The organism is Schwartzia succinivorans DSM 10502 (genome assembly GCF_900129225.1).
Taxonomy (GTDB): domain Bacteria; phylum Bacillota; class Negativicutes; order Selenomonadales; family Selenomonadaceae; genus Schwartzia; species Schwartzia succinivorans.
Genome location: NZ_FQUG01000008.1, coordinates 1 through 102524, shown reverse-complemented (window position 1 = coordinate 102524; position 102524 = coordinate 1). Strand labels below are relative to the sequence as shown.

The 102524-nt window shown below is 48.5% G+C and carries 80 protein-coding genes; 60 read left to right on the top strand and 20 right to left on the bottom strand.

The window, feature by feature from the left end; all coding sequences use genetic code 11:
• On the top strand, positions 1–183 hold a 183-nt coding region (locus BUA83_RS10190; protein WP_200796051.1), incomplete at its 5' end, for a transposase.
• Between the two features lie 141 nt (positions 184–324).
• On the opposite strand, the gene BUA83_RS10185 is transcribed toward BUA83_RS10190, so the two are convergent.
• Entirely contained in the window at positions 325–1383 is a 1059-nt protein-coding gene (locus BUA83_RS10185; protein ID WP_072936188.1) for an FAD:protein FMN transferase, read from the bottom strand.
• 271 nt (positions 1384–1654) lie between these two features.
• Here BUA83_RS10185 and BUA83_RS10180 point away from each other — a divergent pair, with 271 nt between their 5' ends.
• The 13 genes from BUA83_RS10180 to BUA83_RS10115 all read left to right on the top strand — a co-directional run bounded on the left by BUA83_RS10180 (position 1655) and on the right by BUA83_RS10115 (position 14981).
• Entirely contained in the window at positions 1655–2218 is a 564-nt protein-coding gene (locus BUA83_RS10180; RefSeq protein WP_072936193.1) for a MotA/TolQ/ExbB proton channel family protein, read from the top strand.
• The gene (locus tag BUA83_RS10175; RefSeq protein ID WP_072936187.1) at positions 2208–2618 is read left to right on the top strand and encodes an ExbD/TolR family protein; all 411 of its coding nucleotides are present in this window, start codon (positions 2208–2210) and stop codon (positions 2616–2618) included. Before BUA83_RS10180 ends, BUA83_RS10175 begins: the two co-directional genes overlap by 11 nt.
• Positions 2619–2620: 2 nt before the next feature.
• Positions 2621–3319: a TonB family protein gene (locus BUA83_RS10170; protein WP_072936186.1), complete on the top strand. Its 699-nt coding sequence runs from the start codon at positions 2621–2623 to the stop codon at positions 3317–3319.
• 85 nt (positions 3320–3404) lie between these two features.
• Complete coding sequence (locus BUA83_RS10165; protein WP_072936185.1) at positions 3405–4616, top strand: FTR1 family iron permease; 1212 nt, start codon at positions 3405–3407, stop codon at positions 4614–4616.
• A 244-nt stretch (positions 4617–4860) separates the two neighbouring features.
• A complete protein-coding gene (locus tag BUA83_RS10155; protein ID WP_072936183.1) occupies positions 4861–5424 on the top strand; it encodes an iron transporter in 564 nt (187 codons plus the stop codon).
• Between the two features lie 154 nt (positions 5425–5578).
• The gene (locus tag BUA83_RS10150) at positions 5579–6784 is read left to right on the top strand and encodes a DUF2318 domain-containing protein (protein WP_234988319.1); all 1206 of its coding nucleotides are present in this window, start codon (positions 5579–5581) and stop codon (positions 6782–6784) included.
• 15 nt (positions 6785–6799) lie between these two features.
• Entirely contained in the window at positions 6800–8080 is a 1281-nt protein-coding gene (locus BUA83_RS10145) for an ABC transporter permease (protein WP_072936181.1), read from the top strand.
• Positions 8081–8086: 6 nt separating this feature from the next.
• Positions 8087–9220 (top strand): ABC transporter permease, encoded by a 1134-nt coding sequence (locus BUA83_RS10140; protein WP_072936180.1) that lies wholly within the window; start codon positions 8087–8089, stop codon positions 9218–9220.
• Positions 9221–9236: 16 nt separating this feature from the next.
• A complete protein-coding gene (locus BUA83_RS10135) occupies positions 9237–9890 on the top strand; it encodes an ABC transporter ATP-binding protein (RefSeq protein WP_072936179.1) in 654 nt (217 codons plus the stop codon).
• Positions 9891–9907: 17 nt separating this feature from the next.
• Positions 9908–10378 (top strand): FMN-binding protein, encoded by a 471-nt coding sequence (locus BUA83_RS10130; protein ID WP_072936178.1) that lies wholly within the window; start codon positions 9908–9910, stop codon positions 10376–10378.
• 146 nt (positions 10379–10524) lie between these two features.
• The gene (locus BUA83_RS10125; protein ID WP_072936177.1) at positions 10525–12534 is read left to right on the top strand and encodes a hybrid sensor histidine kinase/response regulator; all 2010 of its coding nucleotides are present in this window, start codon (positions 10525–10527) and stop codon (positions 12532–12534) included.
• A gap of 285 nt (positions 12535–12819) precedes the next feature.
• A complete protein-coding gene (locus BUA83_RS10120) occupies positions 12820–13908 on the top strand; it encodes a GTPase (RefSeq protein ID WP_072936176.1) in 1089 nt (362 codons plus the stop codon).
• A 2-nt stretch (positions 13909–13910) separates the two neighbouring features.
• Complete coding sequence (locus BUA83_RS10115; RefSeq protein WP_072936175.1) at positions 13911–14981, top strand: GTPase domain-containing protein; 1071 nt, start codon at positions 13911–13913, stop codon at positions 14979–14981.
• Positions 14982–15023: 42 nt separating this feature from the next.
• Here BUA83_RS10115 and BUA83_RS10110 read toward each other — a convergent pair whose 3' ends face one another.
• Genes BUA83_RS10110 through BUA83_RS10100 form a run of 3 tightly spaced genes read right to left on the bottom strand, consistent with a single transcriptional unit; the run spans position 15024 to position 17283 of the window.
• Positions 15024–15671 (bottom strand): cytochrome b/b6 domain-containing protein, encoded by a 648-nt coding sequence (locus tag BUA83_RS10110; RefSeq protein WP_072936174.1) that lies wholly within the window; start codon positions 15669–15671, stop codon positions 15024–15026.
• A 15-nt stretch (positions 15672–15686) separates the two neighbouring features.
• Entirely contained in the window at positions 15687–15992 is a 306-nt protein-coding gene (locus BUA83_RS10105; RefSeq protein WP_072936173.1) for an iron hydrogenase small subunit, read from the bottom strand.
• Between the two features lie 34 nt (positions 15993–16026).
• Positions 16027–17283 (bottom strand): [FeFe] hydrogenase, group A, encoded by a 1257-nt coding sequence (locus tag BUA83_RS10100; RefSeq protein WP_072936172.1) that lies wholly within the window; start codon positions 17281–17283, stop codon positions 16027–16029.
• A gap of 325 nt (positions 17284–17608) precedes the next feature.
• Between BUA83_RS10100 and BUA83_RS10095 the strand changes: the two genes are divergently transcribed.
• The 6 genes from BUA83_RS10095 to BUA83_RS10070 all read left to right on the top strand — a co-directional run bounded on the left by BUA83_RS10095 (position 17609) and on the right by BUA83_RS10070 (position 21814).
• The gene (locus BUA83_RS10095; protein ID WP_072936171.1) at positions 17609–17824 is read left to right on the top strand and encodes a DUF2905 domain-containing protein; all 216 of its coding nucleotides are present in this window, start codon (positions 17609–17611) and stop codon (positions 17822–17824) included.
• Positions 17825–17846: 22 nt separating this feature from the next.
• Positions 17847–19295 (top strand): AsmA family protein, encoded by a 1449-nt coding sequence (locus tag BUA83_RS10090; RefSeq protein WP_072936170.1) that lies wholly within the window; start codon positions 17847–17849, stop codon positions 19293–19295.
• 300 nt (positions 19296–19595) lie between these two features.
• Positions 19596–19889 carry a type II toxin-antitoxin system RelB/DinJ family antitoxin gene (locus BUA83_RS10085; protein WP_072936169.1) on the top strand — a complete coding sequence of 98 codons (294 nt, stop codon included), beginning with the start codon at positions 19596–19598 and terminating at the stop codon, positions 19887–19889.
• On the top strand, positions 19882–20154 hold the full coding sequence (locus BUA83_RS10080; protein ID WP_072936168.1) for a type II toxin-antitoxin system YafQ family toxin: 273 nt from the start codon (positions 19882–19884) through the stop codon (positions 20152–20154). Before BUA83_RS10085 ends, BUA83_RS10080 begins: the two co-directional genes overlap by 8 nt.
• 71 nt (positions 20155–20225) lie before the next feature.
• Positions 20226–21230, top strand: coding sequence for an HNH endonuclease (locus BUA83_RS10075; protein ID WP_072936167.1), 1005 nt, complete (start codon positions 20226–20228; stop codon positions 21228–21230).
• Positions 21227–21814, top strand: coding sequence for a class I SAM-dependent methyltransferase (locus BUA83_RS10070; RefSeq protein ID WP_072936166.1), 588 nt, complete (start codon positions 21227–21229; stop codon positions 21812–21814). The genes BUA83_RS10075 and BUA83_RS10070 overlap by 4 nt, the downstream gene beginning before the upstream one ends.
• A gap of 1419 nt (positions 21815–23233) precedes the next feature.
• Here the strand turns inward: BUA83_RS10070 and BUA83_RS10065 are convergent.
• Positions 23234–24052, bottom strand: a complete 819-nt coding sequence (locus tag BUA83_RS10065; protein ID WP_072936165.1) for a hypothetical protein — start codon at positions 24050–24052, stop codon at positions 23234–23236.
• Between the two features lie 209 nt (positions 24053–24261).
• Here BUA83_RS10065 and BUA83_RS10060 point away from each other — a divergent pair, with 209 nt between their 5' ends.
• Entirely contained in the window at positions 24262–25170 is a 909-nt protein-coding gene (locus BUA83_RS10060; protein ID WP_072936164.1) for a radical SAM protein, read from the top strand.
• Positions 25171–25343: 173 nt separating this feature from the next.
• On the opposite strand, the gene BUA83_RS10055 is transcribed toward BUA83_RS10060, so the two are convergent.
• Positions 25344–26084 carry a hypothetical protein gene (locus BUA83_RS10055; protein ID WP_072936163.1) on the bottom strand — a complete coding sequence of 247 codons (741 nt, stop codon included), beginning with the start codon at positions 26082–26084 and terminating at the stop codon, positions 25344–25346.
• 500 nt (positions 26085–26584) lie between these two features.
• Between BUA83_RS10055 and BUA83_RS12855 the strand changes: the two genes are divergently transcribed.
• Entirely contained in the window at positions 26585–28336 is a 1752-nt protein-coding gene (locus tag BUA83_RS12855; RefSeq protein ID WP_327288618.1) for an ammonium transporter, read from the top strand.
• Between the two features lie 338 nt (positions 28337–28674).
• Positions 28675–29682 carry a hypothetical protein gene (locus BUA83_RS10045; protein WP_072936162.1) on the top strand — a complete coding sequence of 336 codons (1008 nt, stop codon included), beginning with the start codon at positions 28675–28677 and terminating at the stop codon, positions 29680–29682.
• Positions 29683–29738: 56 nt separating this feature from the next.
• Here the strand turns inward: BUA83_RS10045 and BUA83_RS10040 are convergent, their stop codons facing one another.
• The gene (locus tag BUA83_RS10040) at positions 29739–30305 is read right to left on the bottom strand and encodes a hypothetical protein (protein WP_072936161.1); all 567 of its coding nucleotides are present in this window, start codon (positions 30303–30305) and stop codon (positions 29739–29741) included.
• A gap of 284 nt (positions 30306–30589) precedes the next feature.
• On the opposite strand from BUA83_RS10040, the gene BUA83_RS10035 reads away from it, so the two are divergent.
• The 4 genes from BUA83_RS10035 (at position 30590) to BUA83_RS10020 (ending at position 36979) form a co-directional block, all read left to right on the top strand.
• Positions 30590–32293, top strand: coding sequence for a methyl-accepting chemotaxis protein (locus tag BUA83_RS10035; protein ID WP_072936160.1), 1704 nt, complete (start codon positions 30590–30592; stop codon positions 32291–32293).
• Positions 32294–32402: 109 nt separating this feature from the next.
• Positions 32403–34427 carry an LTA synthase family protein gene (locus BUA83_RS10030; protein ID WP_234988318.1) on the top strand — a complete coding sequence of 675 codons (2025 nt, stop codon included), beginning with the start codon at positions 32403–32405 and terminating at the stop codon, positions 34425–34427.
• 19 nt (positions 34428–34446) lie between these two features.
• The gene (locus tag BUA83_RS10025; protein ID WP_072936159.1) at positions 34447–35361 is read left to right on the top strand and encodes a radical SAM protein; all 915 of its coding nucleotides are present in this window, start codon (positions 34447–34449) and stop codon (positions 35359–35361) included.
• A 151-nt stretch (positions 35362–35512) separates the two neighbouring features.
• Positions 35513–36979: a nicotinate phosphoribosyltransferase gene (locus BUA83_RS10020; RefSeq protein WP_072936158.1), complete on the top strand. Its 1467-nt coding sequence runs from the start codon at positions 35513–35515 to the stop codon at positions 36977–36979.
• A gap of 57 nt (positions 36980–37036) precedes the next feature.
• Here the strand turns inward: BUA83_RS10020 and sstT are convergent, their stop codons facing one another.
• Positions 37037–38287, bottom strand: a complete 1251-nt coding sequence (gene sstT, locus BUA83_RS10015; protein ID WP_072936157.1) for a serine/threonine transporter SstT — start codon at positions 38285–38287, stop codon at positions 37037–37039.
• 221 nt (positions 38288–38508) lie between these two features.
• Between sstT and BUA83_RS10010 the strand changes: the two genes are divergently transcribed.
• The 13 genes from BUA83_RS10010 (at position 38509) to BUA83_RS09940 (ending at position 54081) form a co-directional block, all read left to right on the top strand.
• A complete protein-coding gene (locus BUA83_RS10010; RefSeq protein ID WP_072936155.1) occupies positions 38509–39387 on the top strand; it encodes an NAD(P)/FAD-dependent oxidoreductase in 879 nt (292 codons plus the stop codon).
• A 226-nt stretch (positions 39388–39613) separates the two neighbouring features.
• Positions 39614–39979, top strand: a complete 366-nt coding sequence (locus BUA83_RS10005) for a hypothetical protein (RefSeq protein ID WP_072936153.1) — start codon at positions 39614–39616, stop codon at positions 39977–39979.
• Positions 39980–40162: 183 nt separating this feature from the next.
• Positions 40163–42319, top strand: coding sequence for an HD domain-containing phosphohydrolase (locus tag BUA83_RS12510; RefSeq protein WP_094756590.1), 2157 nt, complete (start codon positions 40163–40165; stop codon positions 42317–42319).
• Between the two features lie 261 nt (positions 42320–42580).
• Entirely contained in the window at positions 42581–44596 is a 2016-nt protein-coding gene (locus BUA83_RS09985; protein WP_072936151.1) for a TonB-dependent receptor plug domain-containing protein, read from the top strand.
• Positions 44597–44816: 220 nt separating this feature from the next.
• Positions 44817–45440 carry a flavin reductase gene (locus tag BUA83_RS09980; protein ID WP_072936148.1) on the top strand — a complete coding sequence of 208 codons (624 nt, stop codon included), beginning with the start codon at positions 44817–44819 and terminating at the stop codon, positions 45438–45440.
• A 44-nt stretch (positions 45441–45484) separates the two neighbouring features.
• The gene (locus BUA83_RS09975) at positions 45485–45949 is read left to right on the top strand and encodes a CBS domain-containing protein (RefSeq protein ID WP_072936146.1); all 465 of its coding nucleotides are present in this window, start codon (positions 45485–45487) and stop codon (positions 45947–45949) included.
• 193 nt (positions 45950–46142) lie between these two features.
• Entirely contained in the window at positions 46143–47792 is a 1650-nt protein-coding gene (locus BUA83_RS09970; RefSeq protein ID WP_072936143.1) for a class I SAM-dependent methyltransferase, read from the top strand.
• 198 nt (positions 47793–47990) lie between these two features.
• Positions 47991–48740, top strand: coding sequence for a Fe-S cluster assembly ATPase SufC (gene sufC / locus BUA83_RS09965; RefSeq protein ID WP_072936141.1), 750 nt, complete (start codon positions 47991–47993; stop codon positions 48738–48740).
• Positions 48741–48749: 9 nt separating this feature from the next.
• Positions 48750–50156: a Fe-S cluster assembly protein SufB gene (sufB, locus tag BUA83_RS09960; RefSeq protein WP_072936139.1), complete on the top strand. Its 1407-nt coding sequence runs from the start codon at positions 48750–48752 to the stop codon at positions 50154–50156.
• On the top strand, positions 50156–51004 hold the full coding sequence (locus tag BUA83_RS09955; protein WP_072936137.1) for a SufB/SufD family protein: 849 nt from the start codon (positions 50156–50158) through the stop codon (positions 51002–51004). The genes sufB and BUA83_RS09955 overlap by 1 nt, the downstream gene beginning before the upstream one ends.
• Complete coding sequence (locus BUA83_RS09950; protein ID WP_072936135.1) at positions 50994–52232, top strand: cysteine desulfurase; 1239 nt, start codon at positions 50994–50996, stop codon at positions 52230–52232. Before BUA83_RS09955 ends, BUA83_RS09950 begins: the two co-directional genes overlap by 11 nt.
• Positions 52222–52656, top strand: a complete 435-nt coding sequence (sufU, locus tag BUA83_RS09945; protein WP_072936132.1) for a Fe-S cluster assembly sulfur transfer protein SufU — start codon at positions 52222–52224, stop codon at positions 52654–52656. Before BUA83_RS09950 ends, sufU begins: the two co-directional genes overlap by 11 nt.
• 207 nt (positions 52657–52863) lie before the next feature.
• The gene (locus BUA83_RS09940) at positions 52864–54081 is read left to right on the top strand and encodes an ATP-binding protein (protein WP_072936130.1); all 1218 of its coding nucleotides are present in this window, start codon (positions 52864–52866) and stop codon (positions 54079–54081) included.
• A 139-nt stretch (positions 54082–54220) separates the two neighbouring features.
• Here the strand turns inward: BUA83_RS09940 and BUA83_RS09935 are convergent, their stop codons facing one another.
• From BUA83_RS09935 to BUA83_RS09910, 6 genes are all read right to left on the bottom strand, one after another.
• The gene (locus BUA83_RS09935; protein WP_072936128.1) at positions 54221–54844 is read right to left on the bottom strand and encodes a YigZ family protein; all 624 of its coding nucleotides are present in this window, start codon (positions 54842–54844) and stop codon (positions 54221–54223) included.
• Positions 54845–54853: 9 nt separating this feature from the next.
• A complete protein-coding gene (locus tag BUA83_RS09930) occupies positions 54854–55501 on the bottom strand; it encodes a hypothetical protein (protein WP_072936126.1) in 648 nt (215 codons plus the stop codon).
• Between the two features lie 56 nt (positions 55502–55557).
• A complete protein-coding gene (gene nrdG / locus BUA83_RS09925; RefSeq protein WP_072936124.1) occupies positions 55558–56058 on the bottom strand; it encodes an anaerobic ribonucleoside-triphosphate reductase activating protein in 501 nt (166 codons plus the stop codon).
• A gap of 148 nt (positions 56059–56206) precedes the next feature.
• Positions 56207–56497 carry an anaerobic ribonucleoside-triphosphate reductase gene (gene nrdD, locus BUA83_RS09920; protein ID WP_072936122.1) on the bottom strand — a complete coding sequence of 97 codons (291 nt, stop codon included), beginning with the start codon at positions 56495–56497 and terminating at the stop codon, positions 56207–56209.
• 26 nt (positions 56498–56523) lie between these two features.
• Positions 56524–58791, bottom strand: a complete 2268-nt coding sequence (locus BUA83_RS09915) for an anaerobic ribonucleoside triphosphate reductase (RefSeq protein ID WP_234988317.1) — start codon at positions 58789–58791, stop codon at positions 56524–56526.
• A gap of 401 nt (positions 58792–59192) precedes the next feature.
• Positions 59193–60542, bottom strand: coding sequence for an ATP-binding protein (locus BUA83_RS09910; RefSeq protein WP_072936120.1), 1350 nt, complete (start codon positions 60540–60542; stop codon positions 59193–59195).
• Between the two features lie 2459 nt (positions 60543–63001).
• Between BUA83_RS09910 and BUA83_RS09900 the strand changes: the two genes are divergently transcribed.
• Complete coding sequence (locus BUA83_RS09900; protein ID WP_159430513.1) at positions 63002–69841, top strand: hypothetical protein; 6840 nt, start codon at positions 63002–63004, stop codon at positions 69839–69841.
• Between the two features lie 168 nt (positions 69842–70009).
• Here BUA83_RS09900 and BUA83_RS09895 read toward each other — a convergent pair whose 3' ends face one another.
• Positions 70010–71071, bottom strand: a complete 1062-nt coding sequence (locus BUA83_RS09895; protein ID WP_072936114.1) for a mechanosensitive ion channel family protein — start codon at positions 71069–71071, stop codon at positions 70010–70012.
• A 164-nt stretch (positions 71072–71235) separates the two neighbouring features.
• Here BUA83_RS09895 and BUA83_RS09890 point away from each other — a divergent pair, with 164 nt between their 5' ends.
• The 6 genes from BUA83_RS09890 (at position 71236) to BUA83_RS09865 (ending at position 77075) form a co-directional block, all read left to right on the top strand.
• Complete coding sequence (locus BUA83_RS09890; protein ID WP_072936111.1) at positions 71236–71766, top strand: GNAT family N-acetyltransferase; 531 nt, start codon at positions 71236–71238, stop codon at positions 71764–71766.
• Positions 71767–71769: 3 nt separating this feature from the next.
• On the top strand, positions 71770–72948 hold the full coding sequence (locus BUA83_RS09885; RefSeq protein WP_072936110.1) for a phosphopentomutase: 1179 nt from the start codon (positions 71770–71772) through the stop codon (positions 72946–72948).
• A gap of 17 nt (positions 72949–72965) precedes the next feature.
• Entirely contained in the window at positions 72966–74291 is a 1326-nt protein-coding gene (locus tag BUA83_RS09880; protein ID WP_072936108.1) for a thymidine phosphorylase, read from the top strand.
• A gap of 14 nt (positions 74292–74305) precedes the next feature.
• Complete coding sequence (locus tag BUA83_RS09875) at positions 74306–74701, top strand: cytidine deaminase (protein WP_072936106.1); 396 nt, start codon at positions 74306–74308, stop codon at positions 74699–74701.
• 83 nt (positions 74702–74784) lie between these two features.
• Entirely contained in the window at positions 74785–75342 is a 558-nt protein-coding gene (locus BUA83_RS09870) for a gamma carbonic anhydrase family protein (RefSeq protein WP_072936105.1), read from the top strand.
• Positions 75343–75662: 320 nt separating this feature from the next.
• Positions 75663–77075, top strand: a complete 1413-nt coding sequence (locus BUA83_RS09865) for a protein O-GlcNAcase (protein WP_072936102.1) — start codon at positions 75663–75665, stop codon at positions 77073–77075.
• A 50-nt stretch (positions 77076–77125) separates the two neighbouring features.
• On the opposite strand, the gene BUA83_RS09860 is transcribed toward BUA83_RS09865, so the two are convergent.
• Positions 77126–77317: a TOBE domain-containing protein gene (locus BUA83_RS09860; RefSeq protein WP_072936100.1), complete on the bottom strand. Its 192-nt coding sequence runs from the start codon at positions 77315–77317 to the stop codon at positions 77126–77128.
• Between the two features lie 122 nt (positions 77318–77439).
• On the opposite strand from BUA83_RS09860, the gene BUA83_RS09855 reads away from it, so the two are divergent.
• On the top strand, positions 77440–78693 hold the full coding sequence (locus tag BUA83_RS09855) for an ATP-binding protein (RefSeq protein WP_072936099.1): 1254 nt from the start codon (positions 77440–77442) through the stop codon (positions 78691–78693).
• Positions 78694–78765: 72 nt separating this feature from the next.
• Here the strand turns inward: BUA83_RS09855 and BUA83_RS09850 are convergent, their stop codons facing one another.
• The 4 genes from BUA83_RS09850 to BUA83_RS09835 form a co-directional block, all read right to left on the bottom strand.
• Positions 78766–79833, bottom strand: a complete 1068-nt coding sequence (locus tag BUA83_RS09850) for an ABC transporter ATP-binding protein (RefSeq protein ID WP_072936097.1) — start codon at positions 79831–79833, stop codon at positions 78766–78768.
• Between the two features lie 3 nt (positions 79834–79836).
• The gene (locus tag BUA83_RS09845) at positions 79837–81528 is read right to left on the bottom strand and encodes an ABC transporter permease (RefSeq protein ID WP_072936096.1); all 1692 of its coding nucleotides are present in this window, start codon (positions 81526–81528) and stop codon (positions 79837–79839) included.
• On the bottom strand, positions 81525–82619 hold the full coding sequence (locus BUA83_RS09840) for an ABC transporter ATP-binding protein (RefSeq protein WP_072936095.1): 1095 nt from the start codon (positions 82617–82619) through the stop codon (positions 81525–81527). Before BUA83_RS09840 ends, BUA83_RS09845 begins: the two co-directional genes overlap by 4 nt.
• 74 nt (positions 82620–82693) lie before the next feature.
• Positions 82694–83728 (bottom strand): ABC transporter substrate-binding protein, encoded by a 1035-nt coding sequence (locus BUA83_RS09835; RefSeq protein ID WP_072936093.1) that lies wholly within the window; start codon positions 83726–83728, stop codon positions 82694–82696.
• Positions 83729–83988: 260 nt separating this feature from the next.
• Between BUA83_RS09835 and BUA83_RS09830 the strand changes: the two genes are divergently transcribed.
• The 12 genes from BUA83_RS09830 to tnpA all read left to right on the top strand — a co-directional run.
• Positions 83989–86883 carry an EAL domain-containing protein gene (locus BUA83_RS09830; RefSeq protein WP_072936092.1) on the top strand — a complete coding sequence of 965 codons (2895 nt, stop codon included), beginning with the start codon at positions 83989–83991 and terminating at the stop codon, positions 86881–86883.
• A 217-nt stretch (positions 86884–87100) separates the two neighbouring features.
• Positions 87101–88816 carry a methyl-accepting chemotaxis protein gene (locus BUA83_RS09825; protein WP_072936091.1) on the top strand — a complete coding sequence of 572 codons (1716 nt, stop codon included), beginning with the start codon at positions 87101–87103 and terminating at the stop codon, positions 88814–88816.
• Between the two features lie 142 nt (positions 88817–88958).
• Complete coding sequence (locus BUA83_RS09820) at positions 88959–90668, top strand: O-linked N-acetylglucosamine transferase, SPINDLY family protein (protein ID WP_094756587.1); 1710 nt, start codon at positions 88959–88961, stop codon at positions 90666–90668.
• A 53-nt stretch (positions 90669–90721) separates the two neighbouring features.
• On the top strand, positions 90722–90910 hold the full coding sequence (locus BUA83_RS09815; RefSeq protein ID WP_072936088.1) for a YjfB family protein: 189 nt from the start codon (positions 90722–90724) through the stop codon (positions 90908–90910).
• Positions 90911–90952: 42 nt separating this feature from the next.
• Entirely contained in the window at positions 90953–91243 is a 291-nt protein-coding gene (locus tag BUA83_RS09810) for a zinc-ribbon domain containing protein (RefSeq protein ID WP_072936086.1), read from the top strand.
• Positions 91244–91340: 97 nt separating this feature from the next.
• A complete protein-coding gene (locus tag BUA83_RS09805) occupies positions 91341–92129 on the top strand; it encodes a basic amino acid ABC transporter substrate-binding protein (RefSeq protein WP_072936085.1) in 789 nt (262 codons plus the stop codon).
• A gap of 119 nt (positions 92130–92248) precedes the next feature.
• The gene (locus tag BUA83_RS09800; protein WP_072936189.1) at positions 92249–93688 is read left to right on the top strand and encodes an aspartate ammonia-lyase; all 1440 of its coding nucleotides are present in this window, start codon (positions 92249–92251) and stop codon (positions 93686–93688) included.
• A gap of 183 nt (positions 93689–93871) precedes the next feature.
• Positions 93872–94066, top strand: a complete 195-nt coding sequence (locus BUA83_RS09795; protein ID WP_072936084.1) for a helix-turn-helix domain-containing protein — start codon at positions 93872–93874, stop codon at positions 94064–94066.
• Positions 94067–94142: 76 nt separating this feature from the next.
• Positions 94143–96911, top strand: coding sequence for a type I restriction-modification system subunit M (locus tag BUA83_RS09790; RefSeq protein ID WP_072936083.1), 2769 nt, complete (start codon positions 94143–94145; stop codon positions 96909–96911).
• Positions 96912–96913: 2 nt separating this feature from the next.
• Complete coding sequence (locus tag BUA83_RS09785; RefSeq protein ID WP_072936081.1) at positions 96914–98134, top strand: restriction endonuclease subunit S; 1221 nt, start codon at positions 96914–96916, stop codon at positions 98132–98134.
• A gap of 12 nt (positions 98135–98146) precedes the next feature.
• Positions 98147–102124 carry a type I restriction endonuclease subunit R gene (locus tag BUA83_RS09780; protein WP_072936080.1) on the top strand — a complete coding sequence of 1326 codons (3978 nt, stop codon included), beginning with the start codon at positions 98147–98149 and terminating at the stop codon, positions 102122–102124.
• A 209-nt stretch (positions 102125–102333) separates the two neighbouring features.
• Positions 102334–102524: IS200/IS605 family transposase (gene tnpA / locus BUA83_RS09775; RefSeq protein WP_144340532.1), on the top strand; the 191-nt coding region annotated here is incomplete at its 3' end.

The following is a 102524-nucleotide window of genomic DNA, read 5'->3' as shown; positions in this document are numbered from 1 at the left end:
AAATACAAGTATGGAAATCGGCATTTTTGGTGTCGTGGGTATTATGTTGACACAGTTGGTAAATACGAAAACGCGATTAAAGAATATATACAGAACCAATTGCAGGATGATATTGCAAATGATCAATTAAGTTTATTTGAATCAGTGGACCCGTTTACGGGGAAGCGAGAGAAAAAAGGCTAAGAAAAAAGCCCCCGAGTAGGGGGCTGCCAGTGATAATAGTGTGATTGCCAGATTGTTTCGATGCGCCCTTTAGGGTGCTACCACAGGTAATTGGCCCTTATAGGGCCTGAGCAAACCACCCGTTTCACGGGTGGTTTTGATTTAATGTCTATTTTTTAGGTATTTTCCAAGCTCACCAGAAATATTTCCTTTATCATCTGCGAAGGCCGCCTCTGTCTTTACAGGGAGCGATGGAAGAAGCTGCAGCGTTTTTTCCTTTCCCATGACGAAAACAGCGGTGGAGAGGATGTCTGAAAGAAGTCCTGCGTCCTTTTCATCTGCGGATATTCGTATGGAAACGGAGGAAAGGCCGTTTTGTACAGGCGCGCCTGTGCGTGTATCAAGAATATGATGATAGCGTATGCCGTCCTTTATAATAAAGTGTTCGTAGTCTCCCGAGGTGGAGAGAACAGCATTTTTCAGCGGCAGGACGCCGAGGAATTCCGGCGGTTCCTTTCTCGGATGGCGGAGCGCTATGCGGAAGGGTTCGCCGTCCTTTTTTTCACCGACGGCGGCTATGGAACTGGTGCCAAGGTCTATGAGTCCTGTTACTTTATGCTTCTCGTAGATACGGCGGCACTCGTCAAGGGCATAGCCCTTTATAACTCCCCCCAGGTCTAGCCCCATTCCCTGAACGGTGAGCCGTGCGCTTTTGTCATCTTCGCGGAGCTCCAGCTTCTCACTGCCCACTTTTTCCTGTGCCGCTTTTATGTCATCCTCTGACGGAAGCGTATCCTTCTTAAAAGATCTGCGCCATAAGGAGGACAGAGGGCGTATAGTGATGTCCCACGCGCCATCCGTAAGCTCCGAATATTTTTGTGAAACGGATAAAATGTGCCATGCCTCGGGAGAAAGCTTTGTCCATTCGCCGCTTCCCGCTGCGGCATTCAGCCTTGCGATGCAGCCTTCATTGTTTTTGACATTAAGCTCGTTTGATATGAGCTTCAGCCGTTCCTCACATTCCGCGACAGCTTTTTCGGCTTCTTTTCCTTCCACGGAAAATCTTGCTGTTGTACCGAACACAGAGACAGTGCGGTCGACGTGCACCGGTTCTTTTTTTGTTTCTGCGCCGCAGGCCGAAAGAAGGAGCAGAAGCACTGCGATAAGCGGGAAAAGTAATTTTCCTCTGATGGCGGTCTTTAGTTTTTCTTTATCTGACACGGCGGTTAGCCTCCTTTTCAAAATATTTTTCAGGTATTCGGCTGCTTTTCAGTCAGTATATCACAAATGAGAATTATTTTCATATTTTTGTGTTTACACATTGACATTCAAAAATTACGGTGATATATTTTAAGTGTTTTCTTGAAAATGATTTTCACTTGTATATGATAATCATTTTTAAAATTTAAGCAATGGTTATTTTTCATAGATTGACCGGAAAGGGGATTTTCTTTTGAACAGCATGGAGCTTTTTCAGAAGGGAGGCCCGGTGATGTACCTCCTTCTTCTTTGCTCGCTGTCGGTGCTGGCGATTGCAATTGACCGATGGCTTTTTTACAGGCGCGCGTCCAACGGCGCGGAGACACTGCTGCAGAGCATTACAGAGGCCGCGGGAAAAGGTCTTTCTTCTGTACTTATTGAGGGAGACAGCGTGACAGCTTTTCTCCTTGATGCAGGAAAAAGGGCAGATTCCTCGGGAAGTGATGTTAGACTCGCTGTGGAGTCTGCATACGGCGAGGCGGCCATGAAGCTTCGCGCGCGGCTCAACTATCTTTCAATGATTGTTACGCTTGCTCCGCTTTTGGGGCTTCTCGGTACGATTTCCGGCATGATTGATTCCTTCAACATTTTCAGTGTTGCTGCCGACCAGCCGCTGGCGATAACGGCAGGAATTGGCGAGGCGCTTATCGCGACAGCGACGGGGCTTTGCGTTGCGATTTTCGCTCTGGTTGTGCATACGGTGCTGGCGTCCCGCATGGACTCGGTGCTGACGATTGCGGACCGTGCGGAGGCGGCGGTGATTTCGGCAGCGGGAGGCGTGTCTCATGCGGCGTAATTTCCACGAGACAAAGGAACCTGCGGTAATGATTATACCTATGATTGACATCATGCTGTTCCTGCTGGTCTTTTTCATGGTCAGCTCGATATTCATGGTGCAGTCGAATACGATACAGGTCAATCTGCCTGCGGCATCTGCCGCAAAGCGTGATACAAGGCCGAACATAGTGCCTGTGGCAGTTGCTGAGGACGGCACAATCCAGTACAGGCAGGAAACAGTGAGCCTGCAGGAGCTTCCTGAGAAGGTCAGGGTGTCGCTTCTTGATGATGCCGAGACGGTTTTTGTTCTCCGCGGCGACAGAAAGACGTCCTACGAAAACATGGTGTCGGTGCTTGATGTCCTGAAGCGCAGCGGCACAAGGCATGTTTCCATTGCCACTGAGCAGAGGAAGGAATAGCTATGGATTATCCGAGCCATTGGCGTATGGCATATCTTGCAGCATTTTTTGCCCATCTTGCGGTATGGCTTTTCATGAGCCTCGCTATGCCCCATCTTTTACGCTCGATTCCCGAGCCTCCTTTAGAGCAGGAAATCGAATGGACGGATATGGCGGCGTTTCCGGGAGAGCTGCCCGCAGGCGGACAGGATAAGGGCGAAGTCTTTGACATACCGGCACAGGAGACGGCAGAGCTTCCTGAGGCCAAGCCTGCTGTTGAGGAGGTCATTACTCCAGAAGATTCTCCGGAGCTTGTGACTGACGAGGAGCCTGTGGTTGCAGCAACCGAGAAGGAAGCGATGGAAAAGCTCCGCAAGGCGGAAAAGGAAGGCAGGGACACCAAGACCATCATTCTGAGCGGTGGTGGAGGCGGCAGCGGAAGCGGCGCTATAATGGCGGAAAACGCCCGCCTGCTGAAATCCTTTTATCCTGCTCCGGGGACAGTTTCCTTTGGCGGGCGCGTAAGTGTTTCTGCGCGCATAGGTGTGGACGGAAGAGTTAAGTCCACAAAAATAAAAATCACCTCGGGCAGGCCTCTTGTGGACGCAGTTGCAATGAGCGCGGCAAGGCACTGGGTGTATAAGCCGGCCACGGACCGCCACGGCAAACCTATGGAGTGCGATGCCATAATTATTATTCCCTTTGAACGATTGAAAGAGTAACTCCTGACACTTTGTCAGGATAGTATTTTTCAATAAATATATTGAGAATGAATATCTTTTGTAATTGGAGAGGCGTTCAGTCATTATGAAATCTGTCAAAAATTTTTTGTTAGCAGTCTTTGCATGTGTGCTGATGCTGGCACCGTCCTGTGCCGACGCGGCACAGACCTGGGAGCAGATCGGAGAGCATATCCGCGTGACGCTGAATGAGGCGGTGGAAATATACCGCGCTGGCGATGTCGACCTGGCGAAGAAAACAGTCAATGATGCTTATTATGCCATTTACGAAAAGGACGGTCTGGAAATGACAATCCGCCGCACCATATCAGCGAAGGATGTCGGCATGACCGAGTATTATTTCAACTGCATGAAGCGTGTCATGATTGACGGAGGTACTCCGGAGGCGGCGAAAGCCGAGGCAGACAAGGTCATGGAGATGATAGACAAGGACGTTGCGCTCCTTATGAACAAGGGTACTGAGCAGGGCGGATGGGCGTCCTTCTGGGCTGCGTTTCTTATTCTTATCCGCGAGGGTATGGAGGCAATACTCGTTCTTGTGGCGATAATAGCTTATCTTTCCCGCGCGGGACGTCCTGAATATCTGAATACCGTTTACAACTGGGCCATTGCGGCGATAGCGGCGAGCTTTCTTTCCGCGTATATATTCAGTACCGTACTGGACAGTGCTTCATCAGGCGCGGGCCGTGAGATTATCGAGGGTGCTACGGCGCTTTTCGCGGTGGTTGTGCTTTTGGCAACAAGTGCATGGATGGGAAGCAAGGCTGATGCAGCGAAATGGAAAAGTTATATCGACGGTCTTGTGAGCAAGACAATTTCCACCGGCAAGATGAGGGCTCTCGGGCTGGCTGCCTTTTTGGCTGTCTATCGTGAGGGCGCAGAGGTAATCCTTTTTTATCAGGCGCTTTTCAACAATGCCTTCGGCGACGTCGATATGATCTGGTTCGGGTTTGCTGCGGGCTGTGCTGTGCTGGCTGTATTGTTCTTCCTAATTCAGCACGGCGCGCTTCGGATTCCGCTTCGTCCGTTCTTCATAATCACCGGAACGCTGATGTTCCTTCTGGCGGTTTCCTTCACGGGAAGCGGCATTGAGGAGCTTCAGGAGGGCGGAGTTGTTTCCATGACACGCATTGAGGGTTTCCCGACCATAGATATTCTTGGCATATATCCAACCTATGAGACTCTGATTCCTCAGGTGCTTTTGATTGCAGGCGCGGTCCTCTGGGTTTTGTACAACTCAAGGAAGACTGGTGCCACGGCAGAAGGTCAGAATTGTTAACAACGGGAGGAGAGTCCGCTTTCCATCCGTTAAATGCCGGAAGGCAAATATATCGGGCAGTCCGTTATAACTCGGCAAAAGATGTCCCCCACTTCTGTAAGTGGGGGCTGGGACAAATAACAGGCGGTGAGCATATCTCCCGCCTCGTTGAAATGCCGCAGAGGAAAGTTTGCCTGTGGCAAACTTTGATTGAAGGCATTATAAAGACGGCGGCCTAAAAAATTTTTTATTGGAGGTTTTATTTATGGTGTTTGGTATGAAGCAGTTGAAGAAGGCGCTGGCAGTCGGAGTCTGCGCTGTTTCGCTTATGGGCTTTTCGGGCACGGCATCGGCCGAGTTCCAGGAGTTTCCTATCGGCGACACGATTCTCGACAAGCAGAATCATTTCGAGTGTGCGCTGGTTTATTTCCAGCCGATTGAAATGCTGCCTGCAGGCATGACTCTTTCGCCGGATAAGGCTGATATCCACATTGAGACGGATATTCACGCTACTGAGGGCAATGATACAGGCTTTGGTGTCGGCGAGTGGATTCCATACCTGACTGTACATTATACCTTCACGAAGCGTGAAAGTGGTGAGAAAATCGAAGGCGTATTCATGCCGATGAATGCCGACGACGGCCCGCACTACGGCGCGAACGTAAAGATGCTGGGTGCAGGAACATACGACTGCGATTTCTATATCGACAGCCCGATACGTCAGAACTACGGCGTACACGTTGATAAAGAGACAGGTGTCAAAGGCCGTTTCTGGGAAGAGCCGGTTCATATGCACTGGGTATTTGATTACGTTCCGCGCAAATGGTAATCCTTCGGTGAGCTTTAAAGTAGATTGAATGTGTTTTTGAAGATGGTGGGGTGTTAACGCACTCCACTATTTTTCAATGAGGATGAAAGGAAGGGAGCAAAAGATGCTCCAGCTATTTTTACAGTCCTTCATTCCCGCGATGGAGGAAGGAGTCATGCTGACGGTTCCGTTGGGAATACTGCTTGCGATTCTCGACTGCTTTCCGGAGCGTAATTTTCGCGGGACATTTTGGCGTTCAATTAAATGGGGATTTTTCGTATCGCTGTTCTTTACCGCGGTCAAGATGGGTACCCGGCAGGCGGTGAGCCGCGAGGGCTTCGAGGCGTTTGCCATATTCGTTTCCATTTTGAGCGCGCTTATGCTTTTGGCAATTCTGCCGTCCTACACGGGAGATGAGAAACGTGCGAAGGCTGTCCGCTTTGCGGCTGTTGTTCTGGTTGTCGGCTTTTTCTGCTATCACGGCATGGAAATCTGGCTGATGCCTGTAAGCATAGTCGTTGCCGCGACGGGAGAGCTTTTCACTCCTGAGGTTCTCGTGAAGTCGCTGGGCTTCGGCGGCGGTGTCTTCGTCGGGATGCTTTCGGGCTATCTCGTCTACAAGGCGTCGGCGGCTTTGAGCTATAAAAGGAAAATGTTTGTCTATGCGGTGCAGGCGGTGGCCTGTATCATACAGCAGGGAATTTATCTGATTCAGGTTTTGATGATACGGAGGATTATCGGCGGCGCGGCACTGATGAAAACAATGGGGCCTCTTATAGACAATCAGCGGCTTCTGATTTTCGCTGTGTTCTTCGTGACATTTCTGGTTCCTGTTACCCTTTATCTCCAGCCAAGGCCCGAAAAGCCCGACGGAGCAAATCCCGCCGAGTACAGGAAAATCCTGACTGCCGCAAAGCATAAGCTCCGCTGGGGCACAGGGGTTATAGCGGCGCTTGTTGTTATGGTGTTTATGTCAAGCGTGGGCTACAGCTATGCGACCAAGGTGGCGGAGCTGGTACCTGCAATACCTGTGGCGGCGGAAAACGGCTTCGTTTCCGTGCCTATTGCGGATGTTCAGGACGGTCATCTGCACCGTTATTCCTATCGCACGCAAAATTCGACCACTGTTCGTTTTATCATAATCCGCAAGGGCGGCAACGCATACGGTGTCGGTCTGGATGCCTGTGAGATATGCGGTCCTACGGGGTATATTGAGCGCGAGGACCAGGTGGTCTGCAAGCTCTGTGACGTGGTCATGAATAAAGCTACCATAGGACTGCCGGGAGGCTGCAATCCCATTCCGCTGGAGTACAAGGTTGAGAACGGAGGAGTCCGTATTTCCGAGGAAAATCTCGAAAAGGCAAAAAAGCATTTCAGATAAATAAGGAGGCGTGAAATGTTCTGGCAAATGGTAAAGGGAGCGCTGCTCCGTCAGAAGGGGCGGTTTGTTTTGATAGCGCTGACCGTCGCTCTGGGAGTTTCGCTGGCTACAGCAATGCTGGATGTCGCCTTCGATGTCGGCTCCAAGGTAAATAAGGAGCTGAAAGCATACGGCGCAAACATCACAGTTACGCCGCGGGGGCAGAAGGTACTGAAGGACGTATACGGCGTGGACAACGCGGTAGGGCACAAGGAATATTTGCGTGAGGACGAGCTGGGAAATATCAAAACGATTTTCTGGACCAATAATATAGTTTCCTTTGCGCCCTTTCTGGACAGTGAGTGGAAGGGGCAGAACGGTGAAAAAATCCCCGTGACGGGAACATGGTTCAACAAAAATCTGAAGCTCCCTACAGATGAGGTAGTTACAACGGGTGTGGGCTCCATGCGCTCCTGGTGGCATGTAGAGGGCGCGTGGCCCGATGATGAGCAGGAGAAAAATGTTCTTGTTGGCACGAAGCTGGCCGCGTCAATGGGGATTTCAGCCGGAGATACTGTTACAGTACACACAGCAGGCGGAACATCAGAAACCCTCTCCGTGACAGGTATTGTTTCAGGCGGCGGAGCAGAGGAGGACCGCATCATCGCTCCCCTTGCTCTGGTGCAGAGGCTTGAGGGACTTTCGGGAAAGGTTGAATCCGTCGAGGTAAGTGCCATAACCACGCCCGAAAACGAGTTGGCAAGAAAGGCCGCCGCGAATCCAAAGGCACTTTCACAGCATGAATATGATATATGGTACTGCACAGCCTATGTAGGTTCTATCGCTTATCAGATAGAGGAGGTTATCCATGACTCAGCGGCGCACCCCGTGCGGCAGATTGCGGAATCCGAAGGAAAGATTCTCGACAAGACAGAGCATCTGATGCTCCTTATCACCGTTTTGAGCCTCCTTTCCTCGGCGCTGGGTGTTTCGAATCTTGTCAGCGCGAACGTCATGGAGCGGAGCCGTGAGCTTGGACTTTTGAAGGCTCTCGGCGCATCAAATCTTACCGTCGTTCTGTCGGTGCTGGCAGAAATTTTCGCGGCAGGTATTCTGGGCGGAATTTTCGGGTATTTCGTGGGTATCGGCTTTGCACAGATTATCGGTGAAACGGTATTCGGCTCGGGTATCGCTGTGAATGTATACGTTATTCCTATCGTAGCGGTGCTGATGACGGCGGTACTGCTTGTGGGCAGTGTTCCCGCGGTGCGGTTCCTGCTGTCGCTGCAGCCGGCGGAAGTTCTTCATGGCAGGTGATTGACGATGTGGAAAAAATACAAAATGTTTCTGACGATGGTGTTTTATTCAATGCTCCGCAGAAAGACCAGGCTTTTCATCACACTTTTGGCAGTGGCTGTAGGCGCTACGATAATCTCCGGAATGGTGACCGTATACAGGGAGGTGCCTGCGCAGATGAGCCGTGCTTTCCGCGCCTACGGAGCGAATCTTCTTGTACTTCCCTCCGGGGAAAGAACAGAGGTATCGGAGGAAAGGCTGAAGGAAATACGTGCATCGCTCGCTGACTATGAAATCGTGGGTATTGCCCCGTTTCTATACGACACATTGGCGGTGAACAAGCAGCCTGTTATCGTGGGCGGAACGGATTTTGCCGAGCTTTCAAGGGTAAGTCCGTATTGGCAGATAGACGGCGCTTATCCCCGTGAAGGAGAAAAGGAAGTGCTTCTCGGCTCGGAATTTGCTCAGCGCCTCGGCGCAAAAAAGGGTTCAAGTGTATCCATAAGCGCCGGGGAGGGAAAGGCCGTTCAGAATTACACGGTGTCCGGCATTGTGCGGACAGGCGGTAAGGAAGAGCAGCTTGCTTATGTGGCGCTGCCTCAGCTTCAGCGCATGACAGGACGGAAGGGAGCAGTATCCCTCGCCCAGGTCAGCGTTGTGGCTGACGGTGAGCAGCTTGAGGAGGTCGTTTCAAAGGTGGCCGCGGGAACCCGAGATGTCACGCCGCAGCTTGTAAAGCAGATTGCGCATTCCGAAGGGACTGTTCTAGGAAAGCTGCAGGCGCTTGTGCTGCTTGTTACGCTTGTGGTACTTGTTCTGACACTTATTTGTGTTACGACGACCATGATGGCGGTAGTAACGGAGCGCCGAAAGGAAATCGGACTCAAAAAGGCTCTCGGTGCCGGAAACCGTGACATTGTACTGGAATTTCTGGGCAACGGCTGTCTTTTGGGAGCATTTGGCGGTATTGTCGGTACGGGACTGGGATATATTTTCGCTCAGAGCGTCAGCCTTAATGTCTTCGGCAGGGGCATAGAGTTTTCTCCGCTGATTGCGGTGTTTTCTCTTGTGCTGTCCATCATTATCACGGGGCTGGCAAGTCTTATTCCCGTCAGAATCGCTACAGGCGTAGACCCGGCGATAGTGCTTCGCGGCGAATGAATTTGGAGGATTTTTTATGAGTTTGCTTGAATTAAAAGACGTTTCCATGGAATATAACGGCAAGGTGAAGGCTCTGGAGCATATCAATCTTTCGGTTGAGCGTGGTGACTGGGTTGCCATTATGGGGCCGTCAGGCTCAGGAAAGACAACACTTATGAATATTATCGGCTGCATGGACACGGCGACCGGCGGCAGCGTGGTTCTTGACGGTGTGGACATTACCAACGCCGGCCGTCCCGAGCTCATGCGTATACGCCGCGACAAAATAGGCATGGTGTTTCAGCAGTTTCACCTGATTCCCTATCTTACGGCGGTAGAAAATGTCATGGTTGCCCAATATTATCACAGCATGCCGGACAGGGAGGAAGCCATAGCGGCTCTCGCGCGTGTCGGCGTTGCAGAGCGTGCGGACCATCTGCCGAGCCAGCTTTCAGGCGGTGAGCAGCAGCGCGTCTGCATAGCACGTGCTCTTATCAATTATCCTGTGCTCATACTGGCTGACGAACCCACGGGAAATCTTGACGAGGCCAACCAGAATCTTGTCATGCAGATTTTCCGTGAGCTGCACGAGGAAGGACACACTATTCTTACTGTCACTCATTCCCCGGAGGTTGGCGCGGCGGCAGAACGCTGCGTTGTCATTGAGCATGGGCACATGAAGGCGCAGTGAGAGGAAGGGGCGGTAATATGAAGAAAATGCTGACGGCTGCAGCTGCCCTGGCAGTGGCTGTAGCTGTTTCAGGCTGCGGCGGAGATACGGCGTCACCAAAGCAGGAGCAGAAGCAGGCGGCGAACGCGGCAGATGACCTCTCAGCTGCGAAGGACGGCACCTACTCGGCGGTGAGCCGAAAGGATGAAATGGGAAGCGGACGTATCACTATAGTAATCAAAGATCACAAAATCAAAGCGGCTCAATTTGACGGGCTGAATCCCGACGGCGTTGTGAAGGACGAGACCTACGGAATGAGCGACGGAGAAATAAAAAATGAGGGCAAATATAAAAAAGCGCAGCTTGCAGTGAAGGCACACAAGGACTTCGCGGATCAGCTTGTGGAGCGGCAGAAGCTTTCCGAGGTGGATGCCATAGCAGGAGCAACCGTATCCTACAACCAGTTTGTCGAGGCAGCACAGGATGCCATTGAACAATCGAAAAAATAAAATATCTCCCCCTGCAAAAGACTTTCATGAAAATACTTATGGAAGTCTTTTTGTTTTTGCGCAGATGATATGGTAAATGTGGTAAAATATAAATAAATATACGTAATGCTAATCTACCAAATGCGGATTTGAAAGGATTCAGCGCTATGATTCACATTGATTCTGCGGATGAGAGGAAAATTGTAAGCTCCGGTACATGGTACGCCTGGCTGAATAAAGACGGGGTTACCCTGTCTATTCATTTTTCCGATGCAATCCGTCATATGCTTGGCTATGAGTCAAAGGAAGAATTTCCCGATACGGCTGAGTGCTGGCTGGAGCACGTGCATCCGGACGAACGTAAAATGGTTGAGTACGGGGCGATGGCGGTATGCAGCGGAAAGACGGATGCCTTTGACCTGGAATACAGAGTGCGGAGAAAAACGGGAGAATATCTTCCGATAAATGCAACGGGTGATATTCTTGATACCTCCGACGGGAAGCTTCTCCACGGCTCTATCATCGACCTGTCGGATAAATTTGAAAACCGCAAGGGACACCGTTTTGAAGAGGTGCTGCCGCTGAAGCAGCGCCTTATCAATGCGCTTTTTACCCAGTATGACGTGCTTCTTTACATCAATCCCGTGGAGCACCGCATATCCATGATTGAAAACAACGTCATGACAGAGGGGCATGACCACCTGACCAGAATTTTTGACGGGCGCGTATATGAGGAAAGCGTAAAGGACTATATTGATTTCTTTGTCGCTCCTGAGGAGCAGGAACAGATACGCAAGGAAACCTCCCTTGACTATCTTTTGGCGCATATTGAGGAGGGTAAAACCTTCCAACTCAAATTTACACTGGTTAAGACTGCAGGGACAAGACATCATGTAATGCTGAACTACGCCCACCTGAAGGATGCCGAGGGCAACGTACATTTTGCCTGCGGTTTTCTGACCATCGACGCTGTAATGCGGGAGGAGCAGAGAAAACAGGCGGAGCTCAAGGCTGCACGGGAGGCTGCCGATGCGGCAAACAAGGCGAAGTCCAAGTTCCTTTTCAACATGTCCCATGACATACGCACTCCGATGAACGCCATCATCGGTTTTACGAATCTTCTGGAGGAACATATCGACGACCGAGAAAAGGCGCTGGACTACATCAAAAAAATTCAGGCCTCCAATGATTTCCTGCTGTCGCTCATAAACAACGTGCTGGAGATGGCGCGGATTGAGAGCGGCGAGGCGGTGCTGGACGAGACTCCCGTAAGGGCCCGGGATTTTATCCGTGAAATCTGCGCTGTCTTTGAGGGGCAGATGGCGGAAAAGAAGCTTACCTTCAAATATTCCGCAGACATAAAGCATGATGTGGTGCTGATGGATGTAACAAAAATGCGCGAGATTGTCCTCAACCTCATCAGCAACGCGTATAAATACACCCTGAAGGGCGGTACGGTCTCCCTTGAGCTTTCGGAGCTTTCGCAGGACGAGAGCGGCAGATATGTGTATGAGATGAAGATTTCCGATACGGGAATCGGCATACCTAAGAACTATCTTCCGCAGATTTTTGATGCCTTTTCAAGAGCCGCGACTACGACACAGAGCGGTATTCTGGGAACGGGCCTCGGAATGCACATCGTCAAGGAGCTTGTTGAGCTGATGGATGGAACCATCGAGGTTTTCAGCGAGCTTGGGAAGGGAACGACCTTTGTGGTACGTATTCCGCACCGTGTGACGGAGGAAACCGTGAAGCTAAGGAAGGACAGCACGAAAAAAGAAGATACAGGAATTGTCAGGGGCAAGCGGGTGCTCCTTGCGGAGGACAACGAAATCAACGCCGAAATAACAATGACTGTTCTGAAGGATAAAGGCCTTGAGGTGGAGCATGCCGAGGACGGCGTTGTCTGCATAAACATGCTGGATAAAGCCGCGCCGGACTATTATGACATCATCCTGATGGACATTCAGATGCCGAACATGGACGGCTATCAGGCAACACGGGAGATACGCGTCATGGCAGACCCTGTGAAGTCGAAAATCCCCATTGTGGCAATGACAGCAAACGCCTTCAAGGAGGACGTTGAAAAAGCTTTGTCCGTGGGAATGAACGCCCACATAGCAAAGCCTGTGGACGTCAGGAAAATGATGGAGACGCTGACGGAGCTTTTGAAATAAGAATGCGGGGCTGTGAAAAAAGCAACAATAATGCCTTCTCCTTTAGGGGTGTCGATATGCCTGTGGCATATCGGCTTGGGCCCGAAGGGCTCGGATGAGGTGCTCCCCAAAGTGCCTGCTATGTACATAAATAGCGGCTTTCCTTGGTGTACCTCATCCACCACTACGTGGTCCCCCTTCCCCAATGGGGAAGGCAAGAAATGCTTTTTTTACAGCCCCTTTTTGATATGAGCATTTTTATGATTATGATAAAATACAGATAGGGACAGAAGGGAGGCGGTGTCAGTGGGACTGGAAAAAGAATTCAAGGAAATACTTGAGGAGCTTTCAGCGACGGAGGATGCTTACGCGAAAATCGCATTTGTGGGACAGCCGGGCGCAGGAAAGTCCAGCATTATAAACGGTCTCCTTTGTGAAAAAGCCGCAGAGGTGGGACAGGGTACGGATATTACCAGAGAAGCGGCGGAATACACATATTCCTTTAACCGCCTCGTTGACCTGCCGGGCTACGGCACGGATATGTTCAGGTTTGAGGACTGGAAGGAAAAATTTTCCCCTGAGCAGTACGACGTATTTGTATTCGTTTTCAGCGGAAAGCTCACTGAGGACGATTCCCGTATGCTTGCCGACCTCAGGGAATACGCCTCCTGCCTCGGGCGTCCACGTCCGGTATTCCTCGTCAGGAATCACGGCGAGGAGCTGGAAAAAGAGGATTTGGAGCATGTACGGGCCGATATATACAGCCACCTCGGACTCACGGAGGAGGATGTGCCGCTGTACTTTGTGGACTGCCGATACAAAAAAGGCTTTCTTGAGCTGGAGAGAGCTTTTTTCGACATGGACTACAGGCAGATATGGCAGAGCCGGATAGAAGGAGTTTTCTACGGAAAATGTATGCAGCGGCTGGAAAAATGCAAAAAGAAGGCGGAGGAAGCCGTGGACGGTCATAAGGTCGCGGCAGGACTCAACGGCGCGAACCCTATACCGGGGCTCGACATAGGCGTGGATATGGCGCTTTACATGGATATGTTCAGCGATATAAGAAAGGCGTACCATATAGATGACAAAGACCTGTCCAGGTACTCCCTGATGCCGATTGTGAGGCAGGTTTTGGAGCTTGCCACGAAAAACGGCATCACGCTGCTTTTGAAAAACAGCGCTGGAAAGGTGTTCGTTCAGAAGATTACAAAATACATCCCCCTTATCGGTACGGCGTTCGCGGCAGGGCTCGGATATAAGCTTTGCGAATATGCAGGTGAGGAATACATAAAGGACTGTGAGCAGGCGGCAGAAAAAATCATGGACGCCCTCATGGAGGAACAGATAAAGAAGTGGGAAGATGACTCGCAGCTTCTGCTGCTGAAGGAGGCATAAATATGGCACTGACGGAAGAAATTTTGAACAATCTCAATCAGGCAAAAAAAGATATTGACGAGGAAATGCGAATCGCCCTGATAGGGCAGCCCGGCGCGGGTAAATCCAGTCTAATAAACCGAATCATGGGGAAGAAAATATTTGAGACAGGCGTGCATACTGATACCACTGTGGAGGCTGACGAGGCAAAGCTGGACAAGCTCTACATAGTTGACCTGCCGGGCTACGGCACGGCACGTTTTCCATTTGACGACTGGGTAGAGCAGTTCCAGCCGCAGAACTACGACCTCTATATCTTTGTATTCGCAGGGAAGCTCCATGACTCGGATACAAGGATGTTCCAAAGCCTTAAAATATGGGCAGACAAACACGGCGGACACCGCCAGCCTCTTTTCATCGTGCGGAACTTCGTTGACTCCCTCTGGGACGACGAAAAGAGCCTTGACGAGCTGAAGGCAGAGGTGGTTGCGGACGTGAGGGCGAAGATGGAGGAGGATGTGCCTGTTTACTTCACCTCCTGCGGACGTCATCCCGAGGGCATTGAGGAACTGAAGGAAGCAATAAAGCACGCGGACATACCGGGGGCGAAGAAATCGAAATTCCTGCGTAATTTCCGCGCCACGACACTCAAGGATTTGGCGGACAAGCGCGAAGATGCTCTTGCCAATGTCAAAAACTATGCTCTGGCAGGAGCAGTGAACGGACTGAATCCTGTCCCGGGACTTGATGTCAGCGTTGATATTGGCGTGATGTGGAAGATGCTTTCAGACATCAGAAGCTCCTTCGGAATAGACGGTGAAACAGAAGCAGCTCTTCGGAAATACAAGGTCATCGTGCCCGCAGCAAAGAACGTGTTCGCGCTGATGGCAAAAGAGAGCATCAAGAGCTTCCTGCAGAAGGAAGCCACAGGCTTTATCGGGAAAAATTTATCAAAATACGTTCCCTTTGTGGGACAGGCGGCTGCTGCCTGCGTGGGCTACGCCATGACAATAGAGCTTGGAAAGCGCTACGTTGAGGACTGCTACGAGCTTGCGGTGGATATCATGGAGAATGTAATAGCGAACGAAAAATAAAAAATACCGCTGCAGTGTAAAATACGCTGCAGCAGTATTTTTTTATTTTACTTTTTCGATTTCGTCCATCCAGAGAGGATGATGTTTTTCGGCGTGTTTTTTGCTGAGAAGACCGCTCCCGAACATGCTGACGAATTCGGGCCAGTTGTAAATTCCGAGAGGTATATGTCCTCCGACAACACAAAGAAAGAGCGCAATGCCGACAATCAGATGTATTTTATCCGCATACCACGCAATTTCCTTCGGGACAAGCGGAAGTGCCACATAAAGCACCAGTCCCGTTATGATGATAATGAAGCCGCCGAAAAAGACCATGATGCCCATGAGCTTTTGTCCGGAATTTATTTTCCCCATCGGCGGAACCTCTATTTCCCTGCCCAGCAGTATTTTATGCGGATAACCGCCGGACACCTTCATCCAGTCAATGTCATCCTTTGTCCAGTGAAAAATTTCCTGCCAGAATCTGGCAACCCTTCCGGGGCAGAGTACGAAGAACAATACACATCCGATTGTCATAATCCATGCGCCAGCGATGTGAATCTGCATTGCAAGATGCATCATGTCATCGCCGAAGGGGCGCAGAAAAAGCAGCACTCCGGTGAATCCTGCAGGCAGAAAGCCGAGAACCAGGCTCCAGTGGAACAGTCTTACAGACAGACTGTGATGCAGAATCTTTTCATCTTTTTCCATAACAGCAGGCCTCCTTTACAACACGCTGCGGTCTATGTAATGAGTGTGAAACAGCTCCTCGGCCAAAGGACTGGTGGGTGAAAAATTCAGTGACTTGTACATGTTCATAAGGCTTTTGTTCTTGTGGCTTTGCCGAGCTGCCTGTTTTTCATCATCCTGATAGAGACCTGCCGTGCGCATTTTGATGTATTTTGTGCGGTCAACAAAAACGTCTGTAACGGCATAGAGGCCCGACCAGATGGCGGCGGTAAGAACGCCGATAAAGCCCAAAAATTCCCTTCGGTTTATCTTTACTTCCTTTTCCTTATAGTCATACTGCATGGTATTTCCTCCTGTTCATTCACATTCCCGATAATTACCACGGCAGGAAGGCCTTGAATTTACCGGTCCATGACGTGCCCATCGGGTTAATGGGCTGCCCGCCGCCGTTGACGCAGCCGCCGGGACAGTTCATGACCTCTATGAAATGATAGGGACTCTTTCCATCTTTAACTTCCTCCAGCAGCGGTTCCACATTTTTTGTACCGTGTACCACCGCGACCTTGAGAGTGATTTCCTTGCCTGAGTTCTTGAGCTTGATTGGCACGTCAGCCTTTTTTACTTCTTTTAGTCCGCGGACAGGCTCGTATTTTAGCTGGGAAAGCTCCTCGCCTGTCAGCACAAAGTATGCCGTGCGGAGCGCCGCTTCCATGACACCGCCGGTAGCGCCGAATATTGTCCCGGCACCCGTGTATTCCGCAAGAGGATTGTCCTTTTCCTCCGCGGGTTTAACGTTTGTTATGTCTATGTTAAGCTTCTTCAAAAGGCGTGCCAGGTCTCTTGTGGTCAGGACAACATCTGTGTCCTGATATGTGGCGGTGTGTCCGCGTTTTTTCCAGTAATCAGCTGCCGCTGTAAACTCAGGCCGTGAGGCTTCCATTTTCTTGGCGGTGCAGGGATAGATGCCGACACAGAAAATGCTTTCGGGGGCAACCTTCCATATCTCTGAGGCTCCGTATATTTTAGCAACAGGTCCTGCCATTCCCTGCGGAGATTTCGCAGATGAAAGATGCTTTCTCAGCGTGGGAGAGTAAAGCTCCATATAGCGAACCCACGCAGGGCAGCAGGAAGTAAATTGAGGTAAGGGACCAAGTTCTTCATGGGAATCCATCCCCAAAACGTATTTTTGGATTTTGTGCACCAGCTCTGTGCCTTCCTCCATGATGGTATTGTCTGCGGCAAAATTGACGTCCATGATTTTGAAGCCTGCTTCCTTCAGTGCGCCGTACATCTGCTCGGTGACAAGCTTCCCCGGCTCCATACCGAACTCCTCTCCGAGAGCAACGCGCACAGCAGGCGCTATGGTGGCAACGACAGTGGTTTTGCCGTCCTTGAGTTTCGACATTACTAAATCTACCGCATCCACGGTATCATCAATAGCTCCAAAGGGGCAGTTTATTAGGCACTGACCGCACTGCAGGCAGCGGCTGCTGTCGATTTTGTGAACAGCACCGTAAGCCCCGTCAATAGCATCTGCAGGGCAGAATGCGGTGCATGTGTCACAGCCCTTGCATTTTTGTTCGTCAATTTTGATGATACTGTCCAGCTCATTCTTCTGATAGGATTTGGACATGGGAATCACTCCTTAAGCAAAAATCGGATGACGAAGAATAATTTTAGCATGGTATAGGGGAAACAATTTACTCGGAAAAGATTAGGGATAATCAATTAAAACAGACCGTACGATAAATTTTTTATATTATATATCAGCAAAAAAGTGTTGTCATCCCACTTGCGGGGATAGTGTGCGCTATCGTACTGTGCCTGTATTGTCGGGGAAACCGGTGTCCCCCCATAGGGGTGACGTGACTATGGTAAGTTTATGGAATATGCTATTGTTTTGCCTTTGGCAAAACTGGAACAAAGGCGTTATAATTAAATAAATGGTGGTGAAAAACATGTTTCATGATTTTGGACGCACGATGATGCTTTTGGGAGGCACGCTTTTTGTCGTTGGCGCGCTTGTACATTTTGGCGGCAAATTTCTGCCCCTTGGCGGTCTGCCGGGAGATTTTCACTGGCAGAGCGGAAATACGTCCTTTTCATTTCCACTGGCATCCAGCGTCATATTGAGCATTGTGCTGACAATACTTGCTAATTTGCTGTTCCGCTGAAGCATTACAGGGGGAGAATGTTATGCGGATATGGGAGAAGATAAAAAAGCATAAAAGATTTTGGGAATATTCGCTGGCATTCGTGTTTTTGGCAGTTGTCTTAATCGTGTCATTTTTGAGGATGCTCAGCCACGGAGCTGCGTATATTTTCAACAAGGAAATGGAGAAGCAGACGCTTCTTCGGGGAACAATAACGGTTGAGACGATTACAGCTCACATAAATGGCTCGGTTTATTTCGAAAATCTTGAGTGGCGCGATCCCACAGGAGAGCCTATCATGATTGTCCCCAGCGGAAGCTTCAAGGTTCGCGTATGGGATGTGGCGATGAAAAATATCAAGTCTACGACGCTGCAGGAGCTTGTTCTTAACAATGCGACATTTGCTGTCCGCCTGAACGAAAAAATGCAGGTCGACTTCTTGCGCCAGTCGGAAGCATTGAAGGAGCAGAAAAAGCTGGAGGAGGGCTGGGAAAACAAGGTCAATCTGCGGGATAAAAGCCATGAGGAACGCAGAAGAATAGGAAAGGAAAAGCGTGACAATCAGAGAGCAAAAATCGAAAGAGAATGGCACAATATATCCGCAAAGGGAAAGCATCTTAAGCTAGCAATCGATTTCAATGACTGCAGAATGGAGCTTTTCGCAAAGGGGCAGCATTATGTCCTCAGCCGCGTATATATTGATATGGATCTGGACACGGAAAAGAGCGTCTACATAGACCTGAAAACAGGAACCTTTGGCGGAACAATGGTCGGCTCGGGGATGGATATTGAAGGTGGTATTGATTTCAGAGAAAAACCTGTTCCTATATGTGATATCAATGTGCGGTTCAACGAAGTAAAGCCGTCGTCTCTTGGCTTTGGCATGAATGTCAACGACCGCATGTCGCTGAACACATATTTTGAAGGCCCTGTAAGTGCCCCCGAAAGCTACGGAAGTGTTTACATGAAAGAGCTTCACATACCGGGCTTTGATTTCTACGATGTTGACGGCCTGATTCATCTCGAGGAAGGCAAGCTGATATTTGACAACGTGGATGCTGACGTATTTGGCGGAAAAATTATCGCTGACGGAGAATATGACTTTGATACAAGAGGATATATAATCCGCGGAAAGGGCACAGGACTGCAGGCATCGCAGGGACTGAAAAAAAGCGGACTTTCCTGCCTTGTTGACCTGGATATACTCGTAGAGGGTGATGAAAATCCGCGAAAGACTGTCATAAGCGGAGAATTTACCTCAGGGAAAGGAACGTACCGTATTATTCCGTTCAAACGGCTGAGCGGAAGATTCAAGAGTGAGTACAAGGACCTGAAATTCTGGAATGCGCGGATAGAGTTTTACGGACTTACCGTTACGACACCTTCCATTCGTATACTGAACGGAAAGCTTACAATGGACCCGATTGATATTTTTGACGAAAATGGGGTACACAAAAATACCTATGATCCGAAAAAAGGAGAGTACTCCTGAATATGATGTTTTGAGGAAGGCTTGTCTATGATAAGCCTTCCTTTTTAACGCTTCGCTTTCTTCTTTTCCCGCGGCCAGCTGTACACACTCCCTCCGTCACGCCTGCGGCGTGCCACCTCCCTCCCCGAGGGAGGCTTTTATGCACGTCGCCCGCGAATCCACTGTCGTGCCCGAGCCGATTAGCAGCAAACTCTAAATGGAAGTAAATTCGGAAAATCGGATAAAGTATTTAGGAGCGGATTTGATTGTATTGCAAATGCCTGACTTTCGCATTACAATAATTACAAAGGAGGGATTTGTATGGCTAAGACGGCAAATATCAGTCTTCGAATTGAGCCGGAGATAAAGAAACAGTCCGAACAGGTTTTTTCACGGCTGGGGATTTCGGTTACAGATGCCATCAACGTTTTTCTTCACGCATCTATCATGGAGGGTGGGTTTCCGTTCCAACCGAGGCAGCCGAGATATAATCATGAAACGCTGCAGGCTATGCAGGAAGCCAAGGATATTATGAACGGAAAAGTTAACGCGAAACGATATAAGTCATTGAATGCACTGATAGAGGATATTGATGCGGAGGAATCAGATGCTTGATTTAGTGACTACCACTCAATTTCGCAAAGACTTAAAGCGTATTCGCAAGCGTGGATATGATTTATCGAAGCTTGATGAGGTTCTTCAAGTAATCATGAAGGAAGAAGCCTTGGATGAAAAATACCGTGACCATGCTCTGACAGGAAATTACTCTGGATTCAGGGAATGTCACATTGAGCCTGACTGGCTGCTGATTTACGCTATTGACAATGGACAGTTAATTCTTACGGCATCAAGAACAGGAACACATTCAGATTTATTCTGATGACAGTATGTGAAGGTGCTTGCTCCTTCACACATCTGTGTTATAATACACCAAGGTGAAGGGAGAGAACCATGGAAGAAAGACAAATCTTTACGGACAAAGACATATGGCGTGTAATAACCCTCTATGGGTTAAACACCTCTACCTATAAAATCGCCTTGGCAGAGACCCTAAACAGCCTCGTACGGCAAGGCATCACCAATGCCAGCTACGAGATTTTGGCACAGGAATTTTTCAAACTCTACAATAAGCGGTTGGATAATGGTATGCCTCAGTTAAACCATGATACACGCTACACTAAGATGGAGCAAATTGTGACCCGTTTCAAAGGTGGTGCCGTGGATTATGATGAAGCCATTGCCTATGTCAAAAACAATGCCTTCGACAATGTAATTCCCAGGTTTCATAATCTCAATCAATTTGACCTGCCCCAAAAATTCTATGAGATTACAAAGGGGGGAATTGTTCTAACGGATTCCGTTTTCAATGTATTCAATGATAACGAATCCGAAGCATTACATAATGAACTTGAAGCCCGCTGGAGCCTTCTCGAATCAGCGTTTGCAATGAAACGAGAAAACGCCAAGCTAATAAACGATATAAAGCGGTTCTATCTCGTCCGGGGCTATGAACGCACAGACATTACCTATATGCGCGATATGCTAAACGGTTATCAGGAAGGCCGCTGCTTCTATTGCGGAGAAATGCTTGACCAGAATCATATTCATGTAGACCACGTAATTCCCCGCACGGTTCTCAATCATGATGAACCATGGAACCTAGCCCTGGCTCATGAATACTGCAATGAACACAAAAATGATGCTCTACCCAGCCGTTACTATGTCCAAAAGCTCGTAGATCGTAATGAGCGGCTAATAAGCAGCAATCACCCGTTATCCAAGAAAATCATTGAGGCATTAGGGATAACACCGTTAAAACGCAAGACAGAGACCTTTAGAATCTACGATGAAATCCTTGCTGCCTTCGGTGCAAAGAATATCTGGGGCGGTGAAAACTTCAAGCCCGAAAATGACCCATTTTATAGAAGCATGATAAGGTATATAGTGAAACGATGAACATTACAATAGACTATTACAGCAAACATGCGGCGGACTTCGTTGCCAGCACTCAAGATGCAGACATGACATCTTTGTACCAAAAATTCCTTTCGTATCTTCCGACTGCTGGACAACTGCTAGACTGTGGCTGTGGCAGTGGGCGCGACACAAAGTATTTCGCCCAGCAAGGCTATAAGGTAACAGCAATTGATGCTACGCCCGAACTTTGCCGGAAAGCTAAAGAACTTACAGGCCAAGATATAATATGTATGACATTCGATAAAATTAACTGGGATAGAAGATTTGATGGCATTTGGGCTTGCGCCTCCCTGTTGCATCTTCCCAAGCAGGAACTTCCTTCTATTTTCAATAAGTTGACAGCTGCATTAAAGCCAGGTGGGCATCTTTACTGCTCTTTCAAATACGGTGACTTTGAGGGTGAACGCAATGGTCGATATTTTTCTGACCTAACGGAGAAAACTTTGGATATTGCAATATGTGCCAGCAGATTGATAATCATTGAACAATGGAAAACGGAAGATGTACGCCCAAACCGCAATGAAATCTGGCTTAACACAATATTGGCTGAGGTTGAACGATAGTTAAAAGTGGGTGCTGTAGTTGTCATATTAAGGAACTGCCATATTAACACTGCCGGGAGGCAAGGAAATTTCTTGTCGAAGCACATTATAAAAGCGCTTCGCGCTCTTGCTTTTCCCGCGGCCAGTTGTACTCTCTCCCTCCGTCACGCCTGCGGCGTGCCAAGCCAACATGCCACCGGCATGTTGACACCTCATGGAGGATACTCCCTCCGTCACGCTTTCAGCGTGCCACCTCCCTCATGGAGGGAGGCAGTTATGCACGTCGCCCGCGAATCCACTGTCGTGCCCAAGCCGATTAGCCGCAAGCTCTAAATGGAAGTAAATGCGTCAGCTATATCATAGGCTTACCACTAATAGGCTTTAGTAATACAGTTACGACGCGGGAGACGGAGTGTGCAGCTTACCACGAGAGTATCGCCGCGGGTTCCCCGAGCGACGTTAGGAGCGGTTAAATAAAGGGGACATGGGGGAATTTGTCCCCTGTGTGGGGAAGTCAGAAGGGGCAAAGCCCCGTCTGAAAGAAATTCATGGCTGAAACGTGCATAGAATATATGGCAGTTATTTTGGGAAGTCGAATAGATTTTTTAAATCTCGCTACATCTAAACACAGTATGCGAAGGGGTTTTGCCCCTTCGCACATCCCCACCGCAGGAACTACGTTCCCGCTAAGTTGACATGCCCCCGGCATGTCAACACCTACCTTTTTAACGCTTCGCTTTTTTCCTTTTCACGCGGCCAACTGTACACTCTCCCTCCGTCACGCCTGCGGCGTGCCACCTCCCTCCCCGAGGGAGGCTTTTATGTACGTCGCCCGCGAATCCACTGTCGTGCCCGAGCCTGTTTGTGGCTGGCATTACATAGAAATAAATGCGTACGCTGAATCTAAATGCGTACTACAGAATGAATACAGCTTCACGCATAAGTAACTGCGTCAGCTATATCATAGGCTTATCACCAATAGGCTTTAGTAATACAGTTACGACGCGGGAGACGGAGTGTGCAGCTTACCACGAGAGTATCGCCGCGGGTTCCCCGAGCGACGAAGGAGCGGTTAGAGGGGGCCACGGGGGTCTCCCACCGTGTGGGGAAGTCAGAAGGGGCAAAGCCCCGTCTGAAACAAGCATAAAGCTGAAACAAGTTGAAAACTGAAACGAATATGAAGTATATGGAATCAAATATGAAAACAAATGCCCTAAGAAGGCCTTCTTTATAACTCGGCAAAAGATATCCCCCACTTCTGTAAGTGGGGGTTGTGACTAATAACAGGCGGTGAGCATATCTCCCGCCTCGCGCGACGCGAAGCTAGTGCCATTGGCAAAACGCTGATAGAGGAAGTTTTGCCTACGGCAAAACTTGAACGAAGGCGTTATAAAAGATGACCGTCTTAGGGCATTTTACATGTTTCCGTAAATCCTGCGCTTACGCCGGGCACGTGATACTCATTGCTCCCTGCGGTACGCGTACAAGACTATTGATAGCAATACTGTCGGCAATAGCCTTCTTTATCTCCTCAGCAGTCGACGCGGCACTGCGGCGAATCTCATAAAATACATGTGAGCGCTCCTTTATATCGAAGGACTGCGGTGTATGCAGCTGAAGTTCTGCCTTCATGCCGTCCGGAGTCAGAAGCTTTACGTTTATCCCCTGATAAAACTTGCCTCCCCAGGCGTTGCGGAATTTAAGTATGCGAATACCCTGTCTGCGAAGGGCTGTAATCACATCGCGCACCATTTGTCCGTAATTCTTTTCATCGGCGACCATTGTGTAGCGGAGTACGTCAGAGACATCAGCAGCGGCATCTGTCAACGGGATGTTGTCTGAAGCCGCGTCATCACGTATTTTTCTGGCAAGACTTTTCCGCGATTTTAAGCGATTTTCAAGGCCGCAGAGCCTGTAAAGAGATCCCGAGGCGGTTTTGAGTGCCTCTGTAAGGAATGGCTCTGCCTTTGCCGCACGAATGAGAAGCAGCACCGCGAGAAATGCTGCCGCGCTTTCGCGGAGGAAAATCGGCTGCATTGAGCGTTTGTCAGTTTCGACGGAGGCTGCCGATGCCATAAGCAGACTTTCTTCTGCGTCGGAGTATATACGCGGCGGCTGTATCGGCAGGAAGACAGCTGCCGAGAAAAGCATTGTCGCAGTCATGAGCCGGAGGCCCAGCATAAGGTCGTGTATCGGGTGTCCGTCGTTTATATGATGGAACACATTCTGCATCTGATGGATTTTTTCGGAAATATTCATTTATAACTGCCTCCTTTTGAAAGAAAGTTGCATTTATCAACTATCTGTATTTTATAACTCGATTCTCGTTTTTCTCTGAAAAGAAAACTAATTTAAATCTAATATATGTGGATAAATAAAAGTTTGGATAATGCTTATAATCATTATTGCTTTTTATTGATATGGTGTGCTATAATAAATACAAATAATAAAAGAGAGGATGAAGCCCCATGTTTTTTGACAGTTACGATACACCCGTTTTCCGTCCACCAAGTGAGGCACGCAGTTTCATCCTGCGTGTGACACGAGGCTGTGCACACAATAAATGCAAATACTGCAACATGTACGAGGGCGTACAGTTTCAGGTTCTTACAGAAGAAGAGGTCGACCGTCAGATTATGATGGCGGCAAACTTCAATAAGCGCGGCGTCCGCCGGGTATTCCTTGCGGACGGTGACGCGCTGGTGCTTTCGACGGAGCGTCTGCTTGCGATTTTGAAAAAGCTTCGGGAAACATTTCCGAATTTTGAGCGCTGCGCATCCTATGCTGCGCCGAAGGATGTTTTGAGAAAATCAGTTGAGGAGCTCCGCATGCTTCGCGAAGCAGGTCTTGAGCTTCTGTATTATGGGATGGAGAGCGGTGATTCCGAGACGCTGGCAGCTGTAAATAAAGGCGTTGACGGAGAAGAGTCCATCGAGGTAGGAAAACGCGTCAAGGCAGCAGGAATGAAGCTGTCCATGATGATTATCCTTGGACTTGCAGGCCGTGAGGGTTCAAAGCGTCATGCGCTTGCAACGGCTCACGCGATTTCTGAGATTCGTCCGACTATGCTGGGCGCTATCTGCCTTATGCTTTACCGCGGAAGCGAGCTTAAGGAGCAGTTTGAGCGCGGCGAGTTTGATCCGCTGCCGCCGGCAGGTCTTATGGAAGAGCTTCGCATGATTATCGAGAATGTAAATCTTCCCGAGGATGAGGAATGTATCTTCCGCAGCAATCACATTTCAAACTATGTTCCTCTTGCAGCTACACTGCCGCAGGATAAGGAGCAGCTTCTTGATGATATAGACTACAGCATCACCGAGCTCAAAAAGCTCAAGGACTGGGATGTCTATAATCACGATAAATACGGAACCTACTGATGTATGCGGCCGTATGAAATATGAAACCTGATAATTACTTAAAACCTATACCGACCTAAAGCCATACACTGACCGGAAGGGCGTCCATACCGCCTCTCCGGTCTTTTATTTTGCCTGTTTGCAAAATAAAAATCCCCGTCGGCTGTGTACCGACGGGGATTTTGGATTGCGTCTTATGCACCTATATCAAGTGTTGCGGCTTTCGGAGCACTCTTGGATGCCTGATAAGCCTGCTTTGCGTGGTTCATAATTGTTGCGTTTACCTTCTGGAATCCGCTTGAACCCAGCTTCGTTTCAGTGCCGAAGTTGGATACCTTGGTGTAGGAACGTGCCTTGGACATTGCGGAGCTGACATTCTGCATGCCCATGGAATCCAGCTTTTTAAGGTTCTGCTGGAATTTGCTGGAGCCGAGCTTCGTTTCGTTGCCGAAGTTGGATACCTCGGTATAGGAACGGGCGCGGTCCATATACATGGATGTCTTCTGCGAGCCGAGAGAGTTCGTTGTTTCGAGTCCGCGCTGGAAGCGGCTCGTACCCAGGCGGCTTACGTCTGCGAAGTCCTTCGCACGCTCCATTGCCATGGACGTTTTCTGCTCGCCGAGGGAGTTCGTAGTATCAAGTCCGCGCTGGAATTTGCTGGTTCCGATGCGGCTGACGTCCCTGATGTCCTTTGCGTTTTTCATCGCCTGGGATGTTTTCTGTTCTCCGAGGCTGTTGGTCAGTTCAAGACCTTTGCTGAATTTGCTTGTGCCCAGCTTTGTTTCCGTGCCGAAATTGGATACACGCGAATAAGAAGCTGCGCGGTCAGAATACATTGCAGTCTTTTCCTGTCCGAGTTTATCAATTTGACGATTAATTTGCTGGAACCGGCTCATGCCGTAATTGGCTCCGCCGGAAATTCCCGAGATAGCCATGATGAAAACCTCCTTATCTTCCGTGCTGCGCAATCCTTTGCGGGTCGTGCGGTTATTTTTATGGTCTTTATTTCAATATAAAGCCTTTAATCTACAATAAGTATATACCATTATTACTTGTTTTTCAATGAGATTTTTCAAAAAATGTAAGACTATCGGCTGATTTGTCTTAGACAGGGTAAATTGTATGGAATTGCCGAATTTTTAACAATATATAGTGGTTACGATGTTCAAATGCCACGTGACTGAATGGGAAATACCGCCTATATGTAGATAAGATTTCCCTTAGAAGAAATTTTAAGGAAATTTTCATCCTATAACGGATTGACATAGGACGGGAGAAAGTTTATCATAATCGCATAGATTTGAAATGGACTGCAGACAATTCAAATCGTATACATATTGATTTTGTACAGGCAAAGACAACGACGTCGGCCGCGGAGCATATCCGCGCGCCGGCGTTTTCTGTTTTTGGGGCGCTGCAAGGGGGCAGCGTGTACATGAAGGAGTTGGTATTTATGAATGGCGTATATAATTCAGTGGATACGATATGGGTGCTTTTGGGTGCTGCTTTGGTTTTCTTCATGCAGCCGGGCTTTGCGATGGTGGAGACCGGACTCACCCGCGCAAAAAATGCAGGCAATATCGTAATGAAAAATTTTCTGGACTTTTCTCTTGGTACGATTGTGTTTTGGATTTTTGGTTTCGGACTCATGTTTGGTGCGGATATAGGCGGTATAATCGGTACACCGGATCTTTTTATATCGGGCTGGGATGTTGAGAAGGGCACGGGATATCCTTCCATGGCGTATGTGATTTTCCAGACGGTGTTCTGTGCTACGGCAGCAACGATTGTGTCGGGTGCTATGGCTGAGCGCACGAAATTTTCTACCTACTGTATCTACAGTGTTATCATCAGTCTTTTTATTTATCCTGTTTCAGGTCACTGGATTTGGGGCGGCGGCTGGCTTGCGGAGATGGGCTTCCATGATTTCGCGGGCTCCACGGCGGTTCACATGGTAGGCGGCATCTGTGCTCTTGTTGGGGCAAAAATGATTGGCGCGCGTATCGGAAAATACAATGAGGACGGTACTGTAAATGCTATTCCCGGTCACAGCCTGACACTTGCGGCTCTCGGCGTGTTTATCCTCTGGTTCGCATGGTTCGGCTTTAACGGCTGCTCTACTGTTTCAATGACTGGTGATGATACTCTTGTTTCTGCCGCAACAATTTTTGTTACGACTAACATGGCTGCGGCCTCTGCTACAGCTGCTGTCATGGTTGTTACGTGGATTCGTTACGGCAAGCCTGATGTCTCGATGACGCTTAACGGTGCCCTCGCAGGTCTCGTTGCAATAACGGCCGGCTGTGACCTGGTCAGTGTGTCGGGTGCTTTTGTTATCGGTATCATTGCAGGTGTTGTGGTTATTTTCTCTGTTGAGATTATCGACCAGAGGTTCAGGATTGATGATCCGGTCGGCGCCGTTTCCGTTCATGGTGTGTGCGGTGCGCTGGGTACGATTCTTACAGGTCTTTTCGGTGTTAAGGATGGTCTTCTTTATACTGGAAATGCACATTTCTTTCTCGTTCAGGTGCTTGGTGTTGTGAGTGTTATTGCGTATGTGGGTATAGCCATCACTATTGTTTTTGCGGTACTTAAGGCGACAATGGGACTGCGTGTTACGCCGAAGGAGGAGATTGCTGGCCTTGATTTTGAGGAGCACGGTCTTGCGTCTGCCTATGCGGATTTCATGCCTGTTCCTGAGCTGCCGGGTTCTACTTCGGCTCCTGCTCCTGTCGGCGCTCCTGTTGCTCCGGCTGCGGAGTCTGCTGTGGCTGCCCCGGCTGCGGGAATTGTGAAGGCTGCACTGCCTGAAGGTGCTCACCCGATATCCTGCGTTTCGATAGTAACCTCCCGTGAGCGTTTTGAAAATCTTAAAACAGCGCTTGAGGCTATAGGCATTACGGGCATGACCGTTACACAGGTTCTGGGCTACGGTATACAGAAGGGGCATACGGAGCTCTACCGCGGCGCCGAGGTGGCATCCAGACTTCTGCCGAAGCTGCAGATAGATATTGTTGTATCGGCAATTCCCCCTGAAAAGATTATCGCTGTGGCTAAAAAGGTTCTTTTCACGGGACATTACGGCGACGGAAAAATATTCGTGTCCACGGTGGACAATGTTGTTAAAATCCGCACGGGTGAGGAAGGCTTCGATGCTTTGCAGGACAAGCCAATCCCCGTGGCGTAACTCGGCAAAAGATGTCCCCCACTTCTGCCCTAAAGGACTAGCTGCGCGTCGTAAGTGGGGGCTGGGACTAATAACAGGCGGTGAGCATATCTCCCGCCTCGCGCGACGCGAAGCTAGTGCCATTGGCAAAACGCTGACAGAGGAAGTTTTGCCTTTGGCAAAACTGGAACAAAGGCGTTATAATGAAGCTCTCTCATACCTGCTGTTAATCGGCAGAACTCATCTATATCGGCAAAAAGCACTGCTCATGCGGTGCTTTTTGTTTTTTAGAGGATTTTCATACTTTACGGCGAATATGTTATTGTTATATATTAGATGAAAAGAAGTTTTTTATTTTTATGAACTGTGGGGTGAGGGCGACGACAAAGGAGCTGCCCAAGGAAACATATAAAATTATCGCCGGCTGTCTTGCCGGTGGAATACTGCTTGTTTTTTTGCTTTTGATTACAGGCTCTTTGGGAGATGACGGCGGAACCCGCCCGGGGACAGTGGTTGTCTGTCTTGCGGTTATGGGCGGTATGGGGTATCTGGCAAGATTCTATTGGCTCTACGAGGAGCCTGATATGGAGTCGCTTCCCGCGCCTGAGCTTCCTGAGCGTCCGAAAATGTCGTTTCACGTAGGAAGGCTTGCCTACGACAGAAACCTTGTATTTGAATCCGTGGAAACGCTGCTTGCTCTTGCGGAGCAGCAGGCGGACAAGGACAAGCTGCTGTCATATTCCTACTATAAGGCGGCGCTTGATAATGCAGTTGAAAAAAATGACCGCTGGAATGTTCTTTTTCAGCTTGCCAGTGCCCTCGATCGCGATAATTCTGCAGAAGCGATGACATACGCCCATCAGTCCCTGGGCTATGCCCAGTCTCCGCAGCAGGTTGGCGGAAGCTTCGGGCTTATCGGGCTTATGCACTGGAAAAACGGAGAGTACCGTGAGGCCTATGACTGTGCGATAAAGGAAGCGGAGCAGTTTGCAGAGGTCAATCAGGACATCCGTTTTTATGAAAAACAGTTCAGTGCGACGGCAAAGGCAGGGGACTGCCAGTGGGCTATATACCAGTCAGCACCTCCGCTTTCTCCTCTGCGCCAGGAGGCATGGCAGATTGCCCGTGTGACCTTTGACAAGGCGCTTTCCCTTGCAAACTACAGAGGTCTTTGGGATGTGCCGCTTCATTACGGCTCTACCTGCCGTTATCTTGCCAGACTCTGTGAGTTTATGGCGTATACGATGCGTATGCAGGAAAGCGAGTACAAGGCTCTGGAATGGGAACGCAGGGCAGGAAAATATATAAAAAATCCCCGAATCAGCGAAGCGGAGCTTGAAAGTGCTCTTGCACGTCAGGAATATTAAGAGGCTGTGCCGAAGGAATTTCCTTTGGCACAGCCTCTCTTTTGTTTGAATCACAATCAATTTTTCAGCGCCTGCCTTATGGCGGACTCATTTTCACGGATGGCTGATATAGCCTTTGAGGTCAGATTGCCTATTTCCCAGTGCAGCTGCTTCGCTCCGTCTCGTATCAGCTGGCGGTCAACCGACGGCAGAAAGGTTTTGTCCATAAAACGCTTCTGTATGGCGGATACCTTGAGATTCTTCGGGGCGGTGTTCTGCACACGCATGGTCTCTGATATGAGATGCACGAGAGGCGCTGCAGTTACCAGCACAGCACCCAGCTCCTGGGACGCGGTCGGCGGCTCTGCCATCGGAGGAATATTCTTTAGCTTCAGAAGCGAGAGAAATCCCTCGTTTGCACCGGTATTTTTTAGCTCATCATAGGGAAGGGTTCCTTCGGAGCAGGCAGCGTACAGAAGTCCTGCCGCAGCCCATCCCTCAGAAAGCTCTTCGCGACCGCGCAGCAGCGCGAAGCTTCGCATGACGTGGGAGAGCTGAAGGGCAAATGCTTTTGTCTCTGCAGGCAGTGTAATGTTTTTAAAAATGTTAATTGCTTCATTATATGAAGGAAATGTAGCGAGCAAAAAAAGACTCCTTTCCGTTCAGAATAGTGAATTTTAATTTTGAAAGGGTGCTGCAGAAGCGAGGAATATGCAACACACATGATAAAATTTCGACATAAAATCAAAATATCCTTTTTTCAGACTAGTACTATTATTCTAATTTTGACTATAGAAAATTTTTGATAATAGAGTTATAATGGAGACAAGTATAGCTACACCGGTTGGGTTTTTCTCTGCCAAGCATATCCTGGGTGCGTACGCGGAGCGGTATAGCCAAAAGGACTCATAAAGAGGGGGTAGAAGGAATGAACAATGTAAAGGTAGCGTACAAAATCCTGCTGCTCGTCGTTATTGCTTTCCTTGGTATGGCAATCATCGGCTTCCGCGGCTGGTCGTCACTCTCCAAAGCAGGAGAAGGTATGGACAACATGTACTCGAAGAAGCTGCAGGCCATACGTATTCTCGGTGATGAGATTGATGCAATGCGTGTTATTCAGGTAAGAACCTATCAGGCAATCGCAGATCCTCCGCGCGCAACGGAGGTTGTCGCAGGAGCAAAGAAGCAGATTGCCAAGTATGAGAAGGAATGGGCTGAATACGAGACTCTTGCAAATGCTGTTCCTGAAATGCAGGGTCCTGTAAAGGACGCGAAGGCAAACTGGGACCGTTACCGCAAGTCCATGGAAACGGTTATGGATATCGCTTCCAAAGGTCAGTCTCAGGAAGCGTTGGCTGAGTACAACCGTACTGCCAGGAAAGAAACTGCTGACCTCCGCGACAAGCTGAACAACCTCCTGAAGGCATCGGAAGAGAATGCCGCAAAAATCAACAACGAAAATGAGACGGAGAACCGCAATGCTATCATGTCCATGGTTGTCATCACGGTTGTTGCCGTCGTAATCCTCGGCCTCCTGAGCGTAATGCTCATCAAGGCAATCACTTCACCTCTTACAGAGATGATTGCTGACTGCGTCAAGCTTAAAGACGGCGATTTCCGTATGGATAACAGAGACACGAGCCGCGGCGATGAGTTCGGCGATGCACAGCGTGCCCTCTTTGCGATGCGCGAATCACTGAACAAGTTTATGCGCCGCATCGCAGAGTCCAGCGAGCAGATTGCGGCATCCTCCGAGGAGCTCACGGCGAACTCCTCACAGACCGCAAAGGTTGCAATGCAGGTTGCCGAGTCCGTATCCGATGCAGCCAACGTCGTAAGCGACCAGCAGACTGCTGTTGACGGCGGTAATGAAAAGGTATCCATGATTTCCGCATCTGTAGACGAGATGCGCAGTCAGGCAGAGCTTGTTGCAAGAAACTCTGCATCGGCTGCTGATGAGGCTGCAAACGGACGCAGCGAGATTGATTCCTCCGTTAACCAGATTAAGAACGTTGAAACAACAGTTACCGATACGGCTGCTATCGTCGATAAGCTTGGCGAACGCTCCAAGGAAATCGGTACAATCGTTGATACTATTTCCGGTATCGCAGGTCAGACGAATCTCCTGGCGCTCAATGCCGCTATTGAGGCAGCTCGCGCAGGTGAGCACGGCCGCGGATTCGCAGTCGTCGCAGAAGAGGTCAGAAAGCTTGCTGAGCAGTCCCAGACTGCAGCTCAGCAGATTGCAGACCTTATCGGTACGATTCAGAGCGATACCACGAGCGCTGTTGCTTCCATGCAGGAAGGCCGCTCGGCGGTTATCGAGGGTGCTCAGTCTGTTGAAGGTCTCCGTGCTGTGTTCGACAGCATCAAGAACAACATCGACGAGGTATCCAACAAGGTCGCAACCATGTCCGAGGCTGTTGCAGGTGTAGCAACACAGGCAGAGGGCATTGCGATGGAAATGAACGCAATCGACGACGGAGCAAAGAAGGTTTCGGATCAGATGCAGACGGTTTCCGCATCCACGGAAGAGCAGTCCGCATCCGCAGAAGAGATTGCATCCGCAAGCGACGCGCTGGCGCAGCTTGCACAGGATTTGCAGCTTGCTCTCCAGAGATTCAAATTCTGATACAGATTATTCAAAGGCGGTGGCGCGAAAGCGTCACCGCTTTTTCATGTTGCAAAACTTTCTTTCCCTGCGTTAAAATGTGAAATAGATTTATTAAGGAGGAAAAAGCGTGCGGATAGAACAGCATGCGGAGGGCGGAGTGTTCCGCCAGCCGGGAGAGAAATTGTTTTTGGAAATAGAGCGTGGACTGAAGGTATATTTTGTGTATGCCTTGGTGCTTTCTCTTTTCCGTATTTTATTTATAGCAGGAATGACGGAGTATATGCTTCCTGAGACAGGCACGGGTGATGTGTTCACAGCGCTTTGGAGAGGCTTTAGGCTCAGCATGCAGACGGCAGGCGGTTTTGCTCTTGCGGTCTTTGCTCCTGCGGCAGTGCTGTCGCTTGTTTCTGATACGGCAGCAAAATATGTTCTTCGCATCCTGCACGGAATCGGCCTTCTGATTTTATCTATCGGTTTTATCGGACGGTTTCCCTATTACCGTCAGTTTCATTCGGGCTACAATCAGCTCCTTTTCAACACCGCAAATGATGATGTGTGGGCGCTGTTTCTGTCGCTCGTATATGAGTACAACCTGCCTCTGCGCTTCGCGGCGGCATGTCTTTTGGCGTATGTGCTTTGGCGGCTGTCCACCGCTTTTATCGAATGGGAAATGCCGCTTCAGTCTCTGAGCGGAACTGCGCTTTGGGTGTGCCGCGGGGTGACCGTCGTCGGCATAGGCTTTCTTGTGCAGCTCTCTGTTTTCGGAGGAAGTTTCGGCTGGCAGACAGCGGTTGACTGGGAGAACGCCGGTGTGACACGGGATCCCCTTTTGAATGAAGCGGTGCTTGACGATGCGCAGGCGGTGTACAGAGGCTATACCATGAACCACAGACTGCTGGCCTGCAACGGTCTTGATTTCACCACGGATGAGGTGCGCAGGCTGGCGGCAAAGCTGGCGAACCGTCCCGCGGATACCGATGACCTGGATGTATACCTCACCCGTACTGCCAAAGGCGGGAAAATAGAAAAGCCGAAGCACATCTTTGTCATTATAGGTGAGAGCTTTGCAAACTGGCCCCTCCTTTCCAAATACAAGGAGCTTCATATAGCGGACGGAACGAGGGAAATAATAAACGGATCTGACAGTGCCTACTGCAGCTCGTTTCTTCCCAACGGCGGCGCTACGATATCCGCTGTTACAGGAATCACGACAGGCTTTGCGGACGCGAACCTTTATCTTACAACAATGCCTGAGGCATTTGCGGAGCCATATTCCACTGCACCTGCACCGCAGTTTAAGGAGCTTGGCTATACTACGGAATTCTGGTATGCCGGGCCTGCGTCATGGGAGCGTATAGGGGCCTTTGTAAAGGCACAGGGCTACGACCGTTTCTACAGCGAGGGCGACATCGGCGACGTGCCGCGGAGCGTATGGGGAGTAGATGACGAATACCTTTACGCGAAGATACTGAATACGGTAAAAGCTGACGAGGCGGGGCTGCACGTCATTTTGAACGTATCCAATCATTCCCCCTACGGTATTGATGTAGAAGGAAAAGGCTTCGATAAAGAAAAAACACGGCAGGCTCTCCCCCAAAACGCCCGGGAGGATGAGGAGCTTCTCAGGGAGCTTGGCCATTACTGGTATGCTGACAGAGAGCTTTCAAAATTCATCAAGGACGCGAAAAAGAAATTCCCCGACAGCCTTTTCGTCATAATCGGAGACCATGCAGACAGATACAACATTCAAAAGACACCACCCACATACGAGCGGTTCACGGTGCCCTTCATCATGACAGGAAAAGGCGTACGTCAGTACATGCTGCCTGAGCAGGCGGCAGGAAGCCAGATTGATGTAATGCCGACGATAATCGAGCTTATCGCGCCGGAGGGTTTCACATATCACGCCCTTGGGCAGAGCATGATGAAGAATAAATACGGTGTAAACTATATGCTCTGGGTGACTGAAAATGCCATCGGAAAGGCAGATACCGTGCCTCTTGTTCCGGAAAGCTTTGACGGGAGAAGCACGCCTGCTTCAATCAATGAAGAGGCGCTGCAGGACTATATCAACGCAATAAGGAGCATATCATGGTATCGGGCGAAATACGGACCGATTCTCGACGAAACGAAGCTGATTGGAAGAGAATGAGCGCTGAAAGAGGCAGACTATGGAACTTACGATAAAAAATCTGGAGAACTGCAATCTCTGCCCCAGAAGCTGCGGAGTCAACCGTCTCGCGGGGGAGAAGGGATACTGCGGAGCATCAGGCGATAAGGTGGATATCGCGCTGGTGTCGCTGCACCCGTGGGAGGAACCATGCATTGCAGGGAAAAACGGCGCAGGCACGGTATTCTTTTCCCACTGCAGCCTCAGGTGTGTATTCTGCCAGAACTCGGAGATTTCAAGTGAGGGAAAGGGTATTGCGGTAGATACAGCGCGTCTTGCGGAGATTTTCCTTGAGCAGCAAAGACGCGGAGCCGCGACGCTGGATCTGGTGACACCCACCCATTACGCGCCGCAGATTGCCGAGGCTCTGCGGGAGGCAAAAAAAGTCGGGCTGACCATCCCTGTTGTCTGGAATTCAGGCGGCTATGAGACAGAGGAGCTTGTTGAAGCGTTATCGGGACTTGTTGACGTATATCTTCCTGACCTCAAATATATAGACAGCGACAGCGCCGCAAGGTATTCCAATGCAAAGGATTATTTCACTCGCGCAGAAAAGGCACTTCGTGCCATGGTGAGCCGGACGGGGGAGCCAAGAACGGACGACGACGGCGTCATGAAAAAGGGTGTCCTTGTCCGTCATCTTGTCCTCCCGGGGCGCAGGAAGGAAAGCATGCGCATTATTGACTGGCTTTGGGAAAGCTTCGGAGACAAGGTGTGGCTCTCTCTCATGAACCAGTACACACCTCTTTATCACGCGAAGGATTATAAGGAAATAAACCGCACACTCACTACCTTTGAATACGAGTCGGTGGTTGACTATGCGGCAGAGCTTGGCATTGAGCACTGCTACGTGCAGGAAGGAAAAACTGCTTCGGCAAAATTTGTTCCTGCCTTTGACGGACGTGGAGTGCTTTGATGTTCGGCTTTGCAATACGAAAGAAAAATATTTCGATATTTAGCTTAAATCATTGACAAGACAGGGTTCAAGTGCTAACCTTGTAAAAACACACAGAGTCAATACACCCCCATGTATGGGTGCGGCCTCTGCAAAAGCAGGAGGAATGGACATGGCACAGCATGCAGAACGCAATATCACAATGGTGATGGATTTTTATGAAATGACTATGGCAAACGGTTATTTCCAGAATGAAGAGCATCCCAAAAGAGTTGTTTTTGATGTTTTCACACGGAAAAATCCTGACGGCGGCGGATATTCGATTTTCGCGGGACTGGAGCAGGTTATCGAATACGTGGAAAATCTCCATTTCAGCAAGGAGGATGTGGAGTACTTCCGCTCTCTTAACCAGTTCCCTGAGAGCTTTCTCACATACCTTGAAAATTTCCGCTTTCACGGAGATTTGTATGCCTTCCCTGAGGGCACTATCATGTATCCGAATGAGCCATGCATCACGGTGGTTGCGCCCCTCATTGACGCCCAGCTTGTAGAAACGGCGATATTGGCACAGGTCAATCACCAGTCACTCATAGCCACAAAAACCAACCGCATCGTGCAGGCGGCACAGGGCCGCGCAGTATCGGATTTCGGCGCACGCCGCGCCCATAACATGGATGCTGCGGTATACGGTGCCCGTGCAGCATATATCGGCGGCGCTGTAGGTACGGCGACGGTTCTCGCAGGACAGCAGTTCGGCATACCTGTAAGCGGCACCATGGCACACAGCTGGGTTATGTACTACGGCAGTGAATACACGGCCTTCCGCAAATACGCTGAATGCTATCCTGATAACACGGTACTTCTTCTTGACACCTACGACGTGCTTCACTCGGGTGTACCGAACGCAATCCGCACGGCAAAGGAAGTACTTGAGCCAATGGGAAAACGTCTCAAGGGCATAAGAATTGACTCCGGGGACCTTGCGTACCTTTCAAAACGCATCCGCTGCATGCTTGACGAAGCAGGGCTTGAGGACTGCAAGATTATCGTATCAAACTCCCTTGATGAATACACCATCTCATCCATACTGGCACAGGGCGGCCCTATTGACAGCTTCGGTGTTGGCGAGAGACTCATTACCTCCATGAGCGATCCTGTATTCGGCGCGGTGTACAAGATTTCTGCCGTTGAACAGAACGGAAAATTCGAGCCGCGTATGAAAATCTCTGAGGTTGTTGAGAAAATCACAAACCCGGGAAGAAAACAGGTCTATCGCATTTACGACCAAAAGGGCGAGGCTGTCGCGGACATGCTGGCTGATGCCGAGGAAACAGTGGATTTCTCCAAGCCGTACAAATTCATTGACCCTGAGCAGCCATGGAAGGAACGCTCCTTTGAAGGCTTCACGGCAAAGCCCCTGCAGAAGCTCGTTATGAAGGACGGCAAACGCTGCGTAGAGCTTCCGAGCCTGAAGGAAATCCAGCAGTACGTAAAATATCAGCTGGATAAAGAAATCTGGCCTGAGGAGCAGCGCTTCGACAATCCGCACCGTCACTACCTTGACATGACTCCGGGGTATTACGACATGCGTATGAAGCTTCTCGATAAGCTGAGCAACCATAAAAGAGGAAAAATCTGATATGTAAGTAAAAACAGCCCGCTGCGTTTGCAGCGGGCTGTTTGCGTAATCATTTAATCAGCGGTTTCTTGGAATCATGTCCTCGGACTTGAGTGTGCCGTTTTTCAGGCGCTCGGAGAACTCTGCCGTAGCAGTGAAGAGAACGTCGCTGGAGCTGTTGAGTGCTGTTTCGCAGGAGTCCTGAAGTACGCCGATGATGAAGCCTACACCTACTACCTGCATTGCGATATCATTGCTGATACCGAAGGAGGAGCATGCTACAGGAATCAGAAGCAGCGAGCCGCCTGCAACACCGGAAGCACCGCAGGCACCAACTGTGGAGATGATGCAGAGAAGAAGCGCTGTCGGCATGTCAACGTGAATGCCGAGGGTGTGGGCCGCAGCCAGTGAAAGAACAGCAATCGTAATTGCCGCGCCTGCCATGTTGATTGTAGCGCCGAGGGGAATCGAGATAGAATATGTATCAGGATTCAGCCCGAGGCGTTTGCAGAGTGTCATGTTTACAGGAATGTTCGCAGCAGAGCTTCTTGTGAAGAAAGCGTAGATTCCGCTTTCACGGAGCGTAGCGAAAACCAGTGGATACGGATTTCTGTGAAGCTTGAAGAATACGAGAAGCGGATTCATTACGAGAGCAACGAAGAAGAACGCGCCCAAAAGAACTACGAGAAGCTTCGCATAGCCGAGAAGGGCGTCAAGACCGCTGGTGCCGATTGCATCAGCAACAAGGCCCATGATACCGAACGGAGCAAAGCGGATAACCCACTGGACAACCTTCGTTACGGCACCGGCAAGGTCCTTCAGGGCTTCCTTGGTCGTGTCACCCGCGCCGTGGAGAGCGATACCGAGAAGTACAGCCCATGCGAGGATACCGATGTAGTTGGCGTTCGTCAATGCGTGAATCGGATTGTCAACGATGTTCATGATGACGTTGTGGAGAACCTCGACGATGCCGGATGGCGGAGCAATCTTTGCGTCCGTAATCTGGAGCTTGAGCTCTGTCGGAAACAGGAAGGATGCCGAGACTGCAACAAGCGAAGCGAGGAACGTGCCGATGACGTACAGCGTGACAATCGGCTTCATCGCGTCGCTGGCATCAGCGTTTTTCTGTGCCATGGCGTTCATGACGAGAACGAATACGAGTACAGGGGCGACGCCCTTCAAAGCCTTGACGAAAAGATCACCGAAAATCTTAACGGCCGGAACTGCCTGTGGTGCTGTAACTGCCAGTACAATACCGATAATCAGGCCGACGGCAATAAGCTTTATAAGTGCCGTTTCCTGGTACCACCTACCAAAAGAACTTAACAATATAACCCTCTCCCTTTGAGAAAAATTAAATATGATGACTTCGTATAGTATACAGTAAGTGGACATTTGTTGCAATAGTTTATACTGAATTTTTTACACAAATGTTTTTCTGTTAAGCATATTTGTGTGAAAAAGGCTTGATATGACTGGGATTATGAATGTGACAAAATCACGGAAAGCATGAGGATTCGGCGCTATAATACGTCCATGAGGTGAGAACAATGAAAGCCTGCAATACAGATATTTTAATTTTGGGCGCAGGTCCTGCAGGAATATCCGCGGCGGTATATGCAAAGCGCGGAGGCATGGACGTGACCGTTGTCACAAACGGAACCAGCGCTCTTTTGAAGGCAGAGAAAATAGAAAATTATTATGGGTTTGCAGAGCCTGTGACGGGTAAAGCAATTCTTGACAGCGGAATGAAAAATGCGGAGCGTCTTGGAGTACATGTGGAGAGGACAGAATTGCTTTCTGTCCGCATGAACGATACTTTGACCGACTTCACCGCTGAAACAAAAAATGGAAAAATTGAAGCAAAGGTGGTTATCCTTGCGGCAGGGGCATCGCGTATTACCCCGAAAATAGCAGGATTAACAGGGCTTGAGGGACACGGTGTAAGCTACTGTGCTGTCTGCGATGCGTTTTTCTATAGAAACAAAAGAACGGCAGTTATCGGAGCAGGAGATTACGCGCTGCATGAGGCATCGGTGCTTCTGCCGCACGCGGATACAGTGACTCTTTTGACCGATGGAGAAGCCGCTCCTGAGGGCGCGCCTGACGGCCTTGAGGTTATTACCAAAAAGCTGGCGGCGGTGGAAGGCGGTGAAAAGGTCAGCGGTGTCCGTTTTGAGGACGGAACAGTTCTTAAACTTGATGGAGTGTTTGTCGCTCTCGGTACGGCAGGAAGCACATCAATAGCACGTACCATGGGAATCCTGCTTGAGGGCAGCAGCATACGGGTGGACGAACACATGGCGACAAATATCCCCGGAGTATTCGCGGCAGGGGACTGCACGGGAGGACTTTTGCAGATTGCAAAGGCAGTGCATGAAGGCGCCGAAGCCGGGCTTTCTGCTGTAAAATATTTGCGGAGGTCGTGAAAATACAGTGTTTTTACTGCGCGGTAAAATGGTATAACTCGGCCCCAAGATGTCCCCCACTTCTGTAAGTGGGGGTTAAGACAAATAACAGGCGGTGAGCATATCTCCCGCCTCGTTGAAATGCCGCAGAGGAAAGTTTGCCTATGGCAAACTTTGATTAAAGGCATTATAATCATTATATGAGCAATGCGTAGTTTTCCATATATACATATATTTAGGAGGTTGAATGGATATGACACCTGATGTAAAGGATTGGATGAAGGGGCTTGTTACGGAGATTGTGAATGCGCCAAGCTGCTGCGCGGAGCTGAAGCCTGTCGCTGAGGAATGGCTCAAAAAATGCGATACGGACGAGCTTATGGACGTAACGAAGAAGCTTCTTGATGAGCTTAAGCTGGATGTGAACACCATCGACCAGACGATTGCGTTCACGGAATCCGATGTTGCAAAGGATATGTTTGGTGCTGAAAAAGCTGCCGAGATGAAAAAGCAGTTTGAAAAGGCAAAGGCCGACGGCGAAGAGTACTGCATCTGTCCTGCATGTAAACCGGGCGCTGTTCTTCTGATTCATGAGGAATTTCTGCTTAAGTAATAACTGATGAACATACGGGCTTTCACACAGAATCTGATTGTGTGAAAGCCTTTTATTTTGCTTTTTATGTGAAAAAAGGCGAATGCAGCAGGGTAATTTTTCACAGAAACATTTTAATATACATATTAAGTTATTGAGTAAAATAGTATACAATATAATAATAAAAAGGGGAGGGGGCTTCTTATGAAACGTATTTTTTCGATTTTGTTTTTCATATGGATTGCCGTGTTGACGCAGACCGTGTCTGCTGAGGAGCCTGCCGTTGTTCGTGTGGGGTACTATGAAAATGAGATTTTTCAGGAGGGTGCTGAGGACGGCGTAATCAAGCGCGGTTACGCTTATGAGTATTACCGCAAGCTTTCCGAGTATACAGGCTGGAAGTATGAGTATGTATATGGCAGCTATAACGAGCTTTATCAGAAGCTTTTGGACGGGGAAATCGACTTTTTGGCAGGACTGGCAAAGACGGATGACCGCAAAGGGCTTATAGGATATCCTGCCGCAGCAATGGGCAGTGAAACCTATAGTCTCATAAAGCATGCAGTTGACGAAAGCATAACGAGTGATTTGTCAACGCTTACGGATAAACGGATTGGCGTGCTTGATGGTGCCATGGTGGGAGCACTGGATAAGTTCCTGAAGGACCATGGGGTGAATGCGACAGTTGTAACGTTTGGGGATTATCAGGATTTGCTTGATGCCTTTGATAACAATGTCATCAATGTTATTGCCGCAGAGGGAAGCGGAACGTACGGAAGGGCGCATGCGGAGCTTCTTTGTACCTTCGGTTCCACGGATTATTATCTGTGTGTAAATATAAGAAATAAGGAGCTTTTGAAGGAGCTCAATAATGCACAGCGGAAGCTTGCCGCAGAGGAGCCATTTTATCTTTATCTGCTGCGCATGAAATATTATCCGGCAGCAATTTCCAGCAAGGCTTTTTCATCTGATGAGCAGGAATGGCTGAAGTATCACGATACGCTGAAAATAGGATACCTTAAGAACTATCTCCCGTACAGTGATATGGATGAGACCGGAAATGTAACGGGGCTTCTGAAGGATTTGCTCCCAAGCATGCTGGAGGCAATGGATATCCAAAATCTTAAAATCGAATACAAGGCTTATGACAGCTATGATGATATGATTGCAGATTTGGAAAATCGGACGCTGGACGTGGCATTCCCGGTTGGCGGCGGTATTTATTTCCTTGAGGAAAACGGTGTAAGCCCGACCAATGCGGTTCTGTACTCAAGAACAGAGCTTATATACAGAGGCATGCACAGCGGTGATGAGGTTTCAAGCTTTGCTGTAAACACGAATAACCGCATGCAGTACTATTATGTGAAGGCTAATTTCCCAAATGCCGAAATCGTAGAGTTTTCCTCTACCGAGGACTGTCTTGCGGCAGTGCGTGACGGGCGTGTGCAGGCCACAACCCTGAATGAGTTCCGCGCAGGAAGCATACTGAAAAACAGAAGGTTCCGCGAGCTTTCCATGAAGCCTCTGCCTCACAGTGAAGAACGGGCTTTCGGTGTTCATGTAGGAAACAGCGGCCTTTTGAAGCTTCTGAACCGTGGACTTAACGTCGTAGGCAAGGAGCGTCCTGAAAAAATTGTATATAATTATGTAGAGAATCTTTACTCATATACGCTTTACGATATGTTTATGGACAATCAGTGGCTGTTTGCGCTCATTGTAGCTGCGCTGGCGGCATTGGTGACGTGGTTCTTTGCAAGAAAATCGAAGCGCGAGCGTGAACGCCTGATTCATGTCGTGGCTTCCCTGGCGGACGCAATCGATGCCAAGGACGCGTATACGAACGGTCATTCCCGCCGGGTTGCCGAGTATTCAAGGGAGATTGCAAGGCGCTTCGGATATGATGAAAATGCCCAGAGCAAGGTATATATGATGGGACTTCTTCATGATGTCGGGAAAATTGGTGTTCCCGATGCTGTCATCAATAAGACGGGTAAGCTTACCGATGAGGAATTTGAGATGATTAAGGCGCATCCGGGAATCGGAAGCCGTATTCTTGAGAATATCCGTGAGATGCCTGAGCTTTCGGCAGGTGCCCGCTGGCACCATGAGCGGTATAACGGCAGGGGATATCCTGACGGGCTTGCAGGTAAGGACATTCCTGAAGAGGCGCGTATTATCGCCGTTGCTGATGCCTATGATGCCATGAGCAGCAACCGAAGCTACAGAAACACTCTGCCACAGGAGGTAATCCGTGGAGAGATTGAAAAGGGTAAGGGTGGTCAGTTCGACCCGACCTTTGCGGATATCATGCTTGCCATGATTGACGAGGACAAGGATTATAATATGCGGGACAAGCGTTGAGCAGGTATCTGCATGAATTGATATGAAATGGCGGTCTTCTCCTTCGGGAGAGGGCCGCTTTATTTGTTTATTGCGGCGCGTTCTCTATAGAAATGAATTTTTCATGTGATATTCATAAATAGAATGCATTTAGTATACATTATCCATAAATAATAAGTATTTTGAGTATATAGCAGGTATATGGTCTAACATGTAGACTCGTTGGGGTCAATTTATCTGAGATTGATTCTAAGTTTTATGTGAAAGAGAGTGAAAGGGAAAATGAAAAGCAAGAAAAAGCAGATGCTTCTTGCTGCTATGGCTGTGTCGGCAATGACACTGCAGCCGATGGCGGCATACGCAGAGGAAGCAGCGGCAGAGGGGACAGCAGAGCTGGATTCGTACACTCTGGATGATGTGGTGGTCACGGCTACCCGTACTGAAAAGCGTGAGGTGGATATTCCTGAGTCTACGGAGGTCGTTACGGCTGAGGATATCAAGGCACAGGGTGCGCATAACGCATTGGATGCAATCCGAAATGTTAACGGTATCATTTATAAGTCCACAGGCCCTTTGGGTTCTGCTATGGGTTCAATGACGAATGAAATCGGTATCCGTGGCAATGATGAGGGCGCGCTTGTTCTGGTTAATGGAAATCCTGTTTCATGGCGAGGCCAATATAATCTGCAGGAAATACCTGCAGACAGTATTGAACGTATCGAGATTGTAAAGGGCGGCGGTTCTATCCTTTATGGAAGTGAGGCAATGTCCGGCGTTATCAACATCATAACAAAGAAGGATGCGCCGAACTCAGTCACTGTTGGCTTTGGCAACTACGGTCAGCAGAAATATCATATTAATGCAGGTATGGAGGGATTCTCTGTTTCCTATGACTGCAATAAATGGAAAAGCCTTAAAGGGTTAACTAGCGGTGATATTCTTGATGGAAAAAAGAATTACGGCACCTATGCGACGGACTTCAATAATATCAAGAACGAGAGCATCAGTATGAACTATAAGGTAAATGATCATCTTGATTTCCTTTATGGTCATTATGAGACAGAGATTGACTACGACAAGTATATAACTTCCCTGACTGTTACAGGAAAGACAAAGGCAAAGGAGGGAGAGCACTTTAACAACAGGAACTATCAAACAATTCGCGATATGGCTCAGGTCAACTACCATGATAAGAACTGGCGTGGAAGCTTGTACTTTAATACCGGAACTGTTGAATCTGCCGGGCCGACATGGTATGAGACGAAACTGACAAAGCCTACGAAAAAGTTTTACAATACCCGCGAAAAGAATATGACCTACGGTTTTGATGCCCAGAGAAACTGGAACTTTGGTAAAAAGTCCACACTTATCGCCGGTTTTTCGGGGCAGCATGAGGTTTATCAGTATTTGGCTACCGTTTATACGGAGAACAAAGCTGTTAGAGATGTAGGACGTAATAACTGGGGTGCTTTTGCAAACTGGGAACAGCGCTTCGATGATAAAAACAGCTTCACCTTTGGCGCGCGTGAAACATGGACGACTTCTGCGGAAAAAGGACAGAATTATAATAATCTCAGCATGGCCGGGCAATATCTCTATAAGTTTGACAAGGACAACAGCATGTATATAAATGTTGCACAGTCCTTTATTATGCCTACTTTAGCAGCTATGTATAAGGCAGAAGATTACCAGTATAAGCCTAACCCGGATTTGAAGCCGCAGAAGGGCATTAATTACGAGCTTGGTTGGAAGCGTGCTTCCGGAAAGCACCTCTGGAAGGCGGCGCTTTTCCATCAGGATGTTAAAGATAAAATTACTGCATCATTTGAAAAGGCAAATAACACGTGGAAGTATATGAATGCGGATTTCAAGAACACTGGTATTGAGGTTTCCTGCGATATAGAGGGAAAGAACGGGTTCTCTTATAACTACGGCTTTACATGGCAGAATCCTGAGGAGAAGCAGAGTGGAGAGAAGGCTACGAAAAAATACTGGGACCGTAAGTATGGTAAATTTCAGCTTGAGGGCGGTGTACGCTATAAGAAGGATAAATGGCATGCGGCGCTTACGGCAACGTATCTTGCTGACCGTGTTCAAACAGGAAGCTCTGAGCACTCCTTCCGCACGAAGCCGTATCTTCTGACTTCTCTTACGGTGGGCTATGCTCCTACAGAGCTGACGGAAATCAATCTTTCCATTGATAACGTTCTTGACCGCCACGATGTGCTTACACACTCCAGCTCCGCATATTATGGCCCTGGTATCAACTATATGCTGAGTGTAACCCAAAAATTCTGAATTAAAAATTTAATTAAAAAATTGTAAATATGCATTCACATACCTGCGCTCATAGGGGCGCAGGTATTCTTTTTGCATAAAAGTATATAGGTACTATATACCATAAAACTGTGAAAACCGTTATAATTGTCCCTGTTGACAAATCTGACAGAGGAATTTTGATGTACTTTGTGGAATAATAAAAAGAAAAATAAATTACATAAACACGGAGGCGGACAGGATGGACAACAAGGCACTTTACAAGCTGAGCTACGGTGTATTTATGCTGGCTTCAAGGGACGGGGACAGAAAAAACGGCTGTATTACCAATACCTGCATGCAGGTAGCATCGAATCCTACACGCATAGCGATAGCTTCTATTTCTACGAATTACACCTGTGAGCTTATAAAAAAGAGCGGACTTTTTACTTTGTCCATGCTGGACAATACAGTTACCTTCGATACGATAAAGCATTTCGGATTCCAGTCGGGACATGACGTGGACAAGTTCAAGGATTTGCAGATGCCTGTAGATGCCGAGGGGATTCCATATATGGGCTGGGCAGCATGCGCGGTGCTTAGCGGAAGGGTTGTATCAAGTCAGGACCTGGGAAGCCACATGCTTTTTGTGGCAGAGGTGACGGACGCGAAGGTGCTGAGTCAGAATCCTCCGCTGACATACGCGGATTATCAGGCACATGTGAAGCCGAAGCCGGAGGCGAAGAAGGACGACCGAAAAATCATTGCGTGGCGCTGCCGCATCTGCGGATATGTTCATGAGAGTCCTGAGCTTCCCGCGGACTTTTCGTGTCCCCTCTGCGGCCATGGCGCAGATGATTTTGAGCCTGTTTACGAGGGACAGTAATACAGGCATAATTTGGAGGATAGTTAATTCGGAGGAGGTTTTTTATGCTGGCAAAGAACTTTATGGAAACGAATGTTATTACGCTGAAAAGGGGAGTGTCTATCAAGGAAATTGCCGAACTCATGATTCAGAAGGGAATTTCCGGTTTTCCTGTTGTGGATGATGACAATCGGGTGATTGGCGTTGTTAGCGAGCTTGACCTTATGCGGAAGGAAATCAAACCCAATGAGCCAAATGTGTGGCAGATTTGCGCCCGTGGAATCCAGAAGAGTCAGAACATGCAGGACTACGTTGACGCGACACGTAAGTACATGGCGGAGAAAGCGGAGGACATAATGACGTCTCCTGCCATAACGGTAGATGAATCCGACAGTCTGGAAACTGCGGGAAGATATATGTTTGAAAAGAAAATCAAGAGAGTGTTTGTGACGCGTGAGGGAAAGCTGGTTGGTGTCATAAGCCGCAACGCGTTTACAAAGCTGCTGCTTGAGCAGCTGAAGGACAAATAAGGTGAAACTTATTCAGGACGTTACAGGTGCTTAGTATCGGATAAAACAGAAAAGAAAAACAGCCAAAGACCATTCGTGAAAATCTGCGGATGGTCTTTTTATTCCGCTATGGTAAAACCTCGTCAATGGTGTTAAAATTCTCTTAATATGAAAAAGTTTATTCTTATTTAATTAAGATTTATGGAGGTACTGTATGGCTGAGCTTCATACCAGCTTTTCGGGGCCGCTTAAAAAGGTTCCGCAGGTAGACCAGGTCATTGATAAATATATAACACAAAGCCGTGGAAATTATGATGAAGCCCTTGTGACGGATGACCGCTGGGAGGTTTTCTACCAGCTCTCGGATATGCGTACAGGCCTTCTCGGCTGGTATGACTTTCCAAAGAATGCGCAGGTTCTTGAGCTGGGCTGTGAGTTTGGTGCACTTACGGGAATGCTGTGTGACAAGGCAGCTCATGTGACAGTGGTGGAGCATTCCATGTTTCGTGCCCATACGACGGTGAAGCGATGGCAGGACAGGGATAATCTCGATGTTTACGTTGGAAGCATGTTCGATATTCCCTTCAGGCGGAAATTTGATGTCATCGTTATGGTGGATTCCTTCGCCGGTCTTGGAAATGGAAGCACTGAGCATGCTCCTTATGTGGAGTATATGAGGTTTCTGCAGGATTTTCTTGCTCCGCAGGGCAAGGTCCTTATTGCAATTGACAACCGTCTCGGACTGAAATTTTTCTGCGGCGCGAGAGATCCTTATTCAGGAGAGCCATTCGGAGAGCTGGGTGGCGGCACGGGAAGGGGTTGCCTTTTTTCAAAAAAGGAGCTTGAGTCAATCTTTCGGGAAGCGGGCTTTACATACAGGAAGTTTTATTATCCGCTTCCGGATTTTCGCATTCCGCAGCTGATTTTTACCGACGATTATCTTCCAAAGCGCGATATCAGTGATAACTTCGTTCCCTACGACCATGAGCCTGATACCCGTGTGCTTTCTGAGCTTCGGCTTTATCCCGATATCATTGACAACGGGATGTTTCCGATGATGGCCAATTCCTTCCTGGTGGAGTGTGCCATGCAGGAGGATTTTTCCCAGGTTATCGGGGCGACGCTTGCGACAGACCGTGCGCCTGCCTATAATATCGCTACCTGTATCATGAAGGACGGTTCTGTGGTGAAGCGGCCTCTCACTGCGGCTGCAAAGCAGGGAATACGGGAGCTTGATGAAAATATGCGGATGCTTAGAGAGCGTGGCATAGAGACTGTTCCCTTTGAGCTTCGGGATGGCGGTTTCGTTATGAAGAGGATGGAGCTTCCTACTCTTTCCGAATGGCTGACGCAGCGGACGCCTGAGGAAGGGGAGCTTGTGATGCAGGTTTTGAACCGCCTTTGGGCGGCGATTCTGCAGTCATCTCCTCCTGCCTTTGATGAAGACAATTTCCTTTTGCCGCAGTACCCTGCTGCTGACTGGGGAGTTATTTTGAAAAAGGCGTACATAAATATGGTACCGGAGAATATCTTTATCGACGGCAGCCGTCTGATATTTTTCAATCAGGGACTCACGAGAGAAAACTGTCCTGCAAAATATCAGATGTTCCTGGCTGTATATGAATCGGCTGATGCCCTGGAGCGAATCATGCCCGTGAAGGAAATAGCGAAAAGCTTTGGCATAGAAGCCCTTTGGGATATAATGGCCATGGAGGAGCAGAGCTTTGTGTCTGAGCGCCGCAGATATGACGTGTATCACATGTTCTACAACTGGGCAGATATGGACCCGACGGATATGATGAAGAACCGCCAGCTCCTGAAAATCATGGGCGGAGACGGTATGAGAGCAGGAAACTCGGACTGAACGGTTTTGACAGCTTCCCGAAGTTGGGAGGCTGTCTTTGTTATTTGCTCATATATTCGGAAGCGGTTCATGAATTTTTTCTATTTTTAATGAAATATGTGATAAATAATACTGACAAACGAAAAAATCCTGTTATAATAATAAGTGCAACTAAACTTGTTAGAATAAAAGTAACGAAATAAAAGGAGATAGATTTTTGTGGAAAAAGATTTACTGGCCATCCATGATTTGCATGCGGGCGTTGAAGGCCGCGAGATATTAAAGGGGCTCAGCCTCAATGTGAAAAAGGGTGAGGTGCATGTACTCCTTGGACCGAACGGTTCGGGAAAATCCACCCTTATGAATGTTATCATGGGACATCCGAAATATCAGGTAACGGAAGGCACAATGACATTTGAGGGCGAAGACCTCACGTCAATGCCTACCTTCGAGCGCGCACGTCAGGGACTTTTCCTGTCCTTCCAGACGCCTGAGGAGATTCCCGGAATCACTGTGGAGAATATGCTCCGCACGGCAAAGCAGGCCGTCACGGGACAGAAAATAAAAATTACCGCCTTCAAAAAAGAGCTTAAAGCTGCTATGGAAAAGCTGCAGATGAACCCTGAGTATGCTGACCGCTATCTCAATGTAGGTTTTTCCGGTGGTGAGAAGAAGCGCACGGAGATTCTCCAGCTTCTTATGCTGCAGCCGAAGCTGGCTCTTCTTGATGAGACGGATTCAGGTCTTGACGTTGACGCGGTGCAGATTGTTTCAAAGGGTGTAAGCGCATTCCATAACGAGGAAAATGCCTGCATCATCATCACCCACAACGCGCGCATTTTGTCGGAGCTCAAGGTAGACCGTGTTCATGTTCTCGTGAAGGGAAGCATTGTTGCTGAGGGCGGCGCGGAGCTTATTGACGAAATCAACCGCAATGGCTTTACGCATCTTATCGGACAGGCAGAATGAGGTGCGGTCATGGCAAAGAAGAAAACTTTTATAGAGGATATAGAGCGCACGCTCTATGACATACGAAATGAAGACCGCTCCGTTTACAAGTCGGATAGTGGTCTTACGGAGGAAATTGTCCGGGATATCTCGGCACGGAAAAATGACCCTGAGTGGATGACGGAGTTCCGTCTGAAGGCCCTCGATGTCTACAATCATACGGAGCTTCCTACATGGGGACCTGACCTTTCCGAGCTTAACATGGATAACATCGTGACCTACGTGCGTCCTGACGCAAAGATGGTGGGAAGCTGGGACGAGGTACCGGAGGATATAAAGGACACCTTTGACCGCCTCGGTATTCCCGATGCGGAAAAGACATCTCTCGCAGGTGTCGGTGCCCAGTATGACTCCGAGGTGGTTTACCACAGCATTCAGGAGAGTCTTACGAAGCAGGGCGTAGTTTATACAGATATGGAAACAGCGCTTAGGGAGTATGAGGATATTGTAAAGGAATACTTCATGAAGCTGGTTCCGCCGAAGGATCACAAATTCGCTGCGCTTCACGGTGCTGTCTGGTCGGGCGGTTCCTTTGTCTATGTTCCCGAGGGAGTGCAGGTGAAGATTCCTCTGCAGTCCTATTTCCGTCTGAACGCCGCGGGAGCAGGACAGTTCGAGCATACGCTCATCATACTGGAAAAGGGTGCAAGCCTTCATTTCATCGAGGGATGCTCCGCGCCTAAGTACAACGTAACGAATCTTCATGCGGGCTGTGTTGAGCTTTTCGTAAAGGAAGGCGCGCGGCTGCGCTATTCCACTATTGAAAACTGGTCCCGCAACATGATGAATCTCAATACGAAACGTGCCCTTGTCGAAAAGGACGGTATCATCGAATGGGTATCGGGTTCATTCGGCTCCCACGTTTCAATGCTTTATCCGACGAGTATTCTTCACGGCGAGAACGCGAAATGCGAGTTCACGGGTGTTACCTTTGCAGGACACGGACAGAATCTTGATACCGGGGCAACGGTGGTGCACGCGGCTCCGCATACCTCTGCGACAATCAATACCCGTACCATCTCAAAGGACGGCGGTATCGCCACATACAGAAGCGGCGTAAAGGTCACATCCAACGCGCCATTTGCCAAATGCTCGGTGAACTGCGAATCCCTGATGCTGGACAGCGAATCACGCTCTGACACGCTTCCGACAATGGATATTCAGGGTGATGAAGCGGATATCGGACACGAGGCAAAAATCGGCCGCATCAGCGACGAGGCGGTCTATTATCTCATGAGCCGCGGTATCAGCGAGGACGAGGCCCGTGCTATGATTGTACGGGGCTTTGTTGAGCCGATTGCGAAGGCTCTGCCGCTGGAGTACGCGGTTGAGATGAATAATCTTATCAATATTGAGCTGGAAGGGACGATGGGCTGATGACAGATACAAAAGAACAGATTGTTTTCAGCGAGATTCCCATGCGCACATGGCGCTGGCTCGGTGTAAACGAAGCAAAAATGCCTGCCTGTGTCCTTGATGAGGCCGGCGGCGGGCGTCTTATAACAGTACCCAAGGGAACGAAGGCGGAGGCGGTTGTAGTCTACCGCGAGGAGCTTGCAGGAAAGATTCGTGTGGAGCTTGAGGAGGGCGCTGAGTTTCATCTCATCCGTGCGGTGCTTTCGGGAGACCATCCACACGCGGATGTTGTCGAGGCAGTCTGCGAAAAGGACGCGCTGTTCCGTTATACTGCTGTAGAGGCAGGCGGAAGCGAGGCGGCTTCAAAGCTTTTTGTAAATCTCGCGGGAGAAGGAAGCCGTGCTGATGTTTCAGCGCTTTACTTTGCCGACGGAAAACGCCGTGTGGATATGAACTATATCATACGGCAGGAAGGCCGCCACACCGATGCGACAATGATGGTGCACGGTGCCATGACCGGGGAAAGTGAGAAGGTATTCCGCGGTACGCTTGATTTCATAAAGGGCTCTGAAGGCTCTGTGGGCCGTGAGCGAGAGGAAGTAATGCTGCTTTCACCGAAGGTAAGAAACCGTTCCGTTCCGCTCATGCTTTCCGGTGAGGCGGATGTTGACGGACATCATGCTGTGAGCATCGGAAAGATGGATGAGGGAAAGCTGTTTTACCTCATGAGCCGCGGCATTGATATGGAGGAAGCTAAGAAGCTTGTTGTAGAAGCGGCTCTTGCGCCGGTGCTTACACGTATACCTGATAAAGAGCTGGCAGGAGAAATAAGGGAAGAAATAGAAGGGAGAATTGCCGATGATAAATGATGCACAGGAATTTCGCAAGGATTTTCCTCTTCTGGCACAGAATATGAACGGCAAACCCATTGTCTATCTCGACAACGGCGCGACAACACAGAAGCCGGAGAGCATGATTCATGCCGTATGCGGCTACTACGGCGGCTGCAACGCGAACCCTCACCGCGGAGCATACGCTCTCTCCGTTGAGGCTACGGATATATACGAAAATGCACGTGAGCGCGTGCGTAAGTTTATCAACGCGAAAAAATCAAATGAGATTATTTTCACGAAAAATGCCACAGAGGCGCTGAATCTCATCGCGTACAGCTATGGGCTTTCGAATATCAAGGAGGGCGACGAAATCGTAATAACGATTTCCGAGCATCACAGCAACCTTGTACCGTGGCAGCATGTTGCCCACGCAAAGGGCGCTGTGCTGAAATATATCTACCTTGAAGAGGACGGAAACCTGTCCGAGGAAGATATACAGACGAAGATTACGGAAAAAACAAAGCTGGTTGCGGTTACGCAGGTATCTAATGTCCTGGGCCTTGTAAACCCTGTAAAGGAGGTTGCCGACAAGGCACACAGCGTGGGCGCTGTTGTAGTGGTTGACGGCTCCCAGAGCGTTGCTCACATGGCGGTTGATGTTCAGGCAATTGACGCGGACTTCTTCGCTTTTTCGGGACATAAAATGCTGTCGCCTATGGGAATCGGTGTTCTTTACGGAAAGGAAAAGCTTCTTGACGCCATGCCGCCGTTCCTCATGGGCGGAGATATGATTGAGTATGTAGAGGAACAGACGACTACCTACGCCGAGCTTCCTGCTAAATTTGAAGCAGGAACGCAGAATGTGGGAGGGGCCGCAGGACTTACTGCAGCTGTTGATTATCTCGAAAAACTCACCTTTGACCGCATTACGGCGATTGAAAAGGATTTGGTTGACTACGCCCTGCCGCAGCTCCGGGAGCTGCCGTTTATTGAGCTTTACGGCTGCGATACGAAGCGTGACAATAAGACAGGCATCATTACCTTCAATGTGAAGGACGTCCATCCCCATGACGTGGCGACGATTCTTGACGCGGAGGGGGTGGCCGTCCGTGCGGGACATCACTGCGCTCAGCCGCTTATGCGGTACCTGGGACAGAACGCAACCTGCCGCGCAAGCTTCTATTTCTACAACACCAGAGAGGACGTAGACCGCTGGGTTGAGGCACTCAAAAAAGTAAGGGAGGTCATGCACCTTGGGGCTTGAAAATATATATACTGAGCTTATCGCAGAGGAGAGCAGAAATCCCGAGAACAGGCATCATCTCGCCTCACCGACGGTAACGCTTAAAGGCCGCAATCCAAGCTGCGGCGATGAAATCACGCTGGAGCTTGAGGTGGAGAACGGCGTTGTAAAGGACGCGTCATTCACGGGTGTGGGCTGTGCCATATCACAGGCCTCCACGTCAATGATGATTGACCTTATCAAGGGGGAATCCGTGGACGAGGCAAAGCGTCTTTCGGAAATGTTCCTCGGCATGATAAAAGGCGACATTACGGATGATGATGCGCTTGAGGACCTTGGGGATGCCATAGCCCTTAAGAACATCTCAAACCTTCCTGCCCGCGTGAAATGCGCCGTGCTTTCATGGCACACGCTGGATAACGCGCTGGAGGAGAAAAAGGAATAAAATTCTATTCCCCAAAAACCTGAAAAATAAAAGTTTGGGGAATAGATTTACGACATAAAATGCTAAAGGCACTATGTACAGAATCCCTGTGCATAGTGCCTTTTTGATATGTATGGAAGGACAAACGCTTGAAACCAAAAATCCTATTCCCCAAAAACTTGAAAAAAGGATTTTTGGGGAATATACTTATGAAGAGGAGGTGGAAACATGATACTTAACCGCGATTTATATTTGGAGCGTCTTTACAAACATAAAGATAAAGATTTAGTGAAAATTATAACAGGTATCAGACGCTGTGGAAAATCGACACTTCTCTTTGATTTATACCATAAACGGCTGCTGGAAGATGGAATACCGGCTGACCATATCATCAAGGTCGCAATCGACAACATAAAAAATGCAGACTTGAAAGAGCCGGCAGCACTTTATAAATACCTTGCGCAGCAGATGCAGGGAAAGGGCCGCTGCTATATATTTTTGGATGAGATTCAGCTGGTAGAAAACTTTGAGGATGTTGTAAACGGCATCAAACGTGATTTTGACTGTGATGTATATATAACCGGTTCGAACTCAAAGTTTTTGTCGACGGACATAAACACAAGGTTTCGTGGGCGAGGGATAGAGCTTAAAATGTTTCCGCTGAGCTTCAGCGAATATTACAGCTACTGTCAGGGAGATAAGCGTAAAGCCTTTAATGATTACATGATGTACGGCGGCATGCCATATCTTTTGCAGGAACCTGAACCAATGCAGAAAGCAGAATATTTGCGTACTATAGCTGAAACCGTTGTTATTGACGATATTGTCGAGCGCTATGGTATCCGCAACAAAGAAGTACTGCAGGCGCTTTTGAGCTTACTGTGTTCGAGCATCGGAGCCTATGTATCCAGCCGTAAGATAACAGATACGCTCAGAAGTAACGGACATGCGACAGTTGACCACAAGACAGTTGGAAGCTACATAGAAAATCTTTGTGATTCGTTCCTGTTTTATCGGGCGGACAGATATGATATTAAAGGCAAGGCTTACCTGAAAACTCTGTACAAATATTACGCAGTTGATATAGGGCTTCGCAATGCTTTTCTGAACTTCCGACAGATAGAGCCTACCCATACCATAGAAAATATCGTATATACAGAACTGCTGCACAGAGGATACATAGTAGATATTGGCAGGAATGAACAAAAAGAGATTGATTTCATTGCAAGAAATATGAAGGATACCTACTATATACAGGTTTCGTACACATTGATTGACGAAAAAACTCGGGAAAGAGAAGTCAGTTCCTTCCGCAAACTGGACGACGGGTACAAGAAAATTGTCATTACTATGGATGATGATCCGTTTACTGATTTGGGGAATGGGTACAAAAAGATGAACATGCTTGATTTTTTGCTGGATGAATATGCCTTGGAAAAGGCATGATTTACATGCTGTTTTACAGGTCTTTTTAAATAAAATAAAAATCCTATTCCCCAAAAACCTGAAAAATAAAAGTTTGGGGAATAGGATAAGATTTGTCATAAAAAACGCTGCGTACAGGAAAATCTTGTGCGCAGCGTTTTTATTCGGGGAGAAGTACCTCCTGCATTCCATCTTCCGTAAGCTCTGCCTGTCCTGCTGTGAGGTCCGCGAGCTTTTGGCGGAAGGGAGCCTGCTGCTCCTCTGTCAAAAGAAGTGTAAGGGTTACATCCTCCGCGTAGGAGGAATCCTCTATGCGTATGCCGCTTTGGCGGAGTTCGTTCTCTACCGCGCCGAGAAGCGGATAGGCGATGCGAACGGTGACACGTTCCATGGTCATGACCTTAGCCGTTTTTGCGGCTTCGATGCCAAGCTGTGCGGCATGTCCGTAGGCTCTGGTAAGACCGCCGGTGCCAAGCTTTATGCCACCGAAATATCTGGTGACGACAATAATGGAATCAGTAAAGCCGCCGTGCTTCAGGATATCAAGGATCGGCGCGCCTGCGGTACCGCTGGGCTCTCCGTCATCAGAGGCCTTCTGCTTTGCGCCGTCGCGGCCAAGAATCCAGGCGGAGCAGTGATGGCGTGCATCATAATATTTCTTTTTCTGTGCGGTCAAAAATGCCTGTGCCTCTTCCTCGGTCTTTACGGAGGCAGTACAGGCAATGAAACGGGAACGCTGAACAGTGAACTCCGCTGTGCTTCCCTCTGTGATGGTACGTATCATAAAAGCTCCTCATTCCTTGATGGAGACATGGTCTCTGAGGGCGGCAAGCTCCGCGCCTGTGAAAAGTCCTGCAGGTGATTCCCGTATCATGGTCTCACGAAGCCGGCGGCTCTGCTCCTCCTGAATGTCAGTGGGCATTGTCTCAGGGTCAGCAGCCTGCGCCGTTGCGGAAATTGCATGGTGCTGTGCCTGTGCGTAGCTTCTGACCTTTATGAAAATAGAAGCTGCCAGGTCGTAATTTTCTGCGTGCAGCCCGTTGGGAGGCTCAAGCTTTTCTACCTCTACGGCGAGAGCACGGGAGCTTTCCTCAAGGTGAATCAGACGTGACCTTGCAATCTGTATGCTTATTACATCAGCCTCGAAATCCGAGAGTATGCGGTGATATTTCTGCCAGTTTCTGTCCAGGCGCTCAAGGTAAAACTGATAGGAAGCGAACCAGTCAGCCACAAGCTCCTGCTGGACAGCAAGCTCGGCGCGTTCCTCCGCGCTCATAGGCTCAGGCTCCACCGGCTTTGCACTGTAGAAAAAGAGCGCACCGGAGGCTGTCAGTATAATTACGGTGAAAAGGGCAAATATTTTGCGGTCCGGGCATAAACGATGGGCTATGAATATCAAAAGCACAACGCCTGCTATCGCAATTGCCTGTAATGGAATCATTGGCGCGCCTCCTTTCGTGTCACTTCATTTTAGCACAGATAAGGGCGTCTTCCAAATCAGTCATTGTATTTCAGTACGATACGGCCTTCTTTTCTCGTTGCGTTCATGTCGATTACGCGCTGATTTTTTGAGCCGCGGAATTCCAGAGTAAGGTCCTTTTGCGAAAGCACGAAGGGGCCGTCCACAAGAACGTCCAGCTCGTCAAGAAGCGCATGGACAGCAGGGTCATCGGAGGAACAGAGTTTTTCGTAGGTATAGCCTGTGTAGCTCCAGATGTCCAGCCCGTGAGAATGTATCTTTTTTGCAAGCTCCGCGAGAGGAGCAGCCTGAGCAAATGGCTCGCCGCCGCTGAAGGTGACTCCCTGAAGCAGCGGATTTTGCAGAATTTCGGAAAGAAGTTTATCTGTATCCTCAATGCGGCCCCCCTGAGGGTCCCAGGTTTCGGGGTTATGGCAGCCCTCGCAGTGATGCGGACAACCCTGTGTGAATACGGTAAAGCGATAGCCTTCTCCATCGACAATCGAATCATCGACGATGCCGGCAATACGTAGCTTCATAATCTTGCCTCCAATGGTTCGGGTGTTTCGTTTTGTTCAAAAAGGAAGGCCTTTCCAATGCTTGGGAAAGGCCTTGTGCGTCGGTTTTGGAATCAAAGATTGCCAAAATCCATTGCAAGTTCTATAGAGGGGAGAGTGGTTGGCAAAATCAGTGCATGAGACTGTGCTTTACACGGTCATGCTCCTCGGCACGCTTGGCGTTGTTCCAGCGGTCGATGGTTCCAACGAGGTATCCGGTTATACGGCGGATACGCTCAAACTCCTGCGGACGGAGCGTGTAGTCGAGGGCTACATTTCCGTCGGGAGCGCCGGAGATTTCGAGAGATTCGAGAGTTTCTCCGATGTTCTGCTCTTCAATGTAGTTCATATATGTAAGAATTTCTTTTTCAGAAATATCGTCAATACCCTTTATTGTTACTTCAATTCCGTTTACGTTCATTAGAGTCCTTCCTTTCAATTTTATTTTCAGTCGCAGCAGGATGCGCGGGGGATGACTATATGGTGATGGTGCTCCTCTGCGCTTCTTCCGCAGCGCGGACATACATTATCAATAATTCCGTTATAGCCGCAGACCGGATCTCTGTCTACCGGATGATTTACGGAGCCGTAACCGATGCCGTTATCGTGCATGCAGCGGATAATTGCTTCGAAGGCCTTGAGGTTCTTCGAAGGATCTCCGTCCATCTCTACGTAGCTGATGTGGCCTGCGTTTGTCAGATTGTGGTATGGTCCTTCAATCTGGATTTTCTTCGCAGCCGCAATCGGGAAATACACAGGGACATGGAAGCTGTTTGTGTAGTAAGCGCGGTCCGTTACGCCCTTGATTTTGCCGTAACGCTGGCGGTCAATACGCAGGAAGCGTCCGGAAAGTCCCTCTGCAGGAGTTGCGATAAGACCGAAATTCAGTCCTGTGCGCTTTGATTCCTCGTCCATACGCTTGCGCATGTGGCTGACGATAGCGAGACCGAGGCGCTGAGCCTTATCGGATTCGCCGTGATGCTTTCCAATGAGTGCTGTGAGACATTCTGCGAGACCGATGAAGCCCATGGTAAGCGTACCGTGCTTCAGAATCTCAGCGACTGAATCATCAGGCCCGAGCTTTTCGGAATCAATCCATACGCCCTGTCCCATGAGGAACGGATAGTTTCTGCATTTCTTCGAGCACTGAATCTTAAAGCGGTGCAGAAGCTGGCGTATGATGAGGTCCGTCATTTCATCAAGACCCTTGTAGAACTCGTCAAGGTCGCCCTTTGCTTCGATGGCAAGACGCGGAAGATTTACGCTTGTAAAGCTTAGGTTTCCGCGGCCGCTTGTGACCTCACGGTTCGGGTCGTAGACGTTGCCCATGACTCGCGTGCGGCAGCCCATGTACGCCACCTCGGAGTCGTAGTTCCCTGCGTGATAATACTGTTTATTGAAGGGAGCATCAAGGAAGCTGAAATTCGGGAACAGCCGCTTTGCGCTTGTCTTGATTGCCTCCTGGAAAATATCGTAATTCGGGTCTCCCGGATTGTAGTTGACACCCTCCTTGACCTTGAAAATCTGGACAGGGAAAATCGGGGTTTCACCCTCACCGAGACCTGCTGATGTAGCCTTGAGCAGATTTTTCATGACCATGCGTGCCTCAGGAGAAGTATCCGTTCCGTAGTTTACGGAGCTGAATGGAACCTGTGCACCGGCGCGGGAGTTCATCGTGTTAAGATTGTGGATGAAAGCCTCCATTGCCTGATATGTAGCGTGGTCAGTGGATGCAATGGCTGTCTGTACAGCAAAATCGTGAGCCTTTGCCGCGTTTTCAGCCGTTATGGTCTGGAAACCGTGGCGAGCCTGATGTGCCGGCAGAAATTCCATCACTCTCTGCTTATATGTATCAACATTTCCGAGTGTGATTTCGAGTGTTATACGGTTTTTGATTTCCTTGGCGAGAAGAGTCGCGTCCTCAAGCTTCATGCCGAACATGGCACAGAAATACTCGGCCAGGTGTGCGAAATACTGCTTTTTGAACGTCTTTCTTACGCCCGGAGCCATGGAGTAGTCGAAGTTCGGAATCGACTGGCCGCCGTGCATTTCGTTCTGGTTCGCCTGAATCGCGATACAGCCGAGCGCCGCATAGGAGCGGATGTCGTTAGGCTCCCGCAGGCAGCCGTGACCGGTAGAAAAGCCGTTCTTGAACAGCTTCAAAAGGTCAATCTGACAGCAGGTTTCCGTGAGCATGTAGAAATCCATGTCATGGATGTGAATGTCGCCGTTCAGGTGAGCAGCCGCGATATCCTTCGGAAGAATACGGTGTGTTATGAAATACTTTGAACCCTCTGAGCCGTATTTCAGCATTGTGCCCATTGCAGTGTCGGCATCAATGTTAGCGTTCTCACGCTTCAGGTCCGCATCCTTCGCGTTTTTGTAGGTCAGCTCGTCATAGATATCCATGAGGTCAACCTCTGCCTCGCGGATTCTTGTGTGTGCTGCGCGGTAAAGAATGTAAGCCTTTGCTGTGGACGCGTAGTTCTTCTTGATAAGTGCACGCTCAACAGCATCCTGGATATACTCTACGCCGGGGATTTCCTTGTCGGCTACCTGCTCAATAACATTTTTGGTTAGTGCCGCCAGCTCCTTCTCCGTAAAAGTATGGTCCGTGGATTCCATGTTGGCTTTGCGGATGGCGTTGGTAATTTTCTCCACATCAAATACAGCAACGTCTCCGTTTCGCTTGCGAATCTGCTTTATTTTTGTCAATAAAACTCGCCTCTATTCCCCCTGCGGCAGACTGCCGCGTTCTTTCTTGGTCAATCTGATTGGATTATACAATATATAGTGGGGAAGGTCAACGATTGAGTCTATATATGGGTATTCGGGTATATAAAGTTATCCACAATCAAAAAGATTTTCAGGCTTTTATGAAATGGCGCAAATATAAGAAAAAATCAATTTCCTAAAAAGTTATCCACTTTATCCACAGCTATGCATGTGCATAATATTTTTGAATTGTGGAAAAATAAAAGGAAAAAAGGCCCTGATTTATTTTGCTCCTGCAACGAAATCAAAAAAATTTCAAAAAAGTATTGGGCGGAAAAAGGGACTGCTGCCTGAGTGAGAAATCACTTAAGCAGCCCCTTCAGTTTGTGGAACCGGCATCATTACTTACTGTCCTGTATTCGTTCCATGATCCAACGCTTTAATAAGAACGTTAGTGCATACGGGAATGTTATGAACTTATCATTACAGCCGATATTCATATCACACAATTTTATTCCGTATCTGATATCAGGATAATCAGCATTATCAATCAAGGAATTCAAAGATTTTGTTGCTCCATTCTTTGCCTTAACCTCCACAGGAATCAACGAGTCTGCATCGCGGATGAAGAAATCCATTTCCATAGTAGCCTTTCTGTTGCGGAAAAAGTACAGCCCATAACCTTGCGCAGCCAGCATCTGCGCCACAATATTTTCAAATAAGGCTCCCTTGTAAACACCAAAGTTTTTGTTTTTGCGTAAATCCGCCTGAGCTTCATCATCCAATGAAGCAATAAGCAGGCCTGTATCGCCAAAATACATTCGATAATTGTCAGGGTCAAAGTTACCCTTCAACGGTAATTCAGGGTGCTCCAGGCAATAACAGATATTGACAATACCTGCGTTTTTCAGCCAGTCGGGTACGCCAACATATTCACGGCTTCTTGCTCCATGGGCGACCTTGGAAATCTGAAATTTCTTGTTATCTTTGCCAAGGAATACCGGTATCTTACGATAGACGTTCAGGATTTTCGTCTGATCTAACCCTTGGGCATACTTTGTAATGTCTTCCTCGTAGTCTAAAAGCAGCTGTTTTTGGATGGCAAGTGTGCCGCTGTAATTGCCTTTCTGAATGAACGACCACACTACCGCCGGCATACCGCCAAGAATAAGATACTCACGAAATGCTTCACGCAGTACAGACATAGCTGTACCGGGAAGCGGCTCCAATTCCTTCATATGATGATACAGCATTTCCACCTGTTCATCTGAATATCCCTTGCCCCACAAGTATTCCTCAAAATCCAGCGGATACATTGTGAAATCTTCCTTATAACCTACGCTATTGGATTCAATCTCCTGATAACTGATACCCATAAGGGAGCCTGAACATATGACATCATATCTTCCATCCAGCTTGAAGGCCTTCAGGCTGGTAGCACAATCCGGACACGCCTGAATTTCATCAAAGAAAATCAGCGTATTGCCCGGCTCTATTTTCAAGGCAGGATTCAAAAAAGAAATATTCCTCAGGACAGCATCCACTTCATAACCATTATCGAAGATGCTGCGGTATTCCTTTTGCAGGACAAAGTTTATGGCAACGACATTCCGGTAGTGTTGACCGGCAAAGTGGCTTATTGCCTCTGTCTTGCCTATTTGCCGTGCTCCCTTGATGATAAGCGGCATATGTTCTTTGTTTGCAGCCCATTCCAGTAGAATGGTATCTATTTTTCGTCTTAATCGCTTCATCACAAAATTCTCCATGTTTTTGTTGCTAAAATCACAAAATTCATTGTTGTTTGTTATATCATATCACATTTTTCGCTGTTTGTACTTACTCAAAATTTTATCCAAGACTATTTCACAGCCCCTTTTTTATGGTTAAGGAGGTTTGCACATGATATAGCTGGCACATTTACTTCTATTTAAAGCTAACCACAAACTGGCCCTGCCACGACAGTAAATTCGCGGGCTGACGTGCATAACTGCCACCCCCCTCCCAGAAGGGGGCTTTTAACTGCCTCCCTCTTAGAGGGAGGTGGCGCGTAGCGTCGGAGGGAGTGCTCTTTGAGGTGTCAACATGCCGGTGGCATGTTGGCTTGGCACGTTGAAAGCGTGACGGAGGGAGTGATGTAGCGAAGTCTAAAGATATTTATCTGATTTCCACAAATAACTCTCATATATTCTATGCACGTTTTAGCCATAAATTTCTCTCAGACGGGGCTTTGCCCCTTCTGGCTTCCCCACATGGGGGGAGACCCCCATGGCCCCCTTTAACCGCCTGACGGCTCGGGGAACCCGCGGCGTTACACTCGTGGCAGGCTGCACACTCCGTCTCCCGCGTCGTAACTGTATTGGTGAAGCTGATTAGCGGTAAAGCCAATGACATAGCTGACGCATTTAGTTCAATGTAAAGCTCTGCTCCTGATTGGCTCTACCACGACAGTAAATTCGCGGGTTGACGCGCATAAGAGCCTCCCTCACGGAGGGAGGTGGCACGCGTAGCGTGACGGAGGGAGTGAATAGAGCTGGCCGCGGGAAAAGGAAAAAAGCGAAGCGTTGAAGGTAGGTGTTGACATGCCGGGGGCATGTCAACTTAGCGGGAACGTAGTTCCTGCGGTGGGGAAGGGCGAAGGGGCGACGCCCCGTCGCATACTGTATTGGGCTATAACATGTCCAAAAATTTTTATCCTATTGGCTAAATTTAGTCCTATATTTTCTATATTTGTTTCAGCTTTAATGCTCGTCGCGATTGCTCCCCCCGACAGCCTTCGGCTGCCACCCCCCTCAAAGATGGGGGCTTTTAACTGCCTCCCTCCTGGAGGGAGGTGGCGCGTAGCGTCGGAGGGAGTGATGTAGCGAAGTCTAAAGATATTTATCTGATCTCCACAAATAACTTCCATATATTTGATGCACGTTTTAGCCATAAATTTCTCTCAGACGGGGCTTTGCCCCTTCTGGCTTCCCCACATGGGGGGAGTCCCCCATGGCCCCCTTTAACCGCCTGACGGCTCGGGGAACCCGCGGCGTTACACTCGTGGTAAGCTGCACACTCCGTCTCCCGCGTCGTTACTGTATTGGTGAAGCTGATTAGTGATAAGCTTTATATTTCGGCAAATAAGTTATACTCGTTTCAGCTTTCGTACAAGTTTCGGACATGGCAAGTCCCATTGCGCTTACTCCCCCCGACAGCCTTCGGCTGTAAGCCAACATGCCACCGGCATGTTGACACCCTCCCGGAAGGGGGCATAAGAGCCTCCCTCAGAGAGGGAGGTGGCACGCGTAGCGTGGCGGAGGGAGTGATGTAGCGAAGTCTAAAGATATTTATCTGATTTCCACAAATAACTTCCATATATTTGATGCACGTTTTAGCCATAAATTTCTTTCAGACGGGGCTTTGCCCCTTCTGGCTTCCCCACATGGGGGGAGTCCCCCATGGCCCCCTTTAACCGCTCCTCACGTCGCTCAGGGAACCCGCGGCGTTACACTCGTGGCAGGCTGCACACTCCGTCTCCCGCGTCTTTACTGTATTACTGAAGTTGATTAGTGGTAAGCCTATGGTATAGAGCTGACGCATTTAGCTCGACGTAAAGCCACATAGCTTCTATGTAACGCCAGCCGCTAATCGGCTCTACCACGACAGTAGATTCGCGGGCGACGTGCAATATAGCCATAGAATAGAGCTGGCCGCGGGAAAAGGAAAAAAGCGAAGCGTTAAAAAAGGAGGGTGTCCAGCGGGAACGTAGTTCCTGCGGTGGGGAAGGGCGAAGGGGCGACGCCCCGTCGCATACTGTGTTTAGATGTGGCGAAATCTAAAAAATAATCCGATTTCAAAAAATAATTCCCAAATGAAATTTTAAGAATATTTCTATTATATTAAGAAGGATTTTTGTTGTCTGTGTCGAATTTTTACATATAAATATAATTTTAGTTATCATTACACTCCACGGAAGGAGAGGGAGAGCATGAAGACATGGACTTTACAGGCGGCAGCAGTGATTTCCTGCGCTTTTTTCATGTCTGAAAATGTCCTTCGGGGGGGTACAACCGTACCTCGGTAAAGCACTTTATCCACAACCATAAAAGGAAACGTATAAGCCTTTCTTCAGGGACAGGTGAGCCTTTGGGCTGCTCTGTCTTATGAGGGAAGGCTTTTTGTATTGGGTAACTTGTACAAAATATCATGAACATAGAGGGGGTATTACATCATGAGCAGGAAAGAAAGAGAGCGGGAAAGAAAACTTACTTCATTGATATTGACGGGCCTTATGCTGAGCAATGGAATGTTTTTTTCGCCTGTGGCGGAAGGTGGTAGCTATAATGCTAGTGGTCCATCGTCTGCACCGGGGTCGGGGCTGACTAAAACGCGTGTGGAGAGCCAAGATGTTGTTCACCCATCTACTCAGAGTGAGGGCGATACGGTGACTTTTTCGTACACCGGAAATGACTATTACACAAATTCATGTATACTTTCTGCAGCAGTTGGTTCTGCTACAAGTTTTAAAAATCGTCACGTAGTTGTCAGTGCCGGCTCAGGAAAACTTCCTCAATTGTATTGCGGGTATAATACGAAAGTTGGTGGTACTGTTGAAAATTGTACTGTTATCGTTAATGGTGGTAACGTAGGGAGTATCATTGGCGGCTTTTGCTCCTCTGGTAGCACATCGTCCGTAAGAGGCTGTGTTGTAACTATTAGGGGTGATAGTGCTGGTAAAATACGGGGGGGGCAGAGTTCTGGCGATGTAATCGGTAACAGTGTTATTATCGAAGGCGGAAATTTCGATATAGATTGGATAATGGGTGGTCAGTCCACTTCTGGGGGTGCAGCAGATGGTAATACTGTTGCCATAAATGGGCAATTTACAGGAACTATAAAAGAACTTTGGGGCGGGAATACTTCGGGTGCGAACAAATCGACAAACAACGTCCTGAGTATCGGCACTAATGGTATTAATCTTGGTTCTACTAACGCTATGTGTTTTCAGGTACTTAAAGTTACGGAAGGTGTGCAATTTACACCCGGCAATACTGCGGCATTTACGACCACAGGAAAAATCACTAAAGGTAACGATTCTACCAATAATAGACCTGATAAAATAGATATTACGGACTTTACTCTTGCAGATGATGCTTCTACAGGAACCATGACACTTTTCCATGCCGGAACTGATTTCTCGGGTATAAAAGTTGTACGTAAAAATGGCGATACAGAAGAAACTGTAATTAATGGTCTTACCACAGCAGAACAAACAGTTAAGGAAGACGAGGAGTCCACTGCTGAGACGAGGACCGATGTGGCATTTACATACAAGAATAAACAATCAATGTATGTGGCAAACAGCAATCATGACATTGTCTATAAAAATGCCGATAGTGTTTCGAAAGTGACGCTTGGGACGGTGGCGTGGAATTCGTCTACTGCCGCACGTGTTGTTGCTGCCAATACGTTTTCTTTTGATGGAAATACGGCAATTGATGCGTCCGGATTAACATTTAGTGGTACGACCACGTTCACTGCAGATCCATTGGCAGGAACCGGGCAGTCCATGACACTTCTTTCCGGAGCGACTAATATAACTAATGGTCATGTTGAACCCATTGGAGAAGGTAAGGGTGTAGTCAATGCTAAAGTTACCACCAACGGAATGACTTTAAATGGTACGGCAACAGGTGATTTATCTGTTTCAGGCGGTAATGTTAAATATACACTTAACAGCGGTACTCTTACATCGGTTGACCTTGCAGGGTGGACGGGTACGGGCATTACTCTGGATGATGGTTGGTCATCAGGGCTGACCGGAGGAACAGGGAACGAGTCCATCAACGCTGATAATTTTACAAATCCGACTTCGAATAAGGATATTATTACCGCAACTGCAGGATTCTTTAACGATAACCAAATTAAGGGAAATAAAAAATATAATCCGGGAACAGAGCTTGTTGATGATATAGATAAGGGTGTCACCCTTACTGGCTATAAGAGTGGCGGTGTTAAGGCATCAGATGACGGTGCAAAACTGCAATTTTTTGCAGGGGCAATGGATACGCGAAGTGTCTCCCTTGGGGATGTGACCTGGGGCGATGGGCGCACAGTAGACACCTCTTATAATTTTGCAAATACTACAGGAGTGGATGCTTCAAACCTGAACTTTACTGGATTTAAGTCGCCTGACAGTGCAAACACCGTAAAGAAAAATGATACTATTGCACTTCTTTCAGATGCCACAAACTTAGCTGCAAATCTTACTGTGACGGGCACACCTCACAGCCAGTCTATCAGCTATACAGATGGAACAGGCGTGAAGCTGTCCGGTACTATGACAGGAACAGTCTCTACATCTGCTACAGCAGGGGTAGGAAAGGTAGAATATACAGTAACAGGAAAAACTCTGGAAAATGTTGACCTTTCTAACTGGAACGGCACGGCAGTGGGAAACATCGATACAAGCTGGGAACCGGGGACAACCACGGGAATAGCTGTAGATACGGGAAATTTTGATACGCCGACTACAGGTGGAGACGTAGATATTTTCACGCTTGATCCGACAGGCAGTCTTGTTTTCGGTGAGGTAACAGGCGACAAGGCATATAGCGAAGGAGGGTCTTTCAGCGGAGATGAGAAGAACGGCGTAACACTTTCGGGTACAAAGTCCGGAGGTATCAAGAAATCCGACGACAGCAAAAAGCTGACATATAAAGTTGAGACAAAAAATGCCACAAGCATTGACCTCGGAGGCATGACATGGGGCACGGGACGTGCGGCAGAAACCAACTATGATTTCGGAGGAGTGACATCGGTCAATGCAAATAATCTGAGCTTTACTTTTACAGGAGATACTGTTAATACTGTGGCAAAGGACACAACATGGTCGCTTCTTACAGGTGCGAAAAATCTCGGAGGAGATATTCTTGTATCAGGTTCGCCTCGCAGTCAGACGGTAAGCTATACCGACAGCACTCAGGGCATAAAGCTCACGGGTACGCTGACGGGTGATGTGTCCACGTCTTCCACAGGCACGACGGGAACGGTGGATTATAAGGTCACAGGAAAGAGTCTGGATAAGTTAGACCTTACAGGCTGGAAGGGTTCAGGCGTAACCATAGATAGCAGCTGGGGGCCAAGCACATCAGGCGGCGGTATTGATGTAGATGCGGGAGTCTTTACCACAACACCTTCTACAGATACGACTATCATGACACTCACAGGAGACGGCCTTGAGTTTGGAAATGTGACGGGAACAAAGGCATACAAGGACAACGAGCGCGTCTCGGGAGACGAGGTCGAGGGAGTTACTCTTTCGGGTATGAAGTCCGGCGGCGTAAAGGTAGATGACACGGATAAGAAGAAACTCCTTTATAAAGCAGAGCATACGAAGGTGGACAAAGTAGATTTGGGCGGCATGACATGGGGTACGTCCCGTAATATGTCCGCTGCATACGATTTCAATAACGTAGGCAACGGAGGCATTGACGCGTCCAAGCTCACATTTACCTTTGACAATGACACTATTAACAGCCTTAACCCGGGGACAAGCGGTACTACGCTTATTTCCAATGCGACAGGCCTTGGAAACGGTCTTACTGTTACAGGCTCGCCGCGCAGTCAGTCCGTTGGTTACAATGCAGCTAACGGTGTGACTATCGGCGGTACGGTCACAGGAAATGTCACAACAGAGTCAGAGAAAGTCAAATACAGTGTAACGGGCAAGAGTGTCGATAGCGTTAATATTTCCAACTGGGACTACAACGGGACTCCTTATAATGTTTCAACAAATCACTGGACGAAGAATACGGAAGGAATATCTGTCACGGGAAGCGGATTTACTCAGCCACCAACAGGAGCGGTAGCAGATTACACAATACTGCTTTCGAATGTAGACGACTTCTTTACCAATGCGAAAATAGACGACAGCATAAAATACAAGCCGTCGGGCACATACAGCGAGACGGACAGCGGTATTACCCTTTCGGGACAGCAGGCGAAGGGTGTCATTGCCAGCGACGACGGGCAGAGTCTTATTTACCGTGTAGGCGCTGCAAGTATTTCAAGCATAGTTCTGGGAAGCGCTGTATATACAAAGGACGGCGTCTATCTCGATAAGAGCGGAGCATTCTACGACTACAGCAATGTAAGCACGCTGAACACGGGCAGCTTCTCCATCTCCATGACACAGGATCAGAAGAAGGGCGCAGCAGTCGGAGACTCCATGACGCTCCTCAAGGGCAACGGAACATTAAACGACATAGCAGGTAAGGAAGCAGGGGCAAACAACTACTCCTACGAAAAGGCTGCAGGACTCAGCGTAGACGGAAAAGTAACAGGAAATGTCTCCGCGTCGGGCGGAAATGTTCTCTACACCGTAGCAGACAACTCCGCAATGGGACTTAACTTCAGTACTGTTGGCTGGGGAAGCGGTTACACACGCGAAGGCACAGAAGTATTCACCAAAGCTGTTGTAGATGCTTCTAACATTACCTTCAGCGGAATGGATTCCCTCTCTGCAGGAGATAAAATGGAGCTTGTCTCCAACTTCGGCGACAGCGTAAACAAGACAAGAGGCGGAGTATTTACCCTCTCCAACGGCAAGACAGGCAAAGGCCATGCATACTGGGAAGGCGGAAAGCTCTGGTATGTGGTTGACCGCGGAACAGACGAAGCTCCTGCGGCAGATAAGGATGCCATCAAAGAAGGCGGCGATGTAAGCGGCGGCGAAAAGAAGGGAGACGTAACAGGCGGCGAGGCTACAGGAAATGGTACTGCCAAGGAGAACGAAACCAATGTAGAGAACGGCGCAAAGATCAAGACCAATGACGACGGCACAGGCGGTGACGTAATCGGAGGCAGGAGCGACAACGGCCCGTCCACCGGAAACACTGCAAACGTCAAAGGCGGCAGTGAGGTCGAGGGTGACGTCATGGGTGGACATTCCGACGGCGGAAATACCACAGGCAACACTGCAAACGTCACAGGCGGAAGCAAGGTAGGCGGAGACGTAACAGGCGGCTCAAGCACAAACGGAACATCTGTACAGAACACGGCAAATGTTTCCGGCGGTGAGGTAGACGGAAATGTCTACGGCGGAAAGAGCGGCGGAGATGTCACCTCCAACACCGCAAGCGTCACGAACAGCGACGTTAAAGGAAACGTCTACGGCGGAAAGAGCGGCAGCGGCGAGGCATCCTCCAATACCGCGGAGGTCACAGGCGGTACGGTAGATGGAGCTGTCTACGGCGGCTACAGCGAGACAGGCACTGCTTCGAATAACACGGTAACAGCAAGAAATGTCAATATACGGGATTATCTCTACGGCGGCAAGAGCAAAATACGCTCCTCTGAAGACAGTGTCAATTTTGAGGACGGAACAGTTCTCGGTATCATCGGCGGCGGCTGCGCGGAGGCTGTGAACAATACCGTTACGGTTGCGAACGGCACGGTGCAGGAGCATGCCTTTGGTGCATTTGCAGAAGAAACTGCTGCGGGAAATATTGTTACCATGACAGGCGGCACAGTAAACGGCAGCGTAATCGGCGGTTACGGCGGCACCACTGCGGCTGACAGCAACACCGTAAACCTCAGCGGCGGAACAGTGCTGGGCAATACCTTTGCATCCTCAACACTGGGCGGTCTTACCATCGACGGCGGAGTATACGGCGGCTACAGTGAGAGCGGCACAACAAAGAACAACACGGTGAACCTTTCCGGTACTGCAGATATTTCAAGCACAGGACTCTTCGGCGGCAACAAGGAATACACCGGCAACATACTGAACGTTGGCGCAGCCTCCGCATGGACAGGCGGAGGACAGAGCGTAAAGAACATCTCAAACTTTGAGACGGTGAACTTCAAGGCGGCACCGTGGAGCACAAGCAAGGCTGCTGTCACAATAAGCGACGGCACCGCAAGCGACCTCTCACATGCAACCGTAAGCGCGTCCAACATAGCCTTCAGCGGAGCAACGAAGGTCTCCAAGGGCGACACCATGACGCTTCTCGACCAGAGCAGCGCAGCAAACAAGGCAGCGACTGTAACAGAGGCTTCCGAGTACACTATGGGTACGGCCCTGACGGGTACAGGAAAAGTCACAAAGGATGCGACAACAGGCAATGTACTCTATGAGATAGAGAGCGTCGGCCTCAGCGAGCAGACACACAACACGGTCATGGCATCCGAGGCAGGCATGGTTGCTATTAACGCAGGAAACGACTTCATCAACTCCGCGACAGAAAGAATGTTCCGCAAGGAAAACATCGGAGCAGACGGTGTATACTCCTACGCCAAACTGGGCGGAAGCTCCATCGAGCAGGAGACGGGCAGCCATGTGAACGTCAATATGTGGAACGGAATCGTCTCCGTCGGCAAGAAGACGGAGAAGGGAAACTCCACCATTGACTACGGCGCATTCGTGGAGCACGGCAAGGGCAGCTTCACCACGCACAACGGCGCTGAGCGCGGCGACGGCAAGGTAGACTACACAGGCGGCGGACTTCTCGGAAGAATTACGAACAAGGACGGACTCTACTATGAGGGAAGCATCCGTGTGGGCAGTGTCCGCGAAGATACATCGAATCTTCTCCGCGCAGGAGACCAGACCTACGGCTACAATGAGCGCTCGAATTACCTGGGCTTCCATCTGGGAGCAGGAAAGCAGGTAGCAGTGAAGAACGGCGATACTGTTGAGGTCTACGGCAGATACTTCTTCAACCATAAGAACGGAATTGACTTTACGGCAGACGGGGACAAATATGACCTTGATGCTGTAAACAGCCATATCCTCCGTGCGGGTGCAAGATACACCATGAAGCGTGACAAATGGAACTTCTACGGAGACCTTTCCTATGAGCATGAATTCGACGGCAAGGCAGAGGGCAGCGTAAACGGAATGACAATCCGCGGAGCTGACACAAGCGGCGGAAGCGCAAGACTTGAGCTGGGTGCGACCTTCAAGGAGTCGGCGGATTCCCCGTGGAGCCTGAGCCTCGATATGACAGGCTACGCAGGCCACAAGAAGGGCTTCAAGGGCGGCGTGTCCATGAACTTCGCGTTCTAAGAGTATTAAGTGTATTAAGAGCATGAAAAAGGAGCAGTTATATAATGCCAAGGCATTATTGACTGCTCCTTTTTTTGTCGTAAGTGATGTAAAAATGGTAATGAAAATAGTGGGGCTGTGATTATTAGTATTTAATTATGCGACGCCTTGCGACAGCTTCGTTTTGGATTATTTATCCTGCAGAATCGTTCTTATCGGATACGGGATTGTTATATTTTCCTCCCGGTATCTCTTTGTGAGGTCCTTTATGAAGACGTGCTTGAGCATGTTTTTGTTGGACAGCTGTTTGGCATGCAGAATGACATCGAAGTTGATGGAGGAATCTCCGAAGGTGTGAAAGAATACCTTCGGCTCTCCGATGGTTTCGCCGGAGTCTCCGACGACCTCCTGCATGGCGTTCCGGGCAACCTCGAGGGTGACTCTCTCCACCTGCTCAAGGTCGCTGTCGTAGCTTACGCCGACGGGAATTACAATCGCCAGATGGGGGCTTGGTGAATCGAAGTTTGTAAGTATGACTGATGAAATGCTCTTGTTAGGTATTATGATAGTATTATTTGTCACGGTTTTCAGGATTGTGTAGCGCCAGCGTATGTCGACGACCTCTCCTGTTTCTCCGGAGGCAAGACTGATGTGGTCGCCTATGCAGACCTGCTTTGAAAGTATAAGATGAAGTCCTGCGAAGAGGTTTGCGAGAGAATCCTGAAGTCCGAGAGCTACGGCAAGACCTCCGACACCGAGAGCCGTCAGGATTGGAGCTATTGATATGCCGAAGTAGCCCAATATTATCACGAGGCCGAAGCTGTATACTGTGAGATTTACGAAATTTGAAAGCAGTGTACTGGAGGAGTTCGTGCTCGTCAAAGCCTGTGTGTGAATCTGCATCACATGCTCCGCGACGCGGGCGGCAACCCGTGTGATGGAGAAAACTATGATGGCAAAGAGAGCATATGAAAGAAGCTGCTCCACAGGCTCAGGCATGTTCAGCGTGCGTATGGTCCAGTAAACGCCTATGCCAAAGCACCAGAGCCGCGGAAGTCCCTTCACTGCGGCGAGGAAAAAAGCAAGAGCGCTGTCCTGTGGGATGTCCAGATGTGTGTTTATATAGTGCTTCAGAAAAGAGTTAAGGGCAAAGCCGACGACAAGCGACAGTCCAAGGATTAATGCCGGAAGCAGAAGGGCATCCTTTATAAGCTGCCAGTCGATGATAATGCCGAATAAAGTATCGGTCAAATTAAGTTCCTCCTTAAAAACAGATGAATTTTAATCGTAGAAAAGAATTTCATGTTATTTATATATTTATATTTTAGTATATATATAGAAAAAGAAAAAGAGAAGGCAGGAATTTTCGTGTTTTTGTCTAAATAGAAAGAGAGAGGTTTCAGGAGGCGAAATACTTGGGAAAGATTGTGAAGGAAGGAAAAAGGCTCAGACTGCGTGTGGCGGAGCTCAAGGATCTTGATTATATTATGGAAGCGGAAAACCGTCCGGAAAACGTGCGGTTTATTCTTCCTGAGTCCAGAGAAGTACACGAAAAAGGTCTCAACAGCGAGTCCATGGTTCATTTTATCGTGGAGGAGAAGGATACAGGGAACGCTGTGGGCTTTTTGATGATAGGCAACCTTAACAACCCTGACCATGAGGTGGAGTGGAGAAAGGTCATTATTGATGCCAAGGGCAGGGGCTACGGGCATGAGACGATGGAGCTTCTTGAGGAGTGGTCCTTTGAGGATATGAAGTTTCATCGGGGCTGGCTGGACTGCAAGGATTACAACGAACGTGCCCTGCATGTTTACGAGGCAGCAGGGCTTCAGCGTGAGGCTCTTTTGCGTGAGACCATGCTGGTGAACGGGAAATACGAAAATCTTGTGATACTTGCTATTCTTGACCGGGAATATTTTGCGAGGAAAAAATCGAAGGGGGAATAACTTATGACTACACAGCCAAAACGGCTTTTTATTATTGTTCTTGACAGCTTCGGCATAGGAGCAGAGCCGGACGCGGCGGAGTTTGGCGACGGAGAATGCCATACTCTCCAGACCATTCTTCATTCAAAGGAATTTGCGGCACCGCATCTTGCCCACATGGGACTTTTCAATATTGAGGGCGTGGATGTGGGCATGCGCGTTGAGCATCCAAAGGCAGCCTTCGCACGTCTGCAGGAAAAATCCCGTGGAAAGGATACGACTACAGGGCACTGGGAAATTGCAGGCATCGTGTCGGAGCAGGGAATGCCGCTCTTTCCGGATGGATTCCCGAAGGAGTGCATAGATGCGCTTGAAAAAGCTCTCGGAAGAAAGGTGCTCTGCAACAAGCCGTATTCCGGGACACAGGTTATCCATGATTTCGGCCGCGAGCACATAGAAACAGGCGCCCTTATCGTCTACACATCGGCTGACAGCGTGCTGCAGATTGCGGCGCATAACAGCGTCCTTTCAGAGGAACAGCTTTATGAAGCATGCCTGAAGGCAAGAGAGGTAATGCAGGGCCCTTGGGGCGTTGGCAGAGTCATTGCCCGTCCGTTTGTGGGTACATGGCCGAAATACACACGCACATCGGGACGCCACGACTATTCGCTGGTGCCGCCTGTTGATACAATGCTGGATGCCCTTTCGAAGGCAGGCTTCTCTACAATCGGTGTCGGAAAAATCCGTGACATCTTTGCAGGAAAGGGCGTAGGGCGTCACATTCCTATGGACGGCAACGAAGACGGAATGGAAAAGACAATCGCCGTGCTTGATGAGGATTTCACGGGACTCTGCTTCACGAACCTCGTGGATTTTGATATGAAATACGGACACCGCCGTGACATAGACGGATACGCGCATGCGGCGACGGTATTTGACCGTCAGCTCGGTACGTTCTGCGAACGCATGAAGAAGGATGATATCCTCATGATTACAGCAGACCACGGCTGCGACCCGGGGGCCGCGGGGACAGACCACACCCGTGAATATGTTCCGCTGCTGGTTTACGGGGAAGGCATAAAGGCAGGGGTTGACCTGGGTACGCGCCCGACCTTTGCTGATGTAGCGGCAACCGTTGCGGAGATGTTCGGAGTAGAGCTGAAAACTCCGGGTACAAGCTTCTGGTCGAAGATTAAACATTAAATCGGGAGGCCTGCGTTATGCGCATGTACGACCTTATCGTTAAGAAAAAACGGGGGGAAGCATTGTCGGCGGAAGAAATAGGCTTCATCGTCGAAGGCTTTACCAAAGGGGAAATTCCCGTGGAGCAGATGTCCGCATGGCTCATGGCGGTATGGTTTCAGGGAATGGATAATGAAGAAACCTCATCCCTCACAATGGCGATGCTTCGGTCCGGAGATACGGTAGACCTTTCGGATATTCCCGGAATAAAGGTCGATAAGCACAGTACAGGCGGTGTCGGGGACAAGACGACGCTTATAGTGGCACCCATTGCCGCCGCCTGCGGCTGCGTAGTTGCGAAAATGAGCGGCCGGGGACTCGGGCATACCGGAGGAACGCTGGACAAGCTTGAATCAATCCCCGGCTTTCGTACAGAGCTGAGCGAAAAAAAGTTCCGCGAAAATGTAAAAAAATACGGGCTTTCCGTAATAGGACAGTCTGCCGAGCTTGCTCCCGCGGATAAACTCATGTATGCTCTGAGGGATGTAACGGGCAGCGTGGACAGCATTCCTCTTATCGCTTCGTCCATAATGAGCAAGAAGCTGGCGGCAGGCAGCGATGCGATACTTCTGGATGTTACGGTCGGAAGCGGAGCCTTCATGAAAATGAAAAGCGAGGCTGTGGAGCTTGCGCAGACAATGGTGGACATCGGTGAATCTGCCGGACGCCGTACAGTTGCGCTGATTACCAATATGGATGCACCTCTGGGCCGTGCCGTTGGAAATTCCATAGAGGTTAAGGAGGCCGTTGAGGTTTTGAAGGGCGGAGGCCCTGCGGATCTTCGGGAGGTATCGCTGGCGCTTGCGGCAGATATGATTTACCTCTCAGAAAAAGGAGGCCGCAAGGCCTGCCGCAAAATGGCAGAGAGTGTTCTTGAAGACGGAAGTGCCTACAAGAAGCTCCTTGAGATGGTTGAGGCACAGGGTGGAAACATTTCCTATCTTGAGGATACATCACGTTTCCCGAAGGCATCAGTAGAGGAAACACTGGTGGCGGAAAGGGAATGCTATCTTGGAGGTATGGACGCGGAAAAAATAGGAATCGCATCCATGCAGCTTGGCGCGGGCCGCGAAAAACTGGGAGATACCCTTGACATGGCAGCCGGGATATACCTGCATAAAAAGACCGGCGATTTTGTCAGAAAGGGAGAACCCTACATCACACTTTATGCAAATGACGAGACAAGACTTCCTGCTGCAAAGGCAACACTTCAAAAGGCTGTTTTCTGGGAAGATGAAAAGCCTGAGTGTATGGGAGAGGTATTGGCAAGAGTTGAAAAGGACAAAACAGAATGGTATGAGTGAAGGAGGAACACAGCATGACTGAGGAAGATAAGGCTTTATTGGACGAGGCAGCCCGTGTCAGAGGATTTGCTTACGCGCCTTACTCGAATTTCAAGGTTGGCGCGGCAATAAGGACAAAGGACGGAAAGATGTACGGTGGCTGCAACATAGAGAACAGTTCGTTCTCATCAACCATGTGTGCGGAGCGCACGGCAATTTATCGGGCAGTTTCATCAGGAGAAACCGAGTTTGATGCCATAGCTGTCGTATCTGATTCCCCGAATCCTGCTGCTCCCTGCGGTTCCTGCCTTCAGGTTATGGCTGAATTCGGTGTATCGCGCATTATAATGTCGAATCTCAACGGAGATACGGAGGAAATGACGATAGGGGAGCTTTTGCCAAAGGCTTTTTCAAAAGAAAATATGGAATGAGAAATTTTCATTGTTTTTCCTTAAATATAAGTTATACTAAAATTGCAGATAATAAATAATGTAAATAGCAGGAGGTATGAGCTGTGTACACATTAAAAAGTAATGCTTTTCAGGGAAAATCGCCAAAGATTCATGACGAGGCATTTGTTGCTCCGCAGGTATTTCTCTCGGGAGATGTCCGTGTAGGAAAACATTCCAGCCTTTGGCCGGGAGTCGTTGCCCGTGGCGATGTTAACTATATTTCCGTAGGTGAATGCTCCAACGTGCAGGATCTTACATGTCTTCATGTTGCTGATGACAATCCGTGCATCATCGGAGATTATGTAACAATCGGACACTGCGCATGCGTCCATGGCTGTGAGATTGAGGACCATGTTCTTGTTGGAATGAACGCAACGATTCTTACGGGTGCGAAAATCGGCCGTGGCTCCATAATTGCCGCAGGCGCTCTGGTAAGTGAAAATATGGTAGTTCCGCCGAATTCACTTGTTGTGGGTGTTCCGGGCAAGGTTATCCGCACCCATGACCGCATGGATGCAATCCACGCACAGGCAATTAAATATAAATCCGAGTGGGCCATAGGCTATGGTGTCAAACCGGACATTGAAGGCGAAGTTTATCACGGGGAAAAGATTATCTGAGCCGTATGTAATAGGAGGACCGCATACTTTTGGGTATACGGTCCTTCTATTATATGCTTGCTGTCTGTTATTTCTTTCATATCTCAATTAGGAAGCGGTAGCCATCTTTCGAGTTGTGTATATGGTCATCGAATTACACCTCAAGATATCTCCCCTGACAGAATCTGAAAAAGAATTTTTGGGATGAACTTGAAAAGGTTCGACCGGATATTCCTAAAGGTTATTTTCCACAACACCTTTTTGAAAGAATATTTTTCGTGCGGGTGACGGAAAAAGTTATTGATACGTATTAGGATGATTGCTTTTAAGGGGATAAATGTATGAATATGAAAAAAATTGTGGGTTGTCTGCTGCTCGTGGTTTTGCTCCAGGGAAAGGGTTTCGCTGAGCCAATTCCTGTGCGTGGGATTGTCGAGGGCTTTTATGGACGTCCGTGGACACAGGAACAGCGTATTGACATGATAGAATTTTGTGGAACACATGGACTCAACTCATATATTTACGCACCGAAGGATGATCCATATCATAGGGAAAAATGGCGCGAACCATATCCAAAAGCGCAAATGAAAAAAATAGAGGCTCTTGTTCGGGTGTCGCGGGCGAATAATATTAAATTCATTTTTGCGATTTCGCCGGGATTGGATTTTTCATACAGCCTGCTGCATGGAGCGGCTGATCGGAAAAAGCTCCTGGAAAAAATGGAATCCGTTTATTCCATAGGTGTACGGGATTTTGCTGTATTTTTTGATGACATCGAAGAAAAGAACGGCACCGGGCAGGCAGAGCTTCTTCGCTGGCTTGAGGAGCATTTTGTAGCGGCACATGGAGATGTCTCTCATCTAATGACTGTGCCGACGGAATATTTTCTGTCGGATATGCAGAAAGCAGGAGAGATAAATGCATATACCAGGGATTTTGCAAAAGGATTGCCTAAAGAAGTGATATTGCTTTTTACCGGGGATGGAGTTGCAATAGGAGAACTGTCTGCGGAGACTGTTAATAGTGCAGCCCGTATTTATGGACGTAAGCCCGGTCTTTGGTGGAATTACCCGGTCAATGACTACATGCCGGAAAAACTTGCGCTTGGTCCCGTAGAAGTATTGCCAAAGGATTCCGGAATTCCGGCAATCTTTTTTAATCCTATGCCTGCGCCGGAGTTGTCGAAAATCGCTCTTGCTGCAGGAGCGGAGTATGCTATTGACCCGGACGGCTATAATCCGGAGACTGCATGGAAAAAGGCAATCATGGAGCAGTACGGTGCGCTATCGCCGCAGATGGAGCTTTTTGCTGCGCAGAGCCAGCACATGGAAAACAGCTGGGCGCGTATTGGACGTAATGATGATGATATGCTGCGTGCAGATATGAACGATTTCTGGAATGCGTGGTCAAAAGGCACTGATGCTGACATTTGCCTTGCCGGGCTTCGTGAAAAATTTGTGGCAATTAAAGAGGCGGCTGATATACTGCGAAAAAGGCTGCCGGATACGCAGCGCCGCGAATGCAAGGGCCATCTGAAACATTTGGCGCGTCTTGCCGCAGCTGACAGCCTTGCGCTCGATATGCTTGATGCGAGGCGGAAGGGCGATGAGAAAAATGCGAAAAAGATGGAAAGAAGACTTCGGGGAAAATTAAAAGAAATAATGGACAAGGAAGATAAAACAAAGCTCTCCGAATCAGTCTGCCGTGCTTTTATCGAGGAAGCTCTGCGGTACACGGAAAAAGATTCAAGTTAAACAGAACCCCCTGCCACAGCATTGCGGCAGGGGGTTCCTTGATATGGGGCTTATTCGTTTTCTGCGTACCAGAAGGGGCGGAGAAGGTGGAGCGCGCAGTTTTCACCGGGCTCGGGGCCTTTGTCTCTGCGGCTCTTCTGAACACGCATGAACTGGTCGCCAATCTTAATCTGATAATCGACAATTTCTCCGAGGAATGCTTTTCTCGTTACGACACCGTGGAGGCCTTCAGGGTCTTCCATTATTTTTACAACGAAAAAAAATGCGTCGCATTTATGGCATACTATTTTGCAACGAAAAAATTATCGTTGCATTTATGCTGCATTATTTTTATAATAATTTGTAGTGGAAGGAGGAAAAGTTAATGAGAGAGAGCAGAGCGTTAGAATTCAAATCCGATATAACCAGTACGTTTTTGAAAACGGTAAGCGCATTTGCTAATTATGGACAGGGAAAAATTCTCTTTGGAGTATCAGACAATGGCGAAAATCTAGGGGTTAAAAACCCTGATGAGGTTTGTCTGAACATAGAAAACAAAATCAATGACTCTATTTCACCAAAACCAAACTATAGCTTATCAGTAAACAGGCGAACGAAGGTAATTACCCTTGAAGTAGAAGAGGGGAAGTTTAAGCCATACCTTTATAAAGGAAAAGCATATAAAAGAAATGGCACAGCAACAGTAGAAGTAGATCAGATTGAGTTAAAGAGATTGACGCTGGAAGGCAGCAATCTTTATTTCGAATCGTTACCCTGCAAAGAAAAAAAGCTGACATTTAATTATTTGGAGCAGATATTACAAGAGAAACTTGGCGTCACGAAGATTACAGAAGATACCGTAAAAACATTAGGATTGATGCTGGAAAAGGATCAATATACGAATGCCGCAGCACTGATTTCAGATGAAAATTCGTTTCCGGGGATAGATATTGCCAGATTTGGAAATAGTATCAGTGAGATTCTTGACAGAGAAACAATAGCTGGAGTATCCATACTTGAGCAGTTTGAACAAGCGGTGAAAGTATATAAAAGGTATTATCAATATGAGCAAATTACCGGCATTACCCGGGAAACAGTTGAACTGATTCCCGAAGCGGCATTTCGTGAAGCAGTTGCAAATGCCATAGTTCACAGGACGTGGGATGTTAATGCCAATATTCGAATTTCTATGTTTGCGGACCATATAGATGTTTCTTCACCGGGGGGACTTCCAAATGGAATGACTGTGGAGGAGTATCTTAACGGAAGTATTTCTTCCTTGAGGAATCCGGTAATTGGGAATCTGTTTTTCAGATTACACTACATTGAAATGTTTGGAACAGGTATAAGAAGAATTCGGGAGACATACAAGGAATATAAGACTAAACCGACCTTTACTGTTACGGACAATTCAATTACTGTTTTCCTGCCTGTGAAAAAAAGTAATTTTTCAGTAACGGTTGATGAACAGGCTGTACTCGACCTGTTTGATAACGGAATGAGGTACAGCAGCAGCGAAATTGCTGAAAGGCTGTCATGGAGCAGGGATAAGGTAATAAGAGTTTTAAAGGTGCTTGTAGCCGGTAAACATATTCAGAAGATTGGAAAAGGACGAGGAACAAAATACTCAAAAATGTAAAGTAAATAAATATATGCCACAAACATAAAAATGGAGCTGCTCTTGGCAGCTCCATTTTTATGTTTACATGTATTATTCGTTTTCCGCGTACCAGAAGGGGCGGAGAAGGTGGAGCGCGCAGTTTTCACCGGGCTCGGGGCCTTTGTCTCTGCGGCTCTTCTGAACGCGCATGAACTGGTCGCCAATCTTAATCTGATAATCGACAATCTCTCCGAGGAATGCTTTTCTCGTTACGACACCGTGGAGACCTTCGGGGTCTTCCATGGTGGTGAAGTCGATTTCGGAAGGACGGCTTGCGAGAGAAAGGTCAGCTTCGCCAACAAGGCGTTCCGGAAGAGTGAAGCTCTGCGGGATATTGCCTTCGTGGTTCGGCAGTACGAGGCTTCCGTCGTTCTTCACCGACAGGAAGTTCGACAGACCGATGAAGCTGAATACGAATTTGTTCGCCGGGTTGTTATAGATGTTCAGCGGCGTATCAATCTGCTGTACCACACCCAGCTTCATTACGAGGATACGGTCCGAGAGGGCCATAGCCTCTGACTGGTCATGTGTTACGTAGATGATGGAAAATCCGTATTTCTGCTGCAGGTCCTTGATTTCGAAACGCATTTCCTCACGGAGATGCGGGTCAAGGCTGGAGAGCGGCTCGTCAAGGAGCATGACATCAGGATTGATTGCCAGCGCGCGGGCGAGAGCAACTCGCTGCTTACCGCCGCCGGAAAGGAAATCCGGGCTTTCGTCCTTTGCTTTGACAAGGTTCGTCGCTTTCAGCGCGTCCATAGTGCGCTGATCGATTTCCTTTTCATCCAGCTTACGGATGCGGAGAGGGAATGCGACATTTTCATATACGGAAAGGTGCGGCCATACTGCAAATGCCTGGAACACCATACCGAAGTTGCGCTTTTCGGGCGGAACATAGTGATTTTTCTTCGGGGAGGACAGCAGGCGGTCGCCTACCCATACCTCACCGTCGGAAAGGTCCTCGAAGCCGGCTACCATCCGGAGGGTCGTTGTCTTTCCACATCCGGAGGGACCGAGCATGGAGAAGCATTCGCCTTTTCCGATTTCGTAGTTGAGGTTGTCTACTGCAGTGACATCACCGAAGCGCTTGGTTACATTTACTAAACGTACGTATGACACTCTTTACACACCTGCCTTCTTCGAGAAATGGTTGATGATGAACTGGCCGATTACGATGATAATCAGCGCGATGGCTGCAAGTGCTGCCGAGATAACGGTTTCGCCATCCTCATTAAGAGTATAGATGGCAACACCGATTGTACGTGTCGTCGGTGCGTAGAGCATGATTGATACTGTCAGCTCACGGAGTGACGGCAGGAAGATTAGGAAGAAGGCTGCCAGCATACCGGGTTTTACCAGCGGCAGGACAATATCCTTCAGGGACTGCCACATGGTAGCACCGCAGGCACGGGAGGCTTCAACCAGAGAGTCATGCACCTGCTCCAGAGCCGCGGAGTTCGCCTTCAGGGAGAATGCCATATAGCGGGCTATGTATGCCAGCAGGATAATCCATACCGTGTTGTAGAAGTTGACACCGAACTGTCCGCTCCAGGCGAGGATAACACCGAGGGCGATAACGGAGCCCGGGACGGAGAACGGAAGCATTCCGAGGAATTCGAGGATGCCTTTGCCGCGAACCTTCATTTTTACGATAACGTAGGAAATCATGACACCGGCAAACATTGTGATGATGGCGGCGGTGAAGCCCAGCGTTACGCTGTTTACGATAGCATCGCGTGTTACGGCATACTCGAACAGGATGAACTTGAAGTTATCCAGCGACAGGTTCTCCGGCGAGAAGGAAAGACCGTAGGTCTTGAGGCTTCCCACAAGGAATATGACTACCGTAGGCAGGAGAATCGTGAATCCGATGTAGAGGAAGCAGAAAATCATCATCGGCATACGGAGACCACGGAGCTTGAGCTCCATAGGACGGAAGCTCTTGCCGCCGATAATCTGGTAATGACCGGAGCCGAGGATTTTCCTCTGAGCCCAGATGATGAGTGCTGCAGAGATTACGAGCACTGTCGCGAGAACCGTACCTGTACGGATGGCATCGAAGGAGCCGCCGCTCTGGTGGATACGCTCGTATATGAGTGTCGGTATGTTGTATATACCGTTTTCAATACCCAGGACAGCAACAGTACCGAAGTGTGCCATTGAGTACAGCATGATGAGCAGCGCACCGGAAAGGATGGACGGAAGAACGAGAGGAATTGTGATTTTTCTTGTGATTGTGAAAAGTCCTGCGCCTGAAATGCGGGCAGATTCCTCAAGTGTCGGGTCCATGCGCTCAAGAGCACCGCAGACCTGAATGAATACGAAGGGGAAGAGGTACATGACCTCAACAAGACTGATGCCCAGATAGCTGTAAATGTTGAAAACCGGTCCCGTAAAGCCGAGATGCTGCATAAAGAACTGGTTGATGAATCCGGCGTTAGGGGAGAGAAGCATTTTCCATGCCATAGCACCGATAAAGGACGGCAGCATGAATGGCACAAGGAACATCGCCTTCATAAATTTCTTGTGTGGCAGGTCCGTGCGTGTTACGAGCCATGCAAAGAAGGTACCTACAATGGTACTTCCGATTGTAGACATAGCCGCGATGATAAGAGAATTTTTTAGTGCCTGATATGTCGCGGGCTGCTGCAAAATCATAATCGCGCCGTCGAAGTTGAAATGGTCTTCAACCCAGAACGCGTTGAACAGAATCAGAAGCACCGGGAATGCGACGACGACAACGAGAACGGCTATGGACAGGAACAGAATGAGCTGTGCCACGCCGAAGGAGCTTTTTGTTTTTACCTGACTCATTCGTTACGCACTCCTTTCAAGGTTTCTTTTTCGAACCAGTGCAGAGAGAGGAACTGGACGTTTATGGTATCGCCTGCTTTCAGTATCAGGTCGCGGGCGATTGCGTGATGTGTCTCAAGGCTTGTGCGGAGGAAGGCTCCGTCGATTTCAATGAGATAGTCCATCATGGCCCCGAGGAAGTTTGCACGGCGTACAATGCCGTGAAGTCCTTTGTCCTCACGGGAAATTGTTACATCAGACGGGCGGAAGGCTGCGACCCAGTCCACAGCTTCACCTTCAGGCTTTTCATCCCAGGGCATTGGCTGGGTGCCTGTGCCTACGAAGAAGTTCGTGCCGTCGCGGCGAACATCAATGAAGTTTGCGATACCCATGAAGTTGAATACGAAGGGGTTCGCAGGCTGCTCGAAGATTTCCCACGGGGTGCCTATCTGCTGGATTACGCCGTTTTCGTCCATGATTGCGACACGGTCGGAGATGGCAAGACCGATTTCCTGGTCGTGTGTGACGTAAAGGACAGTGACGCCCAGCTTCCTCTGAAGCTCTTTGATTTCAAAACGCATTTCCTCACGGAGATTTGCGTCAAGGTTTGACAGAGGTTCATCGAGAAGCATAAGGGAGGGCTTGCCGACGAGGGCGCGGGCGAGAGCGACACGCTGCTGCTGGCCGCCTGAAAGCTCGGAGGGATAACGTTTGTCGAGTCCCTTCATGCCTACGATATCTACCATTTCCATGACACGCTGCTGAATTTCGTCCTTTGGAACATTTGCGATTTTCAGAGGATAAGCGATGTTTTCAAATACCGTCATGTGCGGCCAGACCGCATAGTCCTGGAAAACAACGCCGAGACCGCGGTTTTCGGGAGGGACGTCGATTCCCTCTTCCATGTCGTTGACAGGGATGTCATCAATAAAGATTTTGCCTGTTTCCGGCGATTCGAAGCCGGCGATAAGACGAAGCAGTACCGTTTTGCCGCAGCCCGAGGGACCGAGCAGTGTGAAGCATTCGCCTTTTTTTATGGAAAGCGTCAGGTCATTGAGCACCGGATGATCCGGATACCCCTTTGTTATGCCCTCCATGCGGATGATGTCCATAAGAGGCCTCCTTAATGAAAACGACGGGGCGATTTCCCGCCCCGTCGTCTTTTTTCTGCGGAATCACGCAAGGGTTATTTCTTGATGATTTCCGTGAATTTCTGAATCGTAGCTTCCTTCTGCGGGAGGATTTCCGTGTAAACGACCTTGATGCCGTTCTTCATAGCGTCCTCCGGTTTCGGAAGGTTGTGCTTCGGATTTTGCTTAACATCTGTGCGGACAGGAACCGTACCAGCGTCAGCAACCTTCTGCTGTGCTTCCTGGCTCAGCAGGTAATCAACAAATTTCTTTGCGGCATCGAGGTTCTTGGAGCCTTTGAAGATAGCAACCGGACTCGGAACCATGATGAGCTCTTTCGGGTATACCATCTGGAGATGTGCGCCCTTTGCAATCTTGTTGTTTGTGATGTAGTCAACTGCGAGGCATGCGGAGAGCTCGCCGGAGGACGTATCATCGACAACCTGGCCGGAGCCTTTGCCAATGCGTGTGCCGTTGGCAGCCAGACGGTTGAAGTAATCCCAGCCGAACTGATGCTCAAGGAGAGCAACGCTCATGTAGGATGTGCCGGAGAGAGCCGGGTCAGCGATACCGAATGCTTTGTTGTATTCAGGCTTCGTTGCGAGGTCTTCCCAAGCTGTCGGGAATTCTTTGATCTTGTCCGTGTTGACTGCGATACCGAGAGTACCGAGACGTGCTGCCGTGAAGGAGCCGTCGTAATCATCAAACGGATTCAGGATTTCCTTGAGATTGGAAGGCTTGTAGACTTCAAGGATGCCTTCCTTCTTCATCATGTAGAAGTCAGGAACCTCAGAGGTCCAGATGACATCTGCGAGGATGTGGCCGCTCTGACGCTCTGCGGCAATCTTAGCCATAAGCTTGCCTGCGCCTGCGGACTGATAGTCAACCTCGATGCCCGGATTCTTTTTCTTGAATCCTTCAACGATGCCGCTGATCAGCGACTCCTTCATGGATGTGTAGATGACGAGCTTGTTGCCTTTTGCGGCACCGCCATCCTTTGACTCCTGCTTCGGTCCGCCGCCGCAGCCAGTCAAGAGTGCAGTCGAAAGTGCCATGACCGCAATGAGAAATAATACGAGACCCTTTTTCATACGCTCACTCCTTCGGTGAAATGGTTTGCCTGAAAGGGAAAGCTTCCCTTTTCAGACTATTCTTATTTGACTAAAATTATAGTGAAGCCGTTTTTCGATGTCAATGGGAAAATCCTTTTTGATGATGAAAAATAAATTTCGTATGTAATTTTGGGATTTAGTATAGAAATGATTAAAAAGTACCTATATAATATACGTATGATAATTTAGGGATGAATTATCATGTATATGAATGCATTGGAGCAGGAAGGAAGAGAACCGTGAGGAAGTACCCGTTTAACATAAAAACCGCAGCGGTTCTTTTTTTTCTGCTCTTTTTTACTGCGTCGGCGGTGTCGGCGGGCGAGCTTCCTGAGCTTAGAATAGGTGTTACCTGTGCACCCGGCGCATTTGAAGATGACGGACGGGGCGTCTACAGCGGAATCCTGTACAGTCATATCGAGGGCTTGGCGATATACGCGGAGTTTTCACCTGTTTATGTAACCGGGACACTTGATGAAAATATGCAGAGGCTTGCTGACGGAGAAATTGACATGACTATTGTGGCAAAGCGCGACAGCGAGGCCGATGACGGTTTTCTGCGCACTGTGCGCTCCATAATGAGAATGCCGTGTAACCTCTATTTTTCCGAGGATATAGGAGTGCATCCGCGAATCGGTTATTGCACTAAGTTTCACAATGAAGAAATTCTGAAAAAGACATTGTATGAGCATGCCGCTTACGCGGATACTGATTATATTCCGGTGGCATTTGATTCACTTGACGAGCTTATTAAGGCGTGGGAAATCGGAAGCATTGAGGGCATTGCCGTCAGCGGATTTGAATATCTGCCTGAGGAGGAAGCACGCTGCAGTCTCTTTTTGGAGAATTTTTATCTTGCAATGCCTGCCGGAAAGGAAGAGCTTAAAACCCGGATTATTCAGGCTATGGAGAAGATACGTTCACTGGGACCGGAAAAAATGTGGGGGGCTACGCCCGAAAACAGAAATTTCGGAGGCCAGCCGCTTTTCCTTCAGCGTGATGAGAAGGAATATCTAAAAAACCATCCGGTAATCCGCGTGTCTGTTTATGCAGGTCAGGCACCTTACGCGTACATGGCAGGGGATGAGGTTCATGGAATTTACCCTGATTATTTTAAGCGGGCAGGACTTGACCTGGGCGTGGAATTCAGAATGATTCCGGCAAAGACCTATTCCGAGTCTATGGAAATGGTCCATGACGGAAGGGCGGATATGGTCGCCAGCGTTTATTCGGATCCCGCATGGGCGAAGGAAAATGATATGTGGTTTACCTTTCCGTATATGGATGCTTCCTATACCGGAATAATAAGGAGAGACAGGGGCGTTACGAAAAATCCCCGCGTTGCTGCGGTTCGAGGTGTTTTTTTTACAAAGCAGTATATTGAAAAGAATTTCCCGAAGGAGCAGATTGTATACTACGGTACGGACAGGGATGCCATTGAGGCTGTAAGAAGCGGACTTGTTGATATGTGTTACGCAAAAATTCTTTTGGCACAGCTTCTTTTGACACAGCCTGAATATGCTGTCCTTTATTCCACGGGGCAGAGCGTAATGCTGCAGGATGTTGCAATGGGTGTCTGCCGAAGAACGGATCCGATTCTCGTCCGTATTCTTAATAAGGAAATTTCACATATCGGCACAGGGGCTACTCAGGCACTTATTGATGAGTCTGCCCTTGCCATTACACCGGAGCACAGCTGGCGTACCTTTGTTTATTATTATCCCATAAGGACGCTTACGGCAGTTATACTTTTTTCGTCCTTCATCATAGGCGTCGTTGTGTATATCTACAGACAGCGTCAGAAAAATTACGAGCGGCTTCAGTATGCTGCTTACCGCCATTCCAAAAGCGGACTTTACAACCTGAGGTGGTTCGAGGAAAATCTGCCGCTGCTTATTGAAGAAAACAGGGAAGCCAGGGAAGACGGCAGACTATATATAATGCTCAACAACGTCTGTCATTTTGATAGACTCATGGCAGTATGCTCAAGGCATGAGGCCGCGGTGCTGCAGAAGGAAATTCTGGCTTCCATGCACGCGCATTATCCGTGGTTTTACAGATACGCAACCCCCGGTACGCTTAACCAGAGCTATGTTTTCTGCGTTTTCTCGGACAGGACACAGCTTCAGCGGATTCTTGCGGAATTTGAGTCGGACATTCATGTCAAAAGCACTTTGTTCCCGGTCAGCATGCAGTATAACGTGGGCATTGTACAGGTGCCGCCGACGGGAGAGATCTCCGCGCTCGAGCTTATACAGCAGGTGGAAATTGCCCAGGCGGAGGCTGATGAATCCGGCGCTCTCTACTGCATTTATGATGAAAATCTGATGGCAAAGCGTGCAAGACATCAGCAGATTGAATCAATGTTCCGTAAATCCCTTGAAGCAGGAGAGTTTGAGGTATGGTATCAGCCTAAATATGACCTGTACACAAACGAGGCTGCGGGAGCGGAGGCACTGGTGCGCTGGAACAGCAGCGCGATGGGAGAGGTACAGCCGGCAGGCTTTGTTCCTGTGCTGGAGCGTACAAGTCTCATACTGGAGCTTGATTATTACGTTCTTGAAAAAACGATGCGTTACCTTAAAGGAAGGATAGATGCAGGTCTTCCGGTTGTTCCTGTCTCCGTCAATCAGTCAGGAAAGCATGTTGCTGAGACGGGATATCTTGACAGGATGCGGCAGCTTGCTGAGAAAATACCATTGCCAAAGGGACTTATTGAGCTTGAAATCACAGAGACCGCTTTCGTTGATTATGAGACACAGGCAGCCAGAGAGGATGCTGTGCACATAGCGAGGGAGCTTCGCAGCATGGGCTACAGGCTTGCCATGGATGATTTCTGCACCGGATATTCCTCCATTGCTATGCTGCAGACACTTCCGATGGATACGATAAAGATTGACCGTGCTGTGCTTCTGGCAGCCGAAAAGGACAGCAAGGGACTTACCATCCTTCGCGGCGTTATTGATTTCGGACGTCGTCTTGGAATGACTGTTCTTTGCGAGGGTATTGAGACGAGGGAGCAGGAGCAGATGCTGCGTGAAAACGGCTGCATGCTTGGCCAGGGCTTCCTTTATGCCGAGCCGATGGATGAAGAACAGTTTTCGGATTTTCTTGTCAGAAAGGCTGTAAACTAAACCGCATATTGAAATTAATTTACCGCTGATGCAAAACGCGTCAGCGGTTTTTTCTTTGCGCAGTTAGGTGAAAATTAAAAGAAGAAAAAATTTTTTATAACAATAAAAATAAGAAGGATAATTCATGATAGTGTCGAAATATAGTATATAAACTCGTACATAATAAAAACATATACAATTTTCTTCCTGCAATGGAAGGGGAGAGGGAGGAGTTTTTATGGGATTATTTAACAACCTGAGAGTCGCGTTCAAGATTTTGATTCTTGCTGTAATCGCGGCAATTGCGCTGGCAGTGGTCGGACATGGAGGATATTCCACTATACAGAGCGCCCAGCAGAAGATTGACGTCATGTACAATCAGCGTCTTAAAAACGGCTATAACGCAGGTCAGATGAAGTATTTAATGCGTGATATGCAGTCCCGCGCGGCGCTTTCCATGAGTGCAACGACACCCGAGCGTTTCGCTGATTTGAAAAAAGACATGGACGAGGTAGACAAGAATTACCTCGCAACATGGGAAGATTACAAGAGCCGTTTGGCACCGGGGTCCAATATGGCTTCCATCGAAGAGATGAAGACTGTATGGCTTAAGTTCTCCGGTACTATGAGAGAGATTCTTGCCCTTAATGAAAAGGGTGACCGCGAAGGCGCTCAGAAGCTCTACTCCACAAAGGGCAGCCAGGATACAACCGCTATCCGTAAGGTGCTTGAAGCAAAGCAGACGGCGGTAATGACAAACTCCGAGAAGATGTACCAGAATAACGTGGAGGAATCCGCGGCAGCATCCCGCAACATGCTTATCGAGTGTGCCATTGCACTCATTGTTCTGGTAGCTGCAAGCATCCTGATTGCGCGTGAGATTACAAGCCCGTTGAATGAAATCATGGACAGCTGCAAGAAACTCAGCGAGGGCGATTTCCGTGAAACAACTCACGAAGTAACACGCGGCGATGAGTTCGGTGACATGGAAACATCCTTCATGGCTATGCGCGCAAGTCTTAACAAGCTGATGCGTCAGATCAGAAATTCTTCCGAGCAGATTGCCGCTTCCTCTGAAGAGCTTACTGCAAGCTCCTCGCAGTCGGCACAGGCATCGGAGCAGTCGGCACAGGCGGTTACCCGTGCTGCAGGCGCTGTAGCACAGCAGCAGATAGGTGTCGCATCCAGTGCTGAGTCCATCAACAAGGTATCCGATTCCATCGAGGGCCTGCGTGCGGAAGCTGAAAAGATTTCCGATCAGGCATGTGCTGCATTTGATAAGGCAACGGCAGGAAGCAATGCAATCATTTCCGCTGTTGATCAGATTAAGAGCGTTGAAAAGACTGTCGGCGAGTCGGCAGGTATTGTTGATAAGCTTGGTGAGCGTTCTCAGGAAATCGGTACAATCGTTGAGACGATTTCCGGTATCGCAGGTCAGACAAACCTCCTTGCACTTAACGCGGCGATTGAGGCTGCCCGTGCAGGTGAGCATGGCCGCGGCTTCGCTGTAGTTGCTGAAGAGGTAAGAAAGCTGGCTGAGCAGTCTCAGACAGCGGCTCAGCAGATTGCAGAGCTCATCGGCTCCATTCAGGACGATACAACCAGCGCCGTAGCGTCCATGCGTGAAGGAACAAAGGCTGTATCCGTAGGTGCACAGGCAGTTGAAGGACTGCGCGCAACCTTTGATGAAATCCGTGACAATGTCGATATGGTTACGGGTGAGGTTTCCGAAATGAGCTCCTCGATTCAGAGTGTCGCACAGGATGCCCAGAACATCACCACGCAGATCAGCGAGATTGATGAACAGGGAACGAAGGTTTCCGACGAGATGCAGAATGTTTCCGCTATCGCAGAGGAGCAGTCCGCGTCGGCAGGAGAAATTGCTTCCGCCAGCGGTTCACTGGCAGAGCTTGCTCAGGGACTGCAGAATTCCCTGCAGAGCTTCCGCTTCTAAGCAAACATCAGTCATTGCCAATCCCCCGGTCATTGTGCCGGGGGATTTTTTTGTTAAAAACTGTGTTATAAAATATGCATTATATGCAGGAAAAAATGGAAGCGGCGGCGAATAACTTTAAGATAGGGGGGAGGTGCGGTTTTTGGAAGCGAATCAGGAAGAAAAGGAAGCATGGCTTACATCGGCGGACACTTTCTTTTTGACAGGCGATTTCAAGGGAATGCGCGCCTGTGCCCGTGAAATTCTTTCACATAATCTGGATGATTTGGACGGACTTGCGCTATTGGCGCAGGCTTCATACTATATAGGCGACGAAGAGACAGCGGAGCGGCTGGTAAAAAGAGTATCCGCATCAGACCCGTATAACTGGCGTATTCTTCTTACGGCGGCGGAGCTTGCCGTGGGGAATTTTGAGCTGAGGGCGGCGGTGCCGCTTCTGAACAGGCTGTGGCGGCTCGGTGAAGTGGCGGAGGGAGAAATTCCTTCCTATAAATATACGATTCTTGAACGGGCAGGACGGCTTCTGACGGATACCTGCTATCTTCTCGGCCGTGCGAAGGAAGCCTCTGATATATGCATGGCAGTCAGCGCACTGGTAAAGGATAAGGATGCCAAGGCAGACCTCTACAGCAAGGCACTTTTCCTGATGAATTATCAGGCTCAGGATAAACGCCATATCGCCCTGAGAGAGGGATACAACGCATTCTTCGGAATACGGGTAAAATTCCCCCACACAAGGCCTGAGGGAGTGCAGAAGAGAAAGCTTCGGATAGGCTATCTCTCACCTGATTTTCGTGAGCATGCCGTGGCGAATTTTTTGACGCCTTTCCTTCGGGATTACTCCAAGCTGGAGTTTTCCGTTTTCTGTTATCATCTCGGACGCAAGGATGATGTGACAAAGCGCTTTCATCGCTTTGCGGCGGCGTGGCGCGATGTGGAAGGGCTTTCACCGAAGGAAGTCGCCCAGCAGATTTATCATGACCGCGTGGATATACTGGTGGACTTTTCGGGACATTCCCAGGGCTCGGCGCTTCCTGTGCTGACATATCGTCCTGCGCCTGTACAGATGGTGGCAATCGGTGATGTGAATTCCAGCGGCCTTCGCGAGGCGGATTATTTTCTTTCCGATTATATATGTCAGCCACCCGGGGAAGCGGTGCTTGGATTTACGGAAAAAATCGCCCGCGTTCCCTACTGCCATCTCTGTTATTCGCCGGATATAGTGCATGAGCTTCCGCCTGTTGCAGAGGAGCCGCCTGCCAAGCGCAACGGGTACGTAACCTTTGGCAGCTTCAATAATTTTGCAAAGGTCACCCGTGAGACGCTGCTTTTGTGGCGCGGAGTCCTTGAAGCTGTTCCTGATTCGAGGTTTATTATAAAGGGGAAGATTGCAAGCATTCCTGATGGTATCGAGGAAGCGAAAAGCCGTCTTGCGGATATCGGTATCAACACTGAACGTGTTGAATTCCGTCCCTACAGTCCCGACTATCTTGAGCAGTATCGGGATGTGGACATAGCTCTCGATACAACGCCCTTTAACGGAGGACTTACCACCTGTGAGGCGCTGATAATGGGCGTACCGGTTATCACCAGAAAGGGAATTACCCACGGCTCGCGGTATGGAGCGACTATCCTGGAAAACGCGGGACTTCCTGAGCTGGTGGCAAAAAGTGATGTTGATTATGTGCGGAAAGCAGTGCAGATAGCCAACTCGATGGAGATCCTTGAGAAGTTCCATTCAGGCCTTCGGGCGGTTGTGAAAAAATCACGGCTTATGGACGGAATTCCCTATATGAAGGATATAGAGGACCTTTATCGCCATATCTGGAAAGACTATTGCACTTTTTCGTAAATTCACATATAATGAGATTTGATATTATTGCTTCATGAAAGGGGATGAGCGTTTTGGACTTGGATATGAGTATAGCTGCTATGAGTGTAGGAATGCATCAGGCTCAGGTACAGCAGAACCTTGGTGTGGCTGTGCTGAAGGAAGCGATGGATTCATCCGAGCAGGGTCTGGAAACCATGTTATCCAGTATGACCGAAAGCCTCGATCCTAATCTGGGGACAATGATAGATGTGCTTGCCTGATAGGCAGCAGGACCGTTCTACACAATGTGAGGGGATTATTTCATGGCTTTCGAAGACAAAACGTTAACGTGCAAAGACTGTGGCAAGGAGTTCATCTTCAGCGCAGGCGAACAGGAATTTTACGCGGAAAAAGGCTTTGAGAATGAGCCAGTCCGCTGCCGCGACTGCCGCGATAAGCGCCGTCGTACCCGTGAGGGTGGAGAGCAGACACAGCGCCAGATGTTTACTGTAGTATGCGCTGACTGCGGACGCGAGACAGAGGTTCCGTTCGAGCCGAAGGATGATCGTCCGGTATACTGCCGCGACTGCTTCAACAAACGCAGAGGGCACTGACGATATAATAAAGGCTGTGAAGCCCGGTTTGCTCCGGGCTTTTCTTGTTTGCAGTAATGGGGGCAACCTCAAAAATTTACTGGGAGAGTGGTTTTTAATGAAGAAGTTCATGTTGATCTGCATGGCAATTCTTTCGCTGGCTGTATTTGCTGCAGGCTGCGGCGGAGATTCGGCCAAGAAGGACAGCGGTGCAAAGCAGGGTTCCGAGAAGGTTCTCCGTGTAGGTACAAACGCGGATTTTGCTCCGTTTGAATTCCAGAACGTAAACGGCAAAGAGTATGAGGGCTTTGATATGGACCTCATCCGTGCAGTCGCAAAAGAGATGGGCTATAAGGCTGAAATCCAGAACGTCAATTTCGACGGTCTGATTCCTGCTATGGAGTCCGGCAATCTTGATGTCATCATTTCCGGTATGACAATCAATGACGAGCGTAAGCAGAAGGTCAACTTCTCCGACCCGTATTACAAATCCGGTCTTACGATTATCGTCAAGAAGGATAACAAGGAAATCAACAAGTTCGCTGACCTCAAGGGCAAAAAGGTCGCTGTTCAGATTGGAACGACCAGCGCAAAGGAATGCCGCAAGATTGAAGGCATCGAAGTCAAAGAGTTCAACAGCTCCGCAGACACATTCCTTGAACTCAAGGCAGGCGGCGTTGATGCTGTTGTAAATGACCGTCCGGTCAACGACTACTACATCAAGAAGAGCGGTGTTACGGATGTCCGTGCACTTGATGATCTCCTGACCTCTGAGGACTATGGTATCGCAATGTCCAAGAAGGATGCAGAGATGCAGAAGAAGGTCAACGAGGCTCTTAAGAAGCTCCATGAAAACGGAGAGTATGACAAAATCTTCGCTAAATGGTTCGGTACAACAACGAAATAAGAATTGCGTTAATAAATCCTGTCGGAATAAAATCCGGCAGGATTTTTTTGCTGCGCATAGAAATATATACCCATGAACATTTGGAGAAAATATTATTTGATATGAAAGGTTGTGACATGATGCGTAAAGAGCATGATTTTCTCGGAGAAATGGAAGTACCTGATGAGGTCTATTACGGAGTGCAGACAGTACGTGCAATGGAAAACTTCCATATAACGGGAGAAGAGGTAGATAAGGAATTTATACAGGCCGTTGTAATGGTAAAAAAAGCGGCGGCGCTCGCAAATATGGATACGGGGCGTATGAAGCCCGAGATAGGAAATGCGCTGGTGGCTGCTGCGGATGAGATACTCAGCGGAGCACTTCTTGACCAGTTCCCTGTTGACCCGATTCAGGGCGGCGCGGGAACGTCGGTGAACATGAATGTCAACGAAGTGCTGACCAACCGTGCCCTTGAGCTTACCGGGCATAAAAAAGGCGAGTATCAGTTCATTTCGCCTAACAATCACGCAAATATGGCACAGTCCACCAACGATGTTTTTCCGACGGCAATCAAGGTTTGTATGCGTTACAAGGCGAAGAAGCTCATCGAAGCGCTGAAGCGCCTTGCGGTAGAGCTTGACAAAAAGGCTGTTGAGTTTAAGGACGTTGTAAAAATGGGACGTACACATCTGCAGGATGCTATTCCTATTACAGTCGGTCAGGAAATGGCGTCCTACGCTTCTGCTGTACGCCGCGGAATCCGCCGTATTCAGGGAGCATCAGCCAGCAACCTTCTCGTAATGAACATGGGCGGCACGGCAATCGGTACGGGCCTTAACGCGGAGCCTGAATATATCGAGCGTGTACGCATACGTCTCAGTGAGGTAACGGGAGAGGAATACCACACGGCTGAAAACCTTACTGATGCCACGAACAACACGGATTTGTTCGCGGATATGGCGGCAGCAACAAAGGTTACGGCGCTGGTGCTCATCAAAATGGCAAACGATTTCCGTCTTATGGCATCAGGACCGTGCTGCGGTCTTGGTGAACTGAAGCTTCCAATGCGTCAGCCGGGTTCCTCCATCATGCCGGGCAAGGTGAATCCTGTCATCGCCGAGGTTCTTGACCAGGCGTGCTATCAGGTAATCGCCTGCGACCTTGCTGTTACCTTCGGCGTTGAGAACGGACAGTTTGAGCTCAATGTAATGGAGCCTGTCATTTCCTATAACATGTTCCTTTCAATGCGCTGCCTCACCAATGCCATCAATACCTTTGTAGACAACCTGCTTGTAAATCTCGAGGTTAATGAGGAACGCTGCCGTGAGCTCGTGGAGCACAGCGTAGGAATCATAACGGCACTCATGCCTCATATCGGATATGAGAACTGCTCGGCGCTTGCAAAAGAAGCGTACGAGACAGGCCGTCCTGTCCGTGACCTGGTGCTTGAGCACGAATATCTCACGGCAGACCAGCTCGACCATATTCTCCTGCCGCGGGAAATGACCACACCGGGCATCGCAGGCGCAGCGTACCATGAGTACAGAAACAGCCTCGCGCATTTGAAAAAGGATTAAATAATTTGAATGAAAGGGGCTGTGTTTTTTCACAGCCCCTCGTTAATATAATGAAAATTTAACATTACACATAAAATATAAGGAAATATCACCAAATAAAGTAAAACTGTTGACATGACAGTACCGACAGTGTATATTATTCTCAATTTATCGTGTCTAAATGCAGAAAGGAAGGCGGTGTAGATGACGCAATCTTCAGATGATAAGTATATCAGCATAGACGAAGCCGCCGAATACATCGGGATAAAAACTGTTACGTTACGAACATGGATAAAGAACAAGCCGGACATTCCGGCGCACCGTGTAGGAAAGTTATGGAAATTCAAGCGTTCGGAACTGGACGAGTGGATAGCCAGCGGCAAAAGTGCCATAGACTGACAGCAACGGGCATAACAAGGTTGCCGCATTTTCGGTATGCCTTGCAAATTAAGGTAACCACAAGGGGAATTGATTTATGAACAAACAGCAATTGGCATCAACCATTTGGGAGTCTGCAAATCAAATGCGATCCAAAATCGAGGCCAATGAGTACAAGGATTTTATTTTAGGCTTCATTTTCTACAAATACCTGTCCGACAAGGAAGTGCGTTTCTTTGCCGATAAAGGAATGTCTGAAGATGAGATGGAAACGCTTTCAGAGTCCAACAAGAAACAGGTGGGGTATGCCCAGCGTAATTTGGGTTATTTCATCGCCTACGAGAATTTGTTCTCCACTTGGATTGGAGCAAACAAGGACGATGATGAGAGCAAGAAGAAAACTACTTTTGATGTTTCCAATGTCCGGCAGGCACTGTCCGCCTTCGACCGTCTGATCGGAAAATCCCACAAAAAGCTTTTCAAGGATATATTCAAAACCCTTCAGACCGGTTTGTCTAAACTTGGAGAGAGTGCAACTGCGCAGACAAAAGCCATAAATAAACTCCTGAAGCTCATAGAGAAAATTCCCATGGACGGCAAGCAGGATTATGATGTGTTGGGCTTTATCTATGAGTACCTCATCAGTATGTTTGCCGCCAATGCCGGGAAAAAGGCAGGCGAGTTCTACACCCCCCATGAAGTGTCGCTCCTTATGTCTGAGATTGTGGCATGGCATTTGTCCGGCAGAAAAGAAATTTGCATCTACGACCCCACTTCCGGGTCGGGATCGCTCCTTATAAACATCGGCAACTCCGTCACGAAGTTCATGGACAGCAACAAAGTGCAATATTATGCCCAGGAACTCAAGGAAAATACTTACAACCTCACCCGTATGAACCTCGTTATGCGCGGTATCGAGCCGCGCAATATCAACGTGCGTAACGGCGATACCTTGGAGGATGACTGGCCTTTCTTTGAGGATGATGACCCAGACAAATATACTCTGGTGCGGGTAGATGCCGTGGTCTCCAATCCTCCCTACTCTCAAAAGTGGGATAACAAGGATAAGAAACACAATCCGCGCTTCGTTGGCTACGGTGTTGCACCCAAAGGGAAGGCAGATTTTGCCTTTTTGCTGCATGACCTCTACCATCTGGAGGAAGACGGTATTATGGCCATTGTTCTCCCCCACGGTGTGCTGACTCGCGGCAATGAGGAAGGGGAAATCCGCCGCAATCTCATCGAGAAAAATAACATTGATGCCATCATCGGATTGCCGGCCAATATTTTCTTTGGCACAAGCATCGCCACCATTATTATGGTGTTGAAACGCAAGCGCGAGGAAACGGATGTCCTTATCATTGACGCATCCAAGGGATTTGAAAAAGCCGACAAAAACAACAGGCTGCGGGCATCGGATATCAAGCGTATTGTCGATACCATCAAAAACAGAGCCGAAATCCCTCGTTTCTCTCGTCGCGTGCCCAAGGAAGAAATCAAGGCCAACGATTACAATTTGAACATCCCTCGCTACGTATCCTCAGCGGAGCCGACAGAGCCTTGGGATGTACACTCCATTATGTTCGGCGGCGTTCCCAAAAGCGAACTCGATACCCTCGATGATTATTGGAAGGCTTTGCCGGGGCTTAGAGAATCCATCTTCCGTGATATTTCCGACCGGTACGTTGAACCAGTAAGCGAGGATATCGAAACGCAGGCATTGTCCCATGATTCCGTACATCGCTATAAGGCGGATTATAAGGATAAATTCGCAGGCTTCCATGAAAGCCTGAAAAACGACCTGATTGAAAACGGGAGGCGCATCGAGCTTCCCCGAGAGGAAGGGAAAATCTGCGATGATATTTTCGGACGGCTGACAGATGTAAAAGTCATTGACCGCTACCGGGTCTATCAAATTTTAAGTGATGCATGGCAGAGCATACATACCGACTTGGAAATGATACAGACGGAAGGATTCTCCACTGTCATGTTGGTTGACCCCAACATGGTGCTGAAGCAAAACAGCGAAGGGGAAAAGGTGGAAGTACAAAAGGGCTGGCGAGGACATATTCTCCCCTTTGACCTCGTACAAAGGGAACTTTTGCCGGAGGATTTGGATGCGCTAAATGCCAAGGAAATGGAACTTGGCGAAGTGTCGGCAATTTACGATGAAGTCCTTGAATCCATGACGGAGGAAGAAAAAAGCGGTTCTATTTTAAATGATGCCAATACAGCCTTTGTTCCCAAAGAAGTCAAGGTTGTAGTAGATGAAATCCTCTCGGAGATAGAAACGGAAGAAACCCGCGCTCTTGCAGAGTATCTTACCATCAGCAAAAAGAAGGACAAGCTCGCCTACATCGAAGAAACGACAGCTGTCAACTGGGATGCTATGACGAAGGCTGCAAGTGGTGTGTACAACAAGCGCGAGGTCTTGAACCGTATCGACTCCATCAAGCTGACCTATGATTTCCCGGAGGACAGCTTTGAATACAAGATGCTCCGTGTGCAAAAGGCCATAGATATGGAATCCAATCTGAAAGCTGAGATTCGCGCCATGAAGAACGCACTGCATCTAAAGACCAAGGAAACTATAGAAAATCTTGACGATGATGAAGCTAAGATGCTTTTGGAGAAAAAGTGGATTATTCCCTTGGTGACGGATATCCTCGCCATGCCGGACATCATTGTGGGGGAACTTATCGAGAAGATAAACGCCATGATTGAAAAATACAAGGTGACTTTTGCCGAAGTGGAAGAACGGCGCACATCTTCCGAGAAAACCATCGCCGATATGACCAAGGGACTGCGAGGGAGCGAGTTCGATATGGCAGGTTTGAAAGAATTTCAGCGGCTTTTGGAGGAATGACAATGGAAAAGAAAAAAGTCCCTGAGATTCGGTTGGAGGGATTTGAGGGAGAGTGGGAAAGTTGTGAACTGAAAGAGATTGCGACCTTTTCAAAAGGAACGGGATATTCAAAGTCAGACTTAGTTTCTGCAGGTAATCCAATCATTCTCTATGGACGTATGTATACAAATCATGAAACTATCATTTCCAATGTCGATACATTTGCTGTGCCAAAGAAAAATTCGGTATATAGCCGTGGTGGGGAAGTTATTGTTCCCGCTTCAGGCGAATCGGCGGAAGATATATCGGTAGCATCGGTTGTAAAAAATCCAGATATCTTATTAGGAGGGGATTTGAACATCATAACTCCTAATAAAAATATCGACCCTGCATTTTTAGCATTGGTTATTTCCTATGGGAAAGCTCACGATGATATGGCAAAAATGGCACATGGTAAAACTGTTGTACATTTGCATAATGATGATTTAGAGCAGGTGCAGTTTATACATCCACAATATGATGAGCAGCGGGCAATTACCAATTATATCGGTTCGATTGATACCACTATAAAATGCCAACAAGAACGTCACATCAAACTCCTCGTCCTAAAAAATTCCCTCCTGCAAAAGATGTTTCCGCAGGAGGGAGAGAGCGTCCCTCGGATTCGATTTGAGGGGTTTGAGGGAGAGTGGGAGCGTGTAAAATTTGGTGACATTGTAACACTGTTCGAGGATAAAGTTGAAACGCCTACCGATGGTTATTTTCGCTTAGGTATACGCAGTTGGGCAAAAGGGACTTTTCACACTTATGTATCGGCTGGTGAGGAATTGTCTACGGCTCAGATGCACCGTGTTTCTGCTGACAAATTTATCGTTAATATAACTTTTGCATGGGAACATGCCGTTGCTATAACTGATGAAAATGACGCAGGAAAACTCGTGTCACATAGATTCCCACAATTTAGCTTTCAGAATGATAACAGACCGAAGTTTTTTAGATACATTATTTCCGGAGAACAGTTTAGACAGCATCTTGCATTGTCCTCTCCCGGTGGAGCTGGCAGAAACAGGGTGCTTGATATAAACGAAATGCTTCGATATGAGTTGCGAATACCACAGCCCAACGAGCAACAAAAAATAGCAGATTACTTTGATAACCTCGATACCCTCATCGAAGCCCAAGAGCAAAAAATAACGAAACTACAGCAAATGAAATCGGCTTTGTTTCAAAAAATGTTTGTTTAAGGAGGCGGCAATATGACCTTTCGCACAGAAAAGGAATTCGAGGATGCCGTTATCAAACTCCTCATTGACCGGGGATGGAAACAGGGAATCATCGAATACCCTACGGAAGATGAACTTATAAAAAATTGGGCGGATATTCTCTTTCAAAACAACCGCCAGATTGACAGCTTGAATGACTGCCCCTTGACGGACAGCGAGATGCAGCAGCTTATGGAGCAGATATACGCTCTCAGAACCCCATGGCGGTTAAACGACTTCATCAACGGGAAAAGTGTGTCCATTCGCCGGGACAATCCTGATGACACACTTCACTATGGCAAAGAAGTCAGCCTGAAAATTTATGACCCCAATGAAATCGCCAATGGGGAGAGCAGCTATAAAATTGCCCGCCAGCCGAAGTTTAAGACTGCACCTGTCCTGAATGACCGTCGGGGCGACCTCATGCTTTTAATCAACGGTATGCCCGTTATCCATATCGAACTCAAGCGTAGCGATGTCCCCGTAAGTCAAGCCTATAACCAAATCGAGAAATATGCCCACGAGGGCGTGTTCACCGGGTTTTTCTCCCTCGTGCAGGTTTTTGTGGCCATGACGCCGGATGAGACTGTCTATTTTGCTAATCCGGGACCCGATGAGCCATTTAACAAGGCGTTTTATTTTCATTGGGCGAACGAGGACAATATTCCCTTTACCAACTGGAAGGACGTAGTTTCAAGACTGCTCAACATTCCCATGGCGCATACGCTCATCGGTTTTTACACCATAGCCGATGAAAAAGATAATACTCTAAAGGTTATGCGCAGTTACCAATATTACGCCGCCGACAAAATTGCCGAGAAGGTAAAGCATAAGGACTGGCGTGATCTCAATCCCTTGGGAGGATATGTCTGGCATACCACCGGCTCCGGCAAAACTCTCACCAGCTTCAAAGCGGCGCAGCTCATTGACAGTTTCCAGGATGCCGACAAGGTGATTTTTTTGGTGGACAGGCGCGCTCTCGGCAAGCAGGCTCTCGATGATTATAATGACTTTTCCGGCAATCGCACGATTGTTCACGGCACGGAGGACGGTACTGTCCTGATGGCCAAGCTGAAGAGCAACAGCCGGGATGATTCGCTGATTGTGACCTCCATACAGAAACTCAGCAACATCACCAAGGACAACGAAAATATCAAGACCGCTGACCTCAATAAAATCGTCGCCAAGAAAATCGTCATTATCATCGATGAAGCCCATCGCTCCACCTTCGGGGAAATGCTCACAAACATCAAGGACACCTTTAAGTATGCCATTATTTTTGGCTTTACCGGTACGCCGATTCAGGATGTAAACGAAAAGAAGGGCAATACTACAACCACGATCTTCGGCGATGAAATCCATCGCTATACCCTTGCCGATGGGATTCGGGACAAAAATGTGTTAGGCTTTGACCCCTACATGGTCATGACTTATCGTGATGCCGATTTAAGAAAGGCGGTAGCACTATACAAAGCCAAAGCAAACACAGTGGAGGAGGTTTTGGCTGATAAGCGAAAAGCGAAGGTCTATCATCGCTACATGAACAAAACCGAAGTGCCTATGCTGGGATTCCAAAAAGGTACACGCTACATAAAAGGCATCGAGGAACTTGTGCCAAATGCCCAATACACGAGACGGGAACATAAGGCAGCCGTTCTCGAAGATATCGCCAGAAACTGGGAGGTTTTGAGTCAGGCAGGGAAGTTCCACGCTATCTTTGCAACCACCAATATCCCAGAGGCGGTAGAATATTATCGCATGGCAAAAGATTGTCTTAAAGGACTTCATATAACGGCGGTTTTTGACCCAAACATCGATAATGAAGGTGGAGGCTCTTTGGAGAAAGAAGATGGCATCGTAGAAATCTTGGAAGATTACAAAGCTATGTTCGATGTAGAGTTCTCCATCCCCTCTTACGATAAATTCCGCGAGGATGTACAGCTACGTTTAGCACATAAAAAGCCGTATAATTATATCGAAAAAAAGGATCAGATTAACCTCCTGATTGTAGTCAATCAAATGCTCACTGGATATGATTCTAAATGGATAAATACTCTTTACATGGATAAGGTGATGGACTACGAAAACCTGATACAGGCTTTTTCCAGAACCAATCGCTTATTCGGGCCAGATAAACCTTTCGGCACGATTCGCTATTACCGCAGACCGCATCTCATGCAGCGCAATATCGAAGAGGCTGTAAAAGCCTATTCCGGAAATATTCCCAAGGGGCTATTTGTGGATAAACTGCCGGACAATCTGGAAAACATGAATCGCATCTTTGCGGATATTCGGGAATTGTTCGAGGTTGCCGGTGTTCAGGATTTTAGTGAGCTACCGCATGAAAAATCCGACTGCAAAAAATTCGCTAAATGGTTCGCAGATTTCAACACCTATTTGGAGGCGGCATCCATTCAAGGTTTCCATTGGGATCAGAATGAATATGTTTTTGATGAATTAAAGGACGAGCGAACCATTGTCCTTGGCTTTACCCATGAGGAGTATCTGACACTTGCCAGACGATACAAGGAACTGGTAAGTGGCGGAGGTGGCGGAGGACAGGACGATGTTCCTTTTGATATTGATACCCATTTGACGGAAATCAATACGGATGCCATTGATACCGACTATATGAATACACGCTTCAAAAAATACTTGCACATTGTGATGGATGATGGTGCTGACGCCGAGCAAAAGGAAAAGATGCTGAAAATCCTGCATAAATCCTTTGCCATGCTGGGACGTGACGATCAGGAATATGCCAAATTGTTCCTTCAAGATATACAGGACGGAAAAGTGAAAGTAACCGAGGACAAGACCTTTCGTGACTACATCAGTTTATATAAGGAAGCGGAGGAAAGCAATCGTATAAAGCGAGTTGTGCATAGGCTTGGCTGTAATGAAGAGCAGCTCCGTGACCTCCTGCATCGCAAAGTCACCGAAACAACAATTGATGACTTCGGAAGGTTCGAGGATTTGGTAAAATCTGTTGATTTGGGCAAGGCAAGACGTTTTTTTACCAGAGTTGAAAGAAGCGAGCTCAAAGAAGTAGATTTGAGAATGCACATCGATGAATATCTACGTATGTTCCTTTTGAATGAAGGTTATGATAGATATGACGAAGTGCACGAGGATTTTGCACCTTATGGTAGCGAAAAAAATTCTACAAAAGCTGAAGGAACAGTTTCAGGCAACGGCGGTGACTCAAATCCACCTGACGATATAAATGACAAGAAGAAAACCACAAAAGTTAAAGCAAAAAAATTGGCAAAATGGTGCGAAGAAAGTCCTGCACTGTCTGCACTTATGAAATCAGGTGCATATGCTTGCATCGAAGATCGAGTTTGTCCGTTTGATAAGAAATACGCCAAGAAAGACCCAGACGGAAATTGGCATCTTACCGATTATGCAAAAGATGAAGAAAACGAGGATAAATGCTTCTTGCAGTTCTATGAGGATGATGAGGGGAAACTTCACTATATAAAATTGCCGGCTGACCAAGCTGACAAAACATTTCACTATGTTGACGAAATCAATGAAGATATTTTAAAGCATTACAGTTTGGTCAGTGAAATAAGCGAAAGAATGCTTGATGAGATTTATCGCTTGGATTTTGGGCCTTCGCTCAGAGAATTGATGAGTCGCAGAATTTGCGGTTGCAGCACAGATCTTCTGCGAAGTACTACAGGTCTCGACAATCGGACGATATCCAATATGCAAAAGGGGAGCAATCTTAATACTTTGAATGTGGTTTCTGCGTGTTTGGGCATCCATGTTCCCTTTCCCGTCAGCACAGCTCTCTTGGATAGGGCTAACATATCCATTAATCCTACAGCATCGCAGGACAACAACATCTACAATCAACTGCTGACAATTAGATGGGCATCGGATTATGATGATATCGTTAAAGACCTCGAGGCAGATGGGAAGGATAGCCTTATAAAGAATCCACACAAGAAGAAAAACAAGTAGGCCAAACAGAAAACTCCATAACTACCATAGGTAATTACCGAAGATGTTTGTACTAAATATCTTCGGTTTATTTATTGGTAGCCGAATAGGCGATATTAAACCACCAGCTATGCTGGTGGTAAGTAAAAATTTCTTTTAGTAAAAAACCTCCTATGCTACAATCTGCGTGGTCTGGCAACCGCGGAGAAAAAGTATAGGAGGTTTTGTCGATGAACGACGTGAAAAGTTTATCACATAGCAAATGGCGTTGCAAATATCATATTGTTTTTGCACCAAAGTATCGTAGACAGGCAATTTATCGCCAGTTAAAACAAGATGTAGGAAAAATCTTGAGAGATTTGTGTGAACGCAAAAAGGTTAAAATTATTGAGGCAGAATGTTGCCCAGATCATATCCATAT

Bases quoted from the DNA above. Each gene is read 5' to 3' on its own strand.
- BUA83_RS10105 (WP_072936173.1), bottom strand. From the start codon at position 15,992: ATGCAGTATGACTATAAGGAAAAGGAAGTAAAGATAAACCGAAGGGAA.
- BUA83_RS10115 (WP_072936175.1), top strand. From the start codon at position 13,911: ATGGCACTGACGGAAGAAATTTTGAACAATCTCAATCAGGCAAAAAAA.
- BUA83_RS09885 (WP_072936110.1), top strand. From the start codon at position 71,770: ATGACTACACAGCCAAAACGGCTTTTTATTATTGTTCTTGACAGCTTC.
- BUA83_RS12855 (WP_327288618.1), top strand. From the start codon at position 26,585: ATGAAGGAGTTGGTATTTATGAATGGCGTATATAATTCAGTGGATACG.
- nrdD (WP_072936122.1), bottom strand. From the start codon at position 56,497: ATGAACGTAAACGGAATTGAAGTAACAATAAAGGGTATTGACGATATT.
- BUA83_RS09940 (WP_072936130.1), top strand. From the start codon at position 52,864: ATGATACTTAACCGCGATTTATATTTGGAGCGTCTTTACAAACATAAA.
- BUA83_RS09810 (WP_072936086.1), top strand. From the start codon at position 90,953: ATGGCTTTCGAAGACAAAACGTTAACGTGCAAAGACTGTGGCAAGGAG.
- BUA83_RS10005 (WP_072936153.1), top strand. From the start codon at position 39,614: ATGGATATGACACCTGATGTAAAGGATTGGATGAAGGGGCTTGTTACG.
- BUA83_RS09795 (WP_072936084.1), top strand. From the start codon at position 93,872: ATGACGCAATCTTCAGATGATAAGTATATCAGCATAGACGAAGCCGCC.
- BUA83_RS09955 (WP_072936137.1), top strand. From the start codon at position 50,156: ATGACAGATACAAAAGAACAGATTGTTTTCAGCGAGATTCCCATGCGC.
- BUA83_RS09785 (WP_072936081.1), top strand. From the start codon at position 96,914: ATGGAAAAGAAAAAAGTCCCTGAGATTCGGTTGGAGGGATTTGAGGGA.
- BUA83_RS10010 (WP_072936155.1), top strand. From the start codon at position 38,509: ATGAAAGCCTGCAATACAGATATTTTAATTTTGGGCGCAGGTCCTGCA.
- sufB (WP_072936139.1), top strand. From the start codon at position 48,750: ATGGCAAAGAAGAAAACTTTTATAGAGGATATAGAGCGCACGCTCTAT.
- BUA83_RS09835 (WP_072936093.1), bottom strand. From the start codon at position 83,728: ATGAAAAAGGGTCTCGTATTATTTCTCATTGCGGTCATGGCACTTTCG.
- BUA83_RS09865 (WP_072936102.1), top strand. From the start codon at position 75,663: ATGAATATGAAAAAAATTGTGGGTTGTCTGCTGCTCGTGGTTTTGCTC.
- BUA83_RS10170 (WP_072936186.1), top strand. From the start codon at position 2,621: ATGGATTATCCGAGCCATTGGCGTATGGCATATCTTGCAGCATTTTTT.
- BUA83_RS09985 (WP_072936151.1), top strand. From the start codon at position 42,581: ATGAAAAGCAAGAAAAAGCAGATGCTTCTTGCTGCTATGGCTGTGTCG.
- BUA83_RS09930 (WP_072936126.1), bottom strand. From the start codon at position 55,501: ATGATTCCATTACAGGCAATTGCGATAGCAGGCGTTGTGCTTTTGATA.
- BUA83_RS09875 (WP_072936106.1), top strand. From the start codon at position 74,306: ATGACTGAGGAAGATAAGGCTTTATTGGACGAGGCAGCCCGTGTCAGA.
- BUA83_RS09780 (WP_072936080.1), top strand. From the start codon at position 98,147: ATGACCTTTCGCACAGAAAAGGAATTCGAGGATGCCGTTATCAAACTC.
- BUA83_RS09910 (WP_072936120.1), bottom strand. From the start codon at position 60,542: ATGAAGCGATTAAGACGAAAAATAGATACCATTCTACTGGAATGGGCT.
- BUA83_RS09855 (WP_072936099.1), top strand. From the start codon at position 77,440: ATGAGAGAGAGCAGAGCGTTAGAATTCAAATCCGATATAACCAGTACG.
- BUA83_RS10090 (WP_072936170.1), top strand. From the start codon at position 17,847: ATGCGGATATGGGAGAAGATAAAAAAGCATAAAAGATTTTGGGAATAT.
- BUA83_RS09790 (WP_072936083.1), top strand. From the start codon at position 94,143: ATGAACAAACAGCAATTGGCATCAACCATTTGGGAGTCTGCAAATCAA.
- BUA83_RS10180 (WP_072936193.1), top strand. From the start codon at position 1,655: ATGTACCTCCTTCTTCTTTGCTCGCTGTCGGTGCTGGCGATTGCAATT.
- BUA83_RS09975 (WP_072936146.1), top strand. From the start codon at position 45,485: ATGCTGGCAAAGAACTTTATGGAAACGAATGTTATTACGCTGAAAAGG.
- BUA83_RS10135 (WP_072936179.1), top strand. From the start codon at position 9,237: ATGAGTTTGCTTGAATTAAAAGACGTTTCCATGGAATATAACGGCAAG.
- BUA83_RS10035 (WP_072936160.1), top strand. From the start codon at position 30,590: ATGAACAATGTAAAGGTAGCGTACAAAATCCTGCTGCTCGTCGTTATT.
- BUA83_RS09800 (WP_072936189.1), top strand. From the start codon at position 92,249: ATGCGTAAAGAGCATGATTTTCTCGGAGAAATGGAAGTACCTGATGAG.
- BUA83_RS10085 (WP_072936169.1), top strand. From the start codon at position 19,596: ATGGCTAAGACGGCAAATATCAGTCTTCGAATTGAGCCGGAGATAAAG.
- BUA83_RS09900 (WP_159430513.1), top strand. From the start codon at position 63,002: ATGAGCAGGAAAGAAAGAGAGCGGGAAAGAAAACTTACTTCATTGATA.
- BUA83_RS09980 (WP_072936148.1), top strand. From the start codon at position 44,817: ATGGACAACAAGGCACTTTACAAGCTGAGCTACGGTGTATTTATGCTG.
- nrdG (WP_072936124.1), bottom strand. From the start codon at position 56,058: ATGAAGCTACGTATTGCCGGCATCGTCGATGATTCGATTGTCGATGGA.
- BUA83_RS09880 (WP_072936108.1), top strand. From the start codon at position 72,966: ATGCGCATGTACGACCTTATCGTTAAGAAAAAACGGGGGGAAGCATTG.
- BUA83_RS10130 (WP_072936178.1), top strand. From the start codon at position 9,908: ATGAAGAAAATGCTGACGGCTGCAGCTGCCCTGGCAGTGGCTGTAGCT.
- BUA83_RS10140 (WP_072936180.1), top strand. From the start codon at position 8,087: ATGTGGAAAAAATACAAAATGTTTCTGACGATGGTGTTTTATTCAATG.
- BUA83_RS10150 (WP_234988319.1), top strand. From the start codon at position 5,579: ATGCTGACGGTTCCGTTGGGAATACTGCTTGCGATTCTCGACTGCTTT.
- BUA83_RS09805 (WP_072936085.1), top strand. From the start codon at position 91,341: ATGAAGAAGTTCATGTTGATCTGCATGGCAATTCTTTCGCTGGCTGTA.
- BUA83_RS10020 (WP_072936158.1), top strand. From the start codon at position 35,513: ATGGCACAGCATGCAGAACGCAATATCACAATGGTGATGGATTTTTAT.
- BUA83_RS10155 (WP_072936183.1), top strand. From the start codon at position 4,861: ATGGTGTTTGGTATGAAGCAGTTGAAGAAGGCGCTGGCAGTCGGAGTC.
- BUA83_RS10075 (WP_072936167.1), top strand. From the start codon at position 20,226: ATGGAAGAAAGACAAATCTTTACGGACAAAGACATATGGCGTGTAATA.
- BUA83_RS10080 (WP_072936168.1), top strand. From the start codon at position 19,882: ATGCTTGATTTAGTGACTACCACTCAATTTCGCAAAGACTTAAAGCGT.
- BUA83_RS09860 (WP_072936100.1), bottom strand. From the start codon at position 77,317: ATGGAAGACCCTGAAGGCCTCCACGGTGTCGTAACGAGAAAAGCATTC.
- BUA83_RS10125 (WP_072936177.1), top strand. From the start codon at position 10,525: ATGATTCACATTGATTCTGCGGATGAGAGGAAAATTGTAAGCTCCGGT.
- BUA83_RS10110 (WP_072936174.1), bottom strand. From the start codon at position 15,671: ATGGAAAAAGATGAAAAGATTCTGCATCACAGTCTGTCTGTAAGACTG.
- BUA83_RS10055 (WP_072936163.1), bottom strand. From the start codon at position 26,084: ATGGCTATCTCGGGAATTTCCGGCGGAGCCAATTACGGCATGAGCCGG.
- BUA83_RS10100 (WP_072936172.1), bottom strand. From the start codon at position 17,283: ATGTCCAAATCCTATCAGAAGAATGAGCTGGACAGTATCATCAAAATT.
- BUA83_RS10175 (WP_072936187.1), top strand. From the start codon at position 2,208: ATGCGGCGTAATTTCCACGAGACAAAGGAACCTGCGGTAATGATTATA.
- BUA83_RS09845 (WP_072936096.1), bottom strand. From the start codon at position 81,528: ATGAGTCAGGTAAAAACAAAAAGCTCCTTCGGCGTGGCACAGCTCATT.
- BUA83_RS09840 (WP_072936095.1), bottom strand. From the start codon at position 82,619: ATGGACATCATCCGCATGGAGGGCATAACAAAGGGGTATCCGGATCAT.
- BUA83_RS10060 (WP_072936164.1), top strand. From the start codon at position 24,262: ATGTTTTTTGACAGTTACGATACACCCGTTTTCCGTCCACCAAGTGAG.
- BUA83_RS10025 (WP_072936159.1), top strand. From the start codon at position 34,447: ATGGAACTTACGATAAAAAATCTGGAGAACTGCAATCTCTGCCCCAGA.
- BUA83_RS09935 (WP_072936128.1), bottom strand. From the start codon at position 54,844: ATGATACGTACCATCACAGAGGGAAGCACAGCGGAGTTCACTGTTCAG.
- BUA83_RS09970 (WP_072936143.1), top strand. From the start codon at position 46,143: ATGGCTGAGCTTCATACCAGCTTTTCGGGGCCGCTTAAAAAGGTTCCG.
- BUA83_RS10165 (WP_072936185.1), top strand. From the start codon at position 3,405: ATGAAATCTGTCAAAAATTTTTTGTTAGCAGTCTTTGCATGTGTGCTG.
- BUA83_RS10065 (WP_072936165.1), bottom strand. From the start codon at position 24,052: ATGAATATTTCCGAAAAAATCCATCAGATGCAGAATGTGTTCCATCAT.
- BUA83_RS10045 (WP_072936162.1), top strand. From the start codon at position 28,675: ATGAACTGTGGGGTGAGGGCGACGACAAAGGAGCTGCCCAAGGAAACA.
- BUA83_RS09825 (WP_072936091.1), top strand. From the start codon at position 87,101: ATGGGATTATTTAACAACCTGAGAGTCGCGTTCAAGATTTTGATTCTT.
- BUA83_RS10095 (WP_072936171.1), top strand. From the start codon at position 17,609: ATGTTTCATGATTTTGGACGCACGATGATGCTTTTGGGAGGCACGCTT.
- BUA83_RS12510 (WP_094756590.1), top strand. From the start codon at position 40,163: ATGAAACGTATTTTTTCGATTTTGTTTTTCATATGGATTGCCGTGTTG.
- BUA83_RS09950 (WP_072936135.1), top strand. From the start codon at position 50,994: ATGATAAATGATGCACAGGAATTTCGCAAGGATTTTCCTCTTCTGGCA.
- BUA83_RS10070 (WP_072936166.1), top strand. From the start codon at position 21,227: ATGAACATTACAATAGACTATTACAGCAAACATGCGGCGGACTTCGTT.
- BUA83_RS10145 (WP_072936181.1), top strand. From the start codon at position 6,800: ATGTTCTGGCAAATGGTAAAGGGAGCGCTGCTCCGTCAGAAGGGGCGG.